This is a genomic window from Bradyrhizobium sp. AUGA SZCCT0169, from assembly GCF_018130085.1.
In the GTDB taxonomy this organism is placed as follows: domain Bacteria; phylum Pseudomonadota; class Alphaproteobacteria; order Rhizobiales; family Xanthobacteraceae; genus Bradyrhizobium.
Map to the genome: position 1 here is coordinate 1 of NZ_JAFCMC010000003.1, position 113,405 is coordinate 113,405.

The 113,405-nt window shown below is 61.3% G+C and carries 105 protein-coding genes, 2 tRNA genes and 3 pseudogenes (1 of these 110 running past the window's edge); 65 read left to right on the top strand and 45 right to left on the bottom strand.

Going from position 1 to position 113,405, the window contains the following annotated elements; genetic code table 11:
* The 5 genes from JQ609_RS03695 to JQ609_RS03715 form a co-directional block, all read right to left on the bottom strand.
* On the bottom strand, positions 1-343 hold a 343-nt coding region (locus tag JQ609_RS03695; protein ID WP_212272060.1), incomplete at its 3' end, for an IS630 transposase-related protein.
* Between the two features lie 384 nt (positions 344-727).
* Positions 728-1,579, bottom strand: coding sequence for a hypothetical protein (locus tag JQ609_RS03700; protein WP_212272061.1), 852 nt, complete (start codon positions 1,577-1,579; stop codon positions 728-730).
* A gap of 23 nt (positions 1,580-1,602) precedes the next feature.
* Positions 1,603-3,003 (bottom strand): O-antigen ligase, encoded by a 1,401-nt coding sequence (locus tag JQ609_RS03705; protein WP_249127626.1) that lies wholly within the window; start codon positions 3,001-3,003, stop codon positions 1,603-1,605.
* 72 nt (positions 3,004-3,075) lie between these two features.
* Positions 3,076-4,257, bottom strand: coding sequence for a glycosyltransferase family 4 protein (locus JQ609_RS03710; RefSeq protein ID WP_312014797.1), 1,182 nt, complete (start codon positions 4,255-4,257; stop codon positions 3,076-3,078).
* A 19-nt stretch (positions 4,258-4,276) separates the two neighbouring features.
* Positions 4,277-5,605, bottom strand: a complete 1,329-nt coding sequence (locus JQ609_RS03715) for a glycosyltransferase family 4 protein (protein WP_249127628.1) — start codon at positions 5,603-5,605, stop codon at positions 4,277-4,279.
* 269 nt (positions 5,606-5,874) lie between these two features.
* Here JQ609_RS03715 and JQ609_RS03720 point away from each other — a divergent pair, with 269 nt between their 5' ends.
* Positions 5,875-6,885, top strand: coding sequence for a polysaccharide deacetylase family protein (locus JQ609_RS03720; protein ID WP_212272062.1), 1,011 nt, complete (start codon positions 5,875-5,877; stop codon positions 6,883-6,885).
* Positions 6,886-7,230: 345 nt separating this feature from the next.
* Here the strand turns inward: JQ609_RS03720 and JQ609_RS03725 are convergent, their stop codons facing one another.
* The 4 genes from JQ609_RS03725 to JQ609_RS03740 form a co-directional block, all read right to left on the bottom strand.
* Entirely contained in the window at positions 7,231-8,184 is a 954-nt protein-coding gene (locus JQ609_RS03725) for an FkbM family methyltransferase (protein ID WP_249127630.1), read from the bottom strand.
* Positions 8,181-9,515: an oligosaccharide flippase family protein gene (locus JQ609_RS03730; protein ID WP_212272063.1), complete on the bottom strand. Its 1,335-nt coding sequence runs from the start codon at positions 9,513-9,515 to the stop codon at positions 8,181-8,183. Before JQ609_RS03730 ends, JQ609_RS03725 begins: the two co-directional genes overlap by 4 nt.
* Positions 9,516-9,902: 387 nt before the next feature.
* Positions 9,903-11,096 (bottom strand): Wzz/FepE/Etk N-terminal domain-containing protein, encoded by a 1,194-nt coding sequence (locus tag JQ609_RS03735; protein WP_212272064.1) that lies wholly within the window; start codon positions 11,094-11,096, stop codon positions 9,903-9,905.
* Positions 11,097-11,241: 145 nt separating this feature from the next.
* Complete coding sequence (locus JQ609_RS03740; RefSeq protein WP_212272065.1) at positions 11,242-12,738, bottom strand: undecaprenyl-phosphate glucose phosphotransferase; 1,497 nt, start codon at positions 12,736-12,738, stop codon at positions 11,242-11,244.
* 241 nt (positions 12,739-12,979) lie between these two features.
* Here JQ609_RS03740 and JQ609_RS03745 point away from each other — a divergent pair, with 241 nt between their 5' ends.
* The 4 genes and pseudogenes from JQ609_RS03745 (at position 12,980) to JQ609_RS03760 (ending at position 16,865) form a co-directional block, all read left to right on the top strand.
* Complete coding sequence (locus tag JQ609_RS03745) at positions 12,980-14,464, top strand: polysaccharide biosynthesis/export family protein (protein WP_249127631.1); 1,485 nt, start codon at positions 12,980-12,982, stop codon at positions 14,462-14,464.
* A 167-nt stretch (positions 14,465-14,631) separates the two neighbouring features.
* Positions 14,632-15,630, top strand: a pseudogene (galE, locus tag JQ609_RS03750) (UDP-glucose 4-epimerase GalE); the annotation flags it as partial.
* A gap of 230 nt (positions 15,631-15,860) precedes the next feature.
* Positions 15,861-16,070, top strand: coding sequence for a hypothetical protein (locus tag JQ609_RS03755; RefSeq protein WP_212211099.1), 210 nt, complete (start codon positions 15,861-15,863; stop codon positions 16,068-16,070).
* A gap of 546 nt (positions 16,071-16,616) precedes the next feature.
* Entirely contained in the window at positions 16,617-16,865 is a 249-nt protein-coding gene (locus JQ609_RS03760; protein ID WP_212272066.1) for a hypothetical protein, read from the top strand.
* Here JQ609_RS03760 and JQ609_RS03765 read toward each other — a convergent pair.
* Positions 16,854-17,624, bottom strand: coding sequence for a LuxR C-terminal-related transcriptional regulator (locus tag JQ609_RS03765; protein WP_409411161.1), 771 nt, complete (start codon positions 17,622-17,624; stop codon positions 16,854-16,856). The genes JQ609_RS03760 and JQ609_RS03765 overlap by 12 nt on opposite strands.
* Positions 17,625-18,415: 791 nt before the next feature.
* On the opposite strand from JQ609_RS03765, the gene JQ609_RS03770 reads away from it, so the two are divergent.
* Positions 18,416-19,096 carry a response regulator transcription factor gene (locus tag JQ609_RS03770; protein WP_212272068.1) on the top strand — a complete coding sequence of 227 codons (681 nt, stop codon included), beginning with the start codon at positions 18,416-18,418 and terminating at the stop codon, positions 19,094-19,096.
* Positions 19,097-20,070: 974 nt separating this feature from the next.
* Here JQ609_RS03770 and JQ609_RS03775 read toward each other — a convergent pair.
* Positions 20,071-20,967 (bottom strand): LysR family transcriptional regulator, encoded by an 897-nt coding sequence (locus JQ609_RS03775; protein WP_212211202.1) that lies wholly within the window; start codon positions 20,965-20,967, stop codon positions 20,071-20,073.
* 113 nt (positions 20,968-21,080) lie between these two features.
* Here JQ609_RS03775 and JQ609_RS03780 point away from each other — a divergent pair, with 113 nt between their 5' ends.
* From JQ609_RS03780 to JQ609_RS03805, 6 genes are all read left to right on the top strand, one after another.
* Positions 21,081-22,511 (top strand): amidase, encoded by a 1,431-nt coding sequence (locus tag JQ609_RS03780; RefSeq protein ID WP_212272305.1) that lies wholly within the window; start codon positions 21,081-21,083, stop codon positions 22,509-22,511.
* A gap of 68 nt (positions 22,512-22,579) precedes the next feature.
* On the top strand, positions 22,580-23,530 hold the full coding sequence (locus JQ609_RS03785) for an ABC transporter permease (RefSeq protein ID WP_212211107.1): 951 nt from the start codon (positions 22,580-22,582) through the stop codon (positions 23,528-23,530).
* The gene (locus JQ609_RS03790; protein WP_212272069.1) at positions 23,527-24,423 is read left to right on the top strand and encodes an ABC transporter permease; all 897 of its coding nucleotides are present in this window, start codon (positions 23,527-23,529) and stop codon (positions 24,421-24,423) included. Before JQ609_RS03785 ends, JQ609_RS03790 begins: the two co-directional genes overlap by 4 nt.
* 2 nt (positions 24,424-24,425) lie before the next feature.
* Positions 24,426-25,439: an ABC transporter ATP-binding protein gene (locus tag JQ609_RS03795; RefSeq protein ID WP_212272070.1), complete on the top strand. Its 1,014-nt coding sequence runs from the start codon at positions 24,426-24,428 to the stop codon at positions 25,437-25,439.
* Positions 25,436-26,470 carry an ABC transporter ATP-binding protein gene (locus tag JQ609_RS03800; protein WP_212272071.1) on the top strand — a complete coding sequence of 345 codons (1,035 nt, stop codon included), beginning with the start codon at positions 25,436-25,438 and terminating at the stop codon, positions 26,468-26,470. The genes JQ609_RS03795 and JQ609_RS03800 overlap by 4 nt, the downstream gene beginning before the upstream one ends.
* A gap of 55 nt (positions 26,471-26,525) precedes the next feature.
* Positions 26,526-28,022, top strand: a complete 1,497-nt coding sequence (locus JQ609_RS03805) for an ABC transporter substrate-binding protein (RefSeq protein WP_212272072.1) — start codon at positions 26,526-26,528, stop codon at positions 28,020-28,022.
* A gap of 74 nt (positions 28,023-28,096) precedes the next feature.
* Here JQ609_RS03805 and JQ609_RS03810 read toward each other — a convergent pair whose 3' ends face one another.
* Complete coding sequence (locus JQ609_RS03810) at positions 28,097-28,357, bottom strand: hypothetical protein (protein ID WP_212211113.1); 261 nt, start codon at positions 28,355-28,357, stop codon at positions 28,097-28,099.
* Between the two features lie 134 nt (positions 28,358-28,491).
* Here JQ609_RS03810 and JQ609_RS03815 point away from each other — a divergent pair, with 134 nt between their 5' ends.
* Positions 28,492-28,977 (top strand): Lrp/AsnC family transcriptional regulator, encoded by a 486-nt coding sequence (locus JQ609_RS03815; protein ID WP_212034820.1) that lies wholly within the window; start codon positions 28,492-28,494, stop codon positions 28,975-28,977.
* Here the strand turns inward: JQ609_RS03815 and JQ609_RS03820 are convergent.
* Positions 28,968-29,666 carry a GntR family transcriptional regulator gene (locus JQ609_RS03820; protein WP_212272073.1) on the bottom strand — a complete coding sequence of 233 codons (699 nt, stop codon included), beginning with the start codon at positions 29,664-29,666 and terminating at the stop codon, positions 28,968-28,970. The genes JQ609_RS03815 and JQ609_RS03820 overlap by 10 nt on opposite strands.
* A 123-nt stretch (positions 29,667-29,789) precedes the next feature.
* Between JQ609_RS03820 and JQ609_RS03825 the strand changes: the two genes are divergently transcribed.
* Positions 29,790-31,202 (top strand): sulfatase, encoded by a 1,413-nt coding sequence (locus tag JQ609_RS03825; RefSeq protein WP_212272074.1) that lies wholly within the window; start codon positions 29,790-29,792, stop codon positions 31,200-31,202.
* Between the two features lie 219 nt (positions 31,203-31,421).
* On the opposite strand, the gene JQ609_RS03830 is transcribed toward JQ609_RS03825, so the two are convergent.
* Positions 31,422-31,580, bottom strand: coding sequence for a hypothetical protein (locus JQ609_RS03830; protein ID WP_212272075.1), 159 nt, complete (start codon positions 31,578-31,580; stop codon positions 31,422-31,424).
* A 515-nt stretch (positions 31,581-32,095) separates the two neighbouring features.
* Here JQ609_RS03830 and JQ609_RS03835 point away from each other — a divergent pair.
* The 3 genes from JQ609_RS03835 (at position 32,096) to JQ609_RS03845 (ending at position 35,663) form a co-directional block, all read left to right on the top strand.
* Complete coding sequence (locus JQ609_RS03835) at positions 32,096-32,734, top strand: FecR domain-containing protein (protein WP_212272076.1); 639 nt, start codon at positions 32,096-32,098, stop codon at positions 32,732-32,734.
* 123 nt (positions 32,735-32,857) lie between these two features.
* The gene (locus JQ609_RS03840; RefSeq protein WP_212211124.1) at positions 32,858-33,556 is read left to right on the top strand and encodes a Crp/Fnr family transcriptional regulator; all 699 of its coding nucleotides are present in this window, start codon (positions 32,858-32,860) and stop codon (positions 33,554-33,556) included.
* Positions 33,549-35,663, top strand: coding sequence for a CHASE2 domain-containing protein (locus JQ609_RS03845; protein ID WP_212272077.1), 2,115 nt, complete (start codon positions 33,549-33,551; stop codon positions 35,661-35,663). The genes JQ609_RS03840 and JQ609_RS03845 overlap by 8 nt, the downstream gene beginning before the upstream one ends.
* A gap of 14 nt (positions 35,664-35,677) precedes the next feature.
* Here JQ609_RS03845 and JQ609_RS03850 read toward each other — a convergent pair whose 3' ends face one another.
* The 5 genes from JQ609_RS03850 to JQ609_RS03870 all read right to left on the bottom strand — a co-directional run bounded on the left by JQ609_RS03850 (position 35,678) and on the right by JQ609_RS03870 (position 44,474).
* Positions 35,678-37,531 carry a patatin-like phospholipase family protein gene (locus JQ609_RS03850; protein WP_212272078.1) on the bottom strand — a complete coding sequence of 618 codons (1,854 nt, stop codon included), beginning with the start codon at positions 37,529-37,531 and terminating at the stop codon, positions 35,678-35,680.
* A 244-nt stretch (positions 37,532-37,775) separates the two neighbouring features.
* On the bottom strand, positions 37,776-37,952 hold the full coding sequence (locus JQ609_RS03855) for a hypothetical protein (RefSeq protein WP_212272079.1): 177 nt from the start codon (positions 37,950-37,952) through the stop codon (positions 37,776-37,778).
* Between the two features lie 129 nt (positions 37,953-38,081).
* Complete coding sequence (locus JQ609_RS03860; RefSeq protein WP_249127633.1) at positions 38,082-40,988, bottom strand: NHLP bacteriocin export ABC transporter permease/ATPase subunit; 2,907 nt, start codon at positions 40,986-40,988, stop codon at positions 38,082-38,084.
* On the bottom strand, positions 40,985-43,213 hold the full coding sequence (locus tag JQ609_RS03865; protein WP_212272080.1) for an NHLP family bacteriocin export ABC transporter peptidase/permease/ATPase subunit: 2,229 nt from the start codon (positions 43,211-43,213) through the stop codon (positions 40,985-40,987). Before JQ609_RS03865 ends, JQ609_RS03860 begins: the two co-directional genes overlap by 4 nt.
* Positions 43,206-44,474, bottom strand: a complete 1,269-nt coding sequence (locus tag JQ609_RS03870; RefSeq protein WP_212272081.1) for an NHLP bacteriocin system secretion protein — start codon at positions 44,472-44,474, stop codon at positions 43,206-43,208. The genes JQ609_RS03865 and JQ609_RS03870 overlap by 8 nt, the downstream gene beginning before the upstream one ends.
* A 255-nt stretch (positions 44,475-44,729) precedes the next feature.
* On the opposite strand from JQ609_RS03870, the gene JQ609_RS03875 reads away from it, so the two are divergent.
* The 5 genes and pseudogenes from JQ609_RS03875 to JQ609_RS35715 all read left to right on the top strand — a co-directional run bounded on the left by JQ609_RS03875 (position 44,730) and on the right by JQ609_RS35715 (position 49,800).
* On the top strand, positions 44,730-45,311 hold the full coding sequence (locus JQ609_RS03875; protein ID WP_249127634.1) for a hypothetical protein: 582 nt from the start codon (positions 44,730-44,732) through the stop codon (positions 45,309-45,311).
* A gap of 676 nt (positions 45,312-45,987) precedes the next feature.
* Positions 45,988-46,710 carry a GntR family transcriptional regulator gene (locus JQ609_RS03880; protein WP_312014798.1) on the top strand — a complete coding sequence of 241 codons (723 nt, stop codon included), beginning with the start codon at positions 45,988-45,990 and terminating at the stop codon, positions 46,708-46,710.
* 81 nt (positions 46,711-46,791) lie between these two features.
* Positions 46,792-48,276, top strand: a complete 1,485-nt coding sequence (tcuA, locus tag JQ609_RS03885) for an FAD-dependent tricarballylate dehydrogenase TcuA (RefSeq protein WP_212272083.1) — start codon at positions 46,792-46,794, stop codon at positions 48,274-48,276.
* A 17-nt stretch (positions 48,277-48,293) separates the two neighbouring features.
* A pseudogene (locus JQ609_RS35710) lies at positions 48,294-49,026 on the top strand (MmgE/PrpD family protein); the annotation flags it as partial.
* Between the two features lie 3 nt (positions 49,027-49,029).
* Complete coding sequence (locus JQ609_RS35715) at positions 49,030-49,800, top strand: hypothetical protein (protein WP_312014803.1); 771 nt, start codon at positions 49,030-49,032, stop codon at positions 49,798-49,800.
* 22 nt (positions 49,801-49,822) lie between these two features.
* Here JQ609_RS35715 and JQ609_RS35720 read toward each other — a convergent pair whose 3' ends face one another.
* Positions 49,823-50,719, bottom strand: a complete 897-nt coding sequence (locus JQ609_RS35720) for an NAD(P)-dependent oxidoreductase (protein WP_312014804.1) — start codon at positions 50,717-50,719, stop codon at positions 49,823-49,825.
* Between the two features lie 292 nt (positions 50,720-51,011).
* Here JQ609_RS35720 and JQ609_RS03905 point away from each other — a divergent pair, with 292 nt between their 5' ends.
* From JQ609_RS03905 to JQ609_RS03920, 4 genes are all read left to right on the top strand, one after another.
* Positions 51,012-52,004: an NAD-dependent epimerase/dehydratase family protein gene (locus JQ609_RS03905; protein ID WP_212272087.1), complete on the top strand. Its 993-nt coding sequence runs from the start codon at positions 51,012-51,014 to the stop codon at positions 52,002-52,004.
* 9 nt (positions 52,005-52,013) lie between these two features.
* Positions 52,014-52,805 (top strand): N-acyl homoserine lactonase family protein, encoded by a 792-nt coding sequence (locus tag JQ609_RS03910; RefSeq protein ID WP_212272088.1) that lies wholly within the window; start codon positions 52,014-52,016, stop codon positions 52,803-52,805.
* A 15-nt stretch (positions 52,806-52,820) separates the two neighbouring features.
* A complete protein-coding gene (locus JQ609_RS03915; RefSeq protein WP_212272089.1) occupies positions 52,821-53,969 on the top strand; it encodes a 2-methylaconitate cis-trans isomerase PrpF family protein in 1,149 nt (382 codons plus the stop codon).
* A 140-nt stretch (positions 53,970-54,109) separates the two neighbouring features.
* Positions 54,110-54,880: a GntR family transcriptional regulator gene (locus tag JQ609_RS03920; RefSeq protein ID WP_212272090.1), complete on the top strand. Its 771-nt coding sequence runs from the start codon at positions 54,110-54,112 to the stop codon at positions 54,878-54,880.
* Between the two features lie 28 nt (positions 54,881-54,908).
* Here JQ609_RS03920 and prpB read toward each other — a convergent pair whose 3' ends face one another.
* Positions 54,909-55,838 carry a methylisocitrate lyase gene (gene prpB / locus JQ609_RS03925; RefSeq protein ID WP_212272091.1) on the bottom strand — a complete coding sequence of 310 codons (930 nt, stop codon included), beginning with the start codon at positions 55,836-55,838 and terminating at the stop codon, positions 54,909-54,911.
* Between the two features lie 237 nt (positions 55,839-56,075).
* Between prpB and JQ609_RS03930 the strand changes: the two genes are divergently transcribed.
* From JQ609_RS03930 to JQ609_RS03955, 6 genes are all read left to right on the top strand, one after another.
* The gene (locus JQ609_RS03930; RefSeq protein WP_212272092.1) at positions 56,076-57,242 is read left to right on the top strand and encodes an ABC transporter substrate-binding protein; all 1,167 of its coding nucleotides are present in this window, start codon (positions 56,076-56,078) and stop codon (positions 57,240-57,242) included.
* Positions 57,243-57,295: 53 nt separating this feature from the next.
* Positions 57,296-58,165: a branched-chain amino acid ABC transporter permease gene (locus JQ609_RS03935; protein WP_212263876.1), complete on the top strand. Its 870-nt coding sequence runs from the start codon at positions 57,296-57,298 to the stop codon at positions 58,163-58,165.
* 1 nt (position 58,166) lies between these two features.
* Complete coding sequence (locus tag JQ609_RS03940; protein WP_212272093.1) at positions 58,167-59,174, top strand: branched-chain amino acid ABC transporter permease; 1,008 nt, start codon at positions 58,167-58,169, stop codon at positions 59,172-59,174.
* Entirely contained in the window at positions 59,171-59,947 is a 777-nt protein-coding gene (locus JQ609_RS03945; RefSeq protein ID WP_212272094.1) for an ABC transporter ATP-binding protein, read from the top strand. Before JQ609_RS03940 ends, JQ609_RS03945 begins: the two co-directional genes overlap by 4 nt.
* Positions 59,944-60,660, top strand: a complete 717-nt coding sequence (locus tag JQ609_RS03950) for an ABC transporter ATP-binding protein (protein WP_212211157.1) — start codon at positions 59,944-59,946, stop codon at positions 60,658-60,660. The genes JQ609_RS03945 and JQ609_RS03950 overlap by 4 nt, the downstream gene beginning before the upstream one ends.
* 230 nt (positions 60,661-60,890) lie before the next feature.
* Positions 60,891-62,021, top strand: a complete 1,131-nt coding sequence (locus JQ609_RS03955; RefSeq protein ID WP_212272095.1) for a tetratricopeptide repeat protein — start codon at positions 60,891-60,893, stop codon at positions 62,019-62,021.
* A gap of 77 nt (positions 62,022-62,098) precedes the next feature.
* Here JQ609_RS03955 and JQ609_RS03960 read toward each other — a convergent pair whose 3' ends face one another.
* Positions 62,099-63,073, bottom strand: a complete 975-nt coding sequence (locus tag JQ609_RS03960; RefSeq protein ID WP_212272096.1) for a tripartite tricarboxylate transporter substrate binding protein — start codon at positions 63,071-63,073, stop codon at positions 62,099-62,101.
* A 174-nt stretch (positions 63,074-63,247) separates the two neighbouring features.
* On the bottom strand, positions 63,248-64,150 hold the full coding sequence (locus tag JQ609_RS03965; protein ID WP_212272097.1) for a DMT family transporter: 903 nt from the start codon (positions 64,148-64,150) through the stop codon (positions 63,248-63,250).
* A gap of 92 nt (positions 64,151-64,242) precedes the next feature.
* Between JQ609_RS03965 and JQ609_RS03970 the strand changes: the two genes are divergently transcribed.
* Positions 64,243-65,709: a PLP-dependent aminotransferase family protein gene (locus JQ609_RS03970; protein WP_249127636.1), complete on the top strand. Its 1,467-nt coding sequence runs from the start codon at positions 64,243-64,245 to the stop codon at positions 65,707-65,709.
* Between the two features lies 1 nt (position 65,710).
* On the opposite strand, the gene JQ609_RS03975 is transcribed toward JQ609_RS03970, so the two are convergent.
* Positions 65,711-66,649 carry a GlxA family transcriptional regulator gene (locus JQ609_RS03975; RefSeq protein ID WP_212211164.1) on the bottom strand — a complete coding sequence of 313 codons (939 nt, stop codon included), beginning with the start codon at positions 66,647-66,649 and terminating at the stop codon, positions 65,711-65,713.
* Between the two features lie 136 nt (positions 66,650-66,785).
* Between JQ609_RS03975 and JQ609_RS03980 the strand changes: the two genes are divergently transcribed.
* Entirely contained in the window at positions 66,786-67,604 is an 819-nt protein-coding gene (locus JQ609_RS03980) for a dienelactone hydrolase family protein (protein WP_212272099.1), read from the top strand.
* Between the two features lie 174 nt (positions 67,605-67,778).
* Positions 67,779-68,936: an epoxide hydrolase family protein gene (locus tag JQ609_RS03985; RefSeq protein ID WP_212272100.1), complete on the top strand. Its 1,158-nt coding sequence runs from the start codon at positions 67,779-67,781 to the stop codon at positions 68,934-68,936.
* Positions 68,937-68,945: 9 nt separating this feature from the next.
* Here the strand turns inward: JQ609_RS03985 and JQ609_RS03990 are convergent, their stop codons facing one another.
* Positions 68,946-69,887, bottom strand: a complete 942-nt coding sequence (locus JQ609_RS03990; protein ID WP_212211168.1) for a GAF domain-containing protein — start codon at positions 69,885-69,887, stop codon at positions 68,946-68,948.
* 122 nt (positions 69,888-70,009) lie between these two features.
* Positions 70,010-70,804 carry a class II aldolase/adducin family protein gene (locus tag JQ609_RS03995; protein WP_212272101.1) on the bottom strand — a complete coding sequence of 265 codons (795 nt, stop codon included), beginning with the start codon at positions 70,802-70,804 and terminating at the stop codon, positions 70,010-70,012.
* 215 nt (positions 70,805-71,019) lie between these two features.
* Here JQ609_RS03995 and JQ609_RS04000 point away from each other — a divergent pair, with 215 nt between their 5' ends.
* Positions 71,020-72,030: a glutathione S-transferase N-terminal domain-containing protein gene (locus tag JQ609_RS04000; protein WP_212272102.1), complete on the top strand. Its 1,011-nt coding sequence runs from the start codon at positions 71,020-71,022 to the stop codon at positions 72,028-72,030.
* A 180-nt stretch (positions 72,031-72,210) separates the two neighbouring features.
* Here JQ609_RS04000 and JQ609_RS04005 read toward each other — a convergent pair whose 3' ends face one another.
* The 6 genes from JQ609_RS04005 to JQ609_RS04030 form a co-directional block, all read right to left on the bottom strand.
* Positions 72,211-72,480, bottom strand: a complete 270-nt coding sequence (locus tag JQ609_RS04005; protein ID WP_212272103.1) for a hypothetical protein — start codon at positions 72,478-72,480, stop codon at positions 72,211-72,213.
* A gap of 78 nt (positions 72,481-72,558) precedes the next feature.
* Positions 72,559-73,188 carry a 2-hydroxychromene-2-carboxylate isomerase gene (locus JQ609_RS04010; protein WP_212272104.1) on the bottom strand — a complete coding sequence of 210 codons (630 nt, stop codon included), beginning with the start codon at positions 73,186-73,188 and terminating at the stop codon, positions 72,559-72,561.
* Positions 73,189-73,781: 593 nt separating this feature from the next.
* Positions 73,782-75,692, bottom strand: coding sequence for an NAD(P)/FAD-dependent oxidoreductase (locus JQ609_RS04015; protein ID WP_212272105.1), 1,911 nt, complete (start codon positions 75,690-75,692; stop codon positions 73,782-73,784).
* A gap of 13 nt (positions 75,693-75,705) precedes the next feature.
* Positions 75,706-76,479, bottom strand: coding sequence for an SDR family NAD(P)-dependent oxidoreductase (locus JQ609_RS04020; protein ID WP_212272106.1), 774 nt, complete (start codon positions 76,477-76,479; stop codon positions 75,706-75,708).
* Positions 76,476-77,129, bottom strand: a complete 654-nt coding sequence (locus tag JQ609_RS04025) for a TetR/AcrR family transcriptional regulator (protein WP_212272107.1) — start codon at positions 77,127-77,129, stop codon at positions 76,476-76,478. Before JQ609_RS04025 ends, JQ609_RS04020 begins: the two co-directional genes overlap by 4 nt.
* Positions 77,126-78,619: an AMP-binding protein gene (locus JQ609_RS04030; protein WP_212272108.1), complete on the bottom strand. Its 1,494-nt coding sequence runs from the start codon at positions 78,617-78,619 to the stop codon at positions 77,126-77,128. The genes JQ609_RS04025 and JQ609_RS04030 overlap by 4 nt, the downstream gene beginning before the upstream one ends.
* A 181-nt stretch (positions 78,620-78,800) precedes the next feature.
* On the opposite strand from JQ609_RS04030, the gene JQ609_RS04035 reads away from it, so the two are divergent.
* From JQ609_RS04035 to JQ609_RS04080, 10 genes are all read left to right on the top strand, one after another.
* Positions 78,801-80,060 carry an ABC transporter substrate-binding protein gene (locus JQ609_RS04035; protein ID WP_212272109.1) on the top strand — a complete coding sequence of 420 codons (1,260 nt, stop codon included), beginning with the start codon at positions 78,801-78,803 and terminating at the stop codon, positions 80,058-80,060.
* 98 nt (positions 80,061-80,158) lie between these two features.
* Entirely contained in the window at positions 80,159-81,061 is a 903-nt protein-coding gene (locus JQ609_RS04040) for a branched-chain amino acid ABC transporter permease (RefSeq protein ID WP_211998682.1), read from the top strand.
* Complete coding sequence (locus JQ609_RS04045) at positions 81,058-82,086, top strand: branched-chain amino acid ABC transporter permease (RefSeq protein ID WP_409363427.1); 1,029 nt, start codon at positions 81,058-81,060, stop codon at positions 82,084-82,086. The genes JQ609_RS04040 and JQ609_RS04045 overlap by 4 nt, the downstream gene beginning before the upstream one ends.
* Entirely contained in the window at positions 82,083-82,868 is a 786-nt protein-coding gene (locus JQ609_RS04050) for an SDR family NAD(P)-dependent oxidoreductase (protein ID WP_212272110.1), read from the top strand. Before JQ609_RS04045 ends, JQ609_RS04050 begins: the two co-directional genes overlap by 4 nt.
* A gap of 2 nt (positions 82,869-82,870) precedes the next feature.
* A complete protein-coding gene (locus JQ609_RS04055) occupies positions 82,871-83,629 on the top strand; it encodes an ABC transporter ATP-binding protein (protein WP_212272111.1) in 759 nt (252 codons plus the stop codon).
* Positions 83,626-84,342, top strand: coding sequence for an ABC transporter ATP-binding protein (locus JQ609_RS04060; protein WP_212272112.1), 717 nt, complete (start codon positions 83,626-83,628; stop codon positions 84,340-84,342). The genes JQ609_RS04055 and JQ609_RS04060 overlap by 4 nt, the downstream gene beginning before the upstream one ends.
* Positions 84,343-84,372: 30 nt before the next feature.
* Positions 84,373-85,578 carry a CaiB/BaiF CoA-transferase family protein gene (locus JQ609_RS04065; RefSeq protein WP_212272113.1) on the top strand — a complete coding sequence of 402 codons (1,206 nt, stop codon included), beginning with the start codon at positions 84,373-84,375 and terminating at the stop codon, positions 85,576-85,578.
* A gap of 12 nt (positions 85,579-85,590) precedes the next feature.
* On the top strand, positions 85,591-86,367 hold the full coding sequence (locus tag JQ609_RS04070) for an enoyl-CoA hydratase/isomerase family protein (protein ID WP_212272114.1): 777 nt from the start codon (positions 85,591-85,593) through the stop codon (positions 86,365-86,367).
* Positions 86,367-86,822: a MaoC family dehydratase gene (locus JQ609_RS04075; protein WP_212272115.1), complete on the top strand. Its 456-nt coding sequence runs from the start codon at positions 86,367-86,369 to the stop codon at positions 86,820-86,822. Before JQ609_RS04070 ends, JQ609_RS04075 begins: the two co-directional genes overlap by 1 nt.
* A gap of 4 nt (positions 86,823-86,826) precedes the next feature.
* Positions 86,827-87,684 (top strand): CoA ester lyase, encoded by an 858-nt coding sequence (locus JQ609_RS04080; RefSeq protein WP_212272116.1) that lies wholly within the window; start codon positions 86,827-86,829, stop codon positions 87,682-87,684.
* A gap of 820 nt (positions 87,685-88,504) precedes the next feature.
* Here JQ609_RS04080 and JQ609_RS04085 read toward each other — a convergent pair.
* Both JQ609_RS04085 and JQ609_RS04090 read right to left on the bottom strand, forming a co-directional pair.
* A complete protein-coding gene (locus JQ609_RS04085; RefSeq protein ID WP_212272117.1) occupies positions 88,505-91,138 on the bottom strand; it encodes an EAL domain-containing protein in 2,634 nt (877 codons plus the stop codon).
* Positions 91,139-91,447: 309 nt separating this feature from the next.
* Positions 91,448-91,993, bottom strand: a complete 546-nt coding sequence (locus JQ609_RS04090; RefSeq protein WP_212207309.1) for a lipopolysaccharide assembly protein LapB — start codon at positions 91,991-91,993, stop codon at positions 91,448-91,450.
* Between the two features lie 469 nt (positions 91,994-92,462).
* On the opposite strand from JQ609_RS04090, the gene JQ609_RS04095 reads away from it, so the two are divergent.
* The gene (locus tag JQ609_RS04095) at positions 92,463-92,885 is read left to right on the top strand and encodes a hypothetical protein (RefSeq protein ID WP_212272118.1); all 423 of its coding nucleotides are present in this window, start codon (positions 92,463-92,465) and stop codon (positions 92,883-92,885) included.
* A 16-nt stretch (positions 92,886-92,901) separates the two neighbouring features.
* On the opposite strand, the gene JQ609_RS04100 is transcribed toward JQ609_RS04095, so the two are convergent.
* A complete protein-coding gene (locus JQ609_RS04100) occupies positions 92,902-93,432 on the bottom strand; it encodes a MarR family winged helix-turn-helix transcriptional regulator (protein ID WP_212272119.1) in 531 nt (176 codons plus the stop codon).
* Between the two features lie 145 nt (positions 93,433-93,577).
* Here JQ609_RS04100 and JQ609_RS04105 point away from each other — a divergent pair.
* The 3 genes and pseudogenes from JQ609_RS04105 to JQ609_RS04115 all read left to right on the top strand — a co-directional run bounded on the left by JQ609_RS04105 (position 93,578) and on the right by JQ609_RS04115 (position 96,103).
* Positions 93,578-94,623, top strand: a pseudogene (locus JQ609_RS04105) (alpha/beta fold hydrolase).
* A 336-nt stretch (positions 94,624-94,959) separates the two neighbouring features.
* Complete coding sequence (locus JQ609_RS04110) at positions 94,960-95,673, top strand: outer membrane protein (protein WP_212207313.1); 714 nt, start codon at positions 94,960-94,962, stop codon at positions 95,671-95,673.
* A 190-nt stretch (positions 95,674-95,863) separates the two neighbouring features.
* Positions 95,864-96,103: a hypothetical protein gene (locus JQ609_RS04115; RefSeq protein WP_212036121.1), complete on the top strand. Its 240-nt coding sequence runs from the start codon at positions 95,864-95,866 to the stop codon at positions 96,101-96,103.
* 93 nt (positions 96,104-96,196) lie between these two features.
* Here JQ609_RS04115 and JQ609_RS04120 read toward each other — a convergent pair whose 3' ends face one another.
* The gene (locus tag JQ609_RS04120) at positions 96,197-96,460 is read right to left on the bottom strand and encodes a hypothetical protein (protein ID WP_212207314.1); all 264 of its coding nucleotides are present in this window, start codon (positions 96,458-96,460) and stop codon (positions 96,197-96,199) included.
* A gap of 208 nt (positions 96,461-96,668) precedes the next feature.
* Between JQ609_RS04120 and JQ609_RS04125 the strand changes: the two genes are divergently transcribed.
* The 3 genes from JQ609_RS04125 (at position 96,669) to JQ609_RS04135 (ending at position 98,092) form a co-directional block, all read left to right on the top strand.
* A complete protein-coding gene (locus JQ609_RS04125; RefSeq protein WP_212207315.1) occupies positions 96,669-96,779 on the top strand; it encodes a glucose transporter in 111 nt (36 codons plus the stop codon).
* A gap of 99 nt (positions 96,780-96,878) precedes the next feature.
* The gene (locus JQ609_RS04130) at positions 96,879-97,247 is read left to right on the top strand and encodes a hypothetical protein (protein ID WP_212272120.1); all 369 of its coding nucleotides are present in this window, start codon (positions 96,879-96,881) and stop codon (positions 97,245-97,247) included.
* Positions 97,244-98,092, top strand: coding sequence for an alpha/beta fold hydrolase (locus JQ609_RS04135; protein ID WP_212272121.1), 849 nt, complete (start codon positions 97,244-97,246; stop codon positions 98,090-98,092). The genes JQ609_RS04130 and JQ609_RS04135 overlap by 4 nt, the downstream gene beginning before the upstream one ends.
* A gap of 96 nt (positions 98,093-98,188) precedes the next feature.
* Here the strand turns inward: JQ609_RS04135 and JQ609_RS04140 are convergent, their stop codons facing one another.
* Both JQ609_RS04140 and JQ609_RS04145 read right to left on the bottom strand, forming a co-directional pair.
* A complete protein-coding gene (locus tag JQ609_RS04140; RefSeq protein WP_212272122.1) occupies positions 98,189-98,599 on the bottom strand; it encodes a hypothetical protein in 411 nt (136 codons plus the stop codon).
* Positions 98,600-98,913: 314 nt separating this feature from the next.
* Positions 98,914-99,177 (bottom strand): hypothetical protein, encoded by a 264-nt coding sequence (locus JQ609_RS04145; protein ID WP_212272123.1) that lies wholly within the window; start codon positions 99,175-99,177, stop codon positions 98,914-98,916.
* 374 nt (positions 99,178-99,551) lie between these two features.
* On the opposite strand from JQ609_RS04145, the gene JQ609_RS35475 reads away from it, so the two are divergent.
* Both JQ609_RS35475 and JQ609_RS04150 read left to right on the top strand, forming a co-directional pair.
* Positions 99,552-99,686: a hypothetical protein gene (locus JQ609_RS35475; RefSeq protein ID WP_283813825.1), complete on the top strand. Its 135-nt coding sequence runs from the start codon at positions 99,552-99,554 to the stop codon at positions 99,684-99,686.
* 177 nt (positions 99,687-99,863) lie between these two features.
* Positions 99,864-100,136: a hypothetical protein gene (locus tag JQ609_RS04150; RefSeq protein ID WP_212207319.1), complete on the top strand. Its 273-nt coding sequence runs from the start codon at positions 99,864-99,866 to the stop codon at positions 100,134-100,136.
* Positions 100,137-100,176: 40 nt separating this feature from the next.
* Here JQ609_RS04150 and JQ609_RS04155 read toward each other — a convergent pair whose 3' ends face one another.
* From JQ609_RS04155 to JQ609_RS04170, 4 genes are all read right to left on the bottom strand, one after another.
* Complete coding sequence (locus JQ609_RS04155) at positions 100,177-100,314, bottom strand: hypothetical protein (protein WP_212207320.1); 138 nt, start codon at positions 100,312-100,314, stop codon at positions 100,177-100,179.
* A 2,904-nt stretch (positions 100,315-103,218) separates the two neighbouring features.
* Positions 103,219-103,293: transfer RNA gene (locus JQ609_RS04160), tRNA-Thr, on the bottom strand.
* 176 nt (positions 103,294-103,469) lie between these two features.
* Entirely contained in the window at positions 103,470-103,799 is a 330-nt protein-coding gene (locus tag JQ609_RS04165) for a hypothetical protein (protein WP_212272124.1), read from the bottom strand.
* A 142-nt stretch (positions 103,800-103,941) separates the two neighbouring features.
* Entirely contained in the window at positions 103,942-104,286 is a 345-nt protein-coding gene (locus JQ609_RS04170) for a hypothetical protein (RefSeq protein ID WP_212272125.1), read from the bottom strand.
* A 162-nt stretch (positions 104,287-104,448) separates the two neighbouring features.
* Between JQ609_RS04170 and JQ609_RS04175 the strand changes: the two genes are divergently transcribed.
* The 4 genes from JQ609_RS04175 to JQ609_RS04190 all read left to right on the top strand — a co-directional run bounded on the left by JQ609_RS04175 (position 104,449) and on the right by JQ609_RS04190 (position 107,135).
* A complete protein-coding gene (locus JQ609_RS04175; RefSeq protein ID WP_212272126.1) occupies positions 104,449-105,162 on the top strand; it encodes a dienelactone hydrolase family protein in 714 nt (237 codons plus the stop codon).
* 51 nt (positions 105,163-105,213) lie between these two features.
* Positions 105,214-105,909 carry an urease accessory protein gene (locus tag JQ609_RS04180; RefSeq protein ID WP_212207325.1) on the top strand — a complete coding sequence of 232 codons (696 nt, stop codon included), beginning with the start codon at positions 105,214-105,216 and terminating at the stop codon, positions 105,907-105,909.
* A 248-nt stretch (positions 105,910-106,157) separates the two neighbouring features.
* Positions 106,158-106,616 carry a hypothetical protein gene (locus JQ609_RS04185; protein ID WP_212272127.1) on the top strand — a complete coding sequence of 153 codons (459 nt, stop codon included), beginning with the start codon at positions 106,158-106,160 and terminating at the stop codon, positions 106,614-106,616.
* Between the two features lie 48 nt (positions 106,617-106,664).
* Positions 106,665-107,135, top strand: a complete 471-nt coding sequence (locus tag JQ609_RS04190) for a hypothetical protein (protein WP_212272128.1) — start codon at positions 106,665-106,667, stop codon at positions 107,133-107,135.
* Between the two features lie 58 nt (positions 107,136-107,193).
* On the opposite strand, the gene rlmB is transcribed toward JQ609_RS04190, so the two are convergent.
* Complete coding sequence (gene rlmB / locus JQ609_RS04195) at positions 107,194-108,021, bottom strand: 23S rRNA (guanosine(2251)-2'-O)-methyltransferase RlmB (protein WP_212272129.1); 828 nt, start codon at positions 108,019-108,021, stop codon at positions 107,194-107,196.
* Positions 108,022-108,223: 202 nt separating this feature from the next.
* Here rlmB and JQ609_RS04200 point away from each other — a divergent pair.
* The 3 genes from JQ609_RS04200 (at position 108,224) to JQ609_RS04210 (ending at position 109,976) form a co-directional block, all read left to right on the top strand.
* Positions 108,224-108,309, top strand: a tRNA-Tyr gene (locus JQ609_RS04200).
* A 111-nt stretch (positions 108,310-108,420) separates the two neighbouring features.
* Entirely contained in the window at positions 108,421-109,692 is a 1,272-nt protein-coding gene (locus JQ609_RS04205; RefSeq protein WP_212272130.1) for a helix-turn-helix domain-containing protein, read from the top strand.
* A gap of 134 nt (positions 109,693-109,826) precedes the next feature.
* Positions 109,827-109,976, top strand: coding sequence for a DUF5989 family protein (locus tag JQ609_RS04210; RefSeq protein ID WP_249127637.1), 150 nt, complete (start codon positions 109,827-109,829; stop codon positions 109,974-109,976).
* 451 nt (positions 109,977-110,427) lie between these two features.
* On the opposite strand, the gene JQ609_RS04215 is transcribed toward JQ609_RS04210, so the two are convergent.
* Together JQ609_RS04215 and JQ609_RS04220 are read right to left on the bottom strand one after the other, a co-directional pair.
* Positions 110,428-110,697, bottom strand: a complete 270-nt coding sequence (locus tag JQ609_RS04215; protein ID WP_212272131.1) for a hypothetical protein — start codon at positions 110,695-110,697, stop codon at positions 110,428-110,430.
* Positions 110,694-111,329, bottom strand: a complete 636-nt coding sequence (locus tag JQ609_RS04220) for a hypothetical protein (RefSeq protein ID WP_212272132.1) — start codon at positions 111,327-111,329, stop codon at positions 110,694-110,696. The genes JQ609_RS04215 and JQ609_RS04220 overlap by 4 nt, the downstream gene beginning before the upstream one ends.
* Before the next feature lie 536 nt (positions 111,330-111,865).
* Here JQ609_RS04220 and JQ609_RS04225 point away from each other — a divergent pair.
* From JQ609_RS04225 to JQ609_RS04235, 3 genes are all read left to right on the top strand, one after another.
* Entirely contained in the window at positions 111,866-112,183 is a 318-nt protein-coding gene (locus JQ609_RS04225; RefSeq protein ID WP_212272133.1) for a hypothetical protein, read from the top strand.
* A gap of 351 nt (positions 112,184-112,534) precedes the next feature.
* Complete coding sequence (locus tag JQ609_RS04230; protein WP_212272134.1) at positions 112,535-112,702, top strand: hypothetical protein; 168 nt, start codon at positions 112,535-112,537, stop codon at positions 112,700-112,702.
* A 176-nt stretch (positions 112,703-112,878) separates the two neighbouring features.
* Positions 112,879-113,405, top strand: the 5' portion of a protein-coding gene (locus JQ609_RS04235; protein WP_212272135.1) for an SEL1-like repeat protein. Its footprint extends 97 nt past the window's final position; the window shows 527 of its 624 coding nt (coding positions 1-527); it begins with the start codon at positions 112,879-112,881; the stop codon falls past the right edge of the window.

A 113,405-nucleotide genomic window follows, 5' to 3' on the forward strand; every position in this document is an offset into this window, starting at 1 on the left:
TTTTTTTGAAGCTGAGCTTCTCGGCATGCACGAAGTCCCACACCGAGTGGTAGTCGACCTTCAGGCCGCGTCCGGCAAGCTCGGCAACGAGCCCCCGTATGGTGAAATCGCCGTCTTTGATCCGTTGCGACAGCCAAACCGCATGGTCTCCCGAAACCGCCTTCGGCTTATGACCACCCATCTGGCCCGGAGCAACGCTGCCAGTATCCTCGACCCGCCGCATCCAACCGATCGCTGTGCTGATCGCGACCCCAAACTGCTTGGCCGCCTGATTGCGGGACATCCCGCCCTCGATCGCGGACACGACACGCTTGCGAAGATCCAGAGAATAAGGTTTGCCCATCCATGCTGGCCTCCGTCCAGCCAGCATGGTGAATCAGAAACCTACTGATTTGGGAATCCCAAATCGATTCAACCTAACTCCATCCCGCTTTAGTTAGCAGGGAACGGTTGTTAGCGGCGCAAGCTGCCTTGGGTCACGGGCGTTCACGAGAATGCTCGGCGCAAACGGGTGCAAGCGGCGAAGGAGTTCGACTCGGATCCTGTGCAGGCACTTGCTGCTGCGGCCAGATGAGGCCCGATCGGGAGATCGATGACCGCTCCAATCGCTCTCCTCCGATCTTGCCGCCGCGCATGCGATAGCCCTGGCGAGCGCGCCGCGCACCTGGAAGCGGGGGCTGTTGCGGCAGTGCCGAACGGATCTGTCGAGTACCGAAGCACAGATCACCTACCTCAAGGGCGGAGGCGGTTCGGCTTGTAGTTGCGATTTAGTCATGGTTGTGAAGAAGAAGTATTGGTATGTCGTCGTCAGTTTGACCCAGCTGCCCATACCGATACCAGGATTATTTACAAACACGCCGTTCTGGTAGAGGTACGGAGCTGACGTGTTTCTCCACCAGTCACCTCCAAAGTTGGCGATCAGATTTGCGCTTTCGCTATCGGTGCGCAGCTGTGCCATCGAGAACACCCCGTCGACTGTTCCGGGATCATACGATCCCCTTGGTTCCATCCAGAAGTGATCATTGTAGCCGGATGGCGGCGAGTCCATTCTCACGCTTCCGTCAGACTGAACGTCGAGACCCATTGCCGAAAAGGAGTTGTTGGCGAAATCGGCCACGTAGTGATGGCCACCGATGGAATTCGTGGCTTGATCCTGTACAAGTTGCCAGCCGCCACTCTTCAAGTGCACAAAGACGCGATAGTCCTTCATATAAATGTTGGCAGCAACGTTCGAAGAACCGGCTTGCGGATAAATCTGTCCCCAACCTGTCAGTGAGGAAAATTCGGAAGGCGGGGCGCCGTTTCCCGTGGCAGCCGGGCCACCCGCATACCACGAGAAATAGGTCTTCACTCCGCGTGGATATATTCCGGTGTTGTATCCGGAATTTTGCGAAACGACACAATCGATAGACAAAGACGTGCAGGGGGTCGGAGCGGATCGTGACGCCACATTCCCCGCTTGCACGGCCTGACGAACCGAATACCCCGCCGGAGGTGCCATCGCCTCGGCACTCGCCGATGAGGCGAGGGCTTCCAGGAGCATTAGAGCCGTGAGTGGAGCGGTCAGATACTTTTTCATGTCTCGAACAGGCCGATGAGACATCAGCGGCCAGGCTGCGGTTCAGGTAGCTCTTCGGCTTCCCAATGCTGCGATCCGCGACCAGCGGTCATCGCGATGGGCGAGTAAGGCGATCTGAAGTTACGTCCGGTGACGGCTTCAGGTTGAGCCAGCACGACAAACATACTGACGATCAGGTACGAGAACGCCAACGTTTCCCTGTTGAAGCTGTCATCGAACAATGCAACCAGCGTCACGCCGGCAAACATGGCAAGCCAGAAGTGCAGAGTTCCAACTTCTGCTGATTGTCTGCCATAGGAGACGACAAGCCGCTGCCGGTCTGACATTGCGGCCACCGGGAGACTGAACCAAAACACGGCAAAGGAGATCAGGCCGACCACGCCCGTCTCGAAGAATGTTTCCACGAACTGACTGTGCGCCAGGAGGGAAAACGGGCTGTATAACACCACTTGACCGGGACCATATCCGATCATCGGTCGTTCCAATGCGAGCATGGATAGTTCGTACCAGTGGTGGATGCGCCAATGGAATGAGGTCGGCGCCGTGCGCCAATCCCACACCTTATAATCCCCGCTCAGAATATAATCCGGAACCGATCTCAGCTCCGAAAACGATTCTCCAAATGGAGATATCCACATGACGGCAGCAAATGCTGCGGCGAACGCTGGCAGGAGAGAAGGTCTCTGAGCAAGAAGGAATATACCGAAGGTCACTCCCAGTAGCGCGACCCCGGTTCTCGAAGCAGCAAGGATCAGGGCGACGAGAAAGAACAGGTACACCACAATGTGGAAGTGTCTAACGGGAAGGCGCAGTTTTCGACGCGATAGCTCGCAAATGCAAAAGGTCAGCACTAGTTCCAGGCTGAAGGATACGGGGTGCGCAGAAAGCCCCGCTACACGCGCAACCTTGTCGTATGGCGAGGCGAGCTCGGCATGACCGGTCAGATGCTGGCCTAGTCCGATCGCGGACATCAGAAACAGCAAAGAAATAAAAACGCGATGGACGTTCAGGCAAAAAGATGGAGATCGATAGACAGCAGAAACCAGTATCACAAACATGAAGAGATATGTGTACCTCAGGATCTCGTACGAGGCGGCATATTGGTCGAAAATGCTCCCGGCTTCAAAGGCGTTGACGACAAACGACAGTCCGCAAGCGACGGCAAAGGCCGACAAGCACATCAACAGGGTGAACAGTCTCCTGTGTATTCGGACACCTCGAATGTGCCAAGCGACAACAAGGCCGACCACGATAGCGGTGACCGAAAGAGTCGATGAGAGATTGACATTGTACAGGCGATCGACCCCATTCGAGAATGATCTCAAAAAGGTAAAGCCTAGAAAAAATACCAGGAGCGCATTCATTTTGAGCGGCGCCTTGGTTCGGCCGGCGGGCAGAATTCGGCCAGATTGTTGGAACGGCATCGCGCTCGCTGCTCGTGATCCCAAAGCAGTGCCGTCATGGCGGCTTTGCCGCCGCGTCGCGCGCGCGACCCGCTAGGCCGTGCGAGGCGGTACCGTCCGAGACCGCACATGCGGGCCCCCTCTGCGTGGCTCGATCGCTCTACGATAGCATCCGAAGGTTCGCTCGGCGACAGAACTCCAGTCTTCCCGTTCGGCCAACCAGCTGCGCGTTTTCTCGCGGAGTTCCGACGGCCACGGATTGCGTGCAAACGACGCCAGACGTTCGGCGAGCGCCGATACGTCTCCCAAATGAAAGTAGTGCACGTCATCCAATCTAATCTCCAAATGAGCGGGAATGTCACTCGCGACAACCGGCAGACCGAAGCTCAGGGCTTCCATCAATGCGATCGGCAAACCTTCGTGCGAAGATGGCAAGACAAAAAGACCGGCATGGGCGTATAGCTCCTGCAGGGCGAGGCCGCACTGGAAGCCGGTCATGACCACCCCATTGGTCGCCTCAGCGCGCGCGGCCACCATTGCCGCATAGGCGTCGGCATGCTCGGTACTCCCGACCAGCACGAGCTTCCATCCGTCGAGCCGGGCATCGGCAAAGGCCTGAATCAGGTCCATGTGCCGTTTCTCCGGTACCAGCCGGCCCACCATCAACACGTACCGTCCCGGCGCGAGCCCGAATTTCTGAAGTGCCGAAGTGCTGCTTGGCACTTCCGGCAAGGCGATGCCGTTCGGAATAAGGACCGAACTCAGGCCGTATTTTTCCCGTACCAGCTTCCGAATCGTCCGGGAGATCACGATGCGGCCATTGGAAAACCGCATGCCCCAGGCCTCGCCGGCTTGCAGAGCCAGCCTGGCCAATGCGCCCCACTTCTCACGTTCGTAATCCGGGCCGTGGTGCGTCACCACAACATGCAGTCCCAGCAACCGCGCGAGCGGCACCATCAAGGCCGGCCCGATGGCCTGGATGTGCAGTACGTCCGGCCGCTGCCATGCTGCCACCAGCACTCCGAGAAACGAATGAACGATCGTCTCGAGACCTGAAATCTTCGGACACCACACCCGCATGTAGCGTACCCCGTGCCACTCATCGCCCCGGTCAGGCGGCATATACGAAGAACGAACGATCACCTCGATATCGCAACCCAGTTCCTTGAGGCGGGGGCACAGTTGTTCTGCGTGAGTTTCCACTCCTCCCTGCACATTGGGGAATCCACGTAAGCCAAGCATCATCACCCGCAGCACCAGATGTTCCGCACTCACTACGCCCTCCTACTATTCGTCAGTAGCTCGTGAACTCCTTGAGTGGGTATCGAGCGCCGACAAAGTCTCTCCCGTGCACCAGTGAGTGGTAGACGGCCATCAGTTCGGCGTTATGCTTCTCGAGAGAGAAGTCCCGTTCCGCTCGGGTCCTTCCAGCAGCTCCCATGTGCGCGCGACGATCCGCGTCGCTCATAAGGCACTCGAGGTGGATGCGGAGCTCGTCTGAGTTTCCGGGCCCAAACAGAAATCCCGTCACGCGATCGTCCACGAGCTCCGGAATGCCGCCAATGCGGGTCGCGATGACCGCCTTGCCATGCGCCATCGCTTCCAGCACGGACATTGGGCAGTTCTCGCACCACTCGGATGGCACAACCACCACAGATGCCTCAGCGATTGTCGTGCTCAACGCCTCCCCGGACAGCTGGCCGACAAACTGCACATTCCGGGAAAATTGGGACTTCAAATCATCGGTTAGCGGCCCCGTGCCAGCAATGACGAGTGGCCATCGACATCCGGCAGCCTCATGGGCGCGCAGCAGGGTCTCCGCACCCTTGCCTGGTGCAAGCCGGCCGCAGTAAAGCACGAAACCTTTGTCCCGGCCGCTCGGTGAAATGTTCGTGACGTCCACGCCGTTGTAGAGCAGCGCCACCCGATCTGCTGAGAATCGACGTAACACCGACTCCTGCATGAACCGGCTCGGAGCGATAAAGCGATCCACCTTCTCGTAGCTTCCCAGCCAGCGTTGCGTCACCGCTTCCAGGTAGAGCGCTGCGCTCTGTGCTATCGAGCCGTCAGAACAACGATGGGTCAGCACATGGTGGAAATCGCCGCCGAGACATAACGAACACAATTGGCCTTCCCGCGCACGGCTGTGCACCGGACAGACCGGCTTCGTATCGTGCAGCGTCAGTACAACGGGCATTCCCCGCGACTTGGCGACGCCGATGATCGATGGTGTCAGCTGATGATAGATGTTGTGACAGTGCATCAGGTCTGGTCGCGTTTCATCGATCAGCGACGCGAGTTTGCTGACGGCCTCGCGGGAGTGGATCAACGAAATCGCGCCCTTTATCTTGGCAAGGTAACCACCGCTCCGATATTCCTGTCTGGACACAAAATGCGTGCTGTACGGCGATTGGATATTTCGCTCGTGCTGCATCGCGAAGTCGATAACGTCGGTCCCGATGTTCGTCAGGAATTCTCGTTCCTGAAACAACACGGTCTCAGCGCCACCGTTGTTGAAAAGATACTTATTAGCGATCAGTACTTTCATAGGGGCCATTTCATCGACACTCACATCACAAAACGCGGCATCGCTCGCGGCCCTGCGTTTGGTGTCAGACAGCAAGATGCTATCTGAAAGATGTCTGATGGAGACGGCGAATTCTGAGGTACCTACAAGTGAGTAGCGGTACAGGGTTGCGTGGACGAAGCAGTTCGTTGATAAATGTCGGAGTTCCTCTTCTTTCGTTTTCTGCCTTCGCATGCATAGCCGTTCATCGCGCTAACGACGGGCATTTTGAAGATGGGCATTGGCAGGCCGCGTGTAGAAATAAACGGACACCATAGTTGTGCGGCCGATTCCTGTGCGAGTGGTGAGCCCGGGGGGCGCTTGGAATGAAGCAGCTTCTGAAGAGAAGCTTATTCGAAGCGGCTAGTTGGTCCGGATTGACGCCAGCTCTCCGCAGGATGTTTGCCGGAAGGGCGGCCATCCTGATGTTCCATGAGATTCAGCGAGACCATCGCTCGGAATTGATGACCGGCACTTCAGTTGAGCTTTTTGAGTATTTGCTCAAGTGGCTACGCCAGGAAGGATGGGAGATCGTCGATCTCGAAACATGTCTCGAGCGACTGGCCACGGATCCTCGACCGCGGCGCTATGCGGTGCTTACCTTTGACGACGGCTACCGAGACAACGTCTCCACTGCGGTTCCCATCCTCGAGCGAAACAACGCGCCATTCATGGTGTACGTTCCGACCGGCGCCCCGACGCGGACGCTGCAGCCATGGTGGTTGGGCTTACGCGAATTGTTTCGCTCGAGAGACACGGTTACGATCGACGCGATGGGCATCCGGTTCAGCTGTCCCGATTTTGAGAAGAAGGCATCGGCCCTGAGGAAAGTAGGCGAGTGGGTTCACGAAGATTACCACCGAGCCGCAATGCTCGTCCCAACATTCAGCAAGGCAGGTTTATCATTATCGGCGCTGAACGATGCCTATTTCCTGGATGAAGACGAGCTTCAGAGCCTGGCGCAGCACCCTCTCGCGTCAATTGGCGGGCACACGGATTCGCATCCGGCACTGGCGTGCCTGGATGTCCTTTCAGCACGCTCCGAAATGATAGCTAACCGCAACTACCTGGAGAAGTTACTTCAGCGCCCCGTTCAGCACTTGGCTTATCCTTACGGCACCGCCGGAGCATGTGGTCCCCGCGAAGAACACCTGGCAAAGGAAGCAGGCTTTTCGACCGCAGTGACGACGCGGCATGGGCACGTATCCGATTGCAAGCCGAATCATTTTGGACTTCCTCGCATCGGTGTCGGGGGACAGTCTGATACGAGAGCCGCGTTCGAGGCTCGAATGAACGGTGTTCAGTCCGCGGTCCAGATGCTGCTGGGTCGTACTTAGCAACGGTTATGGATCTGGTGGTGCCGAATAGCCGCTTGCGCGAAACGCATCGGATGGAGGTTGAAGTAGCTCGGTTGACGTCGAAAGCGGACTATCGGACGTTTCCCGGGCGAACGGGTGAAGCGCCAGTTCGAGTCATCGCATCCCAAGCGGCCGCGCGCTGGCTGGCCGAACCCATTCTGGCCGCTAGGATCGCAATCTGGCGTCGCACAACGACCAGAAGGGCTCGCGCAGGACTATTTCTGGAGACTGGCCACGCGACGTGCTCAGGAACCTCGCGCACGATTGCACGAGCATCTCCCGGACCGCGCGCCGGCATCCAAGCAAGTCCGAGCAGCAGGGCGCTCAGCGCGATCTTGCGCTATCGGCAATTCCTGCAATCCACTGGTGGAAGCCGGACCCTGGCGGGCAGGTCACGAAATTGTAGCCTCTTTTTGGGTCCGCCTTCAGCCGGTCCAGTGCAGCGAGCTCCTTGACCTCCGTAACTGCCCCATCGGCGGTAATCGAAAAGACTGGAAATCCGAGCTCATCGAGCACGAACCTCGTGGTAGCGTGGCTCCGGTCCTGGCCATGATCTTCGAAAATGACCAACGTGTCGCGCTTCAGTGCTCGGTGGGCGCCCTTTAGCGCCGAGATCTCGGCGCCCTCGACATCTAGCTTGACGATGATCCGATCGCTGTCCGTCAGCTGCAGTTGCCGTGCCAACGCATCAACCGATGTTGATATGACCGCTTCGAGGTGTGTTGAATTGCTGCTCTGCGACTCCGCAATGTGTCGGGCGGCATGGGGGCCGTTGGTAAAGAAGAGCAGCTTTTGTCCGTCGTTCTCGCACAATGCCCTGCAGTAGACCGCGAAGCGCCGATCATTGGCGATACAGTTCTGCTGAAGAATAGCGAGCGTCTCCCGTGAGGCCTCGACGGCCACCGCGCGTTTACGGCCCAGCATTTCCGACGTGACTAGAACGGACCAGTATCCGATATTGGCGCCGCAATCAAAGAACACATAGTCGACATCCTTCAGCCGTAGCAGAAACTTCCCTATCTCCGGTTCGTACTCGGTGTCGGGCTGGCGGATGAACGAATTCCAGTAAGCGTCGTCCAGCCGAAAGAACAGGCGACTGCCGTCCGCGAAATGGACGCAAGACAGCTGGGAGTTCAGAAGGGGTCGGAGCGCCTGCATGGCGACCCCAATGCCGCGCCCGGTGATCCGCCCAATGGCGGTGTCGAGAAGTCTCACCAGCCCCATCGAGAGCCGGCTTCCTGAAACCTCGTAATCGAATGCGCCTCGATCCATCTTCATGCGACGATGCGTGTTGCACGCCTCCCGATAGTGATAAGCATCGTGGTGGGGGTGAGATCGATCCCCTCCGCCGCGTAGATGTGGGCCGCCATCCATGCCCGGTTCGCGACCCATACGACGACGAGAACGACCGCGGTTCCCCAAATCCCGAACATCCAGGTCGCGCCGATCATGGCCGCGACCCCCAGTACGGAAGTGGTAACCATGATGTTCATCGCGGCACGCTGGTGCCCGGTCATGTTCAGTGCGACACTGCCGACACCGAAGTATGTCGACGCCAGCATGCCGATCGCCAGGACCATCAGGACTCCGTGGGCGCGGACGAAATGCTGTCCAAAGGCCATCAGCACGATGTCGCCGACCAGAGCCAATGCCACGACGCATCCAAGGACGCCGATAAAGGCAGCCAGTGTCCCACCTGACATGATGCGTGTGATCTCCGTGCGACGACCCTCGTCGAATAGTCGTGCGATGAGAGGTGCCGCGGGGATACAGAAGGTCACCAGGAAGAAATCGAGAAGGAGCGCAATCCGGTTGGCGGCGTAATAAAGTCCGCCGGCTTCCGGACCGACGATGACCGAGACAATGACGATGTCAATTGTAGCGAACAGCATGCTGGCAATGCTGGTCACCCAGAACGGTCCGGAAGTGGAGATGACGTTGGCAAAGCTGTCCTTCGATCGCCTCATCGCCGTGGTGAACAGCCTATGTCCTTGAGCGAGACGTCGCAGGTGAACTTGCTGAATGGCGATCAGCACGATCAGGATGCCGGTTGCGATCACGAAAACATTTGCCGCCGTCACCGGATGTCCATATACGACAAAAAAGGCGCCACCGAACAATATGATGAACAATCGCCACAGCACATCCTTCGGCATGAGTGCGAGGTTGACGGAACCGAGCGCGCGACCCACGGAGCTCTGCATTTCGATCAATGCCAATGGCACTATCAAGAGCAGGCTCGCGGCGTACTCCCAGCGTCCGAATACTCCCCCCCGGCCGCGAGCGGCGACGAATATGAGCAGAGCGATCGCTGTCGCCGCAATGCTGCCCAAACATGCCACACGAACCCGTTTGGCAACGATCGAGCCGATCGCCGTATAGTCCTTTCGCGTCGCGAGACTTGGTACTTCCCGCAAAACGAGAAGTTGCTGGCCGACGAGGCCAATCGTCGAGGCGATAAATCCGAAGGTCATCAGCGATACGAGGACGCCATACTCCTCGATGCTCATCATCCGGGCAAAGCAGACGCCAAAGGCGAATGTGACGACTGCGCCGGAGCAACGATAAGCGAAAGCCAGGACAGACTTCCAGAAGAGGGATCCGAACATCCAAGGCCCTCGCATTCACTTCATTGAACTGTACAAAGCAAAATTGCCATGTACGTTTATTGTCTTGTACAGCTTCGTGCTGCGCCGAGGGCGTGCTCCACCACATCAGTCCTTGGGCGCAGCTCCGCCCGCTGAAACGGGCAGGAGCCAAGGAGATCTGCCGTTGTGAACATCGGGAAAAACCAAACGATGAAAATAAAGAGTGAGTCTGTTATATCGAGGACGGCCTATCGAGTATATTCGTGCTGTCGCATCGAGCCCCGACCCTTTTGGATTACCCCTTCCGGTTCGTGCCGAAGGAGGTAGGCTGACGCGTCGTTACTTTGGACGACCCTTGCTGTCACCGCTGTGCCCGAGCCCGTGACGTCGTGATCCTCCTTCGCTCGATTATGCGTCTGGGCCACGCCTGATCCCGCCGCCGTGCTCTGATAACACACCGGGCTCGTCCTTCGGGTTCGGGAGTCGAACGGTTGATAAGGCCGCGGATGCATAGTTCTGTTTGGCGAGGGCCGCGTCACCCTGTTGAAGAACCACCACAGGCAGGGGGGCGCCACCGCTGGTGCGGATGCCTCGGTCTGACAGATCGCGCATCACTCCGATGGCGATGCCAAGAAGCAACCCGCCAACGATCGACATTCCAAGCACAATCCCCACTTTCGGCGAACTGGCCGCCAGGGGACGGGACGCTTCGATGAGCAGATACACTTGTAACGTCGGCGAGGATTGCTGCTGCGCCTCCATGTGCCGCAGCACACGAAGAAAATTATCATAAGCCGTTGCGGTGGATTCCGCGGCGGCTTCAAGCTCGGAGAGATCACCTTGCAATTTCCCCGTCGATTGCGATGGGGATGTTCCTGGAACGACAGGCTCTGCGGATCCGGCGATGTTGGTCCCGTTCTTACGATAGTTCACCAGAGCGTTCTGGGCAGCGGATGCCTGGCTGCCTAGTTCGTTTATCTGATCCTTGACCCATTTCGCGCTTCGCAACGACGATTTGATCTTTGCGTCCAGTTGAGACGCTATATGCGTCTCGGCAACGGTGTTCAGTATCTGAGCCGCGCGCTCTGGGTCGATGGAGTCGAAGGCAATCTCGATAATGTACGTGGTGCCGACGCGCTTGGCCGAAAGCTTGCGATCGAACGATTCCATGGCGCGACGCATTGCGCTGGACTCTGTTTCTGGCTTGCCGAGCAGCCGGGATACCGACCCGATCATACGGCGCACGACTCCCCCGGAAAATTCCGGATCGTCTGCTAAACGGAGCTTCCGTATCACAGCACGCGCGAGACCCTCAGAGTTTATGATTGCGATCTGGCCTTCCACCATCGTTGACGCGGACGCAGCGTCTCCTGGAGCCGCTTTCGCATCTACGACAAGTTTCGCGGTGGCAGTATACGTCGGTACTGCGGCGATGAGGTAGAGTACAGCAGCGCCAATCGTTACAAGGGCCGTGAGCAACAGGATCGAGAGGTGCCGCCGTATGAAGGCCAGCCCGTCTGTCAGGGACTCTACTGGAGAACGAAAATCAGGCGGCGTAGTGTCCTGAGTAACGGGAGTGTCAGTTCTAAAACCCTGCAGCATTGTCCTGTACCAGTCCTATTAGTTGCACTACTGAGGCTTCGCACATCAACGAGTATGGGACGCAAACGGAGTTCCCCAACTCCGATGCTCCCCTGCGGTTTAACGAATAGGCAAATAGCGGTTCGCTACCGCAGTCGGGGTCGCGCTAGAAAGCGTTCCAATACACCTTTCTGGAAAAGAAGGTCATGACCAGGATTTTGAGATCGAGAAGAGGTGACCAGTTGTCGATGTAGTACAGATCATGCTCCACGCGGCGCTGCATCTTCTCGAGGGTATCGATCTCGCCGCGGTACCCGTTGACCTGAGCCCAGCCCGTAATGCCAGGCTTGACGTTGTGGCGGCGTGAGAAAGACGAAATCAGTTCAGCGAACACTTCGTTTTGCGAGGTTGCGTGTGGGCGGGGCCCGACGAGCGACATGTCTCCGATCAGGACATTGAACAACTGCGGAAGTTCGTCGACGTTGGTATGGCGCATGAGGCGTCCCAGACGAGTCACGCGCGGATCGTGTCTGGTGACAGGTTTGAAATTGTCGCCTTCCTCCATCACGGTCATTGATCGGAACTTCAGTACGCGAATGGCCTCGTTGTTGTAGCCATGCCGAGTCTGGCGAAAGAGCACCGGCCCGGGGGAGTCGACCTTGATTGCGATCGCAACGATGACGAAGAGGGGGCTAACCATGATAAGCCCGGCGATTGCAGCGACGACGTCGAATGCTCGCTTTATTGCCCGGTTGAAAGGAGCGAGGGGACACTGGAAGATCCGCATCGTCACCATGTCGCCGAACGGAGTGATCCGCGACACGGCCATCAGATCGATGGATCCAACGGGGAGAACGTGGACGTCAACTGGGAGGTCTGACAGGGCGCTGGCGAGCGCGAGAGCAGACGGAACATCCGCTTCCGAAGGCAAAATCACAATGTCATCTGCTCGGAGGGGCCGGCAGCTTGCGACAAGTTGGCGCGCATCAGGTAGCGCTCGGACCGCGCTGGGAGACGCCGGTCTCGAGGCGTCGGCGCGTACCGTCGGAAAATCGAACGAGTGGATCGTTCGAATTCCGGTCTCCATTGCCCGAACGGAAAACTTCAGGCAGTGCCCTTGGTCTCCAATCAGGATGATGCGCCTGGCGTCGATCAGCCCCGTTGCAATTGCGCGGCGCAGTAATGCGAACCCCACTGCCCGCGTGCCAAGTACCGTGAGGAGGACACTCACAGCTTGGGCTATGATGGTCGCGCGCGAGTAGCCGTCTGAGACTTTGAGAAGGAACAATGTCGAGATGAAGAAGGCGAATACGAACAAGACCGCGCTGGCTCCGCTCCATAGGAAGACGTGCCGGGTCTGCGTCTGGATCCGCGAATACTGCCGTAGCCCCATGGAAACGAGCAACTGCAATGCGGAGATCAGAAGGGATTCCTGAATGTACTTGGCGGCGTCCGGCGGGCTCAGGAGGATTACCCGATGGTAGAGGACGGCTGCGGAATAGGCCGCGACGGTTACGAGCAGGAATTCGGTAGCTGCGGCCAATACCAACAGGACAGCCAATCGGTTCCTGCCGACGCGTGCCGGGACTGCCCTGCCGGCGTCGACCGAAGGTGCCGGCAACTCGGTAGAGGCCGGCAAATTGGTAAAGGAGGCATAACTCATTTGTACTCTGCCACCCAGTCACTCCGTGGCCAAATCAGTACCATCGGAGTCGCCGGTTCGAACTGGCAATAAATGGGTAGTGAGGGGTAACCACGATGGTCGATTGAGCTGCGGCAACGCAGGATTAGAATTGTCAGAAGCAATCCGCTCGCAACGCTCAGCACTGATCAACAGATCAATCGAACAGCGAAGGAGGCATTGAGCGGCCCGGCTCCAATGAGGCGAACAGGAACAGTACGTCTTGCGGATTGCTTCTTTGGCCGGTCGCTCGGACGATAGCGATGCAGGAGCGCTGCCTTCCATCGAGAGACTTGAACAACTTCACCCATCGACCACGTCCATGCAGGGAATTGCTACCATGCCGAATTCTGGACTGCGCAAGGTTTTCCATATCGATGTCTTTGGCGGCAACTTCGGCCGCAGCATCAAATGGGGCTTGGTGGCCGTCGGCCTGACGATTTTCGTCCCTCAAGCAAAGGCCGAATATCGGGTAAGCATTGGAGACGTGCTGGAGGTCTCGGTGGCGGGCGTGCCGGAGCTGCGGCATCGTGCTGCCGTTCAAATGGACGGGAACATTTCGTTGCCACTGGTCGGAATGCTCCCAGTCGTCGGCCTGCCCTTACCGCAGCTCCGGGCCAAGATTGGTGCCGCACTGGCGAGCAAGGTGTTTCGACTGCGCGAGGCCGTCATCGTGATAGACGCGGATCAAGTCACTACGATGGTGGCGGAATACAGACCGATATACGTAAATGGGGACGTGTCGAAGCCGGGCGAGTACCCTTACCGTCCGTCCATCACCGCGCGCCAGCTCGTTGCTGTGGCAGGCGGCTACGACATCATGCGTATCAGAATGAACAATCCGTATCTCGAGTCGGCGGATTTGAGAAGCGAGTACGGATCGCTTTGGACAGAACTCGCCAAAGAACAGGCGCGTATGTGGCGCATCAAGAATGAGCTTGGAGAGGCGACGCAGCTCAATCCAAGCATTCTGACGGACGTGCCGATAGCTCGATCGGCGATCTCGGAAATAGTCAATGCAGAAACGGAATATCTGAAAACGAAGCAGAGTGACTTTCAGCAGGAAAAGACGTTCCTTCAGGGCGGCGTCCGACGGGGAGACGACGAGATCCGCGTGCTCTCAGAGCAGCAGAAGAAAGAGGAAGAGGGACTTCACACAGACCTCGAAGAATTGCAAAAGGCGTCCGATCTTTATGGCAGGGGGTCCTTGACCAGCCCTCGCGTTACGGATGCGCGTCGCGCGGTCTTGCTGTCGTCAACCCGGAAGCTGCAGACCTCTGCGCAACTGCTGCAGGCCAAGAAGCAACAGGACGAGCTCACCAGAAGGCTGGCAAAGCTTGACGATCAGCGCAGGCTCGATCTGCTCCGTGAGCTGCAAGACACCAGCGTAAAGCTCAACCAGATTCGCGAGAAGTTGCAGAGCGTCGGCGAGAAGCTTCAGTACACTTCGATGGTGCGATCACAACTCGCGCGCGGAAGCGGTAACCAAACGGAGATTGCCATCATTAGAAAAGGCGACAAGGGCCAAGAGCGGATTATCGCAAGCGAAGATACCGAGTTGCAGCCGGGTGACGCAGTCGAGGTCACCTTGCGATATCATGACCGTCCTGACGCTTCTCCCCGAAGCCTGAGCAGTTCAAATATCCCGTCAGCGATAGGCCGGGTCGACGCGACCGGGAATGACCCGCTGCGCGTCGGGAGGAGGTGACGAGGGTTGCGGCAACGGCGTTCGTCTACGCCACGACACGTCTTGGCGCGGCTGCCGAAGCTTTCTCGCAGAAACAGTTATTGCGGTCCGGGTCTGGAGAGCGCAGCCGGCGCGCCCAGGCAGGCATTGCACGGAAGCCGGTTGGACGAACACGGAAAGTGGCCGAAATGATCTTGCTGACAGGCGGCGCTGGCTACATAGGGTCTCATGTCTGTATCGCCTTGATGGAGGCCGGGCTTGACGTCGTCGCAGTCGACAATCTCTCCAACAGCAACGAGGCCTCTCTCCAACGGGTGCAATCCATCTGCGGGCGGTCGCTCGTCTTCCGGCACGCTGACATCCGGAATGAAGAGGCCATCTACGAAATCCTTCGGTCCTGCGGGGTGACTGCGGTCATTCATCTTGCGGGGCTGAAAGCCGTGGGCGATTCCAACGTTCGGCCAATGACGTATTACGAGAACAACGTCTTGGGAACGATGCGGCTCGTGTCGGCCATGAAACGGGCAAACGTGAAGTCGCTCGTCTTCAGTTCGTCCGCAACCGTTTACGGCATACCCAGCTATCTGCCGCTCGACGAGAAGCACCCGCTCGGACCGACAAATCCGTACGGCCGCACGAAGTTCTTTATCGAGGAAATGCTGAGGGATCTTTACAGCTCCGACGACGAGTGGCGGATTGGTATCCTGCGGTACTTCAATCCGGTTGGCGCGCACGAAAGCGGACTCATCGGAGAAGACCCGCTGGGCGTTCCGAGCAACCTGTTGCCGTTTGTGGCGCAAGTGGCGATTGGAAAGCGAGAAAAGCTGCTCGTTTGGGGAAACGACTATGACACTCCGGACGGCACCGGTATCCGCGACTTCATCCATGTCGTCGACCTTGCATCCGGTCACCTCAGTGTCTTGCGCCATCTGAAACGGTCAGGGGTGCTCACGGTCAACCTTGGAACGGGCAGCGGCAGCAGCGTTCTGGAAGTCATTCGAACATTTGAGGCGGTGAGCGGCAGGTCGATTCGGTATGAAATCGGCGCGCGCCGGGCAGGGGATGTCGCCATCTGTTACGCCGACCCCACGTTTGTGAAGGAGGAGTTGGGTTGGAAATCGGCGCGATCGTTGGAGCAAATGTGCGCGGACCATTGGCGTTGGCAATTGCAGAACCCCAACGGCTATCGTGGTATCGAGCTTAACGTCCAGGAGCGGTCCAGGCATGCCGACCGGCACCGCCCGAGCGTCCGCTCCAGGGGGGTGAGCAAGCACCGCATGGTCCGACCGCATGAGCGGGCTTGAGGACGAGTTGCGGCAGCGCGCACGCCGCCCATCAGAGGTAGCCCGTTAAGACCCGAAATCTCCATACCTGGCAGCGTAACTTGCAGATAAAACGGTGACGGTAGGGACAAACGATGCCGCATTATCGTGTCTACGTTTCGGACGAACACGGCCGGTTGGTGGCCGTGGTCAACTTTGACTGCGCTGACGACGATGCCGCGAAAGAGCGCGCCAAGCAGTTGGTGAACGGCCACGAGGTGCAGCTTTGGCGACAGGTCGCGCAGTTCAAATTCGAGAACCCGCCGGACCGATCCAAGCGGCGACGAGGCGCCCTCGCGCACTAGGACCAGCGCAAGCGCGCGCCACCACCATCCTGACACCTGGACACACTGTGACGCTCTGCCGCACGTCGTTACGTTAACGTCAGGGATCGTCTGATGGAACGATCCCAGCTCCAGCCAGCATGATCCCAGCGCATCATCGACGATTCGACCGCCGCCGAGTCATCGAGAAGCAGGTGCGCCCGGTCACATACCAGCTCACGATCGCCAGGCGGTGTGACCCTGAGCCCCAACCAGGCCGCCGCGTTCATCGGTACGGTCTTGATGCCGTCCGCTTCTCGCGAGGCTTCCCGGGGCCGGCCAAGCCCGTCTTCGAAGGCTTCGTCGCAAGAAGGGGCGGGGAGCACCGTCGCGGTCTGAACGCAGCGACGTGTGGCTCCGGTCAAGGGCGTGCAACGAGCGGCATTCCCGACCGTCGACTGATCCGCCTGTCGTCGCCGCTTTCTCCTGGCCAAGACGCAGGGACGCTACCCGACCTAAGGTCGGCATCGACGGCTCCCGGTGGTCGCACACGAGCCGGATCGCCTTCTGCAGCGTCTCGGTGCCGATGTGTCCCGTGTGACATTGCAGGACTTCGTGCAGATCGAGATGGGCCGCCAGCTTGGGCCGCCTGCCCGTCAGCGCCCGCGCGATTTCGCCGCGGCCTTTCGCGTGCCATTCTGGCTCGATGTCGGCAGCCGGACATCGCGCAACGCGAAGACGTCGTGGCGGCACGCCTCGCTATTGCGCACGCAACGCGTGCAAACCGCGGCGGCACTGACTTTCAAATCCCGCCGCGATCGCCGGCTATTTACCTAACCGCGCTGCGCCAACAGTCCTTGGGTTGATGTCCTTGCGGATCAGGCCGTCGTAACGCGCTACCTCGGCTTGATTTGTCTCGTGGTTAAGCACTTCCACTGGCGCCGGCCCCCCGATTTGCTTGATTTCGGAGATCGCCGCGATGGTGTTCGGGTGTCGCTCGCTCACACTTGCGATTGAGGGCTGAAAGCTGCTTGCCCGATTGTTCATCCCCCAAATCGCCGCTTGCGTCCGGTTCTGGACCCGGATCTTGCGCAGGATTGCCTTGACGTGGACCTTCACGGTCGCCTCGGCGATGTCGATTTTTCGCGCTATGGATTTGTTGGACTCGCCTTCGATCAGGCCGCGCAGGATCGACTTCTCCCGAGGGGAAAGCTGCGGCGCGATCGTGTCCTCGCTTGTAACGAGGATTGCCTCGCCGCTTTCGTCGCTCGGCGTCGCCTCAGGCAGATGGTTGCCTTTGGAATCGAGGAACAATGACAGGAATGCCGGCGGAAAAAATGTTTCACCCATCATCACCAACTCGACGGATTTGATGAATACGTCACACCTCATTACGTCGACGAAAAAGCCATTGGCGCCGGCCCGAAATGCCGAAACCAGTTCATCCAGCCGATAGTGATCGGCCACGATTGCAAAGCGGCCGCCCGGATACCTCTGTCGCAAGATTTCGATCTGTTCGAGGGCGACGCTGAAATCGTCACCGGTGTGGACAATGAGAAATAGCAATTGGTGTGGTTGGAGTTTGCCGGGCGGCAAATCATCAGCGCACGATACCGAGGCGGATGTGCGACAATTTGCTGCGCGTAGGATTCTGGCAATTCCTTCCCTAACTAAGATGCTCCTGCCAACGAGAACCGTTGTAAAAGATTTTTGCCTCCGCATTTTACTCTCCCGCCAAACGCAATTGTTTTGAACTAAATGATTGGCTCGTACTTCAGTCGGACTTCTTCTCCGGTCGTCTTGCTCCTTCGTTCAAAGGGGTTTTTTGTTGGCGGATTTGAAAGGCCCCGAATCTGTGATGCTTGCTTTCCTACGTTCGCAGGGATATCGGCTTGGCAGGTTTCGAGGGATCCGCGTTAGTAAAGTCTTTACGAATGTTAGATTCGAATTCTCCGTATCCCTATATACCTTTGGTTATAGTGCCCGCTCGGGCAGATGGATGTCGTTCATAATGGCTAACGACCCCTTCTGCCGCATTCTCTGAGCGAGTTGATAGCGCGACGCTAATCAAGCGTTGTGAAACTTTTGCGCTGCTGACGGTGTCGCCAAGTACAGATGCACTGGCGCGAGAGCTTCAAATGATGAAATGCGAAAGCGAGTAACGCGTGACTCGAAACCGATCCGTACTTCTACGGAAGCACTGCGAAGGGGTTACATCTTTTGAGACACAGACAGGCAGACAGGACGCAGGTTAACCTCGTTTTGCGTTGCGGCATCAAATGCCGTGCATTGTTGGAAATTTGTCTCGAACTCGTTTAGGCTAGCAGTGAAACAAGCAGGGGCGAGTGGGGTTTAAGTTATTGGGGGGACAGGCTGAGGACCGCCCGATGCGTTGTACCAGCGTAGTGATCGCAGACCGGCATCCGATCGTTCTGCAGGGGTTGAGCCGCCTGCTTGGCGCCGACGGCGACTTCAACATTGTTGCGAGTTGCAGTGACGGTGCGAGTTGCATCGAGGCGCTGCGGAAGTTCGGGCCGGACATCGCAATTCTTGGCGTTTCAATTCCTGGCGTGACCGAGTCGGAAATTCTCTCCGTCATCAATTCCGAGAATCTTTCCACGCGACTGGTGTTTTTCACCGCATCTGATGAGGACTGCGAACTGGTTATGGCAGCTGCGGCCGAAGGCTACAGCGTCATTTCGAAGGATACGGAGTCCGAAGCTCTGATGCAGGCCTTGCGCGAGGTTGCGACAGGTCAGCGGCTGTTGCCACTGCTTTCGCCTGAGCAAACGATAACTCGGGAGCAAAGCGCGGTCGCTGAGAATGCGCTGACAACGTTGACGGATCGTGAGCGCCAGATCATGCGCCTGGTGTCCGAAGGATTATCGAACAAGGAAATTGGTCGGCGCCTGAGTATTACCGACGGCACCATCAAGGTGCATCTTCATCACATTTTTCAGAAGCTCGAGATCAGTAACCGGACGGTGCTTGCGGCGCTCGCAATTTCGCAGAGCGATCGCGCGGGTAGCCCTGAGGACAAGCCGGCGCAGCCCATCTCTTCCGATTGATGGAAGCTGGGACAGGCTGAGGGAAATCCGTGCCGGTCCAATCAATAAAGGTGACCTGGAAGTACCAAGTCATCGGCGACGTCGATGGATCGAACATGTCGTCCGTACGGCTGGCCATTTTCGCATGAGACGATAGCCTCATCGGTATTGGTGGCGCGCTCTAACCCAATCGGGTGAGACGAAATTCTCGCTTTCAGTGCCGCTTTGCCAGGCTGTCTCGTGTTGTGTCCAGGGCTGGTGGCACTACTTCAACGTATTCGCGATGAATGGTGGTCGGCGATTTATTTCCATCGAACAAGACGCTGACGCTATTCACGTAGACGCTCCCTCCAACAATCGTGCCCGTCTTGTTGGCAAGGCGCGCGCAGCGTGATGCACCAAGAGCGCTCATTCGAACACGAACGCCAATCGATAGGTTGGACTTCATGGGACAGTCCAGGCTGCAATCGAATCAGTGCAGAGCTATTCTGACACACGACGATATTCGGCTGGATGCGGCGCAACCAGAACACTTCCTTGGCGCAGAAGCGCTTTTTTTAAGGGGTACCCCCATTGGACGGTAGACTTGGCGCGTCGTCTGGCGACAGTCTTAGGTGCGATTCGTGCAGTTCATGATCAGCGCGGGCTGTGTGCCGGCCGCCGCGCGGCTATCGACCTCAATCAGGGCGGTACGAACGAACGTTATTCCAATATTGTTCACCCGTTGGTTTCGTGCGATTTTGAGCGGAGGCAAAATGCGTCTTGCTCTGCCATACGCGGCTATTGTCTGGTGCATCGCTGTTGCGATTTGGATCGCCTTGGGCACGGCGCCATAGCAGGCGCTTCGATATCTGGCAGGAACGTCGCTGTCCAGGCATCGGCCTAGGCCTGCCTGAAACTGCAGAGCGGCCGGATTGTCCCGGAGAATCTTCCGACAAAAATCCTCGTCGCCAGCCGGCTGGCAAGAGCGCGAACGCGCGATAATATCGATCGGCTCAAACTTGGCGGATCACCTTTTCGGCGCACTTCAGGAAATTCCGGACTAACGGATTGAGAGAATCCCGGCGCCAGCAAACCGCGACATCAATAGCGTCGTCGGCATCCAGGAAAGGCCTGAACACGACACCCGTTGGACATCCGAGTTCGGCGCAGGCTGGAAGGATCGCCAGGCCTTCCCCGGCGAGGACCATGCTGAGAGCCGAGTGGACCGTTTCGACCCGGTTCGCAACCGGCATGCCGACCTGATGCCGCCTCAGCAGCGACGTCACAACAGAGGTCGCGGGATCTTCAGCGGCCCCGGGCAGGCTGATCAGCGGGCGGCCCTCAAGTCTTTTCACCGGTACGGCCGCGGAGCGTGCCAGCGGCGAACCGGCCGGCATGGCCAGCATCAATCGCTGCGTTCCGATCGTGGAGGCCTCAATTTCGCTGTGACGAATTGCAGGCATGCACAGTGCGACAGTCACGCTGTGGTCCAGCAACCGCGCCTCCCGCGTCGACGCGCTCAGTTCTATGAATTCGAGGTCGACCTTCGGAAGCGACCTTCGGAGTTCCGGAACGAGCTTGGGCAACACGGCGTGGGCGAGCGCGAACATGTACCCGACTGACAATCTCCCCCGGCGTCCCGCCGCCACCGCCCTGGCTGCCTCGAAACCTTCAGCCGTCAGGGCCAGCGCTTCACGCGCGCGCGACAGCAAGGCCCGACCGGACGCCGTCAGCTCCATTCCCCGGGTGTCCCGACGAAACAGCGAAGTTCCTACTTCCGATTCCAGTTTGCGAATCTGAACCGACAATGGCGGCTGCGCCATGCGAAGGCGGACGGCTGCCCGACCCACGCTGCGTTCTTCTGCAACGGCAACGAAGTAGCGGAGACGGCGGAGGTCCGTTATTGGCATACCGAAATCTCGTGCCATACCGAAATCGTATGGCTCCGTTGTCCGATGGTATTGGACCTGAAGTCAATGCGAATGTCATCTTCGCGTCAACTCGATCCCGGGGCCTTGGCGCGATGAGTGATGAACTGTGCTTCCTGCCTGCGACTGAACTCCGCGCACGGATCGTCCGCAAGGACGTTTCACCGGTTGAAATTACACGTGCCGTTCTTGCCCGCGCCGAGCGAATGCAGCCCGAGTTGAACTGTTTCATCACGCTCTGCGGCGATGAGGCGATGGCCGAGGCAAGCAAGGCGGAGCGTGCGGTCATGGCCGGGAAACCGCTGGGTCTTCTTCACGGCATTCCGCTCACCGTGAAAGATCTGGTTAATACCAGGGGGGTTCGAACGACCTTCGGAGCGGTCCCCTACAAGGATAACGTTCCTGATCATGATGCGGTCGCCGTGGCGCGCATGCGGGCAGCGGGTGCCATCCTCATAGGCAAAACCACGACGCCGGAGTTCGGCACCAAGTGCCTGACGGATTCGCCGTTGTTCGGCCGTACGCGCAATGCCTGGAGTGCCGCGCGCTCGAGCGGTGGCTCAAGCGGGGGAGCGGCGGTTGCCGTGGCCAGCGGCATCGCGCCTCTGGCGATCGCGACGGATGGCGGCGGCTCGACGCGGATTCCGGCGGCCTGCAATGGCGTTGTCGGGCTGAAGCAAAGCAACGGTGTCATTCCCCACAGCCAGGTGCAGGACGCGTTCGGCAACCAGACCTACGTGACCCCGACGACACGCACCGTCGCGGACACAGCCCTGATGATGCAGGCAATGTCGGGAGAAGATGCTTCCGATCCGTGGTCGATAGGATTCCCGCAATGGAATTTCGTCGAGGGATCGGCTCCAAACGGAGATCTGCGCGGGCGCAAGATTGCATTCTGCCTTGCGCCTTCGGGCCGGCCGGTTGCGGCCGATGTCGCTAAAGCATTCAAGTACGCGCTTGTCAGGCTGGAAGCCCTTGGGGCCGAGGTCGAGGAAATGTCCGCGGACGGATTTGAGGTGGAGCCGATCTGGCGGGCCATCAATCACACCGCCTGGCGCACGCGATTCGAGAAGCTCGCGGCCGATCATGGCGACGTGCTGAGCGAAACCTTCAAAAAGCAACTGGCGCTGGCCACGAAGGTAAGCGGTGTTGACTATCAGCGGGCGATGTTTGACCGTACGGCTCTGTTCCGGCGGATTCAGACATTGCTGCAGAGGGTCGATATTCTCGCGATGCCAACCATCACCCGCACCGCGCTTCCGATCGATCAGGACCTGTTCGGCACGATCGAAATCGACGGGCGAGTGTTGAGCGACGTTCGGCCAAGCTGGTTTCCATGGACGATGCCGTTCAACATGACCGGTCATCCGGCGGTCAGTCTGCCCTGTGGCTTTGATGCGGACGGCCTGCCGATCGGCATTCAACTCGTCGGCAAATTCCGGGGAGACATCGAACTGCTGCGCGTCAGCGCGTTGTTTGAGGGCTCGCAAGATCATCTCGGCCGGTGGCCCGGCCTGGACGGTTAAGCGAAAATGCGGCTGCCATTACACCTGACCATTGACGAAGGACCGGCAGCCAACAAGGGAATCGAGACTTGAGCGTCTTCCTTTTCCGCCGCTTTCTGACGCTGATGGCGACGCTGGTTGGCGCGTCGCTCATCATCTTTTTCGTTCTGGATGCGTTGCCCGGCAACGCCGCGCAGATGCTGATGGGCGCGGATGCCTCGCCTGACGCCGTCCGGGCGCTGACGGTCAAGCTCGGGCTGGATCAGCCGCTGTACTATCGGTACGTCCATTGGATCAAGGGGATGCTGACCGGCGATCTGGGCAACAGCTATGCCTATGGCACCCCTGTCGCCGGCCTGATTGCGGAGCGCCTCACGCTGACGATTCCGTTGGCCGTCATGTCGATGTCGATGACGGTCGTGCTGGCCCTGGCTGCCGGAATCTATACGGCAGCAAATCACAACAAGCTCGGCGATGTGGGCGTGATGTCGCTGACCCAGTTCGGCATCGCGCTTCCCAATTTCTGGTTCGCCATCCTGCTGATCCTGCTGTTCTCGGTGAAGCTGCAATGGCTTTCGGCCGGCGGATTTGCCGGCTGGGACGAAAGCATCATTGCCGGGATCAAGTCGCTGCTGCTGCCTGCGATCTCGCTATCGGTGGTGCAGGCGGCGATCCTCGCACGGGTCACGCGTTCGGCGGTGCTTGAGGTGCTGCGTGAGGATTTCGTGCGCACCGCACGCGCCAAGGGTTTGAGCAAGCGCGACGTCTTGTGGCAGCACGTGCTGCGCAATGCGATGATCCCGGTGATGACGATCATGGGCCTTCAGTTCGCCAACCTGCTGGCGGGGACGATCGTGATCGAGAACGTGTTCTATCTGCCGGGTCTTGGCCGGCTGATCTTCCAGTCGATCGCCAATCGCGACCTGATCGTGGTGCGCAACTGCGTAATGCTGCTGGCGGCGGTGGTCGTCATCGTCAACTTCGTGGTCGATGTGCTCTACGCCTTCATAGATCCGCGCATCAAGGTACACAGCCTATGAGCACCCCACTGAGCGCCTCAGTCGAGGTTAGGGGCGCCACCGCGCGTCCGCGGCTTGCAACCGGCTTCTGGCGCCGCGCGCTGCGCCACCGCAGCTTTGTCGCGGGGGGCACGCTCAGCCTGATGGTGCTCTGTGCTGCCTTGCTGTCGCTGGTTTGGACGCCGTGGTCCGCCTATGAAATCGACGTGGCCTCCAAGCTGCGACCACCGTCGGCCGCGCATTGGCTCGGCACCGATGTGCTTGGCCGCGATATCGTTTCGCTGCTGCTGGTAGGTGCCCGTTCCACCATCATGGTCGGCATCATCGCCGTTGGGATCGGTCTCACCTTCGGGGTGTGTCTTGGACTGATCGCCGCCGCGCGCAAGGGCTGGACCGAAGAGATCATCATGCGGATGAGCGACTTCACCTTCGCGTTTCCGGCGGTGCTCTCGGCCATCATGCTGGCGGCGGTCTTCGGCCCGGGCATGGTGACCTCGATCGTCGCCATCGGCATCTTCCAGATTCCGACCCTCGTCCGGTTGACCCGTGGATCGGCCAATGCGATCTGGGCGCGGGAGTTCGTGCTGGCCGCGCGCGCCTGCGGCAAAGGCGGCTTCCGCATCACGATCGAGCACGTGCTGCCCAACGTCCTGCCGATCCTGATCGTTCAGGCGACGATCCAGTTCGCACTCGCAATCCTGGCCGAAGCGGCGTTGTCCTATCTCGGGCTTGGCACGCAGCCGCCGCAACCGTCCTGGGGTCGCATGCTGAACGATGCCCAGACGCTGCTGTTCCAGTCGCCGATGCTCGCGGTCTATCCGGGCGCGGCGATCGCCATCGCTGTGTTTGGACTCAATCTGTTCGGAGACGGATTGCGCGATCTGCTCGATCCCCGGCTGGCGCGGGAGCGTTGAGCATGACCGTGTCCGCCAACGCGCCTTTGATCGAAGTCAGCGACCTCGGCGTGCGGCTCAACACCAGCCGCGGCCCCGCGCAGGCCGTTCGCGGCGTCAGTTTCTCGCTGAGGCGCGGCGAGACCCTGGGCCTCGTCGGCGAATCCGGATGCGGCAAATCCGTCACCGCGCTGGCGCTGATGGGCCTGCTGCCCGACAGCGCCGTCATCAGCGGCAGCATCCGCCTCGACGGTAGCGAATTGGTGGGTCTGCCGGATGCGCATTACTGCAAGCTGCGTGGTAATCGCATCAGCATGATCTTCCAGGAGCCGATGACCGCGCTCAATCCGATGCACACGATCGGCCGCCAGGTGGCCGAACCATTGCGGCGCCACACCAATTGTTCGGCGGGAGAGGCGCGCAAGCAGGCCATCGCCTTGCTCGATCGTGTCGGGCTGCCCGATGCGGCGAAACGCGTCGATGCCTATCCGCACCAGTTCTCCGGAGGGCAGCGGCAGCGCGTTACCATTGCTATGGCACTGGCCTGCCAGCCCGACGTGCTGATCGCCGATGAACCGACCACGGCGCTCGATGTCACCATTCAAGGGCAGATTCTCGACCTGATCGCGGATATCGTTGCCGAGCGCGGCATGTCGATGATTCTGATCTCGCACGATCTCGGCGTCATCGCCGAGAATGTGCAGCGCATGATGGTGATGTATGGCGGCACCGTCGTCGAAAGCGGCGCGACGGATGCGGTGTTCACGCGCATGGGACATCCCTATACGCAGGGGCTGTTTCGCGCTCGCCCGCGCCTTGGGGCGCGCAAGGGCACCCGGCTGAAGACCATCGCCGGCACCGTGCCCGAGCTTGCCGATCTGCCCTCCGGTTGCACTTTCGCTGACCGCTGCGCGATCGTCGAGGATCGTTGCCGCGTGGCGCCGCCGGCCGCGGTGGACGTCGGCGCCGGCCACGGCGTGCGCTGTCTCAGGACGGATGTTTCGATGGCTGAGGCGGCCGGAGTTTTGGGCGCATGACCGTGCTGGACCAGGTGTCATCGTCCGCCGAACCGCCGCTGCTCGATGTGAAGGATCTGGCGCAGCGCTACACCTTGCCGCGCGAAAGCGTGTTCAAGCCGGCCGGACAGGTGCATGCGCTCAACGGCGTCACCGCGCAGGTGACGGCGGGCCGAAGCCTCGGTGTGGTCGGCGAGTCCGGATCGGGCAAGTCGACCTTCGCGAGGCTGGTGATGGCGCTGGAGCGGCCGTCGTCGGGTTCGGTGTCGCTCATGGGCCGCGACCTGAACCGGCTGCCGGCTGACGAGTTACGCCGCGCCCGGCGTGATTTTCAGATGGTGTTTCAGGATCCCTACGGCTCGCTGGACCCGCGACAGACCATTGCGCGCATCGTCGCGGAGCCCTTGACCGCGCTCGGACGCATGGATCGCGCCACGCTGCGTCAGCGCGTTGCCGACGTGATGCGGCAGGTCGGACTGCGCGAGGCCGACATGGACAAGTTCCCGCATGAATTCTCCGGCGGCCAGCGCCAGCGCATCGCGATCGCACGCGCGCTGATCACCCAGCCAAAACTGATCGTCGCCGACGAGCCGGTCAGCGCACTCGACGTTTCCGTGCAGGCGCAGGTGCTCAATCTCCTGCAAGACCTGCAGGATCAGTTCGGGTTGAGCTATGTCCTGATCAGCCACGATCTGGCGGTGGTGGATTATCTCTGCGACGAGATCGCGGTGATGTATCTCGGGCGGATCGTCGAGCAGGGGAGCCCTGAGGATCTGTTCGCGCATTGCGCCCATCCCTACACGCGGGCGCTGCTCGAAGCGGTGCCGCGCGCCCGGGCCGGCGGAGTGCGCCGGCGCCGCGGTGCGCAGGTGATCGCCTCGCATTCGCTGGGCGCAACGGGATGTCCCTACGCGTCACGCTGTGCGCTCGCCGACCAGTACTGTCGCGAGGTCGCGCCTGCGCTGCGCAAGGTGGGTCCATTGCAATCAGCCGCGTGCCATCGCGCCGAGACTGTCATGGCATTGCCTCCGGTAGCGTCGGAGGAGAGTTAGCCTTTTATGCGGGACTGGCTTAATCTGGTCGCGCGATATGTCAGGGGAGCAAGCGATGTTCTGGAAGTTAGCCATTTTTGCAGTTGTGGCCGCGTTCGCCGTCGCGCCGCTGCCGAGCCTGGCGCAGGGCAAGAAGGACAGCGTCGTCATGGGCATGACGCTGGAGCCGCCGGGGCTCGATCCCACCAACGCAGCCGCTGCGGCCATTGCCGAGGTCACGCTCTATAACCTCTATGAGACGTTGACCAAGATCAACGAGGACGGTTCGGTATCGCCCTTGCTCGCCGAGAGTTGGAAGGCGTCGGAAGACCTGAAGACTTATACGTTCAAGCTCCGTAAGGGCGTCAAATTTCACAACGGCGAGCCGTTCGATTCCGCTGCGGTAAAGTTCTCCTACGATCGCAACGCGGCGCCGACCAGCACCAACAAGGACAAGAGCCTGTATCAGGCGTTTGAGTCGGTCACCGCGCCTGACGCGGAGACGGTCGTGGTCGTGCTCAAATATTCCGAACCGAACCTGCCGTTCCTGATCGGTCAGGCCGGCGGCTCGATCGTCGAGCCGAAGAGCGCGCCGACCAATGCGACGCAGCCGGTCGGGACCGGACCCTTTACGCTCGGTGCCTGGGCCAAGGGATCGTCGATCACCCTGAACAAATGGCCGGATTATCGCAACGCCGCTGCGATCAAGCTTTCCAAGGTGACGATCCGCTTCATCGGCGATCCCGCCGCGCAGGTTGCAGCGCTGCTGTCGGGCGACATCGATGCGTTTCCGCGCGGCGCGGTGGCGCGCAGCGTGGCGCAATTCAAGGCCGATCCGCGCTTCAATGTGCTGATCGGCGGCTCCAAAGCCAAGACCATCGTCGGCATCAACCAGAAGAGGAAGCCACTCGACGATGTGCGGGTCCGCCGCGCCATTCTCGCGGCCATCGATCGCAAGGCGATGATCGACGGCGCCGTCGATGGCTTTGGCACGCCGATCGGCAGCTTTTATACGCCGGGATCGCTCGGCTATGTCGACACGACCGGCATCAATCCATACGACCCGGAAAAGGCCAAGAAGCTGCTGGCAGAAGCGGGAGTCAAAACGCCGCTGGAGCTCAGCCTCAAGCTGCCACCGCCATCATATGCGCGCAACGGCGGGGAAATCCTCGCGGCCCAGCTCGCCAAGGTCGGCATAACAGCCAAGATCGAGAACGTCGAATGGGCGCAGTGGCTGTCACAGGTGTTTGCCGGCAACGGCCCGCACAATTTCGATCTCACCATCGTCTCGCATGTCGAGCCGTTCGATCTCGTGAAGATAACCGAGCCTGACTATTATCTCGGCTATAACAACGAGGCCTTCAACGCGCTCTACCAGCAGATCAAGGCGACACCGGCCGAGGCCGAACGCGCCAAACTGCTCGGCGACGCGCAGCGCATGCTGGCTACCGATGCGGTTGCCGGCTTCCTGTTCCAGCCGCAATGGATCACCATTGCGAGCAAGAAGCTGAAGGGTGTGTGGAAGGAAGTCCCGCAATTCGAAAATGACTTCTCCGCCTGGTCCTGGGAATAGCTGCCTCGCGAGGGACGGTTAGCGGACCTGTCGGAAGCTGTTGCGGCGACCATTGCGCGCCTGATCGGGTGAGATCATGGGGCGGCCGCCAGTATCGCGTGCTGACGTCCGCCTCTCACCTCGATCGCGGCAACGCCGATGATCGCGCCGACGCGGCGGGCGAGCCTTTCGACGGCCTGGCGGTCACGGACGTCGATGGAAGCCTGGATCTTGTATTCGCCGGCTTCCTGGCGGGCATCGACGGCCGCCAGCCGAAGGTCGGCGACGCGCACCTGGTCGAGAAGGCGACCGAGCGCGGCATGTAGATCGCTTGCGTGCAGCTCCAGAATGAACACGGCATCCCCTTCAAATTTGGAGAAGTTGTATCCGTGTTTCCTGAGAAGAGGCTTCCTTTCGTCTGGCAATTTGGCAAGTTACCGATATGATTATCCTCGGAAATGAACCAATACCCAGAATAGAGTTCTCGGTCATGAAAGCGACGCGGCGGAAGGACTCACTGCGCCTTGACGAGACCGACCGGCGCATCTTGCGGGCGATGCAAGCCGATGCACGGCTCACGACGGCGGAGCTGGCCGACAAGGTCGGGCTATCCACGACGCCATGCTGGAACAGACTCAAGCGACTGGAGAAGCAGGGTTACATCGACGGCTATGTTGCGCTCCTCAATCAGGAGAAGCTCGGTCTGCCGGAAACAGTGATCATCGAAATCACGCTCGACCGTCACGATGAGGAGGTGCTGGAGCGGTTCGGAGAATTGCTCGCTGGTTTGCCCGAAGTGATCGAGGCCTATCTCACGACAGGAGATTATGACTATCTGGTCAAGGTCGCCGTCGAGAGTACGGCCGGCTACGAACGCTTCCTGCGAGAAAAGCTTTATCGCATTCCGGGCATCCGCCACAGCCGATCGTCATTCGCGCTACGGTGCCTGAAGAAGCTGACCTCGATTCAGGTCTGATCTTCGGTGTGCGGCTTGCGATCGCCTTCGCCCCAGACGTGGCGCGATCGTTCGAGGTGGCGGCGCATCACCGCAATAGCGCCGGCCTCATCCTGCTTCGACAGCGCGTCGAGCAACTGGAAATGCTCGCTGGCCGACTGCGCGATATGCTCCCGGGTCGATCCATTCTTGAAGCCGTGAAGCCGAACGCGATCACGTAGCGTCTCGACCAGGTCGGCGAGGGGCTTGTTGCCGAGGGTGGCGATGAGCCCAATGTGGAATTGGCGATCGGTCTCCAGGAACTCAATGAGATTGCCGTCATCGGCGGCGCGTTTCGTGGCTTCGGCAAGTTCGCGCAGATGCTCTGTCTGCGCGGGTGTGAGGCGGGCCCGCGCGATCTCGGCGACAACAGGCACTTCCAGCAGCGCGCGGATCGCGAAGATATCGTTGAGTTCGCCAGGCGACAGCGAGACCACGCGAAAGCCGCGATTTCGCACGGGCTCAAGCAGGCCTTCGCGCGCGAGATCGAGCAGAGCTTCGCGGACGGGTGTCGCCGAGACGCCGAGATCGATCGCGAGACGCGGGACGGAATAGAGCTGATCGGGTTGCATCTGTCCTGTGATGATCAGTCCACGGATCACCTGCCTGGCTTGCTCCCGCAGGCTGGGCCCGGACACCAGGCTCGATGCGCCGATTTGTCGAAGATCCATGGCTGTCACTACCCGAAACTCGCGGGTGAGTAAATGTAACGTGTGACATATTACAGTTGACCGCCGTTATGTGATATGTGATATATTACTAAAAAAGAACGCAGAAAATGGGAGGTTTGCGTGGTGCAACGCATTTTGATGATCGTATCCGACACTATCCGCTGGGACATGCTCGGCTACAACGGGGGCCACGTCCGAACTCCCAATCTCGATCGGCTCGCCGCGCGCTCGATGGTCTTCGATCGCTATTATGCGTCGAGCTTTCCGACAGTGCCTGCGCGCTACGACTATCTCACCGGCAAGCCTGCCTTTGCCGGCGTCGGCTGGGGCGCGCTGCCGCGCGCCGATCGCTCGATTGCGACCTCATTGACCGAAGCGGGTTACACGACGCTCGGCGTGGTGGACACGCCGTTCTACCAGGTCAACGGCTATTCATATGATCGCGGCTTCAACTTCTTCTACGACATGAAATCCCAGCTTCTGGGAACGCCGCATTACAGCTCCTACACCGCACCCAACAAGACCAAGCGCCAAGGCGAAGGCAAGCTTCCGCAATGGCCGATCACCGGCAAGGTGAAGCCCGATCCGCGCACCGGCGAAATGGATTGCCCGGCACCGATCACCATGGTGCAGGCAGCTAAGTGCCTGGAGGAAATCTACCAGGATAAGTTCTTTGCGCTGGTCGACACCTGGGATCCGCATGAACCGTGGGACCCGCCCGCCTATTACGTCAGACACTATCTTCCCGACTATGCCGGCGAACGCGTGCACCCGCCCTATGGCGACTGCAAGAAGCACGGCATGACCGATCGCGACATCGCGGTGGCGCGCGCGCTCTACAGCGGCGAACTCGAACTGGTCGATCGCTGGATCGGGCATCTGCTCGACCAACTCGTCTATCTCGGCATCGAGGACTCCACCGCCATCATCTTCGTCTCGGACCACGGCTTCCTGCTGGGAGAGCATGGGTTGATGGGCAAGATGGTCCGCAGGGCGCCCGGCGAAGCGACGTGGATGCGTTCGCCGCTCTACGAGGAAATCGCCAGGGTGCCGCTGCTGATCCATGTGCCGGGCGCAAAGCCCGGACGAACCAGCAAGCTGACCTGCGCGCTCGACCTCGCTCCCACGATCTGCGACATGGCCGGCCTGCCGCGCCAGGCGGAGATGCGGGGACTCTCGCTGCTTCCCGCGGTCCGCGGTCAGCCCTTCGAAGGGCGCGATCACGTGCTGACGGCTCTGCCGCTCGCCAATCCCGGCGAGACGGTCGAAGTGGTCGACGACCTGATGCGGACGGTGGTCGAATGGCAGCCTGTCACCATCACCACGAAAGACTGGTCGCTGCTCTACGCGACGCCGAGCGAGCCGGTCGAACTCTATGATCTGCGCTCCGATCCGAAGCAAACGACCAACGTGGCGCCAAAGCACCCTGCCGTCATCCGTGCCATGCTGGTGATGTATGCAGAGGACCTGCGCCGCGCTGGAGTCGCCAGCAAGTACAGCGATCCGCGCCTTGCCGCCTTGCTCGAACGCGCATGACGGTTCGCGACATCGCTCGGAAGGACTCGACGCATAAGCTGCCGAGGCGGCATCGTCGAGATCGCTGAGGCCTCGCGGAAGACGTCACTGAGAGTGTCCATCAAACCGCGCAAAGGATGGGACAGCGAATTGCTATCCCATTCTCTTTCGTCTGCATCAAGCGAACCATCAACCAGCAAGAATACGGTGATGATGACAGCCGTATCCTCGGCTGGATAATCAGTCGACCCTTACCATCAGGGTGCGGCCGTTGACGTAGCCGATGGCGTAGGTGCGGCCGTTCATCGTGTTATAGCGAAACTTGCGGTGACCGCCGACGACGGCATTGGGTTCGTTGTCGCCGAGTTGGCTGTGGGTGTTGCTGGGCCGGGTGATCATGACTTTCTCCATCTCGTCCGACCGGCAGCGGTTATCGCTAGCCTCACGTCGGCGGTAGAGCATAGGGGACGGCGCTTTACCCCGCTGTTCCCTCGGGAACAGCTCCAGACAGCAAGCATTCGAGTGGTTGCATGCCTGATAACACGTTGGAAAATAAGGAACTATATGGGAGTGGAGTGAGCTGCGGAGCTGTCAGTTGTTGAGCCCTCGCGAGCCCTGGGGGTGGTTCGGCGTCTCTCTCCCGCATGCGAGAGAGAGTTCAGACTTGAGGAAGCCAGCGCTGCAATTTGTCGCAGCGATTTGTCGTGACAGCATCCAAACGCGCTCGATGCGGGCTTGAGAACATCGGTCGCGGCCGCGTGTCATCCATTTGGTTTACGATTTGCTCTTGAGCTGATCGGCGGTTCGGTAGTGAGATCACACAGGAGGCCAGCCATTGTTGGCTTCCGGTTGCCTGCACTTGGCTGCTCCGCTAGCATCAATCCCGCAATAGAGCGGATTGTACGATGCGTTTCATGCTTCAGGGATCGCGGCGATATTTCGGGCATCCGTTCGATCGACGAGAGCTCTTGGGCTTCGTCGGCACGCTGCTTGCGTCAGCAGCCCTCAGTTCGCCAGTGCGCGCCGCCGATCCTGCCGGCCGCGTTGAAGAGATCAAGGGCGAAGCGTTTGTCGATGCGAGCAACCAGCAGCGGCCTTTGCAGAAAGCATCCTCACTTTTTGTCGGCGATCGCGTCGGGACGGGGCCATCCTCCCGGCTGACGATGTTGATGGGCGAGGACACGACGATCAAGCTCGGCGAAAAGGCGCAACTGGTCATTGACCAGTTTCTTTCGACCACCGGAGGCGAAATCTCGCTGCAGTCCGGTCCGATGCTTTTTGACCGGCCGAGTGGAAGCCGGCCCGTCGCAATGAAGATCAGGAGCTCTTACGGCCTCATTGCCGTCCGTGGCACAAAATTCTTTGCCGGACCGAGCAACGGCGTTTTTGGCGTGTTTGTCGATCACGGCACGGTCACTGTTTCCGGAGGCGGGAGCGAGGTCGTGCTACAGGCAGGAGAGGGGACAAACCTGGCCACTCCGGGTTCGAAACCCTCCGCGGCCACCAAGTGGGGCACGGAGCGGATTCGCGGCGCTTTGGACAGCGTTAGTTAGCTTGTCTGATCAATTTCGCGCGGCATGCAGGATAACTTCACGATGGAGATCCTGAAGATGCGGAGAGATTTTCCGGTCTGACGTCAAATCATTGCAAACCGAGGCCTTTCATTCAGGCGACAAATGTCCAGCAAAGATACTCTCGTTTCTCTTCTGTCGAAAACCGAACTCTTCAAGGGCCTGGCTCTCGAGGATCTCGAGGCCTGCATTCCGTCGTTTCGCGAAGCCAAATTCAAAAAGGGACAGGCGTTGTTTACGCGCGGCGAGCGCGCGACGGGCCTTTACCTCGTCGCGGAAGGACGTGTGCGATTGGCGATCGCCACCGAGGATGGTCGCGAATTGAGCTTTCGGCATGCGACAGCGGGTGAACTGCTCGGTGAAATTGCGGCGCTTGATGGCGGCACAAGGAGCGCCGACGCTACCGCCCTCACGGCGGTGACGACCTACCGGCTCGACAAGGAGGATTTTCGTAAGCTTTGGACCGCGCGGCCGGTGCTGTCCGAGCGGCTGATATCGTTTCTCTGCAGCCGGCTGCGGGACACCAGCGGACAACTTGAGTCGATCGCGCTCCATCCGATGCATGTCCGGCTGGCGCGCTTCTTCCTGGTCGCGATTGGCGACCGCAAGCCCGTGCCGGGAAAGCGGCTGCCGCTTGATCTCGGCATGTCACAGGGCGAACTCGCCTTGCTGCTCGGCGCCAGTCGTCCCAAGATCAACGAGGCGCTGGGTAAGCTGGAGGAAGTCGGCGCCATTGGCCGCACGCTTGACCGAATCTTCTGCGATCCGCTCAAGCTCGCCGAAGTTGACGGATCTCATGCTTAGCCAGCTGGGCAAGACGCACTCAGGCCTGATTGCCGGACTTCTAGCGCTCGCGCTGTTCCTCGCCGCCCTATTGTTGATGCCGAGGGAATGGCGGAACGTATCTCGTGAAAGGGCATTCGATGTGGTGCTTGCGGCCGACCGGCTGATCCGCCGATCGAAGCCGCAAGAGACGGCTAGCAGCGTTCCGGTCGTCGTTGTCGATATCGATCGGCGCACACTTGACGATTTGGGGCCGTGGCCGTGGCCGCGCGAGACGATGGCGCGCCTCGTCGAAGCGGTGGCCAGTGGCAAGCCGGCCGTCGTTGGAATCGATGTCCTCTTTACGCAGGCGGATACCCGCTCTCCAGCCGCGTTGGCGCGACAGCTCGGCTCTCTCACCGGCAATCAGGATATCAGCGCGCTCGCCGGCGGTCTTCTCGACGGTGACAAGCATCTCGCCGCGGCGATGAAGGGCGTTCCGGTGGCGCTCGGATTTGTTCTCGATGCCGACAAGGCCGACGGCGTCCCAGGGGTGCCGGTTCTCGCACGCCATCCGGTCGTGCTGGATGGCCTCTGGCGGATGACCGGCGGCCTCGGGCCGGTGTCGCCGCTGGTCGACGCGGCGAAAGGGCTTGGCGCGCTTTCGTTGCCCGGAGACGCGGATGGCAGGATCAGGCGCGTGCCGCTCCTCGTCGGCGCCGGCGAAGCGACGCGACCGGGCCTGGCGCTGGAAGCGATCCGGCTGTTTGAGCGCTCGCCGGCCTATTCCGTCGATGCCAACCCGCAGCGGATCATCGTCGGCGATCTCGACGTGCCGTTGCCCGGCGACGGCCTGCTGCGATTGGCCGGCGCCGACATCCGCAAACGGGAGGCGCGCACGATCTCCGCTGCTGACGTCGTGAGCAACAACGCCATGCAACGCGCGCGGCTTGCCGGCGCTATTGTATTGATCGGCGGGTCGGCGCCGGAGCTTGGCGGATTGCGCGAAACGGCAACTGATCCGCTTGTCCCGTCGGTCGAGATTCAGGCCGATGCCATCCAGCAGATCTACGCGCGCCGGGCGCCACAAGCGGTTCCGTTAGGCTTTGCTCTGACCCTGATCATGGGATTGATCGCCGTGGTCGCGGCGTCCGCTTTGTCGCCGGTGTTGGGTGCCTTTGTCGGCCTGACCGCTTTGGCGGTTCTCTGGTCGGGGGCGATCCTCGCGTCTCTGCTCGGGGATCGGCTGATCGATCCTGTGATGCCGTCCATCGGAGGGCTGTTCGTCTTCATGACATCCTCCGTCAGCTCTTACGCGCTGGTGGCCCGTCGCGAAGCACGCATCCGGAGCCGATTCGAGCAACATCTGGCGCCGGCGGTTGTGAAGAGGATCGCGGAGAATCCGGGCCTCCTGAAGTTGAGCGGCGAGAAGCGCGAGATCACTGCGCTGTGGACCGACATCGAGGACTTTACCGCGATGACGCATCGCGCAGGACCCGAACAGCTTGTCGCCGTGCTCGACGAATATATTGAAGGGATGGCGGCCATTGTGATGAAGCATGGCGGGATGGTCGATAAGATCGTCGGCGACTCCGTCCACGCGTTCTTCAACGCGCCGCTCGATCTCAAGGATCATCCGCAACGCGCGCTCGACTGCGCCGAGGAGATCCGGATATGGGCGAAGGGATTCCAGTCCCGGATCGAACCGTCTCACATCGGCTTTGGCCGCACGCGTATCGGAATCGAAACCGGTGAAGCCATTGTCGGCGATATCGGGATCAGGTCAAAGCTCGACTACACTGCCCACGGCGATTCCATCAATTCGGCGGCGCGCCTGGAGGCGCTCAACAAGCGTTATGGATCGACCATCTGTGTCGGGCCATTCGCGGCCGCGCGCTGCACGACAACCCTGTTCAGGCCGCTCGGTGTCGCGTCACTGCGCGGCCTTGACGTGCCCGTCGAGGTTTTTGAACCCTGGCCGCCGGAGGCCTCGGCGGATTGGCGCGAACGATATATTGCGGCGTATCGATTGATCGAAGGCGATAAGACTGGCGCGGCGCAGTTGTTTGAAGGCTTGGCTGCGGAGTGTCCCGGCGACCCCGTTCCGCGCCTGCTGGCCGCGGAGTTGCGGGCCGTGCTGTCGACTTAAGACAGATGTAGCGCTCACAGCCTGGTCAGCGCACCGCTTCCAAGAATGGCGGCAATAGCGGAATTGCCCTCCGCTTCGAGCACTGTGATGCGCTGCCGCGCCCAGAGATAGGCTGAGTCGAAAATCTCGGTGTGGCGTTCGAATTCGGTTACGCCGACTCCGGCCGGAATTGGTGGCCGCATGACGTGATCGGTCGGTGCGGCCGGGATCGTATCATAGCGCTGATGGGCGACGAGACTGCGCCACAGCACGTTGACCGCGTTGGGCGCCGCCGGAAGCAGCTTCTTGCGGAACGGCACCAGCATCGCGGCAGCCAGTTCCAGCCGGCCGGGCAACGCCGCGTAGTCGACGTCAAACGTCTCCACCTCGGGTTCGCCGAAATGCACGACCAGATTGGGGCCGCTCTTGAGTTGATGCATCGGATCCAACGGGACGTTATCGATCAGGCATCCGTCGACCAGCATCGCGCCGTCCCTGGTGTAGAAGGGCGGCAACAGCCCGGGTATGGCGCTCGATGCGCGCACCGCCTGCCAGAGCAACCCCGACTGGATCAGCTCGAGGCAGTGCGTCGAAAGGTTGGTTGCGACCGCCGCAAACGGCCGCCAGCAGTCCTCGATCCTGCACTCCGCCCCGTACTGTTCGGCAAGCGCGCGATCGAACGCCTTGTGATCCAGCAGAGCGTATCGCGGCCAGGTCGGGCGGCGGAAGCTGCGGCTCTTCACGAAGATCTCGTGGGCGCCGCGTTCGAGACGGTCAGCCTCGAAGTTCTTGGCGAAGCCGGCGGCCATGGCGGAGCCGACGCTGGTGCCGACAAAGATATCGAACATCACGCCGCGCTCGCGAAACGCCTTGTAGATGCCGGCATGGGCGAATCCGAAGCTTCCGCCTCCCGCGGCCACGAATCCAATCGCACGCCCGGACAGAAAGCGGATCAGGCTGTCGATGTCGAGCTGATCCTCGAGCGCGACGTGGTGGTGCATGAAGCAGGGCAGGCGCGCGAGCCACGCCGTGGTGCCGCTGACTTCGCCGCTGCGCCGGTCATGGATACGCACGATCCGGCGGGCCGACACCGGATGCACCTGGCAGGCGAAGGTTTCGATATCTGTCAGGCTTTCCGCAGGCGCATCTCCGCGACATGCCAGCACCACCATGTCCGCCTGCCGGATCGCCTTCCGCGTCCAGGCCGGCACCTCACCGCTGCCGAGATAAATCACGAGCGGCGAAACCTGCTCGAGCTTGTTGAGCCAGTCGGTGACTTCGGGGGCATCCAGTTCGCGGCCGGGAAACATCGAGCTGACGCGGGCCGGATCGACGATCTGGGCGTTGGTCCTGGCGAGGATCTCGCGCATGCGTCGATAAAAGGCGACTGGAATCGGCTCAAAGCCACCATCGATCAGCGCCACCGTGCGCGCCATCGGCGAGGTACGCGTCGTTGGAATCTGTTCCGTTCGCTTAGCAAACCGAAGCGCGAGCGCCGCAAGCAGCGCCTCGGCTATCGCCGGCGTGTTCTCCGCGAGGCTTTGGTAGGCGGTGCGCGTCAGCACGAGCACGCTGGTGTCGCGGATGGCGATCACATTGGCGGTACGGGCAAGGTTGGCGAAGAACCCGATCTCACCGACCAGCTCTCCGGCGCGGAGTTCGGCAATCGGGAGAGAGTCGCCGGTGCGGCGTACCGCGAGGGCGCCGTGCAACACAATGTAGAGGGAGTCGGCAGGGTCCCCCTGCGCCACCAGCATTTCGCCGCGGACGAGGTCCTGCCGGATCATGGCATCGAAGGTTTTGAATCGCTGCTCCGGCGTGAGCGCCTTGAACAACGCGAGGTCCTCCGACAGCCTCCCCCACGCAAATACCGGACCTGGCTTACTCATCGGCGCCTTCCACTGCGAGGCTGTGATGCTATCGCCAGCAGAGCCCGACGGCGAGCGATATCAGGTTCGGCGTTGCTTGTTGCGGTATTTCGTAACGGTTGACGGCTGGCCGTGGCCGGACAAGCGGATAGAGGATGTTTCGTTGCTGCGCAGCAAAACGCGATGCGGCACTGCAGCGACCGTCCGACACAAAAAAGACCGCCTGTAGAGGCGGTCTCTTCCGTGCTGTCAACGCCTTCAGCCCTTAGAAGGGGAAGATGTTGCGGATGAGGTTACGGAGCCAGCCGAGCCCGTCGCCGCCACCGGTGCCATTGCCGCCGCCACCGCCAGTGCCGCCACCGGTTCCGCTGCCGTGCCCGCTGGCAGGTTTGCCGCCGCTAACAATGAAGAGCTCTTTGTCATTGAGAAGTTCGTGGTTCATGGTCGCCTCCTGTTTTCTAGCGAAGGGAGAATCCGCTTCGTCTATGGTCAGGAGACTAAGACCGCGCCGGCCTGGCGCAGTGACTGGCATCACGCTGCGAAGGACGTTCGCGACGGGTGATTCATATCACTAAAGCAGTTGGCGCTTGGCGAAAGATGCAAACATTCCCGGCGTGTTGCTGAGCTCATCATAGCTTCCGGTCTGCACCACCTTGCCGTCGACCAGCACGATAATGCGATCCGCCTGCCGGACGGTGGAGAGCCGGTGCGCAATGACGATCCGCGTCACATTGAGGTTGCCGAGCGAGTTGCTCACGATCGCCTGCGACTGATTGTCGAGCGCGCTTGTCGCCTCGTCAAACAGCAGAACACGCGGCCGGCGCGCGACCGCGCGGGCGATCATGATGCGCTGCCGCTGGCCACCGGACAGCGTATTGACGCCTTCGGCGACCACGGTGTTCATGCCCATCGGCATCGCCTTGATGTCGTCCTCCAGGCCGGCGAGCCGCGCCGCTTCCCAGGCCTGGTCGAGCGGCAGCTGGACGCCGCCGCAAATATTGTCGTAGAGGCTGCCGGTTGCCAGCTTGCCGTTTTGCAGCACGACGCCGAGCTGGCGGCGCACCGCGCTGATGTCGAGCGTGTCGATGGCCTTTCCATCGAGGAATACCGTACCGGACTCCGGCTTCTCGAACCCCAGCAGCAGCCGGAACAGCGAAGATTTGCCGCTGCCTGACGGACCGACGATGGCGACGTATTCGCCTTGCGCGATTCGGAGCGAGACATTCTCGAGCACTGGCGGACCGCCTTGCGTGTAGCGGAAGGTCACGCGTGACAGCTCGATCGTTCCGGACAGTTCGCCGGGGGATTTCCGTTCGTCCGACAGTTCGGCCGCCCCCGAAATCAAGGGCCGAAGGCGGGTGATGCTGGGGATGGCGATCAGGGATTCGCTGATGCCGGATGCCCAGGCGCCGATCGACGCCATCGACTGCCCGAACGCGGCGAAAAACGCCAGGAAGCCGCCGACATCCAGCAGCAGCTTGCTCTGCAGATATGTCGCCGCGGCGAAGATGATGAGGGTGGCGATCAGCGGATACGCCGTTTCGAAAACGCCGAGGGCATTGGAGACCTTCTGCGACGAGATGAAATTGCGCTTCTGCGCGGCGAATTGCTTCGACCACACGGCGAGCGCGCGCGCAGTCGCGTCGGCGACGCGCAGCTTTCCGATGCCGGTGATCAGTTGCAGCACGAAGCCGTCGATCTTGCCCTGCTGGGTAAAATACTTGTTCTCGTAATAAAGACGCAGCGCGCTGGTGGCGATGATCAGCAGCGCGCGGATCAGCGTCAGCAACAGTGCGATCAATCCCAATTTGACATCATAGTAAAGCATCAGGCCGATGCTGAACCAGGCGAACACGCCCATCAGCATGCTGCGTAGCGCGCGCCCGGTGAAGACCCGGCGCGCCGCGTCGATGCCCATCGATCGGTCGACGAAATCGCCGACCGTGTACTCACGAAACAGCGACGTCGGCAGCCTGAGTACCCGGTCGATCACCGCGGCCTGCAGCCGCCAATCCATCAAGCCTTCGACTTTCAGCATCGCCAGCCCCTCCATCGTCTGGATGCTGGCGATGGCGATGGCCGTGACGGCGAGGGCGAGGGCGCAGAACGTGAGCTGATCAAGCTCGCTGCGGGGGATCACCGAATTGATCAGGACGTTGGTGATGAGCGGCGTCACCAGCGACAACAAGCCGATCGCGACGATCGCAATTGCGATACGAAGGAAGCTTCCGGTGGAGTGCCGGAATGCGAAAGTCAACAAGTCGCGGAACCGAAGCGGGCGAGCCGGGAGCGCGGGGTAGAACGAGACGGCCTCCGGCGCCAGTTCCATTGCAACCGACCGATCGACGGGCCGCCGCGTTCCCGTTGTTGTGTCGAGCATCACATAGCGGCGGTTTCCGCGGCGAATGAGTGCGACCGGATTTCGCGCCTCGCCGTGCCATGCGACCAGCGGCCCGGCGTCCTCGGTCCACCACTCGCCCCGCAACAGCGTCCGGCGCACGCGCAAGCGTGCCGCGCGGGCGATCTCGACGGCGCCATTGAACCCGGCTTGGGCCAGTACGGAGCGGGGCGGGACGGAGAACGGCATCTTGATCGCTTCCACGACGATCCGGCAGGCGTTGAACAAAGGATCCGCCGAGTCGGTCGCCATCTCGGTGTGGGTGGAGCGCTGCACGACGACGTCGGAAAGGCGTTCAAAGGATTCCGCGGTCTGCGTTGTGATCAATTCGGTGCGAAGCACGAGGCGCCGTGCCTCGCGCTCGACGTCGCGCGCCAGATATTCCCTGATGCAGCTGGCCACGCTGAGATGGAACTGGTCGATGGCGCGCCACAGTTGGTCGGCGTCCGGCATCGTTTCACTGCCGAGCGTGCTACAGCCGGATTGACCCGCCTCGATCCACATGCCTGACGTCAGCGGCAGTGGCGGGCCTCCAGCGGCAATCGATGGTTCAAGCCCCATCGGCTTCGCCGTCCCGGCTTGCAGGGAGACCCAGACCATGCTGCGTGCAGGACCGCGGCGCCGTTCATCCGGCGGGATCTCGGCCGCGCCATCGCTCGCGACTTCGAGCATGTCCCAGCTCGGGTTGGGTCCGGCGATCAGCCGCGCAAGCCGCCTGATCCAGGTGGTGATCGGATCGAGGGACTGAACGTCCATGCGCGGCACGAGCTGCGCTTCGGTGCCGGGGCTTCCGACCGCGAGCACTTGAATTTGCGGATCCGACCGGTTGAAGCCTTCCTGCAGATCGAGAATGATCTCTCCACTCTCGGCCCGAAACAGATGGTGCCGGGCGCCGTCGGTACTGCCTTCGACAAGCCGCACCGCGAAGACATCGACATGCCCCGCGGTGATCTTGAGCGCATAGCCGCGGTGATCGAGCAGCTTTGGATGCCGTCCATCGAATGCGATATGGCCCGCCGGATGGGCGGTCGCTTCCTGATTGGCCATCGCGTGGGCCTGCTGGAGGAGAGATTCACTCATTCCTGCGCCACTAGTTTTGCGTACGTGCCCTGAACGCCCATCAGTTGTTCGTGGGTGCCCCGCTCGACGATCTTGCCCTGCTGCAGCACAATGATCTCGTCGCAGTCACGGATGGTGCTGAGGCGGTGCGCAATGATGATGCAGGTGCAGCCGCGCCGCCGCAGATTGTCATCGATGATCTTTTCGGTGATCGGATCGAGCGCGCCGGTGGCCTCATCCAGGACAAGAATCGACGGATTGGAAACCAGCGCCCGCGCGATCTCGATCCGCTGACGCTGGCCGCCGCTGAAATTGGTGCCGCCCTCGTTGATATAGCAGTCGTAGTTTCCCGTCCGCGTCGCGATGTCTTCGTGGATCACGGCATCCTTCAATGCCTGCGAGAGATCGGCCTCGGTGATGGTCGAGTCCCACAGCGTAAGGTTTTCGCGTGCCGTACCCTCGAACAGGAAGATGTCCTGGTCGACATAGGTGATCGAATTAGCGAATACCTGCGGCGGGATCTCCGGCAAACTCCATCCGTCGACACGAACCTCGCCCGCCCAGGGTCTGTAGAGACCGCAAATCAGCTTTCCGAGGGTCGATTTTCCGCTTCCCGAGGCGCCGACAAGGGCCACCCGCGAACCCGGATGGATGTCGATCGAGATGTCATCCAGCAGCGGCGGCTCCAGGATCGAGTAGCCGAATTTGATATTGCTGAGCTCGACCCGGCCGGTCAGTTTTGGCGGAAAGCGCTCGGGCGCGATCGCTGGCTTGTCCGACTTTCCGAGCGGATAATTGTAGACGTCTTCCAGGCGCTCCAGCCCGCCCTTGATGGTCTGCACGTTGCCGAAATAATTGACGAGTTCGGTCACCGGTTCGGAGAAGCTTGCCATCAGGGACTGGAAGGCCACGAGGCCCCCAAGGGTCAGCGATCCCTCGATGACGCGCAGGCCGCCAACGCCGAGAATCGCCGCCACGGTCAGTCCCGTGAACAACGTCGGCAGCATATCAAGATAGATCGAGGAGGCACCGAGTTCCTGCTCGGCGTTCAATGCCTTGGCCTGGATGCCGGCCCATTGGCCGAACGCCTCGTCCTCCAGACCGCTGGCCTTGAGGGTTTCGATGCTGCGCACCGCGCTGACGGTGGAGCCGACGAGCTTGCCTTGCTCCAGCGCGAGGCTGCGGCTGAGGTCTTCGCGACGTCCTCCGATGAACTTCAACGCCAGCACATTCGCCAGCGTCATGCTCACGCCAATGATGGCCAGCGGGAGATCGTAGATGGCCATCGCCGCGGCGAAGAAGACGATCGACGTCAGATTGAGCGCATTCGACGCGACACCGCTCGAGAGCAGGCGGCCGATCTGCTCGTTGGCGCCCACGCGGTTGGAGATATCGCCGGCGTGACGCTGGGTGAAGAACTCGACTGGGAGCGCCATGACATGCCAGAGAAAGCGGCTCACCATGACGACCGAAAGCTTGGTCTGCAGCCGCAGCAGCAGCGATTGGCGCACCAGCGTCAGCAGCGCGCGGATGATCGCGGTCAAGGCCATGCCGATCAAGAGCGGAATGAACCAACTGCTGGTGCGCTGGATCAGGATGTTGTCGATGAATATCTTCGAGAAGCCGGCAGCGACGATGGCGGGCACCACCAGCGCGAGGCTGACGAGCACCAGCAGGCCGACGGGGGTCTTCGAGGAGCGCAACTCGCGCAGCAGCAATCGCAAGCCTTGCGGCTTGCTGCCCGATCGCTGGAATTCAGCCGTCGGCTCCATGGTGAGCGCAACGCCGGTGAAGGCGAGATCGAGCTCGGCCATGTCGGTGCGCCGGCGTCCGGTCGCGGGATCATTGATGTAAACGTCGTTGCCGTCGATCCCCTCGAGCACCACGAAATGATTGAAATTCCAATGGATGATGCAGGGCATCGGCAGTTCGTGCAGCGTCGTGGGCTCCTTGCGAAAACCCTTGGCGTCGAAACCAAAGGTGCGCGCTGCCCGGACGATGTTGCTCGCCTTGCTGCCGTCGCGCGAGACGCCGCACGAAACGCGAAGCTGCTCCAGTGGAATCCACGCGCCGTGGTGCGCGAGCACCATCGCCAGCGCCGCCGCGCCGCACTCAACGGCTTCCATCTGAAGAATGGTCGGCGTCTTCTTGACGTTCCTGCGCCAAAACAGCCTTCGAAACCGGTGCCAGAGGGAAGGCGGCCGGAACTGCGGCGGAAGCGGTTGCTGCGGCGGGGCGCTATCCATCAATTCCGGTCAACCGCCTCAAGAGGGGCACCACCAGATCGAGCGGGCGTTGCCGCCGAGTGGTGATTTCCGCGCGCGTCAGCGTTCCGCTGGTAAGGCGGATCGGCGGCCCCTGTCCAACCGCCCAGCGGTATCCGCTGACGGTTTCGGGGTCCTGCTCCAGGCTGACGGTTGCGGCGTAAGCGGCTCCTTCCTTTGAAAACCGGGTAACCAGATTGTCGTTGTGGAGGACGGCTGCCATGCCCTGCGGCGTCATCGGGAAATCCGAGATCGTCACGACAGTGCCGACCATGGTCCCGAATTCCTCGCGCTTCACCGTGCTTGGCTCGATGCGGACCGGCATTCCTAGCTTGACGTTCTTGCCGCGCTCGGCGGGAATATAGATCAGGGCTTCCAGCTTCTGGCCTTCGCTTTCGATCGCGACGACAGGTGCGCCGACCGCAAGCACGGCGCCCGCGGAGACCTTGATTTCGAGCACGCGGCCATCCACCGGGCTGACGATCCTGGTATTCTGGGTCAGCAGCCCCGCAGCGGAGTCCATCTGCCGGCGGGCGTCATTGAGGGCAAACTCGGATGTCTGGGTCTCGCGTTCGCGCTGGGTTTCCAGATCGGTCTGTGTCGTCCGGAGCTTCAGGATTTCATTGAACGTATCTTCTTTTCGTTGCTGGGCGTCGGTGAGGTCCCGGCGCCGCTCCTCGAGCGTGCGCCGCGTCGTCAATCCCTTCGCCATCAAATCCTCGAGGGTTTTGACATCGTTCGTCAGATAGTCGATGCGCTGCGAGGTCGCCTTGATGACCTGGTTGAACGCGGCTTCCAGCTTCGCAAAATTCTGTGCCTTCGACGCAAGCTCGCGCTTGGTTTTGTCGATCAGGTCAGCGTGCTGGCGTTCCTTCTCGCGGAACACCTCGACGGCAGCCTGGTGGCGTTGCTGGATGTCGGTCTGAACGATCTCCGCGATCGGTTGCCCCTGGTTGACGCGGTCACCGACCATGACGCTGATGGTTGCCAACCGGCCGGAGGCGGCAGAAGACGCCTCGACGACGCGGCCGCCACCGCTGATCAGAATGCCCTGGCCTTCAGCACGGGTAGGGACGCGGCCGACAATGCCCCATGTGACGGCTGCGATAAGGGCGATGCAAATGGCAAATACCAGCATCCAGTCGAACGGTCTGGTAATGCGGACGAGATGATCAAGCTGTTCGGGCGATGCGGCGCGCTGCAGCGCGACGGCGCGAAATGTCCGCTGCGAGAGATCGGTCATTTTCCCGGGTCCGTAACCAAACCGGGGACGGCCTCCCCAGCCGCGAGCAGTCGCTGATTTTTCTCATCACGCACAGCTCTGTTCCTCTCGGGGCAGATAATACACAAAAGCCGATGCGGAACAACCAAACGGGCCTGCCTACCCGCGCCGGAACGCGCGTTCGTCGTGCAAAAATGACGCAGGCCAGGTTCGGTCCGCCCTAGCAGCGCATGTAATCGCGAACTATGCTTGGCGACCAGGTCCGAGGCTGATCCAATGGGCGTAACCGCCGTCTGGAAAATGATTGGCAGAGTGGTGCGGGGCGGCAAGAAGCCCGCTTGCGTTCCCAATGGGCAATCCATGACCCGCCTGCGTCGCGAATGGGTGCCGCTCGCCCTCGGCGTCACGATGCTCCTGCTGGCGCCGAACGTATCCAGCAGCGGCGTCCTCAGCGAAAGCGATTTCAAAAAGGTCGAAGCCATAAAGCCGTTATTCCAGAACTTGATGGGTGATCTCGTTCAGACCGCCAAGCGACCCGATATTTCCACTGGTGACGCCGATTGCATCACGTCGACAATCCGGGAACTGCTTCAGATCTCCGAGGAGCTTTCGAGTTACGAATATCTCATCACCATTGAAAAGGAGATCACCGACTTCGGCGAAAACAGCCCGGTGAAGGGCGTCGTCAAATTCGCGATCGAAAAGACAAATACGATCCTTGCCGAGGAACGAAAACGATTGGTTCAATTGTCGGACCGCTGTTCGCGCTTCCCGCTGGCCTTCAGCAAAACGCAGCAGGCACTGCAATTCATCGATACGACAACCAATCTTCTCAATTCCATTCAGGTACGCCTGTGAGCGAGCGGCGTTCATGCGTGTCCCCTTTATTCTGTGATTGCCAGAATAGGTTTGCGCGTTAGCTTCACCGTGACGGACGTCACAAAGCGCCGACACGGCTTAAGGCGCTGCGCTGCTGCCGCGTGAGAAGTCCGCGCTTTGCCGCCAGCGAGCAGAATCCGCGGCCGCCGGGAGCGGGCGTGGTTCGGCGGATTCCACATCAGCTCGAACCCAGCAGGTGCAGTGCCATGCCGTTGACACGTGCAGCGTTGGCACCCTGACCGGTCACTGTCACCGGGCCGCATGGAGCTTCGATTTGGCTGGCGCTGCCATCGGGGCGGGACGTCAGCCGTCGCAACGGCAAGGCCACCGGGCCCGCAATAATAGCGGCACCGATCCAGCGAGACAGGTTCATCCGCCGGCCATGCCGGCAGCAAGTCCGTGAAACGGCGGGTCAGCGACACCGTGAACTGCATCGGGCGGTTATGTCGGTCCGCCCGGCGGGTGCGGACTTCGCGGCCCGGTGCGGCCAAAGGCAAGATACTGGGCTCCGCAGGCGAGTCCCCGCTTACCCGTGGGCATTTCACTCCTAAAATTCCCTTTGCATATCTTTGTATACATGATTATACATAGCGGAAAGTCCCGAGCTGGCTTTTGGGAGGCCGCGATTTCAAACACTGCTGAGGACGACACGCTTGTGATCTGGCCCGGCCCCGCGTCATCGCGGGCCGCGGGCGGGCTCGCCGAGCATGCCTATCGGGCCATCCGCAATGCGATTCAGGAAGGCCAACTCGAGGCCGGCCAACGTGTCCTCGAGCTGGAGCTCTGCGCCTGGCTCAAGGTCAGCCGTACGCCCATTCGCGAGGCGATGCGCCGCCTGCAATCCGACGGCATGCTAGTCCATGCGCCGGGCGGCGGGCTGTCGGTCGCGCAACACGACCTGCGCGCGGTGGCCGAGCTCTACGACGTGCGCGAACGGCTTGAAGGTACTGCCGCGGCACTGGCTGCACGCTTTGCCGACGCGACCGAAATCCACATGCTGCAGGCGATGCTGGATTCGCATCGTCAGTTGCCTGATGACCCGAAACTACACGCCCGGGAAAACACTCTCTTTCACGAGCAAATCTACCGCGCCGCTCACAATCGGTTCCTGATCAAGAGTCTGCAGGACCTGCATGACTCTGTCGTACTGCTGGGCCGCACCACCTTCGCGGCACCCGGCCGTATCGCGGAAGCATTGGCAGAGCACCAGGCGATCGTTACCGCCATCGCGCGGCGCGACGAGGTTGCCGCAGAAGACCTGGCGCGCCGTCACGTTCGCCGCGGCTACGAGCTGCGTCTCAACGCGATGGCCGAAGCCGCCCGCGCCGGATCGCAACATCGGATCGATAGCCGGAGAGAAACACCCGACAAAAAATAATTCCGAACAAGACGCGAGGTGCGCGCCGCAATCGCCGCCTTGCTGCGATCCACACCAGGTCAATCCCACAGGAGTTGAGTAATGAACAAGTATGACGTCATCGTTGTTGGCGCGGGCAACGCCGCCCTGGCTGCCGCGGTGTCCGCCAAGGAGAACGGTGCCGAGCGCGTCGTTGTGATCGAGAAGGCGCCGCGGGAAATGCGCGGCGGCAACACGCATTGGAGCGGCGGCGTGCTGCGCTTTGCCTTCGACGATCCCCGGGAAATCGGCGAACTGCTCCCCGACGTCGAGGATGAATACGAGAACTTCTATGACGGCGTATCGCCGTACTCGAAGGAGGATTTTCACGGCGACCTGATGCGCGTCACCAGCGGACGCACCGACCCGGTATTGTCGAAGCTGCTCGTCCACAACTCGTTCGACACCGTGAAATGGATGAAGAAGGTCGGCGGCATCAAGATGGAGCCGGCGATCACGCTTTCCGCGGTCAAGAAGGACAACGTCATGGTGTGGGCGCGCGGCCTGGTCGTGCGCGCCGAACACGAAGGCGTCGGCCTGTCGCGGAGCTGGTTCTCGACCGCCGAGCAGCTCGGCATCGAAATTCGCTATGGAACTGCGGCGACCGAGCTACTGCTGGGCGACGATGGCAGGATCAACGGCGTCAAGGTGCGCGATGACGACGGCGTTTCGGTCCTGAATGCCAGGTCGGTGATCCTCGGCTGCGGTGGATTCGAAGCCAATGTGCAGATGCGCACCCAGCATATCGGTCCGCTGGTCGGTGCGGCGAAAGTGCGGGGCACGCCGCACAATCAGGGCGACGGTTTGCGGATGGCGATGAACATCGGCGCGATGCCGTGGGGACAATGGAGCGGCTGCCACGCCACGCCGATCAGCGCGGATTGGGGTGAGTTTGCACCCCGCGAACTCACCGATCGCAGCAACCGGCTGAGCTATGTCTATGGCGTCATGCTGAACCGCAAGGGCCGGCGCTTCGTCGATGAAGGCGAGGACGGTGCGCTCTTTACCTATGCCAAGTTCGGCCGCGCGATCCTCGCCGAACCCGGCGCCAAGGCCTGGCAGATCTTCGACTCCAGAGTCGTTCACCTGCTGGAGCCGCGCTACCAGACCAGCAAGCCGATCACCGCCAACACGCTGGAAGATCTCATCGAAAAACTCGACTTCGACGACAGGGATCAGGCGCTGAAGACGCTCGATGAATATAATGCCTGCGCCCGCGAGATGGACGACGGTTTTGATCCGACCAAGAAGGACGGTCTTTCCAGCAAGGGGCTCGCGCTGGAGAAAACCAATTGGGCGCTTCGGATCGCAAAACCGCCGTTCTACGCCTATAGCGCCACCGGCGGCATCACCTTCACCTTCGGCGGACTGAAGGTGAATGAGACGGCGCAGGTGATCGGCACCGACTGGCGGCCGATCAAGGGCCTGTTCTGCTGCGGCGAAATGGTCGGCGGCCTGTTCTACGACAATTATCCGGCGGGCACCGGTCTGGTATCGGGCGCGACGTTCGGGCGGATTGCAGGGCGTAGCGCGGCAGCGGCGGACTGAACCACGGGAGAACCAACATGAGTGACGCGTCTGTTGCATCGTCGAAGGCAAGTTCGGCAGAGCATGCTTCGTCCGGAACCACGCTGCTCCAGCATCTGGCCGAGCGGGTGTTGGCCTTCGAGAAGCGTCAGCTCACAAAGGGAGCGGTCGCGTCGGCAAGAGCCTGCATCCTCGATGCGATCGGCGTGACCCTGGCCGGCTATCCGGAGCCCTGCACGCAGATCCTCCTCAAGACCCCGGGCATCGCGACGGTGCCCGGACCCGCGCTGATATTGGGCTCATCCCGGCGCACCAGCGCGCTCGATGCCGCGCTGATCAACGGCACGGCGTCGCATGCGCTCGATTTCGATGATTTCAGCGGCATCATGGGCGGCCATCATTCGGTGCCGCTGGTATCGACGCTGTTTGCGCTGGCAGAGGAGCGCGGCGGCAGCGGTGAAGACCTCATTGCCGCCTACGTGATCGGCGTCGAGGTCGAGATCCGGCTCGCGCGCGGTCAATTTTCATCACTACGACAAGGGCTGGCATCCAACGGCGACGCTCGGCATTTTCGGTGCCGCGGCCGCCGCCTGCCACCTCATGAAGCTCGATCATGCCAGGACGACGATGGCGCTGTGCATCGCGGCCTCGCTCGCAAGCGGGCTCAAGGCCAATTTCGGCACCATGACGAAGCCCCTCCACATCGGTCAGTGCTGCCGCAATGGCCTGCTTGCGGCTCTGCTGGCGGAGGGAGGATTTGACGCCGCCACCGACGTGTTCGAGCATCAACAAGGCTTCCTCAACGTCTTCAACGGGCCCGGCACGTTCGACCCTGATAAGCTCTTTGAGAGCTGGGGCGCGCCGTGGGAGATCGAGGCGAAATCGATCGCGCTCAAGCAATTCCCGTGCTGCGGCAGCACGCATCCCGCCATTGCGATGGCGCTCCAGTTGCGGCGCGAGGACAAGGTCAAAGCCGCGGAGATCAGCCGCATCGAAGTGCGGCCGCATGGCCGGCGCCTGCGCCATACCAACAATCCGCACCCGCAGACATCGCTGCAAGCCAAATTCAGCGTCCAGTATGTCGTCGCGCGGGCGCTTCGCTATGGCGTGCTTCGGCTCAAGGATTTCGAGGGCGACGCGCATTTCGATCCGGAGATCACGCGGCTTCTGGATCTCACGACCGCAAGCCCGCACCCTGATATGGCCGACGATGCCGAGGACCAATGGGGCGCGGAAGTCATCGTGACGCTCAAGGACGGCACCCGCCTCTCGCGGCGCGTCGACAATCTTGTCGGTCGTGGTGGCGACAATCCGATGAGCAGCAGCGAATTGTGGGACAAGTTCAACGATTGCGCGGCGCGAAGCCTTCCTCGTGAGCAGATCGCGCCGCTGTTCGAGCGGCTTGAAACGCTCGAAAAAGTCACCGAGATCGCGCAGGTCACGCGGCTGCTCGAAGTCAGCGAATTGCACAAGGCGCCGGCAAAGAAGGTCGTCTTTGCGCCGCGAGGTGCTCATGAGGCTCAGGAGACGACCTGGGTACCCTGAGCGAGGCTTCCAACCAACGCTATCAGGCCGGCTTCGCCCAGTTCTGATACATCTTCAGCAGCGCCACGATATCCTGGCCACGAAAGCCCTCGGCCAGGGCAAGCGCATAAAGTTCGCGCGTCGCGGAGGCCGACGGCGTCGGCATCCGCGTCATGCGCCCGAGTTCGACCGCAAGTGCCAGGTCCTTCTCGCCCAGCTCCATCTTGAACCCCGGCGCGAAATCACCCTTGATCGCGTTCGGAAAGCGCTTGGTGAAGTGATGCGAGCGACCGCCGCTGACCGACAGAACATCGTAGAGCTTGTCCGGCTCGACGCCTGCGGCGACGCCGAGCGCAAAGGCTTCCGCCGCGACCAGGACGTTGCCCATCGACATCATGTTGTTGACGATCTTGACGACCTTCGCGGTTCCGACCGGGCCGGTGTACTTCCAGTCGTTGCCGAGCAGCTTGAGAATCGGCTCAGCCCGGGTCACATCGGTTCGCTCGCCGCCGGCGATCAGGATCAGCTTGCCGGCGCGAGCCTCGTTTGGGCTGCCGCTGACCGGACAATCGACCACGGCGATTCCCTTGGCGGCCGCTGCCTCGGCGGCCTGCCGCATCGTCTGCGGATCGATGGTGCTCAGCTCGATGCACAGGGTGCCCTTGGCGGCATGGGCGACAATGCCGTCGGCGCCGAGCCAGGCTTCCGTCACCGCTTTCGGATCGGGCAGGCTGGTCAGCACGATGTCGCGGCCCTCGAGCGCTTCCGCGATGCTCGATGCCATCCGAAAGCCGTCCTTTGTGAGGCGCGCGCGCTGATCGGCGTTGACGTCATAGCCGACGACGTCGAGGTTGGATTTCCTCAGTCGTCCCGCCATCCCCGATCCCATCTGCCCCATTCCGATGACCGCGACCTTCTCAGACATGTCGTTTCTCCCGATTCTTTTGTTGCGAGGTCGTGCCGAGCTATCGCTGAAGCAGACTCATCGCTCGACTCTATACAGAGGCGCCGGTGCCAAGGCGACGGCGTAGCCCCGCAGGCGGTGCAACGGCGTGCACCAATGTCGCATGATGAAAACTGTAGACAGTTTGAGGCGAGGGCGGTAGCGTCCGTGCAATTCGGCCGGCCACCGCTGCGATGCGCGCGCCACCGGCCTGCATCGGTTCAACAGATGATCAACGGGAGCGAAACTTGAGACAGCCTGTGCAGTTTGCCGCGATGTGTGAGCGTCCATGAAGATCGCAAAAGGAAAATTTGTCGTGACCGGCGGCGCCAGCCTGATCGGATCGCATGTCGCGGAACAATTGCTGAGCCAGGGCGCGCGGGAAGTCGTGCTGCTCGACAACTACGCGCTGGGCAGTCCGGACACCGTCAGGTCGCTGCTGGGCGATGCTCGCGTCAAGCTCGTGCGCGGCGATATCCTGCGCATCAACGAGCTGTATGATGCCTTCGAGGGCTGCGATGGCGTGTTCGCAATCGCCGGCTTCCTGACGCTGCCGCTCAGCCAGAATCCGAGCCTTGGGCTTGCGGTCAATGTCGAGGGGCAGGTCAACATCTTCGAGGCGTGCCGCTATCGCAACGTCAAGAAGGTGGTGTTCTCGTCGTCGATCGCCGTGTACGGCGATCCGGCGCCAGGCTTGGTCGACGAGTCAGCCCCGGCGCAGCTCGCCACGTTCCAGCCCGCGACAGCGCTGTACGCGTGCACCAAGCTGATCGGCGAAAATCTCTGCCGTCTCTACAGCGCAAAGCACGGCATCCAGGGGATCGCGCTGAGATACGCGACGGTTTACGGCGAGCGCCAGCACTATCGCGGCGTCAACGCGCTCTACATCATGGAGAACTACGACCGCATCATGCGCGGCGAGCCGCCAGTCATTCCGGACGACGGCAGTGAGGTGCATGACTACGTTCACGTTGCCGACGTCGCCCGCGCCAATGTGATGGCGATGGCGTCCGACATCACGGCTGAGAGCTTTACCGTCGCGTCGGGTGTTGCGACCGATCTCAACCGGGTGGTGGCGCTGTTGCTGAAGTTCACCGGCAGCGATCTCAAGCCCGTCTACAAATCGGCACCTTCGAGCGTGCGATCAAGTGTGACCAAGCAGCTCGATTTCAGCATCGCCAAGGCCGAGAAGATGCTGGGCTGGAAGCCCGAGGTTTCCATCGAGGAGGGCATCCGCCGGCTGCTGGAATGGCGCAAGGCGCAGGACACGCCGGCGAGCTGAGGGGAACGCATGTCGGAATACGAGATTCTCGCGGTCCGTTACGCCCATAATGCCGAACGGCGCACATCCGAAAATTTCCTCGGCGGCGATGCGCATGACGGACCGATGCCGATGGATTTCTTCGTCTGGGTGCTGAAGGGCGACGGCCAGACCATCATCGTCGATACCGGCTTCGACGCTGACATGGCCAAGCGCCGCTCGCGCAAGATAACGCGCCCGGTTGCGGAGGGCCTGAAAATTGCCGGCGTCGATCTCGGCGGCGTCAAGGACGTCGTCCTGACCCATATGCATTACGACCACGCCGGTAATCACGAGATCTTTCCGAACGCGCGCTATCACATCCAGGATCGTGAAATGGAATACTGCACCGGCCGGTGCATGTGCCATTCCAGTCTGCGTCACCCGTTTGAGGCTGACGATGTCACCGCGATGGTGCGCAAACTGTTCCAGGGCCGCGTCAGGTTCCACAATGGCACGAGCGAGATCGCCGACGGTGTCACGGTGCATCTGGTCGGCGGTCATTCGCGCGGGCTGCAGTTCGTGCGGGTCCGAACCCGCCGCGGATGGGTAGTGCTCGCCTCGGACGCTTCACATTATTACGCGAATTTCGAACAGTACCGGCCGTTCCCGGTGGTGGTCGACGTCAGCGAGACGCTGGAAGGTTATGACGCGATGCGCCGGCAGGCGTCGTCGCTGGCGCACATCGTGCCCGGCCATGACCCGCTCGTGCTACAACGCTATCCGGCGCAGCCGGGCGGGCCGGCAGACATCATCCGTCTGGATGCCGAGCCGCTGAAATAAGGACAGGGATCGGCCATGGCAAATGCTCGACTTCGTGCGGTGTTCATGCGGGGCGGCACTTCCAAGGCGGTGATGTTCCGAAGGGACGATCTGCCTGATGACCCGAAGGCTTGGGACTCGATTTTCCTTGAAGTGATGGGTTCGCCCGATCCCAATGGCCGGCAACTCGACGGCATGGGCGGCGGCATCTCATCGCTGTCGAAGATCTGCATCATCGGCCCGCCGAGCCGCACCGACGCCGATGTCGATTACACCTTTGCGCAGATCGGCGTGCGCGACACTTTTGTCGACTACGGCGCCAATTGCGGCAACATGTCCTCGGCCGTTGGGCCGTTCGCGCTCGACGAAGGGCTGGTGACGGCGCCAGCCAACGGCGAAGCCACGGTCCGCATCCACAACACCAATACCTCGAAGATCATCGTTGCGCGCTTTCCGGTCGAGGATGGTTCGCTGGCCGCCACCGGCGACATCGAGATCGATGGCATCGCCGGGAAGGCGGCGCCGATCCGGCTGGAGTTCCTCGAGCCGGGCGGGGCGCGGACCGGCCAGCTGCTGCCGACCGGGAAGGCGGTTGACGACCTCGACATCGGCGGCGGGGAAAGCGTGAAGGCGTCCTGCGTCGACGCCGCCAACCCCTGCGTCTTCGTTGCGGCAAGCGCAGTCGGCAAGTCGGGCGATGAACTGCCCGACGTGCTCGACAATGATGCCGCCTTTCTGCAGCGCATGGAAGCGATCCGCTGTGCGGCATCGGTCAAAATGGGGATTGCGCCGGATCTCGATCAGGCGCGGCGTATGACCGGTATTCCCAAAGTCGCGATGGTGACGGGCCCGAGATCCGGACGAACGCTGTCGGGGCGCGAGCTCGCGGCTGAAGATGCCGACATCTGGGTGCGGATGATCTCGGTAGGGCTGCCGCATCGCGCTACACCCATTACCGGAGCGATTTGCCTTGCGGTGGCGTCGCGCATTCCCGGAAGCATTCCGGCCGAACTATGCAAGGCGAACGGACCCATTCGTATCGCGCATCCATCGGGCGTCACGCTGGTTGATGCCGGCGTTTCGTCCTCTGGTGGTGGAAGCGTGAAGGCCGATTACGGCGCGGTTTACCGCAGTGCCCGCCGCCTGTTCGAAGGCAATGTGGTTTATCGAACCGCCATCGCTTAGTTGTATACAGTTGCGGGAACGCAGGTTTCCACGATTGATTGTCGTTCACGAAGGGACATACTAGTAAGAAGGGCTTGGCCGAGGAGCGAGCCGGCTCGTGTCTGTGCGGGCTCCCACGGGAGCGCTATCGAAAGGCTTTCATGAACGGCATCTTGAGCAACAAGGTCTCTGCCCAGTCGCTGGTGGATGCGCTCGCCGAGCGGATCGAGGCGGCGATCATGAGCGGGGACCTGCAGCCGGGCAGCAAGATCAGCGAGCAGGCGCTGGCCGCGTCGCTCGGCGTCAGCCGCGGTCCATTGCGCGAAGCCATCCGCCGGCTCGAAGGTCGAAAGCTGCTGCAGCGGACACCCAACATCGGCGTCCGCGTCGCAAGCCTGTCGCCGAGCGATCTGTATGAAGTGCTGCAGGTTCGCGAAGCGCTGGAAGGGATGGCCTGCGGCCTTGCCGCCCAGCATATGACGGACGATGAACTGGAGGCGCTTTCCGGGCTGCTAGATCAGCACCAGCAGCAGAAGAGCGTCCAGGAAGGCACCGGCTATTATCAGGAGTCGAAGGACTTCGATTTCCACTTCCGCATCGTCAAGGGCAGCCGCAATGCACGGCTGGTCCAGATGCTTTGCGAGGACCTCTATTATCTGCTTCGGGTATACCGCTACAAATCGAGTACAAAGCCGGGGCGCGCCAAACAGGCTCTGCGTGAGCACAAGGACATCGTCGCAGCGCTCATGCGTCGGGACCCCGTGGAAGCCGAACGCAAGATGCGGCTGCATATCAGCAACGCCCGCCAGTATGTCGAGGAGCAGATGAGGGAAGCGGCCGCCCGGCAAGAAGTCGCGCCGCCCGTCCGGAAGCCCAAGGCAGGTGCGGCGTGGACAGGCAAAAGCAAGGCCGCCGTTCAGTCGCGCAGATAGCCTCGCGGTGAAGGACCAGCCGCCGTTTTCATCGGCCGGTTTGCTTTTGCGGCATTCCCTCGGGTGTGATCGATGTGATGATCGATGAGTCGAGGGCCTCGTATTCGTGATAGCCGATGGTCGCGTATAGTTCGGCCCGCGTTTGCATGCGATCGATCAGGCGGTGGGTGCCGCCGTCTTTGCGGATGCCGTCATACAGTTCGGCCTGCGCCTTTGCGGCCACGCGAAGCGCGCTGACCGGCCAGATCACCATCTTGTAGCCGAGCGCCTCGAACTCGGACGCCGTCATGAACGGCGTTCGTCCAAACTCGGTCATATTGGCCAGCAGCGGCACCTTGATGGTTTCGGCAAATTTGCGGAACGCTTCCGGGTCATGCAGCGCCTCGGGGAAGATCGCGTCAGCGCCGGCTTCGACATACAGCCGTGCCCGGTTGATGGCGCTGTCGAGCCCTTCATCCGCGGCCGCATCGGTGCGGGCCACGATGTAGAGATGCCGCCGTGCCTTGGCGGCGGCGGCGATTTTGGCCGCCATATCCTCGGGCGCGATCAGCTTCTTGTCGTTGAGATGGCCGCACTTCTTCGGCAGGATCTGATCCTCGATCTGGACAGCAGCAGCGCCCGCGTATTCGAACGCCCGCACCATGTTCATCACGTTCAGCGCTTCGCCAAAGCCGGTATCGCCATCCACCAGCACGGGAAGTTGCGACGCGCGGGAAACCTGCCGGACGAAGAAGCAGACGTCGTCGATCGTGAGAATGCCGAGGTCCGGAAGCCCCATCGAGGCGGACATCGCCGCTCCCGACAGATACAGCGCTTCAAACTGCGCGGCCTTGGCCTGCAACGCGGCGAGGCCGCAATGGGCTCCGGGAATCTGCAGGATGCCGGGACGCTGCAATAGCTTCCGAAAGCGATCGCCGGCGGCCAGCGTCGGCAGGTCATTGGCGACCAGATATGTCATTTGGCTCCCGCCTGTTCTGTTTCGTTCCTGATCATATCCGTCATGCCCGCTTGCGTCGTGGCCCGAACGGGGCGGCAGGAATGTTTCCTGCATGCACGTTAAACTGTCAACAGTTGACTTTAGTCAATTCCCTAAGATAGGTTCCGCCATCCCGTCGCCCGACAGGGCCCGGACGAAGCAACAGAAAAATCGAGAGGGGTTGGCAGCGAGCTGCTCCCCGACATCAGGGAGGTAGCCATGCGTGGATTTTTGAAGGTCGCGCTCCTTTCGACGGCTTGCGCTGTTTCCTCATATTCGGCCTCGGCGCAGACGTTGAAGCTCGGCGTCCTGGCGACACTTTCCGGCGCCGGAACCGCGTGGGGATTGGCGATGCAGGGCGCGGCCGAACTCGCCGCCGAAGATGTCAACAGCAAGGGCGGGCTGGAAGTCGGCGGCAAGAAGTACAAGGTCGAGATCGTCGCCTATGACGATCATTACAAGGCGGCGGACGCGCTGACCGCGTTCAACCGCATGGTGTTCGACGACAGCATCAAGTTCGTGGTCGGGCCGCTCGGATCGGCGCCGGCGCTCGCCCTTCTTCCCGTCAGCACCGAAAACAAGGTCATCACGATGACGATGGCCTTCACCCCGAAGGCGCTGTCGGCCGAATACAAGTACAGCTTCCGTCCGGTGATCCCGTCGGACGTGTTCTCCGATCCGCAAATCAAGTGGGTGGTGCAGAAGTTGGGCGCCAAGAAGATCGGCGGCTTGTTCCCGAACGACGAGTCCGGTCAGCAGGTCGGAGCCGCCAACGAGGCTGCCTATGAGGCGGTCGGAGCCAAATTCGTCGCCAAGGAGTTCTTCGAGCGCGAGCGCGTCGATTTCGTGCCGCTGCTGACGCGCGTGCTGGCGAAGGGCATCGATGCCTTTGAACTCAACGGCAACGCGCCGCAGACCGCGGGATTGCTGGTCAAGCAGCTTCGTGAACTTGGCTTCAAGGGGCCGATCATCCGGACCGGCGGCGACGCCACCGCTGATATCCTGAAGGTTGCCGGCAAGGATGCCACCGAGAACGTCTACGTCCATCAGCCGATCAACACGGATTCCCCGGCGATCCAGGAATACACCAAGCGCTTCGAGACAAAGTACAAGACGCCGCTGAACGCCTTCAGCCCGTTCTTCTACGCCAATGTGCAGATGGTGTTCGCCGCGATGCAGAAGTCGGGAACGGTGACGGATAGCGACAAGGTGCGCGAAGCGTTGCGTGGCCTGAAGGAGTTCGAAACCGTGCTCGGCAAGGTGAACTGGATCGGCGAAGCGCAGTGGAAATCGAACCAGCAGCTCGACGCGCCATTCTACGTGGCGCTCCTCAAGGGTGGTGCCGCGCAGGTCGTGGCCAAGTGCACGCCCAAGGTCTGCGAATGAGCGTTGCAGGCATCTCCTGGAAAATTGACGCCGCCTGACGCGGGAGAACGGGTTTGGACTATTCGATACTTCTTGCGCAGGCTGTGCTGAACGGTCTCGTCATCGGCGCGATGTACATGCTGATGGCGGTCGGTTTCACGCTGGTGTTCGGGATCATGCGCGTGGTCAATTTCGCGCATGGCGAATTCTATATGCTCGGCGCCTTTACGGGATTCTTCACCTACGTCTATTGGGAGATCCCGTTCGTCGTCTGCCTTTTGATCGCGGCGCTGACGATCGGCATTCTCGGCATGCTGGTCGAACGCACGTTGATCCAGCCGTTTCGTTCGGATGAGATGTCGGGGATGATCGCGACGCTGGCGATCTCGGTGATCATTCAGAACGGCGCCGTGCTGCTGTGGGGACCTCAGCCGAGGGCGATGCCCGATATCGTGACCGGCACGCTGGCGATCGGTCCGTTCAGCTTTCCGTGGTCGCGGCTTGTTGTCATCGCCGCGGCCGCGCTGATCTTTACCGCGTTCTGGCTTTTCATGCAGCGAACCCGGCTCGGGCGGGCGATGCGGGCGGTCGCCCAGGATACCGAGACCGCGCTGATCCAGGGCATCCGCGTCAACTACATCTATCCGCTGGCCTTCGGCATGAGCGTCGCCCTTGCGGCACTGGCCGGCGCGCTGATGGGGCCGGTGTTCTCCGTCTCGCCCTTTGTCGGCCTCACGCCGATGCTCAAGGCCTTCGTGGTCGTCATTCTCGGCGGTCTCGGCTCGGTCCCGGGCGCTGTGGTCGGCGGCCTTCTGCTCGGCATGATCGAGAGTTTTACGGCCACGATCTTCGGATCGCTGGTGTCCGACATTCTGCAGCTTCTGCTGGTCATTTTGATCTTGCTGGTTCGACCCGCCGGCCTTTTGGGACAACGGGAGGCCTGACTTGGAGGGATCATCCACCGCCACGATGGGCCGCGATGAGCCGCGCCTCGTGCCACGTCGCCGTTTGCTGCCAGGTATCGCGCTGGTCGTCGTGCTCGCGGCGGCTCTCGTCCTGCCGCAGCTCACGACAAACCAGTTCTACATCCATCTTGCGAACTTGATGCTGCTCAATTCGATCTTCGCGGTCAGCCTGGGCCTGATCGCGTCAGTCGGGCAGATATCGCTCGGACACGCGGCGTTCGTGGCCGCGGGCGCCTACGTCTCGGCGCTGGCCGCGCTGAGCTTCAAGCTTCCGCCCATCCTCGGCATCGTGCTGGCCGGGCTCGTGACCGGACTGGCCGCGGTGTTGCTCGGCAAGATATTGCTTCGGCTGCGCGGCGTCTATTTCGTGCTGGTCACGTTTCTGGCAGGGCAGGTTTTCACGCTGATCGTGCTGAACTGGGAAAGTGTCACCCACGGCGCCAACGGGCTGCTCGGGATTCCCGCGATATCCATTTTCGGCCTTCCGCTCTCGACCCGCCTGCGCTTCTACTATTTCGCGCTCGCTGCCTTCATTATCGTCGTGACCTTCGTCTGGGCGCTGATGCGCTCGCAATACGGCCGGGCGTTCCGTTCCATCGCGGAGAACGTCCGCCTCGCCGAATCGAGCGGCATCGACGTGAGCCACTACCAGGTCGTGGCCTTTGCGCTGGGCAGCGGCATTGCCGGGGCCGCCGGTGCGGCGATGGTCCACTATATCCGCTTTCTGTCGCCGGATAGTTTCACGTTCAACGACTCGATTGCCTACATCACCATGCTCGTCGTCGGCGGGCGTCACACGATGATCGGCGGCGTCCTTGGCGCGCTGTTCCTGACGCCGCTGCCGGAGCTGCTCCGCGGCTTCGTCGGCGCGCAGCACATCATCTATGGCGTGATACTGCTCTGCGTATTGCTGTTCATCCCGAACGGTCTGGTCTCGATCGGACGATCCTTCTTCGGCAAGGGGTCGGAGACGGAGACGCCGAAATGAGCGCTGCATTACTGGAAGTGGATGCGATCAGCCGGCGGTTTGGCGGCCTGAATGCGCTGAAGGACGTTTCGTTCTCGATCAATGCTGGCGAGATTGTCGGATTGATCGGCCCCAACGGCGCCGGAAAAACAACCTGCTTTAATGTCGTCAGCGGGGTGATGTCGCCGTCGGCGGGCGCCATCCGCTTCGAGCAGCGCAGCATTGTCGGCAAGAAGCCGAGCGCGATCGTCAGCGAAGGATTGGTGCGGACATTTCAGGCCACGACGATCTTTCCCGAAGCCACGGTCATCGAGAATGTCATGCGTGGTGCGTTCGCGACCACGCCGGTCTCGATGCTGGGTTCGATTCTCAACACCCGCGCCGCACGTGCGGCGCTGTCGGCGACCCGAAGCCGGTGCGAGCTTCTGCTTGAACGCCTGTCGCTGCTTCAGTTCCGCCAGCGCCGCGCTGGAGAACTGTCCTATGGTGGTCAGCGTCGGCTCGGTGTTGCCATCGCGCTTGCCGCGCGTCCCAAGCTGCTGATGCTCGATGAGCCGGTGGCGGGATTGAATCCGGAAGAAGCCGCCGATTTCGGCCGGTTGATCAAGGAGCTGCAGAAGACCGAGAACATCTCGGTGCTGCTGGTCGAGCACCACATGCGGCTGGTGATGGGGCTGTGCGACCGGCTTGTCGTGCTGGATCATGGCGTAAAGATCGCCGAGGGAGTTCCTGCGGAAATCCGGGCCAATCGCAGCGTGATACAGGCCTATCTCGGCGCCGAGGAAGCAGCGTGAGCAAAGCACTTCAGGTACGTGACATTCACGTCGAATACGGCCATCGGGTTGCCATCTCTGGCATCAGCCTGGATGTCGCGCCGGCCCAAATCGTTTCACTCGTGGGCAGCAACGGTGCCGGCAAGACCAGCACGCTACGGGCGATTATGGGATTGCGGTCACCGAGCCAGGGCGAGATCAGCTTCGGCGACGTGCGAATCGACAAGATGTCGCCGCCCGACATCGTCTCGCAGGGCATCGCGTTGTCGCCGGAGGGACGGCGGGTGTTCCCGCGGATGACCGTCCACGACAATCTGCTCGTCGGCGGCTACCTGCAGCCGCAAGGCGGCAGCCTGCACGCCTCCGTCGAACGGATGTTCGGCTTCTTCCCAAAACTCAGGCAGCGTCGCGACCAGATGGCAGGCCTGCTGTCCGGCGGCGAGCAGCAGATGCTGGCGATTGCCCGGGCGCTGATGGCGGCGCCGAAGGTGCTGTTGCTGGACGAGCCGTCGCTCGGGCTCGCGCCAATCATGGTGCAGGAGATCGGCCGCTTGATCGAGACAATCAACAGGGAGCAGGGACTGTCGATCGTGCTGGTCGAGCAGAATGCCAACCTTGCGCTCCGGCTCTGCCACTACGCCTATGTGCTGGAGAACGGGCGGATTGCGCTGAGCGGTCCTGGCGCGGAACTCGCCAAGAGCGATTACGTTCAGCGCGCCTATCTCGGGGTTTAGGAGACCGTTTCGGTGGCCATAGGCCGTGGACTCATTAGCGCAGCCAAATCTGGATTGCGGCGGGTTTGAACACTGACTTCCGGGATTAACCGCTAACCGGACACGTTGCCGAGATGCCAAAATCGACGTGATTGCCCCAATAGCAAGCGACTTTGTCCAGTTGAATGTGAACCGGAACGCCAAGTACCGACACATATCTCAGGATTTCAAAGTTCGCTCAGGGAAATGGCATGAGGCCCACGGATTGGAGATTTTGGAGCGCGCTTTTTGCCGCTACGATATTCCTCGGTTATTCAGCCGCCGCTGACCAGTGCGATTCTGTGCAAGATCCCGAGGCTACGATCACGGCCTGTAGCCGGAGCATCAAGTCGGGGAAACCGAAAGGGCGCGATCTGGCGGCTTACTATAACAATCGCGCTGTCGCCTATCGCGCCAGGGGCGACAACCACCGCGCCATCGCCGACTTGAATGAGGCGATCCGGCTCGATCCTAAATTGGCCATGGCCTTCAACAATCGAGGTGCCGCTTACAACGAACAGGGCGACAACGAGCGCGCCATCGCCGACTTCAACGAGGCGATCCGGCTCGATCCCAAGTTTGTCATGGCCTTCAACAATCGAGGCAACGCCTACAGCGACCAAGGCGACAACGACCGCGCCATCGCCGATTACAATGAGACGATCCGGCTCGATCCAAAATTCGCCAGGGCCTTCCAGAATCGAGGTAGCGCCTACCACGACAAGGGCGACAATGACCGCGCCATTGCCGATTACAATGAGGCGATCCGGCTCGAACCCAAGCACGCCAAGGCCTTCCTCGGTCGAGGTATCGCCTTCAGCGCCAAGGGCGACAACGACCGCGCTATCACCGACTTCGACGCGGCGATCCGGCTCGATCCCAAATCCTCCTTGCCCTACTTTGCTCGCGGGCGTTCGTATCTTTTTACTGGCTCGGCCGAAAAGGCGCTGGCCGATCTTGACCAGGCAAGTGCGCATGCACCGGATGATGTCTATCTGGCCCTGTGGGTCGAGATCGCCAGTCAGCGAAACAATCTCCCGAGCCGCCTGGCGCAAACCAGTTCCCGGATCGACATGAACGTCTGGCCGGCGCCTATCATCAGATTGTTCATGGGCCAGATAACGCCCGCTGCCGCACTTGCTGCCGCAGACCATCGTGACGCCAGCAGGAAGAGGGGGCAGGTCTGCGAGGCGAATTTTTACAGTGGCGAGCTCTCGCTGACGAAGGGGTTGAAAGACGAAGCAACCCGCCTTTTCCGTCTGGCGGCCAGCGATTGTCCGCGCAGTTTCCACGAGTGGGAGGCCGCCAACGCCGAACTGACGGCGCTCGGCGTAGTCCCATGAGCATGTGTTACACGCCAGATTTTTGATTTGACGCGTCTTCTTAACGCGAACCGATGTCCACTTCGCTGGAAAACGCTTTAGTTCACCGTCGCGCCCGATGACTGGATGATTTTTGTCCATTTCGCGGTTTCCTCGGCGAGGAATTGTCCGAACGCCGCGCCCGAAATATCAGCCGTCTCGGCACCGAGTTCGGTGAAGCGCTTCTGCACGTCGGGCATCTTCAGGATTGCGTCGACCTCGCTCTGCAGCTTCGCAAGCACCGGCGCGGGCGTTTTCGCCGGTGCCACCAGCCCGAACCAGGCGGAGGCCTCGAAGCCGGGCACGCCGGATTCTGCGACCGTCGGCACATCGGGAAGGGCGCTCGCGCGTGTGGCGCCGGCCACGGCAATCGCCCTGATGGTCTTGGCCTGAACCTGCGGCAGCACTGCCGGGATGTTGTCGAACATCATGGGGATGTGCCCCGCGATCAGATCGTTCATGGCGGGTGCAGCACCGCGATAGGGGAGGTGAACGATATTAATGCCGGTCATGCTCTTCAGCAATTCGCCCGCAAGATGATTGGTGGAGCCGTTGCCCGAGGATCCGAAGTTGATGGTGCCCGGCTTTGCCTTGGCGAGCGCTATGAGTTCCCCGACGTTCCTGGCTTCCACCGATGGATTCAGCGCGAGCACGATAGGCACCGAGGCGACCAGCGCCACCGGAGCGAACGCCTTTGCCGGATCGTAAGGCAGGCTCTTGTAGAGCGCCGCGTTGATGGTGAGCGGCGGCGGCGCCGTCAGCAGCAGCGTGTGACCGTCCGGCTCCGAAGTCGCGACCGCATCCGCGCCGATATTTCCGCCGGCACCGGCGCGATTTTCGATCAGGAATGTCTGGCTGGTCCGCTCGCCAAGTTTTTGTGCCACGATGCGGGCGATGATGTCGTTGGAGCCGCCGGCAGGAAAGGGCACGACGATCTTGACGGGCCGGGATGGATAATCCTGTGCCGTGGCCGGGCCACCAAACAGGAGGGCGCTGAAGGCGACAAGAAGTGCGCGACGACAGAATGGCTTCATGCGTTTCCTCTTGCCCTGCGTGAGTCCTGCTTTTGCAGGATCTTGTGGCCACGACGGATATCGTTGCAGGATCAACGTGAATGTCAACCACGCGTTGCTGATGTCCCTCAAGCGCAGGAGAACGACGATGCAACGCATCAGCCTTCGATACTACGACGAGTGGCGCCCAGCTGTTTACGCTGGCAGCGCTTCCCGGCGCGGAATCGTTCCGATGGCGATCCCTCCCAGGATCAGCAGCATAGCGACCACCAGATCGATATGGATTGCCTCGCCGAGAATAAGCGCAGAACTTGCGACCCCGACGACCGGTGTCGCGAGCAGCCCGAGCGATGTGACGACGGCGGGCAAGCTGCGGTTGACCGTCGCCATCGCCCAATAGGCCAATGCCGTTCCGATGATCCCGCTGAAGAGAAACAGCCCAACCAGCTGCGCATTCCATTCCAGATGCGGAACACCGTCCTTTAGAAACGCCAGCACGGAGACCACCAGCGTGGCGAGCAGCGTTTGCCAGAACCCCAGCTGGAAGGGCGTGGAAATCCAGCGGTGCGCGCGCACGTATACGATGCTGACCGCCCAGCACAGGGCAGCCAGCAGGATGCAGCCGCTGCCGGCCAGGGTGTTGGCGTCGGCCCAATTGTAGGCGAGTGGATTGAACATGAGGGCGAGGCCGGCGAGGCCAACGGCCATTCCCAGTGAACGCGATGGCGTCATTCTCTCGCCGAGGAACAGCCAGGCGGCAGGCATCACCCAAAGCGGGGTCGTGTAGCCAAGGACGATTGAACGGCCGACCGGGGCGAATTGCAGCCCGAATGCGACCAGCGCTGAAAATGCCACCATATGAAATATCGAATTGACGAAGATCACAGGCAGATCGCCGCGGCGCGGCACGATCATCTCGCCCCGCGCGAACAGAAGCATCGCGAGGGCCACGGTGGCGATGGCGCAACGAATTGCCGTGATCCACAGCGGCGTGACGCTCTGCACGAGGGTCTTGGTAATCGTCCAGTTCAGGCCCCAGGCGATCACGATCACCGCGAACAGCAGGAATGCGCCGCGGCGCGACAGATGGGTCTGCATGATGATCCCTATTGGCGGATTGGGCCGCACAAACCATAACCTTGACTGGCACGATTGATAGGTCCATTTTCAAGAAAATTATGGAGCCAGTTTTGTCCAGCCTGCTCTCCGGAACGATCGATCTGAAGTTCGTCCCGCAGGATGGCGGGCGCCTGGCGCGTCAGATCTACGATCGCCTGCGCACCGCAATCCTGTCGGGCGCCTTGCCGCGAGGATACCGGCTGCCGTCCAGCCGGGTGCTGGCGGAAGATTTCGGGGTCTCGCGAAACACGGTCTCAACGGTCATCGATCAGCTGGCGGTGGAAGGCTACATCGTCGTCGCACGCGGACGCCGGCCGGTGGTCGCGGCGGTCGAGAAAATGCAGCTGGTCTCCGGTGATCAATCTCCGGATCATGAGCCTTCCGGCTTCATGCGGGTGTCCCGTTGGGCCAGGCAGGTCAGCCGGTCGGACTGGCACTTCACGAACGAAGGCGGGAGTCCGCGGCCATTTGCTCCGGGGCTCGCCGATGCCCGCGAATTTCCACACGAGGTGTGGGCGCGCTGCCTGCGCCGTGCGGCCCGCAGCAGGCATGCGGCGGGAATCAGGGCCAACCATCCGGCTCTTCGCGCGGCGTTGCTCAGTCATCTCGTGGAGCATCGCGGCGTCAAGGCCGACGCGCGAAGGTTGATCATTACATCGTCGGCCCAGGCGGCCATCGAATTGATCTCGCGGGTCATACTCAATGAGGGCGATCTGGCGTGGATCGAAAGCCCGGGATATGGCGGCGCGCGCGTGGCGCTTGAGGCGACCGGTGCACGGGTCAAGGGAGTGACGCTGGATCGGAGCGGATTGCGCCTGGCAGGGCGCAACGATCGTCCGCGGCTGATTTTCTGCACACCCTCGCATCAATACCCGACGGGCAGGCTGATGCCGATCAAGCGGCGGCAGGAACTGCTGGCATTCGCCGCGGAAGCGGGCGCGGCTGTTATCGAGGACGACTATGACAGCGAGTTTCATTTCGACGGTCGGCCGGTGGTTGCGTTGCAGGGTATCGATACGGCCAGCAACGTCTTCTATGTCGGGACCTTCTCGAAACCGATGCTGCCGGATATCCGCGTGGGCTACGCGATCGTGCCCGACGGCCTCGTTGAGACATTCGAGAGGATGCAGCGGCATACCGGCCAGATGGTGATGGGTGCGGTGCAGCTCGCGCTGGCGGAGTTTATCGGCGACGGCGATTTCGCAGCCCATATTCGCCGGATGACCCGCATCTATCGCGGCCGCCGTGACCGGCTGACACATGCGCTGGCTTCAGCGGCCGGAAGCAAGCTCACGGTCACGCCGCCGGCCGGCGGCATGCAACTTCTCGCCCGGCTGGAACCGGGATCGGATGACTGCCGTCTCGTGGCCGATCTGGCCAAGGTTGGCATTACGGCGCGGCCGCTTTCCCGTCACTTCACTGGAAAGGCCGCCGAGCACGGGCTGTTCCTTGGATTCGCCGCCTGGAATGAAACCGAAATCGATGCCGGTGCCGAACTTATCGGCAAGACGATCGCAAGGAATCCCCGCGGGCGATGATTCAGGCCGCTGGCCGGAAATGCCCGGGTGAACGTTTGGTATCGCGCCGGATGAGGCGGCGAAGGGTGGACGGCTCCGCATAGCCTACTTGCCGGGAAATTTGTTCGACCGACAGGCGCGTGGTCTCAAGCAGGGTTCTTGCGGTCTCAAGGCGGATGCGTTGAATGAACTGAATGGGCGAAACGCCGCAGGTCGCCGCGATGCGCCGGGCAAAGGTGCGCGGCGCGAGTGCGACGGCCTCGGCGAGTTCGTCGATGGCAAAATCGCGTGCGATATTTTCCCGCACCCATTTTTCCGCTCTGGCGATTTTCGGGTCCTGGCTCGCCAGATAATTGATCGCCATGAACGGCACTTGGGAGCGCCGTTCATCCAGCAGCAGATAATTGGCGCAGGCGCTGGCCAGCTTCGGTCCGGCAAACTTGCCGACGATGGCAAGCATCAAATCCATCTGCGCCATCGCCGCGCCGCCGGTCGCAATCGGCCAATCGGCGACGACAATCCGGTCGCTCGCCAGTTCGACCATCGGATAGCGCTCGCGGAACAGCGGGCCGAGCCACCATGTCGTGGTCGCCCGCCGGCCGTCCAGCAATCCGGTTTCCGCGAGCAGGAAAGTACTTGCGCACGCCGCGGCGAGCGCTGCGCCGGCTTCGAACGATTGAATCAGCATGTCGCAAGCATGCCGGCAGGCCGGGCTCTTCAGTTTCGCGTCGAGTTCGTCCGCTGACGCAACTCCGAGGCCAAGACCGGGGACAATGACGAGGTCGGCGCCACGCAGCCTTTCTCGCTTCCGGCGCGGGCCCAGGCGCACCGTCGTGACATCGAACGCCAATGTGCGTCTGGCCTTCTTGCTGATCTGGTTGGCCGTCGCCATCACGTCATGGGTGATGGCGGCGCCGGAAGCCAGGCAGCCCTCGATTTCAACGACCGTCACCCTGGTCATGTCCAAAAATTCCCGATTAATGTCATTTTTGACACTAGGCAATCCGGCGCCGAATCGCAATGATCGGCATCAAGGCTGACGCGGCGTCGTCAAATCCGGCGGCGCCGATCGTTGCGCGCGCAGGGAGTGACGCCAAATGCCAAAGCGATCCATGAAGCAGGATGACCCGCTCGAGGATTTCGAGCGCCGCGAGATTGCACTCGACGGTGTCAGCAAGGCTGTACATGTGGCCGGCAGCGGTCCTGCGGTCATCGTGATGACGGAGATGCCGGGCATCAGCCCTTACGTCGCGCGTTTCGCCCGCTGGGTTCGCGACGCCGGGTTCACGGTCTACATGCCTTCACTGTTCGGCCGCGATGGCGCTGTTCCCAACGTGGAAGAGGGCACCGCCGTGTTTCAACGCGCCTGCGTGAGCGCCGAGTTTCGGGCCTTGGCTGCCAACCAGTCAAGCCCGGTGACGAAGTGGCTGCGGTCGCTGGCGAGATTTGCGCATGGGGAGTGCGGCGGTCCCGGCGTCGGCGCCATCGGGATGTGTTTTACCGGAAATTTCGCGCTGACGATGATGCTGGAGCCGTCGATGCTGGCGCCGGTCCTGTCCCAGCCGTCGCTGCCGCTGAACGATCCGGCCGGCATCGAAATCGCGCCGGACGAAGTCAAGGCGGTGCGCGAACGGCTCGATCGCCAAGATCTGACCGTGCTGGCCTATCGCTTCGAGGGCGACAAGTTTTGCATGGCGCAACGCTTTGCGGCCTATCAGGAGGCGCTTGGCGACCGCTTCATCGGCCGGGTGCTTCCCGACAATGCGGCGAACACCGATGTTCCCGAGTTCTTCGAGCGCTACGTCACGACGCCGCACAGTGTCGTGACCGCTCACCTGATCGACGAGGCCGGCCAGCCGACCATCGCAGCCCGCGACGAGATTTTGGGGTTTTTCAAGCAGCGTCTGGCGCCCTGACGCGCCAGCGCCGCACAACGGCCGCAAGGTCAAGGGAGGAGCAATCGACAGCGCTCCGGAACGTCTCGACCGGCCCGTCAATTTGCATCAAGCTGACGCGTCTGCGTAATGTCACGCATATGAAGTCGGCAGGATGTGATTGCAGCTTGCCATCAGGCATTGTGAGAATTCTTCATGAGCGCTGAAATCAAACCCTATCGCATCTCGGTCGGCGACGATGTGCTCGATGATCTGAAGTCACGGTTGCGGAACACGCGCTGGCCGGAGGCCGAACTGGTCGACGACTGGAGCCAGGGCGCGCCGTTGAAATGGATCAAGGACGTCTGCCGGTACTGGGCCGAGGAATACGACTGGCGCGCCCGCGAGGCGCGCCTCAATCGCTTTACGCAGTTTACGACCGAAATCGACGGGCTCGACATTCACTTCTTGCATGTCCGCTCGCCGCATCCGCAGGCGATGCCGCTGATCATCACCCATGGCTGGCCGGGCTCCGTGGTCGAGTTCCACAAGGTGATCGAGCCGCTCACCAACCCGACCGCATACGGCGGCAATGCCGCCGACGCGTTTCACGTCGTTTGCCCGTCATTGCCCGGCTTCGGCTTTTCGGCCAAACCCACCACGGCAGGTTGGGGCGTGGATCGCATTGCCTCCGCATGGGCGGTGCTGATGAACCGTCTTGGCTATGCGCGTTATGGCGCGCAAGGCGGTGACTGGGGCTCGGCGGTGACCACCGCGCTGGGCGCGCAGGATGGCGAACATTGCGCCGGCATTCACATCACGCTGGCGATGTCGGCGCGCCCCAACGTGGACGGACAGCCGACGCCGGAGGAAGCGCGGGCGCTGCAGGGCATCAAATACTATGCCGACTGGGATTCCGGCTATTCCAAGCAGCAATCGACCCGGCCGCAAACCCTGGGCTATGGGCTGACGGATTCGCCGAGCGGCCAGGCGGCGTGGATCCTCGAGAAATTCTGGGCCTGGACCGATTGCGACGGGCATCCCGAGAACATCCTCGGCCGCGACGAACTGCTCGACAATGTCATGCTGTATTGGGTGACGGCGACCGCGGCCTCATCGGCGCGCCTCTATTGGGAGAGTTTTGGGCCGAAGCGCCGGACGCCCCACAAGGTCACGATCCCGAGCGGGGTTGCCGTGTTTCCCAAGGAGATCGTCACACCGGTGCGGCGGTGGATGGAAGGAAGCTATACCGATATCCGGCACTGGCGCGAAATGCCGAAAGGCGGTCACTTCGCTGCCTTCGAGCAGCCTGAGCTGTTTGTGCGCGAGGTGCGGGACTTCTTCGGGACGCTGCGCCAGCCTATGGCGCGTTGATCCGATCGTTCAGAGATACCAGGCGAGGACGGCCTTGAGCTGGGCGTTCTCGATCACCGGCAGCACGACGATCTGATTCATCCCGGCCGCACGCGCCGCCTGCGCCGCAACTGACTCATCGACCTTCAGATGCTCGTTGATCGCCGGCATGCCCGTCGCCCAGGCTCCACCGATACTGCCTTCGCCTTTGCCGATGCTCTTTGACGCGTAGATCGATTCAAGCTCGGTATTCTTGCTGCAATCGCCGGAATGAAAGACCAGTGCCGATCGCGATGGATTGGGCACCCAGATTTCAAAACGCTTTGCGATCGGGGTCGCCTGCGCGGACAGGAACGTCATCACCCAGGTTCTTTCAGGTGACGTCGTGTAGGGAATGCCGACACCGCAATTGATGCCGATTTCGGAGGCTTCTTCCCAGCGCAGGAAGCGCTTGGAATTGTGCAGGTCCTTGATGATCAGCGGCATGCCGGCTTTCCAGGTCCGTCCGGGCAGGCCAAAGCCCCGCGGAAACCTGGTGTGCCGTGAATTGAACTCGAACATGTCGGCCGTGCCGTAATAGCCGTCGACAAGCCCCATTTCGTGGCTGACGTCGGCATCATTGTGCCAGAGCTCGATGGCGCCGACGTGCTTCTCGTCGTCGCCGCAGAACAGCACCATGACAGCCATCAGGAATTCACCGGCGAACACCGGCAGCGCCACGCCACAGGTCAGCCCGGCTTCGATCGCCTCGTCGGTCCGTTTGAAGTAGGAGTTGGCAAATTTGGTAAGAATGACCGGATGACCGGAGGCCCAGGCCTTGCCGGGCAACCCTTCGTCGTAGGCGAACAGCGCGTTTTCGCTGACGGCCTTGAACTCCGAATACTCCTCGCTGCAAAGACTGCCGCCGAATTCCAGTCGCGTGCGGGTCCGGTCCGGTACCCACAGTTCAACCACTCGAATGAACGTCTTCATCGGGACGCACCTATCGCCTCATCGACGACCAGCATCCGCGATTTAGCGACGGTATGTGCGATCAAATTACAGGCAACGCCCGCCCAAAGTTCGTGCGGTGTTCAATGGGCCGGAACGACGTCTCAGTTGCGATAGGATGGATCGGCACGGTCAAGCTTGCGCAACAGCGCTGGCCAGGCGAGATCGCCGTTGCGCGCACCCCGGCCTGGCTTCGGCTGCATACGCTCGTATGTATCTTCGAGGATGTCCTTTGGCGGGTAAACCAGCTTGGTATTGCAGGACAGCGCCATGACCTGAACCTGACAAGCTCGCTCAAGGCGGAACAACACATTGAAGGCTGCCGGAACGGTGCGGCCTACGACGAGCAGGCCGTGATTGCGCAGGATCATGGCTTCATGATCGCCAAGGTCTCGCACCAGCCGCGCGCGCTCGTCGACGTTATCGGCAATGCCCTCAAAATCATGATAGGCGATGTGGAGGAACCGCATTGAAGTTTGCGCCAGCGGGAGCAGCCCGCATTCCATGGCCGAGACGGCCATACCGGCCGGTGTGTGCGTATGCGCCACGCAATCCATGTCGTGCTTGGCCATATGGATGGCGCTGTGAATGACGAAGCCGGCTACGTTGACGTCGTAGTCCGACGCATTAAGAATCGTGTTGCCGTTGACATCGACCTTGATCAGGCTGGAAGCGTCGATTTCTTCGTACAGCATGCCGTATGCGTTGATCAGGAACTGGTCCGTAGTTCCCGGCACCCGGCAGGAGATGTGGTTGGCAACCATCTCGGTCATCCCGTACATCGCCGTCAGGCGATAACAGGCTGCCAGATCCACTCGTGCCTGCCATTCCTCCGCACTGACCTGCTCGCGAACCGATCTCACGACCTTGATGGCAGGCGAACTCACGGGGGGACTCATGGCGTTTCTCCACTGGGCGGAATTTACTGGGTGTCGGGTAGCGCCCGATAATTCAGGCGCACGATAGCTGCAGAACTCGCTGCGCCGCAAGGCAAGCCATGCCGGTTTATTGCAGGTCTGACGGGCGAAATCCGAATGCGCCGGTTGGCGCAAATCCGCCTCGATGGCAGTATCGCCTGTCCGGCGTTCAGGCTTGGGACGATCGAGGGAGTACCATGACTGAAGGCCGCTATCGGCTGATCGGATCGACGGCGTCGCCTTACGCCATCAAGCTGCGCGCGCTGATGCGTTATCGCCGGATTCCCTTTGACTGGGTCATCATGACCAAGGCGCTGCGCAGGGCGACCGAACATCTGCGGCCGAACCTGATCCCGGTGCTGCAATATCCTGACGGCACGTTTCGTGGCGAAACCACGACATTGGCCTACGATCTGGAGCGCCGTCATCAGGTACGGTCCGTCATCCCCGACGACAAGGCGGTCGCATTCGTGTGCGACCTGCTGGAAGATCTCGCCGACGAATGGGCGGTCAAGCCGTTGTTTCTGTATCGATGGTGGGATCCGGAGGATCAGGCGTATGTCTCGCGCTGGGCCGGCGAAGAGTGGTCGGTGTCGGAGGCTGTAACCGGCAGCCCTGAGGAGATCGAGCAATTCCGCCAGCGGCAGATTTCACGGATGGCTATTCTCGGTGCGACCGCGGAGAACAAGCCGCTGCTCGAGGAAAGTTACTTGCGAATGCTTGCGGCGTTCGAGCCGCATGTCGGCATGACGAACTATCTGTTCGGCAGCCGGCCGTCGCTTGCCGATTTCGCCTGGTTCGGCCAGCTCAGCGAAATGGCGACCGATCCGACGCCGATGCGGATCATGCGCGAGAAGGCGCCCTTTACCGATCATTGGGTGCGGCGGCTGGACGACGCTTCGGGCGTCGAGGGTGATTGGTATCCGCGCGAACAGGCACTCAGCGGTATGGCCGAGGCGCTGCTGCGGATCGCCGGCGAACTCTATCTGCCATTCCTCGTCGCCAACGCGAAGGCTTTTGAAAATGGTCTCGATCGGCTGGAGATCAACGTCTGGGGCCTGCCTTATACGCTGGCGCCATTCAAATATCAGGTGAAGTGTTTGCAACAGCTGCGCGACAAATTCGCAGCGCTCAGCGCGAGGGACCGGGCCGTGCTAAGGCCCGTGCTGGAGCGTACCGGGTGCTGGTCTCATTTGATGGCTTCTTGAGAGCCTGATTACCGCGAAAGTCGTCATGCCCGGGCTTGACCCGGGCATCCACGTCTTTTCAGGTTGACAGCAAGGAAGACGTGGATGGCCGGGACATAGGCGAGCGGAAGCGACGCCGTCCTTTGGACGGCTATGCCCGGCCATGACGAAAAGCGAGTTGATCTCAGCCTCCTGAGAAGCTCAATCCTTCGGGAAATCCTTGCGCATCGCAACTTCGGCGGCGTCACCAGGTGACAGCACATTGCCGTCGAATGCCGGCTGGCGTTCGGTGACGATGTCGTAGAGCGAAATCTGCTTGATCGGCTTAGCCATCAATTGCCGGATGCAGTCAGCCAATGTTCCGTAAACGAGATACCGCGTCTTGCTGGTGACCCGCTCGTTTTTCAGCGATGGCCACTTCTTCAGGTCGGCAGGCGCGTCATAGGCGATCGGTTGGCTTTCTCTGAACATGCCCCGGTCCCGGCGTTTCCAGCACCGGGCAGGCTAGCCAAAGATGGTAAACAGATTGAAAACAGCAGCCGGGCAGGCTCACTTGCGGTGCCGGCTGCCCAGTGCGGCTGCGATCGAGTCAGGGTTCTTGATGCGCTCGATCAACAGGTCGATGCGGTCGCCGCCCCAGAACAGTTCGCCGTTGAACACCATGGTCGGTACGCCGAACACGCCGAGTTCCTCCGCCTCGTCGATGATGCGGTCGTGTTCGGCCCGAGCCGGACCGTGGACGTAGGCTTTGAATTCCTCGGCCGAACCGCCAACCGATGCAATCACGCCGGCAATATCCGACAGTTCGTCTATTTCGAGATCATGGCTCCAGAAGCGCCGGAACACCGTGTCGTGGTAGGAACGAAACAGGCCATGACGCTGCGCGAACAGCATGCCGGCGCTGGCATAGAAGGCATCATAGATGCGCCGCGGGCCCTTCATGATGAGGCCCTGCGCATTGGCATAGCGCCGCGCATCCATGTAGGCGTAACGCACCTTGCGCCAGAAATGCGGCGTACGCTCTTCCACGGTGCCCATGAACTCGGCGACGCGTAGCGTATAGGGCAGCCATTCCAGCTCGACGTCGTGTTCGTCCTCGAGCTCGAACAGCCGCTTGTTGGCAACGAAGGCGTAGGGGCTCTTGTAGTCGGTGTAGATGCGCACGCGCAGTTTCGCCATCGCCGTTCCCTTCCGATCGGGTAATTGTTTCCGATCCGAACGACGGAAGCAATCTGAGGAGGCCTCACCGATTGCGGGAAAGTTGCGATCGACCCAAACGAATGGGCCCCGGTGCATCTAAGGCATCGCGGGGCCCTACATCTTCGTTATAGGCGAAGGATTTCTGGTACACACCAGTACATTTTCAGTATCGAGAAGCGCGTGGCCTTTGCGCTCCGATCCTGCCGATAGGTTTGGATTTTTAGAGCGGCGCAACAGGGTTAGCAGCTGCTGTTCACCCAATTGCGTCGAGACCTTGCCGTCGAGCAAGGTCACTGGCTTGAGCCGGTGGCGTCATGCTCCTCTCCAAGAGTGGGCCGACGGACTTATGTCCGCATCCGCTGCTTGCAGTTCGATCACATGATCGGTCGCCAATTCCTGCGAAGCGGGGAGCCGAACGCTCCGTTCACCCCGACAGGTGCAGCATGACAAATGCTGCGGCAGATATTGTCAGGTGTCAAGTTTATGCTGAGAAAAATCGCACTTGGGTTCCCGTGCATACGCCCGCCGAATGGAAGATGGTTCCGCTCTCGATCGCCATTAAAGCGATGAACTCACGCCTTGGTCTGGTGATACTGGTTGAAGTCGGGATCATGAGTCATCGCCCAGTAATCGACGAACCGCCACGGCATCGCCGAGAACACCCGGCCCTGACTGTTGCGATAGTAAGTCGTCATGCCCGGATGAGACCAGATCAACTGCTCATGCTCGGCATCGACCTTCTGAACGTATTGATCGTGCGCGTCGCGGCGAACATCGATCGCGGCGATGTCGCGTTCGATCATCTCGACCAGACAGGCACTGATGTAGCGGCTCTGGCACTCCGACTGAAAGATCACGCTGCCGCCATGCGCGGGTCCGGAGTTCGGGCCGAGCATGACAAAGAAGTTCGGAAAGTCAGGCACGGTGAGCCCGAGATAGGCTGTCGGGTTATCGTGGGCCCAGGCCCGCCTGAGGTCCTTGCCGTCACGGCCGGTGATGTTGAGGCGCGCTGCCATCTCGGTGACCTTGAAGCCGGTCGAGATCACGATGATGTCAGCCGGCCGCGATTTGCCGTCCGACGCGACAATGCCGTCACTTGTGAAATGGTCGATGCTGTCGGTGACCAGTTCGACATTCGGTTTTGTCAGCGTCTTGAACCAGTTGTTGTCGAGCAGGATGCGCTTGCCGTAGGGCGGATAAGTCGGCACGCATTTTTCAATCAGGTCGGGACGGTCCTTCAGTTCGGACAGGATAAAATCCGTCAACTCCTCGCGGTGGCGGTCGTTGCCCTTGTTTACGGCGCGCTCGGGATGCGGCCAGTTCGGATCCTTGCGCAGGAACGGCAGCAGGCCGTCGCCGTAGCGCCAGAACATGTTGAAGCGGTACCACTGCACATAGAACGGCAGATGGGCGAGCAGCCATTGCGCACCGTCGCTGATCGGGTCGGAATAGCCTGCGACCGGCCGCGCCCATTGCGCGGTCCGTTGATAGACGGTCAGCGATGCCACCCGGTCGGCGATCGACGGCACCAGTTGCATCGCGGTGGCGCCGGTCCCGATGACAGCGACATGCTTGCCGTCGAGCTTGATTTCGTCCGACCATAGCGCTGAATGCAGCGTCTGCCCTTTGAAATCTTCCTCGCCCTTGAAATGCGCGGGCGATGGGTCGTTGAGCTGGCCGATCGCGCTGACAAGGGTCGTCGATTCAAAGATCTCCTCTCCGTCAGCCGTCTTCAGCGTCGAAATCCAGCGCCGCTTGTTCTCATCCCAGCGCGCAGACGTCAGTTCGGTGTTGAGGCGGAGGTGCTTTCGAATGTTGTATTCGAGCGCGACCTTCTTGAGATAGTCGAGCAATTCCTGACGCTGGGCGAAGTAGCGCGTCCATGGATTACGGGCGCCGAACGAGAAGGAGTAAGAGTGGTTCGGCGTATCGACGCCGCAACCGGGGTAACGATTGACATACCAGGTACCGCCGAGTTCCGCGTTCTTCTCGACGATGGTGTAGGGAATGCCGAGGCGGCCGAGCGCGACGCCAAGTGCGATCGCGCAGACGCCGGCGCCGACAATCAGCACATGCTGCTGCGCCAGTTTGTCCTCGGCCGGAGGTTTGGTCCAGCTGATGTCGCGGGGGATAAAGCCCATTTCCTCGCGCATCAGCGGCGCATATTCCGGCGTGACGTTTTCGCCGAGCGTCGCGCGCATCATCTTCAGCATCAATTCGTCGCCGGGGTCTGATATCACGGGCCTGGGCTCGCCATTGGCGAACAGCTTCACGACCTCAGCGCGGATTTCGTCCTGCACTTCGCGGGGCAAGCCGGCCTCGGGATCCGGGATCAGGCGAACGTCGCGCCGCGGCTTGTACGGCGGCTCCAGCCAGCGTTCATCGCCGGTCATGTGGACCAGCACCATCAGCAGCACGCGGATATCGCCTTCGGCGATGGCCGATGCGAGATCGAGTTTCTGGCGGGGCATTTCGATGTTCATGCTGGTATCCTTGTTACGCGTCCGGGGCTTCGCGCAGGCCGCCATAGGCGGCCCAACTGGTGCCGGCGATATATCCGGCGTCGACCGGCAGGTTGATGCCGGTGACACCGCTGCTCATCGGTGACAGCAGCCACGCAATCGCCTGCGCGACCTCGATCGGCTCGACCAGCCGGTTCATCGCAGTCGGGCTTTCGAGCAGGCGCTTGTTCAGCGCGCCGGAGGCAATGCCGGCTTCGAGCGCCGCGGTGCGGGTGAAGCCGGGAGAGACGGCATTGACGCGCACGCCGGTACGGCCCCATTCGGCGGCAAGCGTCTGTGAGATCTGAATGACGCCGGCCTTGGCGGCGGTGTAGGCGTGGATCGGACCTGACGTCATGCCCGCGACCGATGCGACATTGACGATGGCGCCATGCCGGCGCTCGGCCATTTTGACGCCGACGCTGCGGGCGACCAAGAATGTCCCGCGCAGGTCGATATTGACCTCACGGTCCCATTGATCCATCCGCACCCGCTCGACCGGATGCATCTTGCCGAACACGCCGGCGGCATTGACGAGGCCGGTAATCGGGCCGTGCGCGGCCTCGATATCGGCGATGCCGCTCACGACTGCGCTCTCGCTGGCGACATCGAACGGGGCAGGCCACAGGATCGTCCTGATGCCGGCCAGTGGCTCCGGCGCAATGTCAGCGATCACAACACGCTGGCCCTGTTCGGCCAAAAGCATGGCGGTGGCAGCGCCAATGCCGCGGCTTCCGCCGGTGACGAGAACGATACCCTCAGCGTTCATGGTTCGTTGCCTTTGCCGGCTGAATTGAAAAGCCCGCGCGTCATCAGCTTCTGGTAGGCGGAGATGACATGGTCGGGCACGGCCGTGACCGCACCGTCCGAGTACGAATAGCGCCGGCTCAGATAGCCGCGCGCGCCCATCAATATTTGAACGATCGCCTCGAACTCCTCGTCGCTATAGCTATCAACCGTGCCGGCAAGCCGCGCACGCTTCAGGATGCGGACATAGGCCGTCGAGATATTATCAAAATGCTTCTGGTAGCCGATCGGCGCAAAGAACTCGGCCTCGTTGAGGATGCGCAGGAATTCCGGCACCTCGCGGATGAAGTCGAAGAAGGCGCTGAAGCGTTCGACTTCCTGCTGCGCGGTCTGTGCCGTGCCGGTGCGCGCACGGATGAAGCGCACCATGTCGATGCCGATTTTCGGCAGCAATTGATCCAGCAGTTCCTGGCGGTTCTCGAAATGATTGTAGAACGTGCCCTGCGCGACGCCGGCTTCCTCGGTGATGCGGGCGACCGAGGCTTCGGCATAGCCGTATTTGCCGACGATCTTGGTCGCGGCATCGAAAATCTTGCGCTTGGTCCAGGCGTTGCGCTCGACGCGGTTGAGTTTTGTGACCTTGCCGGAATTGGCTGGCGTTGCCTGCGTCATGAAGCCTCCAGTTCGGCGCGCAGCACGCGCTTGAGCACCTTGCCGGACGGGTTACGCGGCAGGCTGTCGCGGATGATCAATTGCTTCGGCACCTTGAAGCCGGCGAGCCGCGCGCGGCAATGATCGGTGAGGGCAGGCAGTTCCAGCGCCGCGCCTTCTCCCAGCACCACGATGGCGACGGGCTTCTCGCCCCAGCGCGCGTCCGGCATGCCGATGACGGCGCATTCGCGCACCTGCGGCAATTCATAGATCACGCGTTCGACTTCGGAAGAGGCGATATTCTCGCCGCCGGAGATGATCATGTCCTTCTTGCGATCGGTGAGGTAGAGGAAGCCGTCCTCGTCGAGGTAGCCGACGTCGCCGGTGCGGAACCAGTCGCCGAAGAAAGCGGCTGCGGTTTTCTCGGGATCGTTCCAGTAGCCTTGCGTGACCTTCGGTCCGCGCAGGCATATCTCGCCATTCGCGCCGGATGGAAGGCGATGGCCGGCATCGTCGCGGATTTCGATCTCGACATGCGCAATGGCGCGACCGGTCGATCCGATCTTTTCGATCTCACGGCCGGGCTCCATGAAAGTGTCGCCGCCGCAGGTTTCCGTCAGGCCATAGGCGTCGATATAGCGGGCGTTCACAAAATATTCGGAGAAGCTGCGGATGCGCGCTTCCGGTGTCTTCTCGCCGCCGCCGATCGCCCATCGCAGGCTCGAGACGTCAAAGCTGTCGCGGGTCGGGCAGGTGAGGATCGCCGTGGTCATGACGGGCGCGAACCATGCCGCGTTCAGTTTCTCGGCTTCGATCGCCGCCAGCGCCTGCTCGGGTTCGAAGTTGCGGTGAATGGAAAGCATGCCGCCGTGCCACAGCACCGCAATCCCCGGTAGATCGAGCGCGCCGACATGGTAGAGCGGGCCGACCACCAGCAACCGCGTCTCGGCGTTCAGTCCGAGCACCAGCGTCTGGTCCGCCGACTTCCAATAGATGTTCTCATAGGTGAGCATCACGCCCTTGGGCCGGTCGGTGGTGCCTGACGTGTACATCAGCCGCATCAGGTCGCGTGGTTGTCTTGGATGCGCCGGGGCGGGGGCGATGTCAGGCGCGAGCCGCGAGATGCCGGATTGCGCGGCCTCATCGAGCAGCAGCACGGGAACGTTTCCTGCTGCGATGCCGGCCAGCTCTTCGTCCGCGATCAGAATGCGTGCGCCGGAATTGCCGACGATGTAGCCGACCTCGTCGGCCGACAGCCGATAGTTGATCGGAAGGAACACCGCGCCGATGTGGCTGGTCGCAAACACCAGTTCGAGAAACGCGGCGCTGTTCTTCATCAGCACCGCGACGACATCGCCGGCGCCAATGCCGCGCGCCGCGAGCCAGCCGCCCACATGGCCAATGCGGCGGTGGAAGTCGGCGTAGGAGATCTCCTCGCCGCGGTATTTCAGCGCACAGCGGCCTGGCGTCCGCCTGGCGTGAAACGCGATGAAGCTCGAAAGGTTGATCATTTCTCGGCTCAAAAGGCCCGATTCCGGCCCGATCTCCCGTTAGATGAATTATGACTCGTAATTCATATTTGGCTTGACGTCACCCCCTTTGCTCTGAAATCTTGTGAGGACGGGGGCAACACGATCCCCGGCTGGGATTTGGGCAGGAAACTGGGAACGCAAACCCAAGAGGGAGGGAATAATGACGAGAACCCGCAAACCGGGCATCAGCCGCCGTTCAACGCTGGCGCTGATGGGCGCCGGTGCCGTGACTTTCGCGACACCGTGGGTGGCGCGGGCGCAGGCCAAGACCATCAAGGTCGGCATGCCGACCATTCTCTCCGGCCGCGTGGCGCAACTCGGAACGTCATCGCGCAACGGCGTGATGCTGGAAGTCGAGAAGGTCAACGCCGCCGGCGGCCTCGCCGGACGGCAGATCGAGATGGTGATCCGCGATTCCAAGGGGCAGCCGCAGGAAGCCGCCCGCGTGGCGCGCGAACTGGTCAACACCGATGGCTGCGAACTCCTGATCGATGCCGAGGCGTCATCGGGCGCGTTCGCCGTGCACGAGGTCGCGCGCGATCTCGGCGTGCTCTGCATCCACACCAATTCGGAAACGTCGTCGCTGACCGCCGATCCCAAGCAGCACATTCCCAACGCGTTCCGCACCGCGCGCCAGGGCGTGCATGACTCGATCGTCGGCGGCAGCTACGCGGCGGCGATCGCCAAGGCGAAGGGCCTGAAGAGATGGGCAACCTGTTCGCCTGACTACGCCTACGGCCGCGACACCACGGGCGAATATGTGACGTACCTGAAGCGCTTTGCGCCTGATGTCGAGATCATCAGCGAGTCCTGGCCAAAATTGTTCCAGCCTGATTACACCGAGGTCGTCACCAAGATCCTGCAGGCCAAGCCGCAGGCGCTGTATTCCTGCCTGTGGGGCGGCGACCTGACCTCCTATATCGATCAGGCCAACATCTATGCGCTGTTCACCCAGATGGAGGTGTTCGCGGTCAACATGGCCGACTACACCGCACTCACGGTGGTGAAGAATTTGCCGAAGGGCATTCATTCCGGCAACCGCTACATCAAGACCTATCCTGCGACCGCGGAGAACGCGGCCTGGGGCGATGCCTACAAGGCGAAATACAACGAGTACCCGACCAACTGGTCGTGGGAGAACGCGACCGCGATCATGCTGCTCGCCGAGGCCTCGAAGAAGGCGAATTCCGCTGACGGCAAGAAGCTTGCGGAGGCATTGCGTGGCCTCAAGATCAAATCGCCGTTCGGCGCCGACGGCACCGTGACGATGCGGGCCGAGGACCAGACCCTGATCGGCTATGCGATCGGCTGGGGCACGACGATCCCGCAAGAGCCCTACGTCCCGGAGGTCAAGCCGGGCGACTGGAAGACCATTCTCGAGCTCGAAGCCGAGTGGAAGAAGAGCAAGGGTTACACCTGATCTACCTGCGAAACGGAGGCAGCGCAGGCCGCCTCCGCTCACCGCCCCATGGTGATTTCACGCGCCGATCTTCCGGCACGCCGTAACGGATATTTTCCTTGGATCTCGATACACTCACCGGCTGTCTCGCCAGCTCCGCCTGTCTGGTGACGCAAACCACCAGCGGCTTCATCATCGGCATGTTGCTGTTTCTCGTCGCCGTCGGGCTGACGCTGATTTTCGGCGTGCTCAAGGTGGTGAATTTCAGCCACGGCGCTTTCTACATGTTCGGCGCCTATTTCGCGATGACGGCCTATCAGCTGACCGGCAGCTTTGCGCTGGCGATGCTGTGCGGCGCGGCCGGCACCGCGCTGCTCGGCCTGATCTTCGAACGCGTCTTCATGAGCCGGGTCTACGGCCGCGACGTGCTGATGCAGGTCCTCGTCTGCTACGCCTTCGTGCTGATATTTGACGATGTCGTACGGATGATCTGGGGCCCGGAATTCAAGTCGATGGGGATGCCGGCGGCGTTCCAGATTCCGCCGCTGTTCATCGCCGGCGGCGTGGTGCCGCCTTACTATCTGCTGCTGATCAGTGTCGCGCTGGTGGCCGCGATCATTCTCGGCCTCGGTCTTGCCCGCACCCGGATCGGCAAGGTGATCCGCGCCGCGGCGCATAATCCGGGCATGGTGTCCGCGCTCGGCATCAATACCGGCCTGATCTATGGCGGCGTGTTCGCGCTCGGCGGCATGCTGGCGGGACTGGCCGGCGCGCTCGCCGCACCCGTGCGATCACTGACACCGGGGATGGGATTTTCGGTGCTGATCGAATCCTTCATCGTCACCGTGATCGGCGGCATGGGCTCGATCCTGGGCGCGCTGATCGGCGCGCTCCTGATCGGCATGATCCGCTCGTTTGGCTCGCTCGGCTTTCCCCTGTTCACGGAAGGCCTGATGTACCTGTTCATGGTGATCGTGCTGGTCTCCCGCCCGACCGGCCTGTTCGGCAAGGAGGTCGCGTGACCGAATTGCAGGCCGAACAGGCGAGCAAGGTGCTCGACAACTCCGTTACCAAGTCAAAGCCGCGCCCCAACCGGGATGCCCTGATTGCGCTTGCGGTCTTTGTCGTGCTTGCCCTGCTGCCGATGCTCACCAGCAGTAAATTCCTGCTCGACTTCGTGATCCGCTGCGCGGCCTATGGGCTGTTCGCGACATCGCTCAACCTTCTGGTCGGTTACACCGGTCTGACGTCGTTCGGCCACGGCATGTTCTTTGGCCTAGGCGCCTACGGCTTCGGGCTGATGATGCAGAAGACCGGTGTCGCCGTCCCCGTGGCTTTCGTGGCAACGCTGGCGATCACGTTTGTCGTCGCGCTCGTCATTGGCGCGATTTGCGTGCGGCTGAAGGAAATCTATTTCGCCTTCGTGACACTGGCGTTCCAGATGCTGATCCATTCGACTATCCTGTCCTGGGTGTCGCTGACCGGCGGCGATCAGGGCTTGCGCGGCGGCATTCCCCGGCCGCCATTCCTGGGCATCGATCTGTCGAACCATCTGCATTTGTACATTGTCAGCTGCGCGCTGCTGGTGATCGGGCTGTTTTTGATGCACCAGATCGCGCAGTCGCCGTTCGGCTACACGCTGCGCATGATCCGCGACAACGCCACGCGGGCGAGTTTTATCGGCATCGACGTCTGGCGCGCCAAACTGACGATCTTCGTGCTCGCCGCGCTGTTCGCCTCGACCGGCGGCATGATCATGGCGCTGTTCGTGTCGGGCGCCTATCCGGAATTCGCCTATTGGACCATTTCGGGCGAAGGCATCTTCATCAACATGCTCGGCGGAGTGACCACATTCCTGGGGCCGATGGTCGGCACCGCGCTGTTCCTGATCCTCAACGATACCGTCACCCGTGTGACCGAGTATCACGGCATCGTTCTCGGCATCGTGATCCTGTTCTTCGCCATCGGCCTGCGCAAAGGCCTGATGGATTTCGTGATCGAATGGTACGTGCAGCGCCGCGAGCGTTCCGGGGAGCGCACGTCATGAGTCCGGCGGCAAAAGCGCGGGTCAGCGTGGTCACGGGCGGCGCCAGCGGGATTGGCGCGGCTTGCGCGCGGGAGCTCGCCGCAAGCGGCGATCTCGTGATGGTCGTCGATCGCGATTTGGCGAAGGCCGGGGATGTCGCCGCGGAATTTGGCGGTAAGGCCTATTTCGCCGATGTCGGGGACGAGACCAGCGTCGAGGCCTGCGCGGAAGCGATCGAGCGCGAATGCGGGCCGGTCGATGTGCTCGTCAACAGTGCCGGGATCATCCAGGTGCCGGTGCGGCCGCACGATTTGCCTATGTCGGCCTGGGACGACGTCGTTCGTGTCGACCAGCGCGGCACCTATGTCGCCTGCCTCGCCTTTGCCCGGCGCATGATCGCGCGCAAACGCGGCAGCATCGTCAACATCGCCTCGATCGCCGGCATGCGCTCGATGCCGTTACATGCCTACGCCCCGGCCAAGGCGGCCGTGATTGCGATCACCGAATGCCTCGCCGCGGAGTGGGGCCCCTCCGGCGTGCGGGTGAACGCGGTTTCTCCGGGCTATACGCTGACGCCGGCGCTGAAGAACGCGATTGATCGTGGCGAGCGGGATGTCTCCGCGCTATCAGCCAATGCCGCGCTGCGCCGTCTGGTCGATCCTTCCGAAATCGGTCGTGTGGTCGCTTTTTTGGCCTCAGATGCCGCGTCCGCGATCACGGGCGCCAATTTGCCGGTCGATTGCGGCTGGTTGGCCGGTACATCATGGAGCACCTATGGCGGACTTCGGGAGGCGAATGGCTAGCCATGCTGGAAATTCGCGCACTCTCGAAATCTTTCGGCGGCGTCAAGGCGACCGACAACGTGACGCTGGACTTTGCTGACGGTTCGTTGACCGCTGTCATCGGCCCCAATGGTGCCGGCAAGAGCACCTTTTTCAACCTGATCACCGGGGCGCTGAAGCCGGATTCCGGTCAGATCCTGCTCAATGGCGTCGACCTAGCTGGGCGCTCGCCGCCCGAGATCGTGCGCCACGGCATCGGACGCGCGTTCCAGGTTGCGAGTATTTTTCCCTCGCTCACGGTGCAGGAGACGATGCTGGCCGCCGTCGGGGCCGACCAGCGCCGTGCCAGCGTCATGCATCGAAGATTTCCGCTGGCTGAAACCCGCGACCGCGCCGAGCACGCGATGGAATTGCTGGGGCTTGCCAGCAAACGTAACCGGACGGCGGCGACACTGTCGCATGGCGACCAGAAGCTGCTCGATATCGCGCTGGCGCTGGTGCTCGATCCCAAGGTCCTGCTGCTCGACGAGCCCACCGCCGGCATGGGCACCGAAGAGCGCTGGCGCATGATCGACAAGGTCAGGGAGCTCTGGGAGAAACAGAAGATCACGGTCGTCTTCATCGAGCACGACATGGATATCGTGTTCAAGATCGCGCCCGAGATCGTGGTGCTGTGCTACGGTCGGATTCTCGCCACCGGCAAGCCCGATGCAGTCCGCCGCAACGAAGCCGTCATCGAGGCCTATCTCGGCACCGAACATCACGCGGAGGCCGCGATATGAGCGCGCAGCCGGTGGTGCAGGTCGAGGAGCTCGACGTTTTCTACGGCAGCAGCCAGATCCTGTTTGGCGTCGGCCTGTCGGTGCGGCAGGGCGAGACCATGGCGCTGCTCGGCCGCAACGGCGCCGGCAAGTCGACCACGATGAAGGCCATCATGGGCCTGGCGCCGGCGCGCCGCGGCAAGGTCACCCTGCGGGGCAGGACCGTATCCGGGCTGAAGCCGCATCACATCGCCCGCGCCGGCCTCGGCTTCGTGCCGGAGGATCGCCAGATTTTCCCCGAGCATACGGTGGAAGACAATCTGGAGATCGGCGCCAAGAAGGGCCCCGATGGCCAGGACGAATGGTCGATCCGGCGCATCTACGATGTATTTCCGCTGCTGGAGCCCTTGCGGCACCGGATCGCGGGACGTCTATCGGGCGGCGAACAGCAGATGCTGGCGATTGCCCGCACCCTGATGGGCAATCCGGCGCTGCTGCTGCTGGACGAGCCGAGCGAGGGGCTGGCGCCGATCATCGTGCAAAGGATCGGCGAATTGCTGCGGCAGCTCCGCGGCACCGGCGCCACGGTGTTGATCGCCGAGCAGAACATGCATTTTTGCCTTGGCCTTGCGAGCCACGCGACGGTTATCGACAAGGGCCAGATCGTCTACACATCCGGTATCGAAGAGCTGAAAGCCAACGAAAACATTCGTCAGCGCTATCTGGCGCTGTAGCTTTCGGTCCGTCCGGCTGTGGGAGGATAAATGGCTATCAAGCGTACGCTATCGCCGACGCATGAGGCACCGTACCGGGGTCTGCGCGTGCTGGATTTCGGGCAGGGCATCGCGTCGCCCTATTGCGCGATGCTGCTCGGCGTCTACGGCGCTGACGTCATCAAGGTCGAGCCGCCGGAGGGGGATTGGTCGCGTTTCCTGGGAACGACCTACGGAAACCATACGACGCTGTCGGCGGTCTATAACCGGGGCAAGCGCAGCCTCTGTCTCGACATGAAGCACAAGGACGCGATCGCAATCGCCCGGCAGCTGGCGCAAGATTGCGACGTCCTGATCGAGGGATTTCGCCCCGGCGTGGCTGCTCGCCTTGGGATCGGTTACGAGGAGCTCTCGCGAGACAATCCCGGCCTGATCTATCTGTCTGTCAGTGCTTTCGGGCAGAGCGGACCCTACTCAAGACGGCCGGGCTCTGATTCCGTTGCACAGGCATTCTCCGGTCTCGTGTCAGTAAACCTCGGCAACGACAACACGCCGCACCGGGTCGGCACCACAGTTTCCGACGTCGTGACCGGCGTCTACGCCTTCCAGGCGATTGCGACCACGCTGTTCGCGCGCGCAACCGTCGGCACCGGCCGCTGGATCGACGTCAATCTCTGCCAGTCGACGGCGGCGCTGCTCGGCCACAAGGTCGCCGAGCATATTCTGGAAGGCGGCGCACCGCGGGCGCTTAACGTGCCGGCAGGTTCCTATCAGACCAGCGATGGCTGGATGATGGTGACGCTGGTCAACGAACCGCAATACAAGCGGCTGTGTGCCGCCATCGAGCGCGACGACCTCGCCAGCGATCCGCGGTTTGCGGACTTCGCCAGCCGAGCCGACGCGGCCGACACGTTGATCTCGCAGCTGCGCGAGGTTTTCCTGGCGCGCCCGACCGACGTCTGGCTGTCGCGGTTGCATGCGGCCGATATCATTGCCGAACGCATCCTCAATCCAGGGGAGTGGCTGCGCAATCCTCACGTCGAAGCGACCAACGCGTCGGTGTGCCAGGATACCCCCGGCGTCGGCCCGGTCTACACGCCGCGCACGCCGGGTATTGCCAGTCTTTCCGAAGACGCACTTTGCCCCGCGCCTGACATCGGACAGGATAGCGTTGCGGTCCTGACCGAGGTCGGGCTCGATCGTGGCACCATCGAAGATTTGATCGCAGCCGGCGCGGTGCGTCAGGCCAGACAATAAGGAAGCGGCATCATGAGCGCTGAACTCGTTCGCTACTCCGTCTCGGACAAAATCGCGGAGATCATGCTGGACCGGCCGCCGGTCAACGCGCTCAGCATGCCGCTAATCGATGCACTGCTGGCGGCGCTGCAGAAAGCGAAGGACGATCCGTCGGTATCATCAGTCATCATCGGCAGCCTGCACAAGGTGTTCTGTGCCGGGCTCGATCTCGACATTGTCAGGGGCAAGCCCGGGATTGAAACCAAGAAATTCCTCGAGCGGCTGTACCTCGCGCTGAACGATACCCAGTATCGCATGGGCAAGCCGACCATTGCCGCGGTCGACGGCGCGGTGCGGGCCGGCGGCATGACGATTGCGATCTCCTGCGACATGATCATCGCTGGCGACGCCTCGACCTTCGGCTATCCGGAGATCGATGTCGGACTGATCCCGGCGATCCACTTTGTGCAGCTGCCCCGGCTGGTCGGAAAACACCAGGCATTTGGTCCGCTGTTTCTGGGCGAGCCCTTTGATGCCGCGACTGCATTCCGCATGGGTCTTTTGAGTGAAGTGGTGCCGAAGGGCACCGCGCTTGAGCGCGCCCGCGATATTGCGCGGAAGCTCGCCGCCAAGTCGCCGATCGTCATGAAGATTGGCCGCGATTCCTTCATGCGCGCGGTCGATGCCGATTTCCGCCGTTCGGTCGAGAACACGGCCGAGAGCTTTGCGCTTGTAGCGACGACGGAAGATTGTCAGGAAGGGTTGAATGCGTTTGTCGAGAAACGGACGCCAAACTACAAGGGACGCTGATGGCGGGACTATATTTCGAGGAGTTCGAGGTCGGCCGGGAATTTCATCATGAGTTCAGCCGGACCGTCACCGAGATGGACAATACGATGTTCAGCCTGCTGACGATGAATCCGCAGCCGCTGCATATCGATGCGCATTTCTCCGAGAATACCGAGTTCGGCCAACGGCTGTTCAACAGCCTCTATACGCTCGGCATCATGATCGGCATGAGCGTCTATGATACGACGCTGGGCACGACGGTCGGCAATCTGGGCATGACCGACGTCAAATTCCCGAAACCGGTGTTTCACGGCGATACGCTGAAATCCCATACCAGGATCATCTCCAAGCGCGCCAGCAAGTCTCGGCCGACGCAGGGGATCGTCGAGTTCGAACACACCATGACCAATCAGCGCGGGGAGGTGGTCGCCAGTTGTCGCCGCACCGGCCTGATGCATTGCAAACCGAAGGCGTGATTTGATGCGATCGTTCCTGTTCGTTCCCGGCGACAGCCTGCGCAAGTTCGAAAATGCCAGGAAGACCGCGGCCGATGCGTTGATCCTCGATCTCGAGGATTCGATCGCGCCGGACGAGAAGGTCGGGGCGCGGCGCACCGTGCGGGAAATGCTCGATGCGCGGAACCCCGTCCAAAAAATGTATGTCCGCATCAATGCGCTCGATACCGGCATGACGCTGGGCGATCTCGCCGCCGTGATCCCGGGCAAGCCTGATGGTGTGGTGCTGCCGAAATGCGCTGGTGCCGCCGATGTTAACAAACTGTCGCTGTACCTCGATGCGTTCGAAGCCGCATCTGACATCGAACACGGAACCACCCGGATCGTGACGGTGGCGACGGAGACCGCGCGGGCGGTGCTCAAGCTGCTCGACTTCGAGAACATGAGCCCTCGGCTGTGGGGCATGATGTGGGGCGCGGAGGATCTCGCTGCGTCCCTTGGCGCCTCACGCAACCGGACCGCGGGCCGGTACCACGGGCCGTTCCTCCTGGCGCGCGACCTCTGCCTGATCAGCGCCGCGGCTGCCGGCGTCGTCGCGATCGATACCATTGCCACTGATATCAATGATCTCGACGCCCTGCGGGAAGAATCGATCGCCGCGCGTCAGGACGGCTTTCTGGCGAAGGCAGTGATCCATCCCAAGCACGTCGATGTCGTCAACGCCGCCTTCCTGCCGACGGACGAAGAGATCGCCTGGTCGGAGAAGATCGTCAAAGCCTTCAACGACAATCCAGCCTCCGGCGTCGTCAAGATCGACGGCAAGATGATCGACAAGCCGCATCTGCGCGCCGCCGAAAAGATCTTGGCACTGCGAGCCAAGTAGGGTGGGCAAAGGCGCACTTGCGCCGTGCCCACCATCTACTTCGATGGCTTGAATGGTGGGCACGCTACGCTTTGCTACGAACGGCGGGCTCGGTAGAGCGCCCCGTAGCCCGGATGAACGCACCGACCTACACCTGCCGCGTCATTCCCCGATGCGACAAATTGGCCCGTCGGGCAAAATTTCGCTTTTCCGGAATGGCAAATCAGGTGCACATATGTCGCCATCCCGTCCTACTCAGAAGGGCGTCGGCCGTCGTCACGGACGTTGGGCGGGTTGCGGTGGACGCTGGTTTACGCTGAGACGACGGCGTGGATAAGCGTACGGCAAAACCGTGTGGTCCTGGCACCCGTTGCAGGTGTCAAGCTGTCGGGTAGGCGAAAGCTGAACGGCAGCGACGGAGTCAACCAAGAACTCGTCTCCGGGGAGATCACGGCATAAGCCGTAAAGCCATTGCGCAGGGAAGGCCGGGTGTTCACCGCTGCCCTGTATGCTCGTGTGCACTTTGTTTTGTGCAAACCGCACACGGGACCGCGGGTGCAGCGCGCACCCGGTCCTCCCTGCGCCCTCTATTTTCGAGGGCACGGAATTTCTGGCAGAGCTCGGGCGCAATGCGTCGCGAGATCGCGAAACTACGTTTAGACCACGGTGCAACAACAAACACCGCTGTCGTCCCGGCCTTGAGCTCAGATGCGCAATTGCGCATCGGGGGACCCATAACCACAGGAAGAAGTTTTGCGAACGGTCTCTGTTACCCAGTCTTCATCGAGAGATCACGCGGTATGGGTCCCGGCTCAAGGCCGGGACGACGATAAAAGCGGCTTTACGAGTTGGTGCCGGAAGCGGCGCGCGGTGAAGCCTCGGCCAGCGATCGTCCGACGTGCCGCAGCATCCTACTCGCCTGCGCGGCGCTATGGTCGAGCAGCCAGCGGCCGAACGCGTCGGGCGACAGCGCGCGGGCGTAGAGAAATCCTTGAACGACGTCGCAGCCAAGTTCGGTCAGCAAGTTCAGCTGCCCGTCGCTTTCGACGCCTTCGGCGACGACGGTGAGGTGCAGGCTCTGGCCAACGCGAACCACCGATGTGACGATCGCCAGCGCGCTGGGGTCGCTCCCGACATCGTGCATGAAGCTGCGGTCGATCTTCAACTCGCGGATCGGCAGATGCGCCAGCCGGCTCAGGCTCGAATAGCCGATGCCGAAATCATCCAGCGACAGGCCGACCCCCAGGTCGCGAAGCGCATGCATCGTCTCGATCGCAACCGAGCGCTCGTTCATGATCACGCCTTCGGTGATCTCGAGCATCAGCACTTCCAGCGGCAGGTCATGGTCTGCGAGAATTCCGGCGACCGCTGCGGCCAGGTTCGGGTTCTGGAAATTGATCGGCGACAGGTTGACCGACACGCAGGGGATATCCACGCCGGCGCCGCGCCATTCCGCCATTTGCCGGCAGGCCTCGCGGAGCGACCACATGCCGATCTGTTCGATCAGTCCGCACTCTTCGGCGAGCGGGATGAACTTCGAAGGTGAGACTTCGCCGAGCTCCGGATCATACCAGCGCGCCAGCGCCTCGACGCCATAAATGCCGCCGTCGCCGGTCCGGATCTGCGGCTGATACTGCAATTGCAGAACGTCGCTGGCGAGCGCGCGCCGCAACGCCGCGCTGTGGGCCAGCCGCTGTTCGGCCAGCCGATCCATGTCGGCGCTGAAGAAGCGAAACGTGGAGCGGCCGGCCTGCTTGGCCTTGTACATGGCGGCATCCGCCTGCTGGATCAGCGTATCGATATCGTTCGCGTTGTCCGGATACATGCTGATGCCGATGCTGGCGGACATCGCGACCTGCTTGGCGCCGATCTGAATCGGATTGACCAGGGCCTCCGTCATCCGCGACGCCATCAGCGAGGCTTCGGCCGCGTTGCGGTTCGGCAGCACGATCACGAATTCGTCGCCGCCGAGCCGCCCCAGCATGTCGCCCGGCTGGATCTGCGCGCGCAGGCGCTGGGCAAATCCGACCAGCAGTTCGTCGCCGGCCGAGTGTCCGAGCGTATCGTTGACGTCCTTGAAATTATCGATGTCGAGAAACGCCAGCGCAACGTGTCCTCGGTCGGCGCAGGCGTTGGTCGCCTCAAGGATCAGATCGCGCAGGCGCGCGCGGTTCGGCAGGCCGGTCAGCATGTCGTAATAGGCGAGCCGCGCGATCTGGGCGCGGGCCTCCTTGCGCTCGATCGCGAGCCCGCCGAGATCGACGCAGGCGTCGACGATCCGCTGATGCCAGCGGCTGGGCGCGCGACATTCCCGGTAGTAGAACGCGAAGGTACCGATCACGCGGCCGTCCTTGCCCTTGATCGGCGTGGACCAGCAGGCGCGCAGGCCAACCTCGAGCGGGCGAGTCTTGAACGGCTGCCAGCGCGGGTCGGTGTCGATGTCCTCCGCCAGCACCGGCTTGCCAAAATACGCCGCGGAGCCGCAGGAGCCGATGTTCGGACCGATCGCGACGCCGTCCAGCGCCCGCGAATAGTCCTCGGGAAGGCTGGGACCGCCCAGCGGGTGAACCAGTCCGCCGGCGTCGATGTGAAGCAGCGAGGAGACGACGTCAGGCGCGATCTCTTCGACGCGCCGGCAAAGCCGGTCGGCGATGTCGGCGATCGGGATTTCATCGGCCAGCGCGCTCATGATCAGCTGCTGCAGCGAACGCAGCTGCTTGGTCTCGGTGATGTCGGTCAGCAGGGCAAACATGTAGTTGGACCGTCCGCGCCCGTCGCGGAACGTCTTGACGTTGGCCGAGACCCAGATCTCGTCGCCGTTCCTGTCGTAGGCGAGGACTTCCTCTTCACCGCCGGCTTCCTCGCCGACCCAGCGTCGCAGCCTGGCCAGCGTCCTGCGGTCGGTATAGCGGCCCACCAGCAGTTCGCCTGCAAACCGGTCCTTCGCCTCTTCGAGCGAGTACCCGAACATTCCCGTAAACGCGGCGTTGGTATAGACGACCTTCAGATTGCGGTCGGTGACGATGACGGCGCGGCTGGTCCTGTCGGCGACCAGCGAGAGCAGGGCCAGCCTCTCACGCCGCGCGACCTCCTTGGTGATGTCCCGCACGAATGCGATGGTGCGGCATTGCCCGTCGATCTCGAGATTCGAAAGCCAAAGCGCCACGCGAATCCGGCTGCCATCCTTGCGCGCGATCGTGATCTCGGCGTTGCGTCCATGCGGAACGTCGTTGCGGCTCACCTGGTCCGAGGCCGGCGTCGCGACATGATGATGTTGCAGGTCCTTGAGCCCGAGATCGCCGACATGGCAACCGAGCGCTGCTGCGCGGTCCAGCCCGAAGATGAGTTCGGCCGCGGCGTTGCAATACCTGACGTGAAGCTCGCGATCCAGGATCAGCACGGCGTCGTTCGCCCGCTCAAGCGCGGCCAGCAGAACGTCCGGCGTTTCGGCCGCGGGGTAATCGCCTGTGCTCATCATCCAACCCTGATGCCCGTCTGGAACCCATCGGGGCCTTGGTCCGATGGGGCGGCGGCGTCATTTTGGTGAAAAGCCTAGGGGAGCATGGGTGTTGAAATGGTTCTTCGATCCCGTCCCGGTTGGCGGAAAGAGATCATCCTTAAGGATTCGCTAATGAATAGCCGAGCAACCGGCGTCAGCGGCCAGGCTGGAACGCAATTTCCGTTGTGCGTGACAGAAAAAGGAAAGGTGCCGGCGGCGGATCGCGTCGGCACCCATCCATTTTCGTATTGCCGCTCCCCGCCACGAAGCGAGGGCGTTGACGGCTCAGTAAGCCAGACCGGTTCCCGGCGGCTTTTCGAGCGCTGCGGCGAGCGAGCGGTATTCCTCACTCGAGGTGCCGGCAAGCGCCGCGATCTTGTTCAAATGGTACTGCGCGGATTCGCGGTTACCCTGTTCGACCTGCCACAAGCCGTAATATTGCCAGGTCTTGACGTGGGTCGGGTCGGCCTTGAGCGCGCGCTCGTACCAGATCTGCGACACCTTGTAGTCGCCGAGCTGGCGATAGGAATAGCCGATCAGATTGGCGACCGCGGCGCTGTCGTCGCGGCCGAGCGCCTTCAACTGTTCGATCGCCGAGGCGTAGTCGTGGCGATCGTAGATCGCGGCATAGGCGGCGCGATAACCGGTTGCAAATGCGGTTTCCTGCGTGCTCGGGCGCACTTCGCTCGATCGCTTCTTCTTTTTGCTGTTATCGGGCGGCGGCGGCGGACTGCTGTCGGGTGCGGCGTAGACCACGCTGACGACGGGGGCCGCCGTCAGCGTCAGCGTGAACATCGCCAGCGTCAGAAGCCTGATAGCAAGTTTGGTCATGCGTCTCTCCAGTTGAACAGATCAAGAAACCCGACTTCGAAAAAATCAGTAGAAAAGGACGGTGCCATCAGGCGATCCTATACCGAAGCTCGCTGATTTGAACACCTGGCGGTTGGGAACATTCCCGACGCATAATGCCATTCCCGTGATTTGGCGTTGCTTTGGGAACATGACGAAGATGTCATGCAGATGAACGACGTCCGCTGTCGCGCTTCACGAGGGGTTCAGCGCGGGGGCGCTAGTGTCGTCCGCAGCCACCATCAAACTGATCCGCGGGCGCGGTTCGATCCCCATTGCCCCCGACGCGCCGGCGGGTATCAGGCCGACCCACGCGCCATTGCTTCCCCAATGGCCGTGGGTTGGCGCCGATGTCAGCGGTCCAATCCGGGCGCGATAAGCGAGTTGCGAATTCCATTTCGGCGCCGCCCGGTCTAAGAGATAGCCTCGGGGGCAGGTGGAAGACTTACGCTTGGGGACATCAGCAAAATTCGCGGCGATCGTGTTGCTGCCGATCGTGCTCGCGGCCTGCGCGGGCAGCGACGAGGTCAGGAGCATCACCTATACCGACGACCGCGGCGTCTCCAATCAGCCGTTTCCCAACAATTACAAGAGCGAGATACTCCTGTTCATGAGGACCTATCTCAACAACCCGGTCGGCGTGCGTAACGCCGTGATGGCGGAGCCGATACAACGTGTCGTCGGGGGACGGCTGCGTTACGTCAGTTGCCTGCGCTTCAGCCCGCGCGATTCCGACGGCAATTACGCCGAACCGCGCGAACGCGCGATACTTTACGTCGATGGCCGGCTCGACCGCATCATTGAAAACGCCAGCGAGCCCTGCGCCGGTGCGGTCTATGCGCCATTCCCCGACCTGGAAAAGATGGCGCGGTAGCGGCCGGCGCTCGGGATTACGCGCCTTGCTTTGCCGCCGCGGCCGAGGGGCTTGCCGGCGCGCCGGTCGGCGTATCCTGCATTGATTTGATCAGGTTGTTGCGCACCGTGACCACCGCCTTCTGCAGCCTGGGGAATTCCTCCGGCGAAAGCCCGGAAGCCTTCACCAGATTCCTTCCTCCGAGTTTTTCGCGCAGCCCGCGCCCGGCCTCGGTCAGGCTGACCAGCACCTGGCGCTCGTCGGCGGCATCGCGCTGCCGGCGCAGATAACCCATCGTCTCGAGCTTCTTCAGGATCGGGGTCAGCGTGTTGGATTCGAGGAACAGCTTTTCGCCCAGACTTGAGACGGTCTGGTTGTCGTTTTCCCACAACGCCACGATCGCAATATATTGCGTGTAGGTGAGGCCAAGTTCATCGAGAAGTGGTTTATAGGCCCGGCCAAAGGCGAGGTTGGCCGAATAGACCGCAAAGCACAGGAAGTCGGCGAGCTTTCGATCCGTAGGCTGTGGATCTGTAGGCAGTGGGTTCGAAGACTTGGTCGGTTTCATCCTGATGCTCCCGGGCACACGCGATCGTGACGGTTGCAGAGCATATATATCGGATACGATTAAATCGGAAGGGTTGACATCAAGAATATTGGGCTATTAGATCGTGTCCGAATTAATCGTATTCGATCAGTATAGGGGAGCCCAAATGTCTGACAACATCAACCTTGGTCGCCGCCGTTTTTTTGGCGCCGCTGCAACGACTCTGGCAGCCGCCCAGCTCGCCCTGGCTGGCCCGGCCGGCGCACAGTCCGTTAACGCCAAACCGGTGACGGCGATCAAGCCTGGGACGCACACGTCGTTTCCTGCCATCAAGCAGATCAACGCCGGGGCCCTCAACGTCGGATACGCCGAAGCAGGACCCGCTGATGGTCCTCCGGTCATCCTGCTGCACGGCTGGCCCTATGACATTCACGCCTTTGTCGACGTCGCGCCGATCCTGGCCTCGGCCGGTTTCCGGGTGATCGTGCCGCATCTGCGCGGCTACGGCACCACGCGGTTTCTCTCCAGCGACACGCCCCGCAACGGTCAGCAGGGCGCGCTGGCGGTCGACGTCATCGATCTGATGGATGCGCTCAGGATCGAGAAGGCGGTTATCGCCGGGTTCGACTGGGGCGCACGGACCGCCGACATCGTCGCGGCGATCTGGCCGCAGCGGGTCAAGGCGCTGGTCGCGGTAAGTGGCTACCTGATCGGCAGCCAGCAGGCCAACAAGGCGCCGCTGCCGCCGAAGGCGGAGCTTTCCTGGTGGTACCAGTATTATTTCACCACCGAGCGCGGCCGGGCCGGCTATGAGAAATACACCCGCGATTTTGCCCGCTGATCTGGCAAACGGCTTCGCCGAAGTGGAATTTCGACGACGCGACGTTCGAGCGCAGCGCAGCCTCCCTCGACAACCCGGATCATGTCGCCATTTCGATCCACAATTATCGCTGGCGGCTCAGCCTGGCCGAGGGCGAGGCGAAATACGACGATCTGGAGAAGCGGCTCGCCGCATTTCCGGTGATCTCGGTGCCGTCAATCACCCTCGAAGGCGATGCCAATGGCGCTCCGCACCCCGATCCTGCCGCCTATGCCAAGAAGTTCTCAGGCAGATACGCGCACCGCCTGATCACCGGCGGCATCGGGCACAATCTGCCCCAGGAGGCGCCGCAGGCGTTTGCCGAGGCGGTGATCGAGGTTGCCGGCTATTGAGCCGGGGAGGGCTTCCGGGATGCCCTGAAAATCGAGCGTCCCGGAAACCCCGAATGGCGGCTCTTTTGCGGAGGGTCCTCCGACCCGAAAAGATGAACGGAATTCAATCACTTTTTGGCGACCCTTGAACCTCGCCTTAGTTATCTCCGACATCAACAAAGCGGGATACCGGCCGGTTAACGCAGGAAAAAACCTAATATGCGAGGGAACCAAAGCGCTCTGTTGCCGCGCCGTCACAGTTGAGCACCGTTCGGTGCTCCGGCATTGCCGCAAAGCAACCTAATTGAGGTCACGTTGTTTGGTTTGATGGCGGAACGTTAGTCACGGGGAATGAAGATGAAGAAGATTTTGCTCGGCGCTGCCGCGCTGGCCGCAATGGCGGCTCCTGCTTTCGCGGCGGACATCCAGCCTCGACCTTATACCAAGGCGCCGGCCTACACCGCGCCGGCGCTGGTCTATAACTGGACCGGTTTCTATATCGGCGGCCATGTCGGCGGGGCCTTTGCGGGTACCGACTCCCTGCAAAGCAGCGACGCGCGCTTCCTCGGCGGTGTGCAGGGCGGCTTCGACTACCAGTTCGCGCCCAACTGGGTGGTGGGTGCCGAAGCCCAATACAGTTGGCTGAACGGCGGCAGCAATAATGGCGTGCTGTTCCCGGGCGGTACGCTGGTGACCAGCAATACCGACCAGCTTGGTTCGGTGACCGGCCGGGTCGGCTACACTTGGGGGCCGGCGTTGCTCTACGCCAAGGGCGGTTATGCCTGGCGGGACGGCAACAATCTCGGTGTCACCGTGGGCGGCGTCCCGGCGGGCTTCACCACCAGCGGCAACCGCAAGGACGGCTACACGGTCGGCGGCGGCCTCGAATACATGTTCGCGCCCAACTGGTCGGCCAAGGCCGAGTACCAGTATTATGATTTCGGCAAAACCACCTTCACGGCTGGCCCCGCCGACGTCACCGGCCAGAGCTTCCGGAACGACGAACACACCGTCAAGGTCGGCGTGAACTACCGGTTTGGCTGGGGTGGCCCCGCGGCCTCCAAATACTGAGGGCTTGCTACCTACCCAGACGGAAAAGGCCGGCGGGAAGCCGGCCTTTTTGTTTTCAGGGGGCGCCGCCGGAGGGCACGAAGCGCTATACGCAGCTGTTGGTACCTCGCGAAAAATAATTTTCGCGGTGCGCGCAACTTTTTGTCATCTTCGGCTATTATGGTCCGGTCGGCTGGTTGGACAATCAAACATGCGTGCTTTTGCGTTAGGGCTGATATTTTCCGCAGCGTCGCTGCCATGCCTTGCCCAGACTGTCCTGAAATCAGAACCGCTCATCCTTGCTCCCTATGAAATCGCCTTCGTGCAGGACGCCAACTGTCCGGTTGGGAAGGTGCTCAAGGTGACCGGCGCGATCAGGGGACTGAACCGTCGCAAGGCCTGCGTCGTGCTCGCCTCGGAACAGGCTTCACTGGCAGCCGCGACGCCTTAAGAAGGCGATCGTTCGATTTTTCCTCCGGCCGTAAGGCCGGCCCGTTCCCGTGCGGCCTTTATCTCCGCCGACGACACCCGCGAAGCGGCTGCGTCAGGCCGCTTTCGAACCCAACTGCAGCACCGAACGGGCGTCGCGCTCGGCCTCGGCCTTGTTTCGCGCCGGATCTTCGTCCGGGTCCGGCTGGCAGGGCTTGATCTCGTAGTCATTGTCCAGCACCGGTCGCGGTGCCTGCCTTTCCTCATCGGAAACCGCATCGACCACGAGCCCCGACTGTCGGGCCAGCCTCCAGACATCGGCCTCGGTCGGATAGGCCTTGCTCAGCTTGGCCTCTTGGCAGAATAGCGCGTAGGGCATGCGTGGGGGCTCCAGCAAAAACGGTCAACGTTGCAGCCCCTTTTGGGTTCTGGCTTGGCTGGTATTCCGCCCGTTCAGGGCTCACGAAGGGCTGAAATGGCCCGTTTCGACGGCATTTTGGCGGAGTCCCTGAGTCGTAAACGAGTCATGAATCCCGCGAAAAAGAATCCCCGAGACTCCTCGGCTAGAATCGCTGGATGTTTCGGCCATGAGAACGATCGTCCAGACTCACTCCTGCGAGCGTGTCCAACTCACGCTCACGGTCGCGCTGCTGGTGGCCTGCGCGGCCAACATCGCGCTGGTCTGGGCGTGGCTTTAGCGGCCGGGGAGCGATTGACCGCGCGACCAATCCACCCATCATGCAACACAACAAGTTCGGGCCGCGAGGCGGCTCGATGACATGACGGGCGGGACGGGAATGATCGAGACGCTGCAAGCGCGGGTCAATGGCGATGCGGGACTGGTCCGGCGCGGCCGCTATCTCACGACCAGCTTTCTTCTGGAGGTCGGCCAGTCAGCCTTTCTGATTTCGATCCATGAGGGCCGAATCGTGTCGGTGACGCCAGGGCCGTTAGTGATGCCGTCTTCGGCTTTCGCGCTTCGCGCCTCCGAGGAGGAATGGAAGAAGTTCTGGAGCGAGCACCCGCCGCCGGGCTCCAACGATTTGCTGGCGCTGATCAAGCGGCGCGTGCTGAGGGCCGAAGGCAATCTGCAGATCTTCATGGCCCATCTGCGTTACTTCAAGGAAGCGCTGGCCAAGCTCCGCGCCACGGGAGCTGGCGCATGAGCGCGAGGTTCGAGCCGATCGTCGGCCGCTACATGCATCTGGAATTGTTCGGCCGGCCACACCGCATCTATGTCGAGCAAGCGGGCGAGGGCACGCCGTTACTGTGCCTGCACACCGCGGGCAGCGATGGCCGGCAATATCGCGCGCTGATGAACGATGCGCGCGTCACTTCAAAACATCGCGTGATCGCCTTCGACATGCCCTGGCACGGCAAATCCTCGCCGCCAGCTGGCTGGCACGATGAGGAATACCAGCTGATCTCGGCGCAATACACGACCATGGTCCTGGAAGTTTCGGCGGCACTCGAGCTCGACAAGCCGATCCTGATCGGCTGCTCGATCGGCGGCCGCATCGCGCTGCATCTGGCGCTCGAACATCCCGAGCGCTTTCGCGCCATCATCGGCCTGCAGGCCGGCGCGCATGTCGATCCCTATTACGATCTGAATTTCCTGCACCGGCCGGATGTGCATGGCGGCGAGGTCTGCGGCGCCATCGTCTCCGGTCTGGTCGGCCCCGATGCGCCGGACCGTGAGCGTTGGGAAACGATCTGGCACTACATGCAGGGCGGACCCGGCGTCTTCAAAGGCGATCTGTATTTCTACAAGCTCGACGGCGACATCCGCGGCCGCGTCGCAGAGATCGACACCAGGCGCTGTCCGCTGTTTCTGCTGTCCGGCGAGTATGATTACTCCTGCACTCCGGAGGAAACGCTGGCCGTGGCCAACAGCATCAGGGGTTGCGAAGTCACCATCATGAAAGGGCTCGGCCACTTCCCGATGAGCGAAAACCCGGAGCTGTTTCTGACGCACCTGCTGCCGGTGCTGGAGAAGATCGGCAGGGCCTAGAGGATTTTCAAGCGAAGCATGCCCTCGGACTTGATCCGTGGGTGGATTCCGATTCGCCTTACGACAACCCGTCAAACAAGAGGATTGGGGCGAGGGCTATTTGCCCAGCGGCGGCGGCGCGGTGTCTTCACGCAGCGCGGCGTGGACCTTGGCCATGGTGGCGCTGCAATAGGCCTCGCGCTCGCGGTTGAAGCGCTCCTGATGCGCGCGGAAATTGGCGACACGGGCGCGGATTTCGGACTGGAAATCGACCTTGGGCTCGGGACGTGCGTTCTGGACCGGCTTCGGCGGCGCGACGGAGATGGTTTCGGCCAGCATCGCCTCGATGTCAGGCATCGACACCGCGGGCGCGGCTTTGGGCACGTCAAAGGGTGCGGGCGCTTCCGGGCTTACGAAAGAGGCCGGATTCGCAAGGAATTGCGCCGCGTCCGGCTTCTTCCCGGTCACCGATTGCACGAATGCCATCGTCTGCGCGATCAGGAGGTCGCGTTCCTTCATCCATTTCATCGCACACCTCAACCCAAGTCATTCCAGCAAAAGGCTTTTGTGGAATCAAGAGCAAGTGTTGAACTTGGCTAATGAAGGCATTCGATTTGCCGGCGAGGTGACAAAAGGGCGACACCCTGTGGGGGACATCCTGCGTAGTACCTCCGCCAGCGGTGCCATGCCAGCGGGTGCCATCGGAGGCACCGCAGGGCCAGACCCAAAATCGCGAAACAACCCCGTGCAAAGTAGAACGGGCCGTGGCTCGCAGCGCGGGTGTGCCTTGCGTAGGCATTAGAAAATAGGGTCGGCCCTCACGGCTCGACCCTCGTCCTTGCTTAGCGCTCGCGCGGATTGGTGTTGGGCACGAAAGGCGCGCCGATCACCCGGACCGGCGTCTGGTCGACGAGACGGGCCGGTTGCCGTGCCGCCGGCGAAGCCGCGGCGGCCGACGACGATGTTGCGGCGGCGGCATAGACCTGCCTGTTTTTGCTCACGTCGGAGGCAGGTTCCCAAAAGCCCGCGGCGCCTGCGATGACTGCACTCACCAGCGTCACGCCGGTGAGCAAAACCAGATTGCAGTTCTCTTCCCGAATTCTCATGCAGCAAAAACGTGATCGAACGGGGTTGGTTCCGGGAGGCCGCGGGAACCCAAAATGCCGCAGGTATCGGATGGAACAAAGATTAAATGTGCACTTCGTAACACATCACTCGGAACGATTCCTGCGTTGCAGCGTAACGTCTGTGGGACAGCAAGCGGGAGATAGCAGCAGTGGTGGGCAGGCAGTATCTGACGCGTCAGGCAACTACGCTTCTCAAATTCGCACGGACAGTCACGGACCCGAATGTGGCAGCGGGCCTGGTCGAGAAGGCCGCCGACCTCAAATCCCAGGTCGATGACCCGAACCGGTCGGACAAGAGTCCGAGAGCGCCTGACGTCGAGCGGACCAGCAGTCGATAGCTCAGCGACGCCGCCATGCAGGAAGGCCGCACCCTTGCCCTCGGAACAGTGCTCGGCGTCGCGATCGGTGCTGCCATCGACAATATCGTTATGGGCATCGGCCTCGGCCTCGCGCTGGGTATTGCGATGTCCCACGCCGTGAAGCCCTGACGGCGCGGCGCTCAATCTGCGCTTGCAAGCGGACGCGCGATCACCCAACGCATTCCGGAACTCCGCTGAATCACCGGAACAGAACTCCGTTTCCGAAACCTTCAAAAATTATCTGGCGCAAGTTCCCGCAACAGGCTCGCTGGGCAGGCGTTAACCCGGCAACGGAAAGGAGCGCACATGCGAAAGATAGGATTAACTCTCGCAGCCGTTGCCGCGCTTGCGACAACCGCTGTCGTCAACTCGCCGGCCGAGGCCCGTGGCGGGCGTAACGCGGCGATCGGCTTCGGCGTGGCCGCTGGCGTGCTAGGCGCCGCCGCGGCGGCCAATGCCTACCACGGCGGCTACCACTATGGACCGAGGTACGGCTATTACGGCGGTGGGCCGTACGCCTATTACGATGGCCCGCGATACTATCGCCGCCACTATCATCGCCACTACCATCATTGGTAACGAAGAGGCCCGGAGCAATCCGGGCTTTTTCTTTGCGCCGTCAGATAAACAGCTTGGCGACGGCCAGCACGATCAAAGCGGCAATGCAGAGGTACATCAGTCCGAATAGGCGCCGGTCCTGTTTGGCGTGCCGTTCGGAAATCTTACCAGTCATGAAATCAGTAAATGGATCTTGCACGGTGGCCCTCTGAACTAAGGCCGTACAGGTTCTGATTTGCGATTCCCGGTCAAGAGTCGCTTGAGATTTTTTGATCTTGTGGTCTGTATCAAGCGGCTCACTGAGAACGGTACGAAAAGTTTTCACTGTGAATAGCGAGGATAACGGGAATCTTGCCGTAGCTGTGAATAGCGAGGATTGAGGGTAGAAACTACTTGGGTGCCTGACAACTCGAAGCGCGCACTTCAGAACCGTATTCATCAAGCCATTGTTCGGGAGGTGCCATGTTGAAGTATAATGGTGTCTCGCCAGCGGCCTATGTCTGCCATGCGGTTTGATTCTTTATCGGTTGGGCCGCGCTCGCGCTTTCACCGTCAATCGGGTGAAAGTCGATCACTCCAAAAGGGCCGAGCTGGAATCCATTTTCAAGATTGCCAGACGGCTCGCCTGCGATTTCGGTGGATCTGCTCGGCGTCGGCGTCATCATAGCCGCGCTCGGGCTCGCGTGGCTGATACGGCGCTGGATGCTGATGTAAACGGTGCAAGCGTTGTCGTCGCATTTGCGACTTTGAACGCGGACTGGTGCCGGTTGAGCGAGTTGAGCCCCCAACCTTCGGTTTACAAAACCGGCCCGCATTCAATCATATCAATACCTTACGGCGACGGTGACCTATTGTCGGAAAATGTCATTTTTTGTGAACAGTTTCACAACGCCGCTATCCAGAGCCGGCGCGTTAGGTTAAGTGACGCAGGACAACCCCGGAGTGATCATGACAACAGTGCAGGCCATTGCATTTGGGGCCATGCTAGCTTGGACTCCAGCGCTTATCATCATGGCGTTCTTGTTGTGGGATGTTCCCGACCTCGACGAGAAAGAATAGCGTTGTTGCGTCGCCGGTGTCATCAGCGCTTCGCCTTGCCGTCGACCTGACGCTAGACCGACAAACCATTTCCATTTTTTCGATCGAAGCCCTGGGCCACTCTGAACTCAATGCGCCGATACGCCATGAGTTAGCGTGGCTGCAAGTCGTGCAAAGCTGAATCAGGATCAGGATCTGGGTTACTAGCGGCTTGCCTGTTCCGGCTAAACACAAGACCAAGGCAGCCGATCGCGATTAAAATAGCTCCCGCGATCATTAGCCAATGCGGCAAGCCAATCGACGACAGCAGGTCCATTTATTCCCCTTCGCCTTCAACCGGACAGTACAGCATCATTCGGGTTCTGCATTGGCGGATGTCTCCCCGTCGAGCCAGTCTTGCTCCTCGGCCAACGCGAGCCAGCCAGACGCAGGCAGTTCTCAGCGTTCTGCCGGTAGATTTCAGATTGCCTTATCATTGCCGCGCCTCCTTGGCCCCCATTTCTCTCTCGCTTTTGGTCAGATCCAGCGGCAGTCGTAAGGAGCTCATCGGAAGAGTTTAGTCCTTATGTTCGGTCCAGCTGCGTTCGCCGCACTGACATTCAAACATTCGTACCGTCAAGCCACGGGTTGGGTCCATCATCTTGTGAACCACTTTGGGCTGCGCGCCACACCTGCACCCGTGATGCTCGCGATTCTCCGGTCCTGATAGTTTATCGCCGCTTGAGTCGTCCATTACTCAACTCACCCCGCCAAAGGTGAGTCAGTAAGTTGCTAAACTGCGCTTTGGTTCCCACTCGTTCGCGGAAAACGTGCGCATCACCCGAATGGGTTATCATTCAAGTAAAACCACTAACGGCGAGGCCGCAACCGTTAAGCAAACAAATGCGCGCCGGCCAGTGTGTACTTCACGAAGGTCCCGGACTCGTGCAGCCACAGCCAGCCGCGCGCTGGCGCCGATACTCGACGAAGTCGGCTTCCGTGCATTGTGGCTGACAATCTTTCCACGCCGTTTCGAATCCGCCCAGCACCTGGTCGAAAAGTTGACGTAGCCGCTGCGGGAGAGACCGCGATGTCATGCCGGGTAGAAGCCGACGTCCCATCTCCATTGTTTGCCAGCAGTCGGTGCGTTCGGGGTCGGGCGACGACGGATTGCGGTTCGCAGGTGCGATCGGCACAACGAATGAGGCCACCAACCGAGGTACTCCAAACTAGTTCGGAACGATCGACCGAGTTGCGGTAATTTAGCTAACCGTAGGCCGCCTTTTTCCGCGTTGCCCACGGTTGGAATGGGCGGCCCCAACTCAGCCCCCAGCCCCGAGGTTGGGGCCGCTTCTCAGCGGCATCGCGAATGGAAGAGGCCGCCTACTGAGGCGGCCTACATGGCGAACAATAGGATGCCGATGCCACCACGCCGCGCGCTTTGCTACTTTTGAAACGGGGCGAGTGTTATGAGTTCAAGCGAAAAAGCGGCTGCCGAGGCGTCAGTGGCCCCCAGCGGCCAAAGGCGAGAGCAAGTGATCGTTGGGGTGGCTTTCTTTGTTCCTGTTATCCTTGCAACGGCAGGTTGGTTCTACCTACTTAGCAAGCTCGTTGCGACGACCTACGATTGGCTGTTTGCATAATTGCAGCGGAGCGCGCCGCGCGCAGCCATTGGTCGATTGCGTCGGCAGCGGCATCGGCAAGTAACCAAGCCTTGAAGGGGCGATGGCGGGCGATGCTCGATGAGGTCCCGGTGCATCGGGGCAGGTAATCTTTCCATGTCGCTTCGGTGTCGGTCCCGAGCCTGATCGAAGCTTGACGCGTACCAGGTGCGAGATTGGTTTGCATTCACGATCCGGTATTTCTGCGCCGGCTTTTGCTGGCCAATGAAAAAGGCCGCAGGCGTTGCGCGCTGCGGCCCGTCCGGGAAAATTGATTGTCAGTGCAATGACAATACTCCCAACCCCGGTAGCGTCGAATCTGCCGCAAGACTTTCGAGCGTGGGAGTCTTAATTGGTGTTCCGAGAAGCGAAACATCATGGATGTTGCCGGACGGTGACAGTTCCTCGCACCACTCAAGAGACGCTGGTGCCGGTTGAGAGGATTGAACTCCCGACCTTCGGTTTACAAAACCGCTGCTCTACCGCTGAGCTAAACCGGCGAATTGAAGCGATGGCGGGCCAGCCAGGATAACGCGCGAGGTTCCACCAATCTTCGGCGGTCGAATACCAGACTTGCCCGCAAAGGGCCAGCACCTCGAAAGCCCGTTTCCGTTACGCCTGCACATGAAAAAGGCGGCCTTTCGGCCGCCTTTTTCCGCATCTCGATCCGCTTGTCCTATTGGCAGATGTGCCGGCGGCCGTCTTCGCCGCGGAACAGGGTGCCGGGGATGCAGACGAAGCCGTTGCGGCGGGCGTATTCTTCGCCGCCGATCGGTTCGACTGCCATCGCGGACGCGGTGCCTGCGGCGGCGTTGCCCGCCCGGAACCCGCTGCGGTCGTCCCAGCGGTTGTAGCTGTTCTGCCAGTTGCCGTTCTGCCGATAGGCCTGATCCGGAGAGGCCTGACGCTGATAGCTGCCGGTGTTCGTGACCTGCTGCGCCATGGCCGGGCCCGCCAACGCGGATGCGATGATCGCAGCCGTGCCGAGGATTTTGATTGTTGTCATACGGTTCTCCTTTTCATGACGCGGGTTTTCTGGTGACGCCAGTTTTCGTCACGCCAAGCCAGGTCCGGGGTGCAAGGTCGTTCCGTATTTTCCCTGGCCGCAATTCTATTCGGCGTTATTGGCCCGGACCGCTCACGCCTCGTCAGCAGGGGCGCCAGCGTCCGTCGGGGCCCATATAGGTCGCGTCGGGTTGAATGCCGCAGGCGGGACGCAGGCTCTGCGGGCGCTGGACGGCATAGGCATAGGAATCGTCATAGGCCGGCCCGCCGTAATAGGCGTAGGAATCCCGGTTGCGGAACGGGGCGGTCGCAATCGCGCCTGCTGCGCCAACCGCGCCGCCGACGACGCCGGCTGCGACTTCGCCGGGCCAGAAGCCGGACGATCGATGGCGATAGTTGTAATCATTCGTCCACTGCTGCGCCATCGCAGGTGTCGCAATCGTCGCTGCCAGCAATGCCGTTGCGCCCAGAAGTTTCAGTTTTGTCATTGGTTGCTCTCCGCAAATGTTGTGCGGGGCCAACCGATCGCAGCGCTTGATGTTCCGATTTTGGGTTGTGCTGCGTTCAAACCGGTGTGATGTTCCTGTTCCCCGCATTTTGAAGCGCCCCCAAAGAACCAAGAGAACTGCAAGAGACTTGAAGAGAATTTCATGCCGACGCGTGACCTCGATTACCGCTGCGACGACGTCAATTTGCGGGGCTATCTCGCCTGGAACGACAATGCCGCAGGTCCGCGGCCGGGCGTGCTGGTGTTTCACGAGGGGCTGGGGCTCGGCGAGTTTGCGATGGAACGCGTGCGGCGGCTTGCAGACCTCGGCTATATCGCGCTCGCGGCCGACATGTTCGGTGACCGGCGGCAGGCGAGCAATCTGCAGCAAGTCGCGACCCTGGTTGGCGGCCTGCGTGCCGAGCCGGAAAAACTCCGCGGCCGCGCCGCGCTTGCGGCGCTGGCGAATCTGCCTGATGTCGATACCAGCCGGCTCGCGGCAATCGGCTTCTGCTTTGGCGGCTCGGTGGTGCTGGAGCTCGCGCGCGAGGGCGCCGATCTCAAGGTGGTGGTCAGTTTCCACGGCGTGCTGGCGACGAAAATGCCCGCGCAGCCCGGCCGCGTGAAGGCCAGCGTGCTGGTGCTCACCGGCGCGGAGGATCCACTGGCGCCGCCTGATCAGGTCACAGCGTTCGAGAACGAGATGCGAGAAGGCCACGTCCGCGATTGGCAGGTCATCAGTTATGGCAACACGCTGCACGGTTTCACCAACCCCGCCGCCGACGGTTCGATGATGCGCACCGCGCTCTACAATGAGCAGGCCGATCGCCGCTCATGGGCAGCGATGCGGGGACTGTTCGATGAAGTGTTGACCTGACAAGAACAGTTGATTGGTGTTTGATAAGCGCTTGTAGCGCGCAGGGGGCATATGTTCGGAATTCTGGGGCTTGGGTTTTTGCTGGGCATGCAGCATGCGCTCGAAGCCGATCATATCGCCGCCGTCTCCAGCATCGCCGTGCGCCGCAGCCGTGTCGGTGACATCGTCAAGCACGGGCTGACCTGGGGGCTCGGCCACACGCTGACGCTGTTCGTGTTCGCCGGCTGCGCCATCCTGCTCGGCAGCGCGATCCCGGAAAGCGTGGCGCGACCGCTCGAGGCCGCCGTCGGCATCATGTTGGTCGGCCTTGGCGCGCACGTGCTGTGGCGGCTGTGGCGGGACCGCGTGCATTTTCACAAGCACGGCCATGGCGACGGCACCGTGCATATTCACGCCCACAGCCATGCTGGCGAAACCACGCCGCATCTGCGCACCGCGCACGCCCACGAACACGGCTTTCGCTGGCGCACATTGCTGGTCGGGTTGATGCACGGCATGGCGGGCTCGGCTGCACTGCTGGTGCTGACGGTCTCGCAGGCGTCGAGTGCGGCGGTCGGGCTCGGTTATGTCGCGCTGTTCGGGATCGGCTCAATGATCGGCATGGGCGCATTGTCCACCGTCATCGCCGTGCCGCTCGCGGTGTCCGCGCGCTGGCTCACTTGGGCCAATCGCGGCCTGCAGGGGGCGGTGGGTATCGTCACGATCGCCATCGGCGCAACGACGATCGTCGAAAATTTGTTCGCCTGAGATATTCCCTCTCGCCTTCTCTTTCTCTCTCGTCATTCCCCGATGCGCAATGCGCATCGGGGAATGACGTCGGAGAGATCCCGATGGGTCGGGCTCGCCCCGTTAACAATTGCTGATCGGGTTCGCTCGCAATTGAGCGACTGGGGATGCTGACGCGTTAGCCTTACCGGCAGTTTGGTCCGGCCCCTTAACCCTTGGGGATGCCCGTTCGACTAAATTGCGGCCAAAGGAAAACGGGGTCCCAAGCGATGCGCATTGGCGTGACACTGGCAATTCTGATGGCGACGACGTCGACGGCCTTGGCCGGTGGCGGGTTTGAAATCGTGATTCCGGGTCGCCCCGGTGTTCCCGTCATCATCAACGGCGTCGATGCATCCTATTCGGTGGTCGAGGGCGACTGGGGCCTCCTCAGGGGCACGCATGTGCAGCCGACCATCTATGGCGGCCGCTATATCGACCCGGTGCCGCGTGTCGGTCATTATTATCCGAGCGCAGGTCATCTGCCCGGTTACGGCCGTCTGGAAATCGAGCCGCCGGCGAACCGACGGTTGCCGCAGCCGGCCGAAAGCTATCACCAATCCTGGTCTGCACAGTCGGCACCGCTGCCGGCGCAATCCAACGTGCCGGTCAATCCGCCCGAGATCATCTACGCACCGCAGGAAGACCGGCGTCGTCGGCATCCCACGGGATTACTTCCACGCCCATAAACCACGCCAACAAGAACACCAACAGGCAAACACGTACAGGAGAGAGTAATGCGTCATCTGATTTCAGGACTGGTCGCGGCCGTTGCCGTGATGGCCTCCGCGCCCGCGATGGCGTGCGGTTACACGAGCTGCGGTTACGCTGCGCCCGTCGTCTACGCGGCACCGGTTGTTGCGACCTACACCTCGGCGGGCTGCAATCCCTGCGGCGGCGTGGGTTGGGGTTATGACCGGCTCGCCGATCCCGTGCAGCAATATTACTACGTCAACCAGGGCCCGACCTATTCCGGTCCCGGCGCCTGGGCTCCGGCGCGCGTCTATCAGGAAGACACCGTCGTCGGCTATCGTCCGTATTACGGCTACGGCTACGGCAGTGGCGTCGTAGCGCCGCGGGCCTACGGCTACCGCTACGGTTTCCGTCCGGGCTTCCGTTATGGCTACGGCGCCCGTTACGGTTATGCCGGACGCTATGGCTACGGCGCTCGTTACGGCTATCGCGGCGCGCGCTTCGGCCGCTACTGATCCAAACTTCGAATCAAGACGAAGGCGCCCGTTCGCATCATGCGAGCGGGCGTTGTTTTTATTTCATCAGGCCAAGCCGGCTCGCGCCGATATAGAGCGCCAGCACCGCGGCGTTCGAGACGTTCAGGCTCTTGATCTCGCCGGGCATGTCGAGGCGCGCCACCACGCTGCAGGTCTCGCGCGTCAACTGCCGCAAGCCCTTGCCCTCGGCGCCCAATACCAACGCCAGCGGCTGCTGTAATGCGACAGCGCCGAGGTCTTCGCTGCCTTCGCTGTCGAGGCCAACGGTCATGAAGCCACGGTCGTTCAACTCATTCAGCGCGCGGGCGAGATTCTGCACGGTCACCAATGGCACCATTTCCAGCGCGCCGGACGCCGACTTCGCCAGCACGCCGGTCGCCTCGGGGCTGTGCCGCGCGGTCGTGACGATCGCCTTGACCGCAAACGCCGCGGCCGAACGCATGATGGCGCCGACATTGTGCGGATCGGTGATCTGGTCGAGCACCAGCACGATGCCCTCCTGATCAAGCGTATCGATATCGGGCGAGGGCAGGGGATCGGCCTCCGCGAGCAGGCCCTGATGCACGGCATCGGGGCCCAGCCGCCGATCGATCGCGCTCGGCCGGACGAGTTCCGGGGGCACGCGCGTGTCGATATTCTCGTCGGCCAGGCGCCGGGCGGCGTTCTCGGTCAGAAATAGTTTGCGGATCTGGCGTTCCGGATTGGCCAAAGCCGCCGCCACCGTATGCCACCCATAAAGAATCACCGGCCCGTCCGGGCCCGTGTCCCGGTCGCGCCAGGCCGGGCGACCGCCCGGTTTCCGGCCTTTTTCGAAGGGTTTGCCGCCGCCACGGCGGAACGGCGGTTTTCGGTCGCGATCGCTCATGGGCCAGCTTGTGTCACGGGTTCCGGATTATGGCAATTTGGCCCCTCGAGGCTCGTTTTTCGAGGCTTCCCTTGGTTGACTTTGCCATGGCCCTTCGCCCATAAACGCGCCCGACCGGGAGCGCGCCATCGGCTCCAGGTATTAACGTCATCCATGGCCTGTCTGCCGCCATCAAGCGGTTGGGTTTGCGATGCAGTTAAACGGGGGAGTGTCCCGAGTGGCAAAGGGAGCTGACTGTAAATCAGCCGTCTTATGACTTCGAAGGTTCGAGTCCTTCTTCCCCCACCAATCTTTTCAATGATTTATAGAGTGAGGCCTACATAGAAGCGCGCGAGGCCCTTGGCGGGGTAACGTAGCGGGTAACGGGTCTCGGATGATTCCACGACGGTCGGGGGTACGATGGCCTTGGATATTTTCTCTTCTCCGCTCGAATCCCTCTCGTTCTTGGATTTCGGTGCAGTGGTGAAAAACCAACTGGAGGAGGGGCCGCGCCTCGAATTCAAAAGATCGTTGCCCGCTCCTGAGGGCAGAGACGACCGTTGGATGCTCGATCAGAAGGGCATCGGCAACACGGCGCGAGACGACATAGCCAAAGAGGTCGTCGCTTTTGCAAATGCTTATGGCGGCGTTGTGATCGTTGGTATCGAAGAAACTGATGACAATCCCAAGCGCGCCGCCTCGATTTGGGAGCCTCAAATTCCGAAAGTTGTGGATTGCGCTAGCCGCCTTGAGCAAAGCCTCAGGAGCGTGATCGATCCGCCCCTCCCCATGCTTGAGGTTCGAGGGGTTGAGTCCTCCGACGGCTACGGGATCATCATTTTGCGCGTTGGTGCTTCGCCATCGGCGCCGCATGGTCACGGCCGCCCGGTAAATGCGTACGTTCGCCGTGGTACTTCATCAGAGCCGCTGACGATGCGCGATATGCAATCCATTTTTTACGAGCGCCGAACTCGGCTCGAACGCATCTCTCGAATCGTGGACGATCAAATAACCCAAGCCAACACAATCGCTGACGATTGGCGCTCTGGTCATCTGACGGCACCGCAGACAAATGAATTCCTGGATAACTCAAGCGGACTTTTATTTCAGTTGTTTCTAATTGGTTCCGAAGACTTCGCTATCGATAATCTTCCGGATCTAATTCGACATGAGCGGCAAAAGATCCCCGTTCCAAGTTTCAACGGCTTCGTCGACTTCCCCACTTGGTCAAACGAATGGTCCCGCGGCTATCGATCGATATCTTATGCTCGTGGATACGGGAGGAGGTTATCCAAGGTCGAGATAGGGGCGGATGGCGTCATAAAGATTTTGCTGATCAAGGCCGATAATAGATTCCATCCCGACTGGTTCTCAAAGGTTATAGTTCAAGGGCTAGTGTTAGCCGAGTGGCTTCGACGCTGGCGCGGCCGGACTGACATCGAGTTTATCCTCCATGGGAGTTTTCAGAAAGCCGGGAATCCCGCGATACCATCTAAATTTGATGGATTTGATAGTTTGATTAGCATCCCATGGGATTCAGCTTCCATTGGCCCTTATTCCGTCACGTCTCGATCAGAATTTCCTTCAATTCACGACATCATCGAACGAGAGTTGTGGAATCTCTTCTGCGCCGACCGCGAGAATGATTACGCGTTGAATTGGGATGATATATCCCGAAGCGCTGGGTTTTAGTGACCCGATTGTTCTTTATGACTTGCAACCCACTGAGAAAGATAGCCCGCCGGGCGTGAACCGGTGGGCCCTCGCGACGCCGCCGTCGGCGATATACGGTGGCCGCGCCGCCACCAAGGCTCGTAAGGATTGACATGCGGTTCGTGGCTGAGCTTTGGCAGTTCCTGCGATTCCGGAAGAAGTTCTGGTTGCTGCCGATCCTGATCATGATGACCGTGCTCGGCGGACTTGTGGTGCTCACTAAGGGCACAGCGGTCGCGCCGTTCATCTACACCCTATTCTAGCTGGGCGCCTGCGAGCCCCGGCCTGTTCCCTAGGGAACAGCGCTCAGTCCTCGGATGGGTCATTGTCTCATCACCGAGGCAATCATGCCGTCGGGGACAGGAACAGGAGACGTAACATGGAACGCGCGAATGAAAAGGTGATCGATCGGACTGAGCTGACGGACGAGGATTTGGAGCAGGCGGCCGGTGGATGGCGTATCTCAAGGTGGTTTTATAAACCCGAGAGCGGAGGTGGCGGCAGCACCGGGACCAACTCAACCTGGTTCGTAACCACTGTGACTTAAACAGCATTCTAACAAGGCCGCCTTAGTTGGCGGCCTCTTTCATTTGAGAGAATGCTGAGCAGGTAGGCAAGCTCCCGCTGATAGACGAATTCACCTGCAGCCGCTTCCCAAATGGAAAAGCCCGCCGGCGTAAACCGGCGGGCTTATGGATCATCGCCGCTCCGCCTCTAATTTGCCCATGCTGTGGATACGGATTCCAGCGCAGCCAACGGCTGGCCTCCATCGTTAAGGATCGCCTGCGCGACCTGAAACGCTGCATCTGCTGACAGGGCAAGCTTGATCACAGCGACTTGCTCCCGGCTGCAAGCCCCGTCTGTGTAGTCGACGGCCGGCTGACTGATAACAAATACGAGCCGGCGGTTCGGCCCGATGCGCTCCACGCGCGCCAGGGCCTCGATGAACACCTCCTGCACGCCGTAGGTATCGAGCTTGCTCATGCTGAAACGCCTGTGCTCATGCGTGCCAGGTCGAGAGCCACCCCCATGGCCATGATGGGCTTCATATAGCCGCGCGGTTTATCGTCGAAATTGCCCTCGAAGACGCAGACAAGACAGGCCTTATGGGCCAACTCGTTCATGTCTCGCGCCCGATATTCGGCGATGGCCTTGCGCGCGTCTCGGTGGACCTTGCAGGCAACCTCATGTGCATCTTGCGTTGCAAAGAAGTTGCTGCCGCGCATGTACTTCTTCTGGCGGCCCTCCCATCTGCGATATTCCCGCCGACTGTGGCTGGTCGGCTCGGGGGCCAGCTTCAGCCACTCTCGGTACAGTACATATTCCGCATCGTAAGCGGTGTGCGCCGCTATCAAGACCTCGTCGGCCCGTTGCAAAGCATGGACAAGGTCCCGGAGTTCTTGACTGATCTTTATGCCGTCCAGAGCTAACGTAGACAGCCCCGGGGCGGCCGCGACCGCGGCGGTCGGAATTGTCGCTAGAGCGAGAGCGGCGCCACCAGCGGCGACGCCAGCGGCTCGGGATAGGAAGCGGCGGCGCGTCGGGACTTCCACTTGGGTTTGGGGTATGGGCGTGTTTGTGGGTGGCGTGCTATGCACGCGGTCAGCCTGGGTCATGGGATTCTCAGTCCTTCGTGGCTCGGGTTAGAGCCGGGGCGGAAGCCTGCTAACTTCCCCTCGGCTTGATTTTATGCTAGCATTTTATCATGACAGTTCAAGATAAAAAGATAGCAAAAAAGCGTGGGCGCCCGGCAACGGGCACGGGCCGTACCGTTGGGGTGCGAATCCGTCCGGACCTTTCGACACAAATTGATGGCTGGAGGGCGCAGCAGCGGCCGATACCATCGGAGCCCGAAGCTATCCGCAGGCTCGTCGAACTGGGCCTGAAGGCGAAGGGCAAATGAACGAGCTAGAGCCAGATACCTGGCGGTCGCAATGGCTTTGGTTCGGCGCCGCGCTATTGGCAATGTCAGTGATCGCGGCAATCGTGACCAAGTTTCCGATTTGACCATTCGCAACGCGCACAATCATCATAACCTGTTTGGGTGAGGCGTATTTCCGCGAGCGAGGCGGGCCGCAGGCGTGTCTCGGTACAAATACCAAGTTTTCCCGAATCTCCTTTCCGGCAAAGAAATCCGCTGTTAGGTTTTCGGTTGGCGCTCACCAAAACGCCGCCGGGAGCGCTTTGGAATGCCCCCGTCCGCGTCAGCCCCCGGACGGGGGATTTCGCGTTATCTGAAGGTGCTGGAGTTTCGATTCGGAAGCACTGCCCTATGCCATTTACAGTGTTTGCCGACGTTGACGATCATCTCGTTTCCGCGACTGCCGAAAGCGCGAAAGAAGCATTTGCCAAAGCGGTCGAATGGCAGGTCGTCCGCAAGCTCGCCGACGTTACTATTAGCGACGGCATCAAGCACTATTCGATTGACGAGTTTTCATCGATTATCGCGAACGATAGCGACGGCCTATAGAGCGAGTGTACGTACTCTAACTGCGGCGCATTCACGCGCTCTTCGGAGTACCCCATCTGGGGTGCTGTCCACCCTCAGAATCCGCGTTTAGGAATTTCCCGTAGTTCTCGGTATGGGTAAATCGTGGCGCCGGAAGGGGCCTGGAAATGGACAGTCTAAAGCCCGAGTTTCAACCAAAGCGGCGAAAGACCGGCACTTGGACTGTTGTCGTGGTGACCGGAAACGGACCCGATTCCCACATTGGAGACTTCGCGACAAAGAAGGAGGCCGCCGACTGGATCGCGGCCAATTCGGAAGACTGGCCAGCTAGATCCAAGTGACCCCGCTTACCAGTCCAGCACGAGTAAGCCCGTGAAACGATACCTAGCCTTCGTACTGACATTCGAGGGTAGTGTCGTCAGTTCGGTGGAGCTTTACTGCGCCGATGAAGGCGAGGCGATCGAGCGCGCGAAGGCTATTGTTGCAGACGGGCCGGTCGAACTATGGGATGGGCCGCGCCGGATAGGCCGCTTTACCTGACGCACTAGCTCCGAACGGTCACGCGGTGCAGATCCGCGGCCCAGGTGGCGATTGCCACGCCCCTCGGGAAAAGGCGCTATCCTTCTCCCCGGAGGTTGCGCTACTATGCCTGCTTTCAGGCTTCCGGGTGGGGCTCAGCCATGTCATTACTTTATCGACTGCGAAGGAAATCGGCGTTGGGTATCACGGCCGCCCTACTAGCGCTCGTTGGAAGCGCCAATGCCGATCAGCTCCAAGACGGGTTGATCGCCTATCATCGTGGGGACTACCAGATCGCCAAGCGCGCTTTCGAGCCCATCGCCGAGCAAGGTGATGCCAACGCGCAAGTTATGCTCGGCCTTATGTTCACTAAGGGCCAAGGCGTAGAGCGGGACATTGATGCGGCTCTGAACTGGTTTAAGCAAGCTGCAGACAATCCGAAGGCGTCGGGTCGCGTGCTCGAGGATGCGGCTTACAACCGCGATTTCATCCTGCGGAAGATGAAGGAACGGGACGAGGCAGAAGCAAGGGCGCAAGCGGCAACTGATGCCGCTGCCGCCCAGCAACTTCACATCGCTCGTGCAGCCGCAGCCGCAACCGCAGCCGCGCAGCAAGCTAGTCAAGAGCTTGAGGAAAAGCGCCTGGATATCGAGCGAGACAGACTTAAACTGCTGAAGCAGGAACAGGCAGATCGAAGAAGGCGCCACGAAGACGCCATTGCCCA

What these genes read in the sequence shown, in the direction of transcription:
- JQ609_RS03700 (WP_212272061.1), bottom strand. Translation starts at nt 1,579, where the DNA reads ATGAAAAAGTATCTGACCGCTCCACTCACGGCTCTAATGCTCCTGGAA.
- JQ609_RS03705 (WP_249127626.1), bottom strand. Translation starts at nt 3,003, where the DNA reads ATGCCGTTCCAACAATCTGGCCGAATTCTGCCCGCCGGCCGAACCAAG.
- JQ609_RS03720 (WP_212272062.1), top strand. Translation starts at nt 5,875, where the DNA reads ATGAAGCAGCTTCTGAAGAGAAGCTTATTCGAAGCGGCTAGTTGGTCC.
- JQ609_RS03725 (WP_249127630.1), bottom strand. Translation starts at nt 8,184, where the DNA reads ATGAAGATGGATCGAGGCGCATTCGATTACGAGGTTTCAGGAAGCCGG.
- JQ609_RS03730 (WP_212272063.1), bottom strand. Translation starts at nt 9,515, where the DNA reads ATGTTCGGATCCCTCTTCTGGAAGTCTGTCCTGGCTTTCGCTTATCGT.
- JQ609_RS03735 (WP_212272064.1), bottom strand. Translation starts at nt 11,096, where the DNA reads ATGCTGCAGGGTTTTAGAACTGACACTCCCGTTACTCAGGACACTACG.
- JQ609_RS03740 (WP_212272065.1), bottom strand. Translation starts at nt 12,738, where the DNA reads ATGAGTTATGCCTCCTTTACCAATTTGCCGGCCTCTACCGAGTTGCCG.
- JQ609_RS03755 (WP_212211099.1), top strand. Translation starts at nt 15,861, where the DNA reads ATGCCGCATTATCGTGTCTACGTTTCGGACGAACACGGCCGGTTGGTG.
- JQ609_RS03770 (WP_212272068.1), top strand. Translation starts at nt 18,416, where the DNA reads ATGCGTTGTACCAGCGTAGTGATCGCAGACCGGCATCCGATCGTTCTG.
- JQ609_RS03775 (WP_212211202.1), bottom strand. Translation starts at nt 20,967, where the DNA reads ATGCCAATAACGGACCTCCGCCGTCTCCGCTACTTCGTTGCCGTTGCA.
- JQ609_RS03780 (WP_212272305.1), top strand. Translation starts at nt 21,081, where the DNA reads ATGAGTGATGAACTGTGCTTCCTGCCTGCGACTGAACTCCGCGCACGG.
- JQ609_RS03790 (WP_212272069.1), top strand. Translation starts at nt 23,527, where the DNA reads ATGAGCACCCCACTGAGCGCCTCAGTCGAGGTTAGGGGCGCCACCGCG.
- JQ609_RS03795 (WP_212272070.1), top strand. Translation starts at nt 24,426, where the DNA reads ATGACCGTGTCCGCCAACGCGCCTTTGATCGAAGTCAGCGACCTCGGC.
- JQ609_RS03800 (WP_212272071.1), top strand. Translation starts at nt 25,436, where the DNA reads ATGACCGTGCTGGACCAGGTGTCATCGTCCGCCGAACCGCCGCTGCTC.
- JQ609_RS03805 (WP_212272072.1), top strand. Translation starts at nt 26,526, where the DNA reads ATGTTCTGGAAGTTAGCCATTTTTGCAGTTGTGGCCGCGTTCGCCGTC.
- JQ609_RS03815 (WP_212034820.1), top strand. Translation starts at nt 28,492, where the DNA reads ATGAAAGCGACGCGGCGGAAGGACTCACTGCGCCTTGACGAGACCGAC.
- JQ609_RS03820 (WP_212272073.1), bottom strand. Translation starts at nt 29,666, where the DNA reads ATGGATCTTCGACAAATCGGCGCATCGAGCCTGGTGTCCGGGCCCAGC.
- JQ609_RS03830 (WP_212272075.1), bottom strand. Translation starts at nt 31,580, where the DNA reads ATGATCACCCGGCCCAGCAACACCCACAGCCAACTCGGCGACAACGAA.
- JQ609_RS03835 (WP_212272076.1), top strand. Translation starts at nt 32,096, where the DNA reads ATGCTTCAGGGATCGCGGCGATATTTCGGGCATCCGTTCGATCGACGA.
- JQ609_RS03840 (WP_212211124.1), top strand. Translation starts at nt 32,858, where the DNA reads ATGTCCAGCAAAGATACTCTCGTTTCTCTTCTGTCGAAAACCGAACTC.
- JQ609_RS03845 (WP_212272077.1), top strand. Translation starts at nt 33,549, where the DNA reads ATGCTTAGCCAGCTGGGCAAGACGCACTCAGGCCTGATTGCCGGACTT.
- JQ609_RS03850 (WP_212272078.1), bottom strand. Translation starts at nt 37,531, where the DNA reads ATGAGTAAGCCAGGTCCGGTATTTGCGTGGGGGAGGCTGTCGGAGGAC.
- JQ609_RS03855 (WP_212272079.1), bottom strand. Translation starts at nt 37,952, where the DNA reads ATGAACCACGAACTTCTCAATGACAAAGAGCTCTTCATTGTTAGCGGC.
- JQ609_RS03860 (WP_249127633.1), bottom strand. Translation starts at nt 40,988, where the DNA reads ATGAGTGAATCTCTCCTCCAGCAGGCCCACGCGATGGCCAATCAGGAA.
- JQ609_RS03865 (WP_212272080.1), bottom strand. Translation starts at nt 43,213, where the DNA reads ATGGATAGCGCCCCGCCGCAGCAACCGCTTCCGCCGCAGTTCCGGCCG.
- JQ609_RS03870 (WP_212272081.1), bottom strand. Translation starts at nt 44,474, where the DNA reads ATGACCGATCTCTCGCAGCGGACATTTCGCGCCGTCGCGCTGCAGCGC.
- JQ609_RS03875 (WP_249127634.1), top strand. Translation starts at nt 44,730, where the DNA reads ATGGGCGTAACCGCCGTCTGGAAAATGATTGGCAGAGTGGTGCGGGGC.
- tcuA (WP_212272083.1), top strand. Translation starts at nt 46,792, where the DNA reads ATGAACAAGTATGACGTCATCGTTGTTGGCGCGGGCAACGCCGCCCTG.
- JQ609_RS03905 (WP_212272087.1), top strand. Translation starts at nt 51,012, where the DNA reads ATGAAGATCGCAAAAGGAAAATTTGTCGTGACCGGCGGCGCCAGCCTG.
- JQ609_RS03910 (WP_212272088.1), top strand. Translation starts at nt 52,014, where the DNA reads ATGTCGGAATACGAGATTCTCGCGGTCCGTTACGCCCATAATGCCGAA.
- JQ609_RS03915 (WP_212272089.1), top strand. Translation starts at nt 52,821, where the DNA reads ATGGCAAATGCTCGACTTCGTGCGGTGTTCATGCGGGGCGGCACTTCC.
- JQ609_RS03920 (WP_212272090.1), top strand. Translation starts at nt 54,110, where the DNA reads ATGAACGGCATCTTGAGCAACAAGGTCTCTGCCCAGTCGCTGGTGGAT.
- prpB (WP_212272091.1), bottom strand. Translation starts at nt 55,838, where the DNA reads ATGACATATCTGGTCGCCAATGACCTGCCGACGCTGGCCGCCGGCGAT.
- JQ609_RS03930 (WP_212272092.1), top strand. Translation starts at nt 56,076, where the DNA reads ATGCGTGGATTTTTGAAGGTCGCGCTCCTTTCGACGGCTTGCGCTGTT.
- JQ609_RS03945 (WP_212272094.1), top strand. Translation starts at nt 59,171, where the DNA reads ATGAGCGCTGCATTACTGGAAGTGGATGCGATCAGCCGGCGGTTTGGC.
- JQ609_RS03955 (WP_212272095.1), top strand. Translation starts at nt 60,891, where the DNA reads ATGAGGCCCACGGATTGGAGATTTTGGAGCGCGCTTTTTGCCGCTACG.
- JQ609_RS03960 (WP_212272096.1), bottom strand. Translation starts at nt 63,073, where the DNA reads ATGAAGCCATTCTGTCGTCGCGCACTTCTTGTCGCCTTCAGCGCCCTC.
- JQ609_RS03965 (WP_212272097.1), bottom strand. Translation starts at nt 64,150, where the DNA reads ATGCAGACCCATCTGTCGCGCCGCGGCGCATTCCTGCTGTTCGCGGTG.
- JQ609_RS03975 (WP_212211164.1), bottom strand. Translation starts at nt 66,649, where the DNA reads ATGACCAGGGTGACGGTCGTTGAAATCGAGGGCTGCCTGGCTTCCGGC.
- JQ609_RS03980 (WP_212272099.1), top strand. Translation starts at nt 66,786, where the DNA reads ATGCCAAAGCGATCCATGAAGCAGGATGACCCGCTCGAGGATTTCGAG.
- JQ609_RS03985 (WP_212272100.1), top strand. Translation starts at nt 67,779, where the DNA reads ATGAGCGCTGAAATCAAACCCTATCGCATCTCGGTCGGCGACGATGTG.
- JQ609_RS03990 (WP_212211168.1), bottom strand. Translation starts at nt 69,887, where the DNA reads ATGAAGACGTTCATTCGAGTGGTTGAACTGTGGGTACCGGACCGGACC.
- JQ609_RS03995 (WP_212272101.1), bottom strand. Translation starts at nt 70,804, where the DNA reads ATGAGTCCCCCCGTGAGTTCGCCTGCCATCAAGGTCGTGAGATCGGTT.
- JQ609_RS04000 (WP_212272102.1), top strand. Translation starts at nt 71,020, where the DNA reads ATGACTGAAGGCCGCTATCGGCTGATCGGATCGACGGCGTCGCCTTAC.
- JQ609_RS04005 (WP_212272103.1), bottom strand. Translation starts at nt 72,480, where the DNA reads ATGTTCAGAGAAAGCCAACCGATCGCCTATGACGCGCCTGCCGACCTG.
- JQ609_RS04010 (WP_212272104.1), bottom strand. Translation starts at nt 73,188, where the DNA reads ATGGCGAAACTGCGCGTGCGCATCTACACCGACTACAAGAGCCCCTAC.
- JQ609_RS04015 (WP_212272105.1), bottom strand. Translation starts at nt 75,692, where the DNA reads ATGAACATCGAAATGCCCCGCCAGAAACTCGATCTCGCATCGGCCATC.
- JQ609_RS04020 (WP_212272106.1), bottom strand. Translation starts at nt 76,479, where the DNA reads ATGAACGCTGAGGGTATCGTTCTCGTCACCGGCGGAAGCCGCGGCATT.
- JQ609_RS04025 (WP_212272107.1), bottom strand. Translation starts at nt 77,129, where the DNA reads ATGACGCAGGCAACGCCAGCCAATTCCGGCAAGGTCACAAAACTCAAC.
- JQ609_RS04030 (WP_212272108.1), bottom strand. Translation starts at nt 78,619, where the DNA reads ATGATCAACCTTTCGAGCTTCATCGCGTTTCACGCCAGGCGGACGCCA.
- JQ609_RS04035 (WP_212272109.1), top strand. Translation starts at nt 78,801, where the DNA reads ATGACGAGAACCCGCAAACCGGGCATCAGCCGCCGTTCAACGCTGGCG.
- JQ609_RS04050 (WP_212272110.1), top strand. Translation starts at nt 82,083, where the DNA reads ATGAGTCCGGCGGCAAAAGCGCGGGTCAGCGTGGTCACGGGCGGCGCC.
- JQ609_RS04055 (WP_212272111.1), top strand. Translation starts at nt 82,871, where the DNA reads ATGCTGGAAATTCGCGCACTCTCGAAATCTTTCGGCGGCGTCAAGGCG.
- JQ609_RS04060 (WP_212272112.1), top strand. Translation starts at nt 83,626, where the DNA reads ATGAGCGCGCAGCCGGTGGTGCAGGTCGAGGAGCTCGACGTTTTCTAC.
- JQ609_RS04065 (WP_212272113.1), top strand. Translation starts at nt 84,373, where the DNA reads ATGGCTATCAAGCGTACGCTATCGCCGACGCATGAGGCACCGTACCGG.
- JQ609_RS04070 (WP_212272114.1), top strand. Translation starts at nt 85,591, where the DNA reads ATGAGCGCTGAACTCGTTCGCTACTCCGTCTCGGACAAAATCGCGGAG.
- JQ609_RS04075 (WP_212272115.1), top strand. Translation starts at nt 86,367, where the DNA reads ATGGCGGGACTATATTTCGAGGAGTTCGAGGTCGGCCGGGAATTTCAT.
- JQ609_RS04080 (WP_212272116.1), top strand. Translation starts at nt 86,827, where the DNA reads ATGCGATCGTTCCTGTTCGTTCCCGGCGACAGCCTGCGCAAGTTCGAA.
- JQ609_RS04085 (WP_212272117.1), bottom strand. Translation starts at nt 91,138, where the DNA reads ATGAGCACAGGCGATTACCCCGCGGCCGAAACGCCGGACGTTCTGCTG.
- JQ609_RS04090 (WP_212207309.1), bottom strand. Translation starts at nt 91,993, where the DNA reads ATGACCAAACTTGCTATCAGGCTTCTGACGCTGGCGATGTTCACGCTG.
- JQ609_RS04100 (WP_212272119.1), bottom strand. Translation starts at nt 93,432, where the DNA reads ATGAAACCGACCAAGTCTTCGAACCCACTGCCTACAGATCCACAGCCT.
- JQ609_RS04110 (WP_212207313.1), top strand. Translation starts at nt 94,960, where the DNA reads ATGAAGAAGATTTTGCTCGGCGCTGCCGCGCTGGCCGCAATGGCGGCT.
- JQ609_RS04115 (WP_212036121.1), top strand. Translation starts at nt 95,864, where the DNA reads ATGCGTGCTTTTGCGTTAGGGCTGATATTTTCCGCAGCGTCGCTGCCA.
- JQ609_RS04120 (WP_212207314.1), bottom strand. Translation starts at nt 96,460, where the DNA reads ATGCCCTACGCGCTATTCTGCCAAGAGGCCAAGCTGAGCAAGGCCTAT.
- JQ609_RS04125 (WP_212207315.1), top strand. Translation starts at nt 96,669, where the DNA reads ATGAGAACGATCGTCCAGACTCACTCCTGCGAGCGTGTCCAACTCACG.
- JQ609_RS04130 (WP_212272120.1), top strand. Translation starts at nt 96,879, where the DNA reads ATGATCGAGACGCTGCAAGCGCGGGTCAATGGCGATGCGGGACTGGTC.
- JQ609_RS04135 (WP_212272121.1), top strand. Translation starts at nt 97,244, where the DNA reads ATGAGCGCGAGGTTCGAGCCGATCGTCGGCCGCTACATGCATCTGGAA.
- JQ609_RS04140 (WP_212272122.1), bottom strand. Translation starts at nt 98,599, where the DNA reads ATGAAATGGATGAAGGAACGCGACCTCCTGATCGCGCAGACGATGGCA.
- JQ609_RS04145 (WP_212272123.1), bottom strand. Translation starts at nt 99,177, where the DNA reads ATGAGAATTCGGGAAGAGAACTGCAATCTGGTTTTGCTCACCGGCGTG.
- JQ609_RS35475 (WP_283813825.1), top strand. Translation starts at nt 99,552, where the DNA reads ATGCAGGAAGGCCGCACCCTTGCCCTCGGAACAGTGCTCGGCGTCGCG.
- JQ609_RS04150 (WP_212207319.1), top strand. Translation starts at nt 99,864, where the DNA reads ATGCGAAAGATAGGATTAACTCTCGCAGCCGTTGCCGCGCTTGCGACA.
- JQ609_RS04165 (WP_212272124.1), bottom strand. Translation starts at nt 103,799, where the DNA reads ATGACAACAATCAAAATCCTCGGCACGGCTGCGATCATCGCATCCGCG.
- JQ609_RS04170 (WP_212272125.1), bottom strand. Translation starts at nt 104,286, where the DNA reads ATGACAAAACTGAAACTTCTGGGCGCAACGGCATTGCTGGCAGCGACG.
- JQ609_RS04175 (WP_212272126.1), top strand. Translation starts at nt 104,449, where the DNA reads ATGCCGACGCGTGACCTCGATTACCGCTGCGACGACGTCAATTTGCGG.
- JQ609_RS04180 (WP_212207325.1), top strand. Translation starts at nt 105,214, where the DNA reads ATGTTCGGAATTCTGGGGCTTGGGTTTTTGCTGGGCATGCAGCATGCG.
- JQ609_RS04185 (WP_212272127.1), top strand. Translation starts at nt 106,158, where the DNA reads ATGCGCATTGGCGTGACACTGGCAATTCTGATGGCGACGACGTCGACG.
- JQ609_RS04190 (WP_212272128.1), top strand. Translation starts at nt 106,665, where the DNA reads ATGCGTCATCTGATTTCAGGACTGGTCGCGGCCGTTGCCGTGATGGCC.
- rlmB (WP_212272129.1), bottom strand. Translation starts at nt 108,021, where the DNA reads ATGAGCGATCGCGACCGAAAACCGCCGTTCCGCCGTGGCGGCGGCAAA.
- JQ609_RS04205 (WP_212272130.1), top strand. Translation starts at nt 108,421, where the DNA reads ATGGCCTTGGATATTTTCTCTTCTCCGCTCGAATCCCTCTCGTTCTTG.
- JQ609_RS04210 (WP_249127637.1), top strand. Translation starts at nt 109,827, where the DNA reads ATGCGGTTCGTGGCTGAGCTTTGGCAGTTCCTGCGATTCCGGAAGAAG.
- JQ609_RS04215 (WP_212272131.1), bottom strand. Translation starts at nt 110,697, where the DNA reads ATGAGCAAGCTCGATACCTACGGCGTGCAGGAGGTGTTCATCGAGGCC.
- JQ609_RS04220 (WP_212272132.1), bottom strand. Translation starts at nt 111,329, where the DNA reads ATGACCCAGGCTGACCGCGTGCATAGCACGCCACCCACAAACACGCCC.